At 45.8% G+C, this 113,923-nt stretch carries 124 protein-coding genes and 1 pseudogene (2 of these 125 running past the window's edge); 90 read left to right on the forward strand and 35 right to left on the reverse strand.

The window, feature by feature from the left end; all coding sequences use genetic code 11:
- Window positions 1-923, reverse strand: the 5' portion of a protein-coding gene (locus tag DIJ65_RS05025; RefSeq protein WP_071152076.1) for an erythromycin esterase family protein. 319 nt of this gene lie to the left of the window's left edge; the window shows 923 of its 1,242 coding nt (coding positions 1-923); the start codon lies at window positions 921-923; its stop codon lies beyond the left edge, outside the window.
- A gap of 100 nt (window positions 924-1,023) precedes the next feature.
- Entirely contained in the window at window positions 1,024-1,314 is a 291-nt protein-coding gene (locus tag DIJ65_RS05030) for a GNAT family N-acetyltransferase (RefSeq protein WP_084226079.1), read from the reverse strand.
- A 113-nt stretch (window positions 1,315-1,427) separates the two neighbouring features.
- On the opposite strand from DIJ65_RS05030, the gene DIJ65_RS05035 reads away from it, so the two are divergent.
- On the forward strand, window positions 1,428-2,354 hold the full coding sequence (locus tag DIJ65_RS05035; RefSeq protein WP_117301632.1) for a catalase family peroxidase: 927 nt from the start codon (window positions 1,428-1,430) through the stop codon (window positions 2,352-2,354).
- A gap of 685 nt (window positions 2,355-3,039) precedes the next feature.
- On the opposite strand, the gene DIJ65_RS05040 is transcribed toward DIJ65_RS05035, so the two are convergent.
- The gene (locus tag DIJ65_RS05040; protein WP_071152069.1) at window positions 3,040-4,419 is read right to left on the reverse strand and encodes a Glu/Leu/Phe/Val family dehydrogenase; all 1,380 of its coding nucleotides are present in this window, start codon (window positions 4,417-4,419) and stop codon (window positions 3,040-3,042) included.
- A gap of 68 nt (window positions 4,420-4,487) precedes the next feature.
- The gene (locus tag DIJ65_RS05045) at window positions 4,488-5,045 is read right to left on the reverse strand and encodes an SLOG family protein (protein WP_071152068.1); all 558 of its coding nucleotides are present in this window, start codon (window positions 5,043-5,045) and stop codon (window positions 4,488-4,490) included.
- A 146-nt stretch (window positions 5,046-5,191) separates the two neighbouring features.
- On the opposite strand from DIJ65_RS05045, the gene DIJ65_RS05050 reads away from it, so the two are divergent.
- From DIJ65_RS05050 to DIJ65_RS05180, 27 genes are all read left to right on the forward strand, one after another.
- Window positions 5,192-6,142: a threonine ammonia-lyase gene (locus DIJ65_RS05050; protein ID WP_071152067.1), complete on the forward strand. Its 951-nt coding sequence runs from the start codon at window positions 5,192-5,194 to the stop codon at window positions 6,140-6,142.
- Window positions 6,143-6,216: 74 nt separating this feature from the next.
- Entirely contained in the window at window positions 6,217-6,375 is a 159-nt protein-coding gene (locus DIJ65_RS05055; RefSeq protein ID WP_071152066.1) for a YfhE family protein, read from the forward strand.
- A gap of 202 nt (window positions 6,376-6,577) precedes the next feature.
- A complete protein-coding gene (locus DIJ65_RS05060; RefSeq protein WP_117301631.1) occupies window positions 6,578-7,351 on the forward strand; it encodes an SDR family oxidoreductase in 774 nt (257 codons plus the stop codon).
- An 18-nt stretch (window positions 7,352-7,369) separates the two neighbouring features.
- Window positions 7,370-7,942, forward strand: coding sequence for a TetR/AcrR family transcriptional regulator (locus DIJ65_RS05065; RefSeq protein WP_117301629.1), 573 nt, complete (start codon window positions 7,370-7,372; stop codon window positions 7,940-7,942).
- 9 nt (window positions 7,943-7,951) lie between these two features.
- On the forward strand, window positions 7,952-8,374 hold the full coding sequence (locus DIJ65_RS05070) for an acyl-CoA thioesterase (RefSeq protein ID WP_117301628.1): 423 nt from the start codon (window positions 7,952-7,954) through the stop codon (window positions 8,372-8,374).
- On the forward strand, window positions 8,364-10,136 hold the full coding sequence (locus tag DIJ65_RS05075) for an acyl-CoA dehydrogenase family protein (protein ID WP_117301626.1): 1,773 nt from the start codon (window positions 8,364-8,366) through the stop codon (window positions 10,134-10,136). Before DIJ65_RS05070 ends, DIJ65_RS05075 begins: the two co-directional genes overlap by 11 nt.
- Before the next feature lie 13 nt (window positions 10,137-10,149).
- A complete protein-coding gene (locus tag DIJ65_RS05080) occupies window positions 10,150-11,124 on the forward strand; it encodes a quinone oxidoreductase family protein (protein ID WP_117301624.1) in 975 nt (324 codons plus the stop codon).
- Between the two features lie 81 nt (window positions 11,125-11,205).
- Window positions 11,206-12,126, forward strand: a complete 921-nt coding sequence (locus tag DIJ65_RS05085; protein WP_071152078.1) for a ketopantoate reductase family protein — start codon at window positions 11,206-11,208, stop codon at window positions 12,124-12,126.
- Between the two features lie 111 nt (window positions 12,127-12,237).
- Window positions 12,238-13,983 (forward strand): carbon starvation CstA family protein, encoded by a 1,746-nt coding sequence (locus DIJ65_RS05090; RefSeq protein WP_117301722.1) that lies wholly within the window; start codon window positions 12,238-12,240, stop codon window positions 13,981-13,983.
- Window positions 13,984-14,049: 66 nt separating this feature from the next.
- Window positions 14,050-14,313, forward strand: coding sequence for a cory-CC-star protein (locus tag DIJ65_RS05095; protein ID WP_071152079.1), 264 nt, complete (start codon window positions 14,050-14,052; stop codon window positions 14,311-14,313).
- 23 nt (window positions 14,314-14,336) lie between these two features.
- Window positions 14,337-15,269 carry an ArsA family ATPase gene (locus DIJ65_RS05100; protein ID WP_071152080.1) on the forward strand — a complete coding sequence of 311 codons (933 nt, stop codon included), beginning with the start codon at window positions 14,337-14,339 and terminating at the stop codon, window positions 15,267-15,269.
- A 1-nt stretch (window position 15,270) separates the two neighbouring features.
- Window positions 15,271-16,254 carry a zinc-binding dehydrogenase gene (locus DIJ65_RS05105; protein ID WP_117301623.1) on the forward strand — a complete coding sequence of 328 codons (984 nt, stop codon included), beginning with the start codon at window positions 15,271-15,273 and terminating at the stop codon, window positions 16,252-16,254.
- A 68-nt stretch (window positions 16,255-16,322) separates the two neighbouring features.
- Complete coding sequence (locus DIJ65_RS05110) at window positions 16,323-16,631, forward strand: DUF4870 domain-containing protein (RefSeq protein WP_071152081.1); 309 nt, start codon at window positions 16,323-16,325, stop codon at window positions 16,629-16,631.
- A 406-nt stretch (window positions 16,632-17,037) separates the two neighbouring features.
- Window positions 17,038-18,723, forward strand: coding sequence for a dihydroxy-acid dehydratase (gene ilvD / locus DIJ65_RS05115; RefSeq protein ID WP_071152082.1), 1,686 nt, complete (start codon window positions 17,038-17,040; stop codon window positions 18,721-18,723).
- 335 nt (window positions 18,724-19,058) lie between these two features.
- Window positions 19,059-19,367, forward strand: a complete 309-nt coding sequence (locus DIJ65_RS05120) for a DUF4870 domain-containing protein (RefSeq protein ID WP_071152083.1) — start codon at window positions 19,059-19,061, stop codon at window positions 19,365-19,367.
- 256 nt (window positions 19,368-19,623) lie between these two features.
- On the forward strand, window positions 19,624-19,959 hold the full coding sequence (locus tag DIJ65_RS05125) for a DUF7668 domain-containing protein (RefSeq protein ID WP_117301621.1): 336 nt from the start codon (window positions 19,624-19,626) through the stop codon (window positions 19,957-19,959).
- A 61-nt stretch (window positions 19,960-20,020) separates the two neighbouring features.
- Window positions 20,021-20,380, forward strand: coding sequence for a transposase (locus DIJ65_RS05130; protein ID WP_230321373.1), 360 nt, complete (start codon window positions 20,021-20,023; stop codon window positions 20,378-20,380).
- A gap of 109 nt (window positions 20,381-20,489) precedes the next feature.
- The gene (locus tag DIJ65_RS05135; RefSeq protein WP_230321371.1) at window positions 20,490-20,948 is read left to right on the forward strand and encodes an immunity protein Imm33 domain-containing protein; all 459 of its coding nucleotides are present in this window, start codon (window positions 20,490-20,492) and stop codon (window positions 20,946-20,948) included.
- Window positions 20,949-21,031: 83 nt separating this feature from the next.
- Window positions 21,032-21,463, forward strand: coding sequence for an Imm26 family immunity protein (locus DIJ65_RS05140; RefSeq protein ID WP_221930609.1), 432 nt, complete (start codon window positions 21,032-21,034; stop codon window positions 21,461-21,463).
- Between the two features lie 149 nt (window positions 21,464-21,612).
- Window positions 21,613-22,485, forward strand: a complete 873-nt coding sequence (locus DIJ65_RS05145) for a leucine-rich repeat domain-containing protein (protein WP_117301618.1) — start codon at window positions 21,613-21,615, stop codon at window positions 22,483-22,485.
- A gap of 130 nt (window positions 22,486-22,615) precedes the next feature.
- Entirely contained in the window at window positions 22,616-23,080 is a 465-nt protein-coding gene (locus tag DIJ65_RS05150) for a hypothetical protein (protein WP_117301616.1), read from the forward strand.
- Between the two features lie 1,114 nt (window positions 23,081-24,194).
- Window positions 24,195-24,659, forward strand: a complete 465-nt coding sequence (locus DIJ65_RS05155) for a hypothetical protein (RefSeq protein WP_117301611.1) — start codon at window positions 24,195-24,197, stop codon at window positions 24,657-24,659.
- Between the two features lie 88 nt (window positions 24,660-24,747).
- Window positions 24,748-25,038 (forward strand): hypothetical protein, encoded by a 291-nt coding sequence (locus tag DIJ65_RS05160; protein ID WP_117301609.1) that lies wholly within the window; start codon window positions 24,748-24,750, stop codon window positions 25,036-25,038.
- Window positions 25,039-25,437: 399 nt separating this feature from the next.
- Window positions 25,438-25,920, forward strand: coding sequence for an RNA polymerase sigma factor (locus DIJ65_RS05165; protein WP_117301608.1), 483 nt, complete (start codon window positions 25,438-25,440; stop codon window positions 25,918-25,920).
- The gene (locus DIJ65_RS05170) at window positions 25,910-26,758 is read left to right on the forward strand and encodes a zf-HC2 domain-containing protein (RefSeq protein WP_117301606.1); all 849 of its coding nucleotides are present in this window, start codon (window positions 25,910-25,912) and stop codon (window positions 26,756-26,758) included. The genes DIJ65_RS05165 and DIJ65_RS05170 overlap by 11 nt, the downstream gene beginning before the upstream one ends.
- A gap of 250 nt (window positions 26,759-27,008) precedes the next feature.
- On the forward strand, window positions 27,009-27,497 hold the full coding sequence (locus DIJ65_RS05175; protein WP_117301604.1) for a dihydrofolate reductase: 489 nt from the start codon (window positions 27,009-27,011) through the stop codon (window positions 27,495-27,497).
- A gap of 85 nt (window positions 27,498-27,582) precedes the next feature.
- Window positions 27,583-28,128: an ATP-binding protein gene (locus DIJ65_RS05180; protein WP_117301602.1), complete on the forward strand. Its 546-nt coding sequence runs from the start codon at window positions 27,583-27,585 to the stop codon at window positions 28,126-28,128.
- Between the two features lie 125 nt (window positions 28,129-28,253).
- On the opposite strand, the gene DIJ65_RS05185 is transcribed toward DIJ65_RS05180, so the two are convergent.
- Window positions 28,254-29,438, reverse strand: a complete 1,185-nt coding sequence (locus tag DIJ65_RS05185; protein WP_185959493.1) for an MDR family MFS transporter — start codon at window positions 29,436-29,438, stop codon at window positions 28,254-28,256.
- 118 nt (window positions 29,439-29,556) lie between these two features.
- Here DIJ65_RS05185 and DIJ65_RS05190 point away from each other — a divergent pair, with 118 nt between their 5' ends.
- The 8 genes from DIJ65_RS05190 (at window position 29,557) to DIJ65_RS05220 (ending at window position 34,957) form a co-directional block, all read left to right on the forward strand.
- On the forward strand, window positions 29,557-30,087 hold the full coding sequence (locus tag DIJ65_RS05190; RefSeq protein WP_117301598.1) for a CGNR zinc finger domain-containing protein: 531 nt from the start codon (window positions 29,557-29,559) through the stop codon (window positions 30,085-30,087).
- Window positions 30,088-30,382: 295 nt separating this feature from the next.
- A complete protein-coding gene (locus DIJ65_RS05195; RefSeq protein WP_185959494.1) occupies window positions 30,383-30,724 on the forward strand; it encodes an ASCH domain-containing protein in 342 nt (113 codons plus the stop codon).
- 89 nt (window positions 30,725-30,813) lie between these two features.
- The gene (locus tag DIJ65_RS16690) at window positions 30,814-30,987 is read left to right on the forward strand and encodes a DUF6366 family protein (RefSeq protein WP_391527596.1); all 174 of its coding nucleotides are present in this window, start codon (window positions 30,814-30,816) and stop codon (window positions 30,985-30,987) included.
- A gap of 111 nt (window positions 30,988-31,098) precedes the next feature.
- Window positions 31,099-31,677 carry a histidine phosphatase family protein gene (locus tag DIJ65_RS05200; protein ID WP_117301595.1) on the forward strand — a complete coding sequence of 193 codons (579 nt, stop codon included), beginning with the start codon at window positions 31,099-31,101 and terminating at the stop codon, window positions 31,675-31,677.
- A 210-nt stretch (window positions 31,678-31,887) separates the two neighbouring features.
- Window positions 31,888-32,322 (forward strand): NUDIX hydrolase, encoded by a 435-nt coding sequence (locus DIJ65_RS05205; protein WP_230321369.1) that lies wholly within the window; start codon window positions 31,888-31,890, stop codon window positions 32,320-32,322.
- A gap of 262 nt (window positions 32,323-32,584) precedes the next feature.
- Complete coding sequence (locus DIJ65_RS16695) at window positions 32,585-33,823, forward strand: leucine-rich repeat domain-containing protein (RefSeq protein ID WP_260678689.1); 1,239 nt, start codon at window positions 32,585-32,587, stop codon at window positions 33,821-33,823.
- 127 nt (window positions 33,824-33,950) lie between these two features.
- On the forward strand, window positions 33,951-34,436 hold the full coding sequence (locus tag DIJ65_RS05215) for a hypothetical protein (protein ID WP_117300659.1): 486 nt from the start codon (window positions 33,951-33,953) through the stop codon (window positions 34,434-34,436).
- A gap of 140 nt (window positions 34,437-34,576) precedes the next feature.
- Window positions 34,577-34,957, forward strand: a complete 381-nt coding sequence (locus tag DIJ65_RS05220; RefSeq protein ID WP_117300661.1) for a hypothetical protein — start codon at window positions 34,577-34,579, stop codon at window positions 34,955-34,957.
- Window positions 34,958-35,490: 533 nt separating this feature from the next.
- On the opposite strand, the gene DIJ65_RS05225 is transcribed toward DIJ65_RS05220, so the two are convergent.
- From DIJ65_RS05225 to DIJ65_RS05270, 10 genes are all read right to left on the reverse strand, one after another.
- Entirely contained in the window at window positions 35,491-35,790 is a 300-nt protein-coding gene (locus DIJ65_RS05225) for a hypothetical protein (protein ID WP_117300665.1), read from the reverse strand.
- 40 nt (window positions 35,791-35,830) lie between these two features.
- Window positions 35,831-36,154 (reverse strand): ArsR/SmtB family transcription factor, encoded by a 324-nt coding sequence (locus tag DIJ65_RS05230; RefSeq protein ID WP_117300666.1) that lies wholly within the window; start codon window positions 36,152-36,154, stop codon window positions 35,831-35,833.
- A 310-nt stretch (window positions 36,155-36,464) separates the two neighbouring features.
- On the reverse strand, window positions 36,465-37,514 hold the full coding sequence (locus DIJ65_RS05235) for a hypothetical protein (protein ID WP_117300668.1): 1,050 nt from the start codon (window positions 37,512-37,514) through the stop codon (window positions 36,465-36,467).
- A gap of 1,052 nt (window positions 37,515-38,566) precedes the next feature.
- A complete protein-coding gene (locus DIJ65_RS05240) occupies window positions 38,567-39,058 on the reverse strand; it encodes a universal stress protein (protein ID WP_117300670.1) in 492 nt (163 codons plus the stop codon).
- 444 nt (window positions 39,059-39,502) lie between these two features.
- Window positions 39,503-40,276 carry an SDR family NAD(P)-dependent oxidoreductase gene (locus DIJ65_RS05245; protein ID WP_117300672.1) on the reverse strand — a complete coding sequence of 258 codons (774 nt, stop codon included), beginning with the start codon at window positions 40,274-40,276 and terminating at the stop codon, window positions 39,503-39,505.
- A 543-nt stretch (window positions 40,277-40,819) separates the two neighbouring features.
- Window positions 40,820-41,863: a hemolysin family protein gene (locus DIJ65_RS05250; protein ID WP_230321308.1), complete on the reverse strand. Its 1,044-nt coding sequence runs from the start codon at window positions 41,861-41,863 to the stop codon at window positions 40,820-40,822.
- 76 nt (window positions 41,864-41,939) lie between these two features.
- Entirely contained in the window at window positions 41,940-42,719 is a 780-nt protein-coding gene (locus DIJ65_RS05255) for a cytochrome c oxidase assembly protein (RefSeq protein WP_230321309.1), read from the reverse strand.
- On the reverse strand, window positions 42,712-43,227 hold the full coding sequence (locus tag DIJ65_RS05260; RefSeq protein ID WP_117300678.1) for a DUF2243 domain-containing protein: 516 nt from the start codon (window positions 43,225-43,227) through the stop codon (window positions 42,712-42,714). The genes DIJ65_RS05255 and DIJ65_RS05260 overlap by 8 nt, the downstream gene beginning before the upstream one ends.
- 171 nt (window positions 43,228-43,398) lie before the next feature.
- Window positions 43,399-43,839 (reverse strand): YtoQ family protein, encoded by a 441-nt coding sequence (locus DIJ65_RS05265; RefSeq protein ID WP_117300680.1) that lies wholly within the window; start codon window positions 43,837-43,839, stop codon window positions 43,399-43,401.
- Window positions 43,840-43,898: 59 nt separating this feature from the next.
- A complete protein-coding gene (locus tag DIJ65_RS05270; protein WP_117300682.1) occupies window positions 43,899-44,120 on the reverse strand; it encodes a transcriptional regulator in 222 nt (73 codons plus the stop codon).
- 292 nt (window positions 44,121-44,412) lie between these two features.
- On the opposite strand from DIJ65_RS05270, the gene DIJ65_RS05275 reads away from it, so the two are divergent.
- The 7 genes from DIJ65_RS05275 (at window position 44,413) to DIJ65_RS05305 (ending at window position 53,749) form a co-directional block, all read left to right on the forward strand.
- On the forward strand, window positions 44,413-45,579 hold the full coding sequence (locus tag DIJ65_RS05275; RefSeq protein WP_117300684.1) for an exonuclease SbcCD subunit D: 1,167 nt from the start codon (window positions 44,413-44,415) through the stop codon (window positions 45,577-45,579).
- Window positions 45,576-48,659, forward strand: coding sequence for an AAA family ATPase (locus tag DIJ65_RS05280; protein WP_117300686.1), 3,084 nt, complete (start codon window positions 45,576-45,578; stop codon window positions 48,657-48,659). The genes DIJ65_RS05275 and DIJ65_RS05280 overlap by 4 nt, the downstream gene beginning before the upstream one ends.
- 157 nt (window positions 48,660-48,816) lie before the next feature.
- Complete coding sequence (locus DIJ65_RS05285) at window positions 48,817-49,032, forward strand: hypothetical protein (RefSeq protein WP_117300688.1); 216 nt, start codon at window positions 48,817-48,819, stop codon at window positions 49,030-49,032.
- 190 nt (window positions 49,033-49,222) lie between these two features.
- Window positions 49,223-50,491 carry an acetyl-CoA hydrolase/transferase family protein gene (locus DIJ65_RS05290; protein ID WP_117300690.1) on the forward strand — a complete coding sequence of 423 codons (1,269 nt, stop codon included), beginning with the start codon at window positions 49,223-49,225 and terminating at the stop codon, window positions 50,489-50,491.
- A gap of 741 nt (window positions 50,492-51,232) precedes the next feature.
- On the forward strand, window positions 51,233-51,667 hold the full coding sequence (locus DIJ65_RS05295) for a MarR family winged helix-turn-helix transcriptional regulator (RefSeq protein WP_071152381.1): 435 nt from the start codon (window positions 51,233-51,235) through the stop codon (window positions 51,665-51,667).
- On the forward strand, window positions 51,660-52,835 hold the full coding sequence (locus tag DIJ65_RS05300) for an MFS transporter (protein ID WP_117300692.1): 1,176 nt from the start codon (window positions 51,660-51,662) through the stop codon (window positions 52,833-52,835). Before DIJ65_RS05295 ends, DIJ65_RS05300 begins: the two co-directional genes overlap by 8 nt.
- An 80-nt stretch (window positions 52,836-52,915) precedes the next feature.
- Window positions 52,916-53,749: an STAS domain-containing protein gene (locus DIJ65_RS05305; protein WP_117300694.1), complete on the forward strand. Its 834-nt coding sequence runs from the start codon at window positions 52,916-52,918 to the stop codon at window positions 53,747-53,749.
- 73 nt (window positions 53,750-53,822) lie between these two features.
- Here DIJ65_RS05305 and trhA read toward each other — a convergent pair whose 3' ends face one another.
- Entirely contained in the window at window positions 53,823-54,470 is a 648-nt protein-coding gene (gene trhA, locus DIJ65_RS05310) for a PAQR family membrane homeostasis protein TrhA (RefSeq protein ID WP_117300696.1), read from the reverse strand.
- A gap of 138 nt (window positions 54,471-54,608) precedes the next feature.
- Here trhA and DIJ65_RS05315 point away from each other — a divergent pair, with 138 nt between their 5' ends.
- The 10 genes from DIJ65_RS05315 (at window position 54,609) to DIJ65_RS05360 (ending at window position 61,917) form a co-directional block, all read left to right on the forward strand.
- Window positions 54,609-55,184, forward strand: a complete 576-nt coding sequence (locus DIJ65_RS05315; protein ID WP_117300698.1) for a DUF1836 domain-containing protein — start codon at window positions 54,609-54,611, stop codon at window positions 55,182-55,184.
- Window positions 55,184-55,630 carry a YaiI/YqxD family protein gene (locus DIJ65_RS05320; protein WP_117300700.1) on the forward strand — a complete coding sequence of 149 codons (447 nt, stop codon included), beginning with the start codon at window positions 55,184-55,186 and terminating at the stop codon, window positions 55,628-55,630. Before DIJ65_RS05315 ends, DIJ65_RS05320 begins: the two co-directional genes overlap by 1 nt.
- Window positions 55,631-55,758: 128 nt before the next feature.
- Entirely contained in the window at window positions 55,759-56,454 is a 696-nt protein-coding gene (locus tag DIJ65_RS05325; RefSeq protein ID WP_117300702.1) for a type 1 glutamine amidotransferase domain-containing protein, read from the forward strand.
- Between the two features lie 19 nt (window positions 56,455-56,473).
- A complete protein-coding gene (locus DIJ65_RS05330; protein WP_117300704.1) occupies window positions 56,474-57,544 on the forward strand; it encodes a type III polyketide synthase in 1,071 nt (356 codons plus the stop codon).
- Complete coding sequence (locus DIJ65_RS05335; protein ID WP_117300706.1) at window positions 57,541-58,056, forward strand: isoprenylcysteine carboxyl methyltransferase family protein; 516 nt, start codon at window positions 57,541-57,543, stop codon at window positions 58,054-58,056. The genes DIJ65_RS05330 and DIJ65_RS05335 overlap by 4 nt, the downstream gene beginning before the upstream one ends.
- Window positions 58,057-58,157: 101 nt before the next feature.
- Window positions 58,158-58,442, forward strand: coding sequence for a hypothetical protein (locus DIJ65_RS05340; protein WP_117300708.1), 285 nt, complete (start codon window positions 58,158-58,160; stop codon window positions 58,440-58,442).
- Between the two features lie 86 nt (window positions 58,443-58,528).
- Window positions 58,529-59,617, forward strand: a complete 1,089-nt coding sequence (locus tag DIJ65_RS05345; protein WP_117300710.1) for an AI-2E family transporter — start codon at window positions 58,529-58,531, stop codon at window positions 59,615-59,617.
- A gap of 89 nt (window positions 59,618-59,706) precedes the next feature.
- Window positions 59,707-60,489, forward strand: a complete 783-nt coding sequence (locus DIJ65_RS05350; RefSeq protein WP_117300712.1) for a transporter substrate-binding domain-containing protein — start codon at window positions 59,707-59,709, stop codon at window positions 60,487-60,489.
- 58 nt (window positions 60,490-60,547) lie between these two features.
- Window positions 60,548-61,192, forward strand: a complete 645-nt coding sequence (locus tag DIJ65_RS05355) for an amino acid ABC transporter permease (protein WP_117300713.1) — start codon at window positions 60,548-60,550, stop codon at window positions 61,190-61,192.
- Window positions 61,189-61,917: an amino acid ABC transporter ATP-binding protein gene (locus tag DIJ65_RS05360; protein ID WP_117300715.1), complete on the forward strand. Its 729-nt coding sequence runs from the start codon at window positions 61,189-61,191 to the stop codon at window positions 61,915-61,917. Before DIJ65_RS05355 ends, DIJ65_RS05360 begins: the two co-directional genes overlap by 4 nt.
- Before the next feature lie 57 nt (window positions 61,918-61,974).
- Here the strand turns inward: DIJ65_RS05360 and DIJ65_RS05365 are convergent, their stop codons facing one another.
- The 3 genes from DIJ65_RS05365 to DIJ65_RS05375 form a co-directional block, all read right to left on the reverse strand.
- Complete coding sequence (locus tag DIJ65_RS05365; protein WP_117300717.1) at window positions 61,975-62,250, reverse strand: hypothetical protein; 276 nt, start codon at window positions 62,248-62,250, stop codon at window positions 61,975-61,977.
- A gap of 110 nt (window positions 62,251-62,360) precedes the next feature.
- On the reverse strand, window positions 62,361-62,801 hold the full coding sequence (locus DIJ65_RS05370) for a peptidylprolyl isomerase (RefSeq protein WP_117300719.1): 441 nt from the start codon (window positions 62,799-62,801) through the stop codon (window positions 62,361-62,363).
- Between the two features lie 76 nt (window positions 62,802-62,877).
- Entirely contained in the window at window positions 62,878-63,669 is a 792-nt protein-coding gene (locus DIJ65_RS05375) for an SDR family oxidoreductase (RefSeq protein WP_117300721.1), read from the reverse strand.
- 222 nt (window positions 63,670-63,891) lie between these two features.
- Between DIJ65_RS05375 and DIJ65_RS05380 the strand changes: the two genes are divergently transcribed.
- The 3 genes from DIJ65_RS05380 to DIJ65_RS05390 all read left to right on the forward strand — a co-directional run bounded on the left by DIJ65_RS05380 (window position 63,892) and on the right by DIJ65_RS05390 (window position 65,945).
- Window positions 63,892-64,878, forward strand: a complete 987-nt coding sequence (locus DIJ65_RS05380; RefSeq protein ID WP_117300723.1) for an NAD(P)/FAD-dependent oxidoreductase — start codon at window positions 63,892-63,894, stop codon at window positions 64,876-64,878.
- Between the two features lie 52 nt (window positions 64,879-64,930).
- Complete coding sequence (locus tag DIJ65_RS05385; RefSeq protein ID WP_142836465.1) at window positions 64,931-65,173, forward strand: hypothetical protein; 243 nt, start codon at window positions 64,931-64,933, stop codon at window positions 65,171-65,173.
- Between the two features lie 127 nt (window positions 65,174-65,300).
- Window positions 65,301-65,945 (forward strand): Type 1 glutamine amidotransferase-like domain-containing protein, encoded by a 645-nt coding sequence (locus DIJ65_RS05390; protein ID WP_117300725.1) that lies wholly within the window; start codon window positions 65,301-65,303, stop codon window positions 65,943-65,945.
- Window positions 65,946-66,001: 56 nt separating this feature from the next.
- Here the strand turns inward: DIJ65_RS05390 and DIJ65_RS05395 are convergent.
- A pseudogene (locus DIJ65_RS05395) lies at window positions 66,002-66,367 on the reverse strand (BCCT family transporter); the annotation flags it as partial.
- A gap of 312 nt (window positions 66,368-66,679) precedes the next feature.
- On the opposite strand from DIJ65_RS05395, the gene DIJ65_RS05400 reads away from it, so the two are divergent.
- From DIJ65_RS05400 to DIJ65_RS05430, 10 genes are all read left to right on the forward strand, one after another.
- On the forward strand, window positions 66,680-67,474 hold the full coding sequence (locus DIJ65_RS05400; RefSeq protein ID WP_117300727.1) for a 3D domain-containing protein: 795 nt from the start codon (window positions 66,680-66,682) through the stop codon (window positions 67,472-67,474).
- 212 nt (window positions 67,475-67,686) lie between these two features.
- Complete coding sequence (locus DIJ65_RS05405) at window positions 67,687-68,160, forward strand: GNAT family N-acetyltransferase (protein WP_071152159.1); 474 nt, start codon at window positions 67,687-67,689, stop codon at window positions 68,158-68,160.
- A gap of 192 nt (window positions 68,161-68,352) precedes the next feature.
- The gene (locus tag DIJ65_RS05410) at window positions 68,353-68,766 is read left to right on the forward strand and encodes an NUDIX hydrolase (RefSeq protein ID WP_230321310.1); all 414 of its coding nucleotides are present in this window, start codon (window positions 68,353-68,355) and stop codon (window positions 68,764-68,766) included.
- A 22-nt stretch (window positions 68,767-68,788) separates the two neighbouring features.
- Window positions 68,789-69,955, forward strand: a complete 1,167-nt coding sequence (locus DIJ65_RS05415; RefSeq protein ID WP_071152160.1) for a PstS family phosphate ABC transporter substrate-binding protein — start codon at window positions 68,789-68,791, stop codon at window positions 69,953-69,955.
- A gap of 62 nt (window positions 69,956-70,017) precedes the next feature.
- On the forward strand, window positions 70,018-70,173 hold the full coding sequence (locus DIJ65_RS16245) for a hypothetical protein (protein WP_169816774.1): 156 nt from the start codon (window positions 70,018-70,020) through the stop codon (window positions 70,171-70,173).
- Between the two features lie 77 nt (window positions 70,174-70,250).
- Window positions 70,251-70,607, forward strand: a complete 357-nt coding sequence (locus DIJ65_RS16510; protein WP_230321311.1) for a hypothetical protein — start codon at window positions 70,251-70,253, stop codon at window positions 70,605-70,607.
- Between the two features lie 179 nt (window positions 70,608-70,786).
- A complete protein-coding gene (locus tag DIJ65_RS16515; protein WP_230321312.1) occupies window positions 70,787-71,203 on the forward strand; it encodes a CorA family divalent cation transporter in 417 nt (138 codons plus the stop codon).
- Between the two features lie 197 nt (window positions 71,204-71,400).
- Window positions 71,401-71,538: a hypothetical protein gene (locus tag DIJ65_RS16250; RefSeq protein ID WP_154706079.1), complete on the forward strand. Its 138-nt coding sequence runs from the start codon at window positions 71,401-71,403 to the stop codon at window positions 71,536-71,538.
- Between the two features lie 100 nt (window positions 71,539-71,638).
- Window positions 71,639-73,273 (forward strand): ribosomal protection-like ABC-F family protein, encoded by a 1,635-nt coding sequence (gene abc-f, locus DIJ65_RS05425; protein WP_117300729.1) that lies wholly within the window; start codon window positions 71,639-71,641, stop codon window positions 73,271-73,273.
- An 88-nt stretch (window positions 73,274-73,361) separates the two neighbouring features.
- Window positions 73,362-74,123, forward strand: a complete 762-nt coding sequence (locus tag DIJ65_RS05430) for an STAS domain-containing protein (RefSeq protein ID WP_117300731.1) — start codon at window positions 73,362-73,364, stop codon at window positions 74,121-74,123.
- 129 nt (window positions 74,124-74,252) lie between these two features.
- Here DIJ65_RS05430 and DIJ65_RS05435 read toward each other — a convergent pair whose 3' ends face one another.
- Complete coding sequence (locus tag DIJ65_RS05435) at window positions 74,253-74,579, reverse strand: winged helix-turn-helix transcriptional regulator (protein WP_117300732.1); 327 nt, start codon at window positions 74,577-74,579, stop codon at window positions 74,253-74,255.
- A gap of 137 nt (window positions 74,580-74,716) precedes the next feature.
- On the opposite strand from DIJ65_RS05435, the gene DIJ65_RS05440 reads away from it, so the two are divergent.
- Window positions 74,717-75,568, forward strand: a complete 852-nt coding sequence (locus DIJ65_RS05440) for a VOC family protein (protein WP_117300734.1) — start codon at window positions 74,717-74,719, stop codon at window positions 75,566-75,568.
- A gap of 49 nt (window positions 75,569-75,617) precedes the next feature.
- Here the strand turns inward: DIJ65_RS05440 and DIJ65_RS05445 are convergent, their stop codons facing one another.
- Complete coding sequence (locus DIJ65_RS05445; RefSeq protein WP_117300736.1) at window positions 75,618-76,106, reverse strand: hypothetical protein; 489 nt, start codon at window positions 76,104-76,106, stop codon at window positions 75,618-75,620.
- A gap of 122 nt (window positions 76,107-76,228) precedes the next feature.
- On the opposite strand from DIJ65_RS05445, the gene DIJ65_RS05450 reads away from it, so the two are divergent.
- Window positions 76,229-77,188: a nuclease-related domain-containing protein gene (locus tag DIJ65_RS05450; protein ID WP_117300738.1), complete on the forward strand. Its 960-nt coding sequence runs from the start codon at window positions 76,229-76,231 to the stop codon at window positions 77,186-77,188.
- A gap of 263 nt (window positions 77,189-77,451) precedes the next feature.
- Here DIJ65_RS05450 and DIJ65_RS05455 read toward each other — a convergent pair whose 3' ends face one another.
- Complete coding sequence (locus DIJ65_RS05455) at window positions 77,452-77,706, reverse strand: hypothetical protein (protein WP_117300740.1); 255 nt, start codon at window positions 77,704-77,706, stop codon at window positions 77,452-77,454.
- A gap of 131 nt (window positions 77,707-77,837) precedes the next feature.
- On the opposite strand from DIJ65_RS05455, the gene DIJ65_RS05460 reads away from it, so the two are divergent.
- From DIJ65_RS05460 to DIJ65_RS05475, 4 genes are all read left to right on the forward strand, one after another.
- Window positions 77,838-78,908 carry an NAD(P)H-dependent flavin oxidoreductase gene (locus tag DIJ65_RS05460; protein ID WP_230321313.1) on the forward strand — a complete coding sequence of 357 codons (1,071 nt, stop codon included), beginning with the start codon at window positions 77,838-77,840 and terminating at the stop codon, window positions 78,906-78,908.
- 90 nt (window positions 78,909-78,998) lie between these two features.
- Window positions 78,999-79,826 (forward strand): DUF368 domain-containing protein, encoded by an 828-nt coding sequence (locus DIJ65_RS05465; protein WP_117300744.1) that lies wholly within the window; start codon window positions 78,999-79,001, stop codon window positions 79,824-79,826.
- Between the two features lie 113 nt (window positions 79,827-79,939).
- Entirely contained in the window at window positions 79,940-81,631 is a 1,692-nt protein-coding gene (locus DIJ65_RS05470; protein WP_117300746.1) for a hypothetical protein, read from the forward strand.
- A 191-nt stretch (window positions 81,632-81,822) separates the two neighbouring features.
- Window positions 81,823-82,956, forward strand: coding sequence for a CAP domain-containing protein (locus DIJ65_RS05475; protein ID WP_230321315.1), 1,134 nt, complete (start codon window positions 81,823-81,825; stop codon window positions 82,954-82,956).
- Window positions 82,957-83,236: 280 nt separating this feature from the next.
- On the opposite strand, the gene DIJ65_RS05480 is transcribed toward DIJ65_RS05475, so the two are convergent.
- The gene (locus tag DIJ65_RS05480; protein ID WP_117300748.1) at window positions 83,237-84,067 is read right to left on the reverse strand and encodes an undecaprenyl-diphosphate phosphatase; all 831 of its coding nucleotides are present in this window, start codon (window positions 84,065-84,067) and stop codon (window positions 83,237-83,239) included.
- 142 nt (window positions 84,068-84,209) lie between these two features.
- Here DIJ65_RS05480 and DIJ65_RS05485 point away from each other — a divergent pair, with 142 nt between their 5' ends.
- From DIJ65_RS05485 to DIJ65_RS16655, 6 genes are all read left to right on the forward strand, one after another.
- The gene (locus tag DIJ65_RS05485) at window positions 84,210-85,289 is read left to right on the forward strand and encodes an AI-2E family transporter (RefSeq protein ID WP_117300750.1); all 1,080 of its coding nucleotides are present in this window, start codon (window positions 84,210-84,212) and stop codon (window positions 85,287-85,289) included.
- A 109-nt stretch (window positions 85,290-85,398) separates the two neighbouring features.
- On the forward strand, window positions 85,399-85,842 hold the full coding sequence (locus tag DIJ65_RS05490) for a MarR family winged helix-turn-helix transcriptional regulator (RefSeq protein WP_071152280.1): 444 nt from the start codon (window positions 85,399-85,401) through the stop codon (window positions 85,840-85,842).
- A gap of 3 nt (window positions 85,843-85,845) precedes the next feature.
- Entirely contained in the window at window positions 85,846-88,476 is a 2,631-nt protein-coding gene (locus DIJ65_RS05495) for an MMPL family transporter (protein WP_071152279.1), read from the forward strand.
- A gap of 152 nt (window positions 88,477-88,628) precedes the next feature.
- Window positions 88,629-89,081 (forward strand): hypothetical protein, encoded by a 453-nt coding sequence (locus DIJ65_RS05500; RefSeq protein ID WP_117300752.1) that lies wholly within the window; start codon window positions 88,629-88,631, stop codon window positions 89,079-89,081.
- Entirely contained in the window at window positions 89,081-89,533 is a 453-nt protein-coding gene (locus tag DIJ65_RS05505; RefSeq protein WP_117300754.1) for a GNAT family N-acetyltransferase, read from the forward strand. The genes DIJ65_RS05500 and DIJ65_RS05505 overlap by 1 nt, the downstream gene beginning before the upstream one ends.
- A gap of 105 nt (window positions 89,534-89,638) precedes the next feature.
- Window positions 89,639-91,333, forward strand: coding sequence for a serine hydrolase (locus tag DIJ65_RS16655; RefSeq protein WP_313903009.1), 1,695 nt, complete (start codon window positions 89,639-89,641; stop codon window positions 91,331-91,333).
- 330 nt (window positions 91,334-91,663) lie between these two features.
- Here DIJ65_RS16655 and DIJ65_RS05515 read toward each other — a convergent pair whose 3' ends face one another.
- Window positions 91,664-91,864, reverse strand: coding sequence for a cold-shock protein (locus tag DIJ65_RS05515; RefSeq protein ID WP_006830093.1), 201 nt, complete (start codon window positions 91,862-91,864; stop codon window positions 91,664-91,666).
- A gap of 229 nt (window positions 91,865-92,093) precedes the next feature.
- Between DIJ65_RS05515 and DIJ65_RS05520 the strand changes: the two genes are divergently transcribed.
- The 8 genes from DIJ65_RS05520 to DIJ65_RS05555 all read left to right on the forward strand — a co-directional run bounded on the left by DIJ65_RS05520 (window position 92,094) and on the right by DIJ65_RS05555 (window position 101,655).
- Window positions 92,094-92,603 carry a P-loop NTPase family protein gene (locus DIJ65_RS05520; RefSeq protein ID WP_117300758.1) on the forward strand — a complete coding sequence of 170 codons (510 nt, stop codon included), beginning with the start codon at window positions 92,094-92,096 and terminating at the stop codon, window positions 92,601-92,603.
- A 197-nt stretch (window positions 92,604-92,800) separates the two neighbouring features.
- Window positions 92,801-93,517 (forward strand): hypothetical protein, encoded by a 717-nt coding sequence (locus DIJ65_RS05525; protein WP_117300760.1) that lies wholly within the window; start codon window positions 92,801-92,803, stop codon window positions 93,515-93,517.
- A gap of 427 nt (window positions 93,518-93,944) precedes the next feature.
- Window positions 93,945-95,435 (forward strand): UDP-N-acetylmuramoyl-L-alanyl-D-glutamate--2,6-diaminopimelate ligase, encoded by a 1,491-nt coding sequence (locus DIJ65_RS05530; protein ID WP_117300762.1) that lies wholly within the window; start codon window positions 93,945-93,947, stop codon window positions 95,433-95,435.
- Window positions 95,436-95,920: 485 nt separating this feature from the next.
- A complete protein-coding gene (gene fumC / locus DIJ65_RS05535; RefSeq protein WP_071152315.1) occupies window positions 95,921-97,303 on the forward strand; it encodes a class II fumarate hydratase in 1,383 nt (460 codons plus the stop codon).
- 113 nt (window positions 97,304-97,416) lie between these two features.
- Window positions 97,417-98,070: a Dph6-related ATP pyrophosphatase gene (locus DIJ65_RS05540; RefSeq protein ID WP_071152316.1), complete on the forward strand. Its 654-nt coding sequence runs from the start codon at window positions 97,417-97,419 to the stop codon at window positions 98,068-98,070.
- A 14-nt stretch (window positions 98,071-98,084) separates the two neighbouring features.
- On the forward strand, window positions 98,085-99,080 hold the full coding sequence (locus tag DIJ65_RS05545) for a GNAT family N-acetyltransferase (protein ID WP_117300764.1): 996 nt from the start codon (window positions 98,085-98,087) through the stop codon (window positions 99,078-99,080).
- 105 nt (window positions 99,081-99,185) lie between these two features.
- Window positions 99,186-100,733: a BCCT family transporter gene (locus DIJ65_RS05550; protein ID WP_117300766.1), complete on the forward strand. Its 1,548-nt coding sequence runs from the start codon at window positions 99,186-99,188 to the stop codon at window positions 100,731-100,733.
- Window positions 100,734-100,860: 127 nt separating this feature from the next.
- On the forward strand, window positions 100,861-101,655 hold the full coding sequence (locus DIJ65_RS05555) for a SurA N-terminal domain-containing protein (protein WP_185959495.1): 795 nt from the start codon (window positions 100,861-100,863) through the stop codon (window positions 101,653-101,655).
- Between the two features lie 418 nt (window positions 101,656-102,073).
- Here the strand turns inward: DIJ65_RS05555 and DIJ65_RS05560 are convergent, their stop codons facing one another.
- The 5 genes from DIJ65_RS05560 to DIJ65_RS05580 all read right to left on the reverse strand — a co-directional run bounded on the left by DIJ65_RS05560 (window position 102,074) and on the right by DIJ65_RS05580 (window position 106,554).
- The gene (locus DIJ65_RS05560; protein ID WP_117300770.1) at window positions 102,074-102,823 is read right to left on the reverse strand and encodes an amino acid ABC transporter ATP-binding protein; all 750 of its coding nucleotides are present in this window, start codon (window positions 102,821-102,823) and stop codon (window positions 102,074-102,076) included.
- A 30-nt stretch (window positions 102,824-102,853) separates the two neighbouring features.
- Window positions 102,854-103,558: an amino acid ABC transporter permease gene (locus tag DIJ65_RS05565; RefSeq protein WP_117300809.1), complete on the reverse strand. Its 705-nt coding sequence runs from the start codon at window positions 103,556-103,558 to the stop codon at window positions 102,854-102,856.
- On the reverse strand, window positions 103,545-104,369 hold the full coding sequence (locus DIJ65_RS05570) for an amino acid ABC transporter substrate-binding protein (protein WP_117300772.1): 825 nt from the start codon (window positions 104,367-104,369) through the stop codon (window positions 103,545-103,547). The genes DIJ65_RS05565 and DIJ65_RS05570 overlap by 14 nt, the downstream gene beginning before the upstream one ends.
- A gap of 157 nt (window positions 104,370-104,526) precedes the next feature.
- A complete protein-coding gene (locus DIJ65_RS05575; RefSeq protein WP_117300773.1) occupies window positions 104,527-105,348 on the reverse strand; it encodes an STAS domain-containing protein in 822 nt (273 codons plus the stop codon).
- Between the two features lie 159 nt (window positions 105,349-105,507).
- The gene (locus DIJ65_RS05580) at window positions 105,508-106,554 is read right to left on the reverse strand and encodes a bifunctional glycosyltransferase family 2/GtrA family protein (RefSeq protein WP_117300775.1); all 1,047 of its coding nucleotides are present in this window, start codon (window positions 106,552-106,554) and stop codon (window positions 105,508-105,510) included.
- A 231-nt stretch (window positions 106,555-106,785) separates the two neighbouring features.
- Here DIJ65_RS05580 and DIJ65_RS05585 point away from each other — a divergent pair, with 231 nt between their 5' ends.
- Both DIJ65_RS05585 and DIJ65_RS05590 read left to right on the forward strand, forming a co-directional pair.
- Complete coding sequence (locus tag DIJ65_RS05585; RefSeq protein ID WP_117300777.1) at window positions 106,786-107,484, forward strand: ABC transporter ATP-binding protein; 699 nt, start codon at window positions 106,786-106,788, stop codon at window positions 107,482-107,484.
- A complete protein-coding gene (locus DIJ65_RS05590) occupies window positions 107,474-108,772 on the forward strand; it encodes an ABC transporter permease (protein ID WP_117300779.1) in 1,299 nt (432 codons plus the stop codon). Before DIJ65_RS05585 ends, DIJ65_RS05590 begins: the two co-directional genes overlap by 11 nt.
- A 46-nt stretch (window positions 108,773-108,818) precedes the next feature.
- Here DIJ65_RS05590 and DIJ65_RS05595 read toward each other — a convergent pair whose 3' ends face one another.
- Together DIJ65_RS05595 and DIJ65_RS05600 are read right to left on the reverse strand one after the other, a co-directional pair.
- The gene (locus DIJ65_RS05595; RefSeq protein WP_117300781.1) at window positions 108,819-109,394 is read right to left on the reverse strand and encodes a hypothetical protein; all 576 of its coding nucleotides are present in this window, start codon (window positions 109,392-109,394) and stop codon (window positions 108,819-108,821) included.
- A gap of 57 nt (window positions 109,395-109,451) precedes the next feature.
- A complete protein-coding gene (locus DIJ65_RS05600; protein WP_117300783.1) occupies window positions 109,452-110,006 on the reverse strand; it encodes a M15 family metallopeptidase in 555 nt (184 codons plus the stop codon).
- A 104-nt stretch (window positions 110,007-110,110) separates the two neighbouring features.
- Here DIJ65_RS05600 and DIJ65_RS05605 point away from each other — a divergent pair, with 104 nt between their 5' ends.
- Complete coding sequence (locus DIJ65_RS05605; protein ID WP_117300785.1) at window positions 110,111-110,842, forward strand: NADPH-dependent oxidoreductase; 732 nt, start codon at window positions 110,111-110,113, stop codon at window positions 110,840-110,842.
- 22 nt (window positions 110,843-110,864) lie between these two features.
- Window positions 110,865-111,479: an NAD(P)-dependent oxidoreductase gene (locus DIJ65_RS05610; protein ID WP_117300787.1), complete on the forward strand. Its 615-nt coding sequence runs from the start codon at window positions 110,865-110,867 to the stop codon at window positions 111,477-111,479.
- A 175-nt stretch (window positions 111,480-111,654) separates the two neighbouring features.
- On the opposite strand, the gene DIJ65_RS05615 is transcribed toward DIJ65_RS05610, so the two are convergent.
- The 3 genes in view from DIJ65_RS05615 to DIJ65_RS05625 are tightly spaced (each overlapping or abutting the next) and all read right to left on the reverse strand, a layout consistent with a single transcriptional unit that may run on beyond the window.
- Complete coding sequence (locus tag DIJ65_RS05615) at window positions 111,655-112,599, reverse strand: ABC transporter permease (protein ID WP_071151956.1); 945 nt, start codon at window positions 112,597-112,599, stop codon at window positions 111,655-111,657.
- A complete protein-coding gene (locus tag DIJ65_RS05620) occupies window positions 112,577-113,500 on the reverse strand; it encodes an ABC transporter ATP-binding protein (protein ID WP_071151955.1) in 924 nt (307 codons plus the stop codon). Before DIJ65_RS05620 ends, DIJ65_RS05615 begins: the two co-directional genes overlap by 23 nt.
- Window positions 113,497-113,923: the 3' portion of an ABC transporter ATP-binding protein gene (locus DIJ65_RS05625; RefSeq protein WP_071151954.1), read on the reverse strand. Its footprint extends 278 nt past the window's final position; the window shows 427 of its 705 coding nt (coding positions 279-705); its start codon lies beyond the right edge, outside the window — the gene reads right to left on this strand; it ends in the stop codon at window positions 113,497-113,499. The genes DIJ65_RS05620 and DIJ65_RS05625 overlap by 4 nt, the downstream gene beginning before the upstream one ends.

Below are 113,923 nucleotides of genomic sequence, written 5' to 3' on the forward strand. Positions count from 1 at the left end.
TATACGTCTTCGGGGGGATTCTGCTCGCGCAGCAATTGCCCGACATTGACCATCTTATCCTCTTTCATATCGGTTGCCCGGGCATCGCCGATATGAGTATTGTGTTCCCAAATGATGATTCGCGCCTCCTGGCCGTGATAGTTGCGCAATTCATTCACCGTCTCCACCATATGCCGGTCGCGGATGTTCCAGGACTCCACACCGCTCCTGATCATTGCCCGGTAATATTGTTCGGCATTTTTTGTGACCAGTGAATTGATGTGAAGATTGAGGTCTGCCTCTTCTTCACTCGGATAGAATGCAGCGTTGCTCCGAACGGATGCCAGTAACTTGACCACTTCATCGATGCATTCCTTTGAAAAGGATGCGAAGGAAGCGGCGTATTTATCCGGGTCGCGGTTACATGATTCGAAACAGGAAAAAGCCTGTTTCGCCAATTCAACATCTCCGCCGGAAGGATCGACATCGTTCAGGTAATGGATCACTTCCTCCATTGACTCCCATAAGCTGTAAACGTCAATGCCGTAAAAGCCGGTCTTCCTGTTTTCCGACGCATTAAAATTCTTCAGCCATTCGACAAAGTCCGCAATTTCTTCATTGGCCCACATCCACCTCGGCCAGCGGGCAAACGACTGTGCCAGTAGTGGAGCTGCATTTTCGTGACTGGTGGTGAAATCATTGATATAGCGGTGCACCTGAGAAGCGGAAGGCCAGTCGCCTTCCACCGCAATAACGGAAAATCCCTTTTCCTGAATCAGCCGTTTGGAAAAGTCGGCGCGCCAGCGATAAAACTCAGACGTCCCATGGGTGGATTCGCCCAACAGGACGATTTTCGAGTCGCCGACAGCTTCCAGCAACGGATCCAAATCACCGTTGTCTCTCACTGGGAGTGCAAATTCCCGAATTGCTTCTTCCATTGTCATATTCAATGCCAACACTTCCTTCCAATGATAATGATTGGAGCTCCATAGGCAGTTGTACGATAAAAAAGCATACCCGCGGAAACGGATATGCCATTTGGACTCAATCTATCAAAACATCCTGGAATTCTGGATGCTTTTCGATCACGCTGCGCGCAAAAGAACATTGCGCATCGATGCTTTTGCCTTCGTCACGGGCGTATTGGACGACTTTACTGACCAGCTTTTTGCCGACACCCTGTCCTTCAAGTTCCGGTGAGACTACCGTATGGACGACTGTCAAAACTTCATCATCCGGCGTATAGGCAAGAGAGGCCAGTTCATCTGATTCCCGTTCAACGAAAAATTTATTGCTTTCGTGTTTGATATCCATCGTTATTGCCTCCTTTTGCATTCATACCAATGTATTCCCTTTATTATTAAAAGTATTCAAAATCGGGTATAGATAAAAATATATAGAATAAAATATTTCGGTGCATTTGAAAAAAGTGAAGATGAGGTGATGGGATGGCAAAAGAAGAACTTGCAGCAGCAGCGGTCAATAAAATCGAAAAGACGTTTGGCGAATACCCGGCATACAGGCGCGCACACGCAAGGGGAGCAGGGTATGAAGCGGTATTCACGGCAACTGGTGAAGGGAAAAATTGGACGGTTGCGCCGCATTTTCGGCAAGGGACGACGCGGGCCATCGTCCGTTTTTCGCACAGTTCACCCGACCCGTTCTGGACGGACAATTTTTCTCCGGTCAAGGGCATGGCTGTGCAATTCAAACTTCCGGGTCAACAGGTGATGAACAGTGTGGGCGTCACTTCGCCGATATTCTTTACCCGGACTCCCGAAGTATTCACGGAAATGCTGGATATCGCGAAATCATTTAAAAAGGGGCGTCCCCGCCTCCGCGCGCTCATAACCTTATTCATAAAATATCCCGAAAGCCGGGCGTCGATCCGCATCATCCGAAAAATGCAGTCTCCGGCAAGTTTTGCCACAGGACTCTACCATACAATTCACGCATTTTACCTGGTCAACGGAACAGGCAAGCGGGTGCCCGTAAAATTCCAATGGCAACCGGAAGCCGGGGTGGAATCGCTGTCTCCGGCAGACGCAGTTTCCGTAAAAAGAGGCGATTTTGAAAAAGAGCTGGACGAACGGGTGGAGAAAAGGGAAACAGGCTTTCGCCTGATCGCCATCATCGGAGGAGCGGGGGATCCTGTCAACGACCCGACACGAGAGTGGCCGGAGGACCGGGAGAAAGTGGAGCTCGGGCGGCTGCAGCTTACAGGGAAGACTGACGAAGCGGAAGACTTGCTCTTCGATCCCACTGTGCTGCCGGAAGGAGTCGAATGCACGGAAGATCCTATCCTGCAATTCCGCAACCCGGCGTATGCAATTTCGTTTAAGCGAAGAAACAATGAGAAACAAGAAAAACGCTGAAGTCCCTGTGGACTTCGGCGTTTTTTAGGGGAGGAAAATGGCGAACGCGGAAATAAATCGCTGAGCGCGGAAATAATCTTCTGAACGCGGAATTAAATTGTTGAACGCGGAAATAATCCACTGAACGCGGATAAACGGCATTCCGAAGAATTTACCATGAGAAAAAGCTGCATAAGAAGCTTCCTATGAGAAGAATAAGGCTTTATTTTGATCAAAATCTCTTCAAAAGATCAGGTCAAAAGACAAATGGATGCTTTTCGCAGGCGAAAAGCGAAAAAACCGAAAGAAATTCATTAAAGAAGGCAAAGACTTTCTGCTTCTACAACAAAAACGGCGAACGCGGAATTAAATCGCTGAGCGCGGAAAAAATCTTCTGAACGCGGAATTAAATCGGTGAACGCGGATAAACGGCATTGCCAATAATTTACCACGAGAAAAAGCGGCATAAGAAGCTCCCTTTGAGAAGAGTAAGGTTTTATTTTGATCAACATCTCTCCGAAAGATCAGGTCAAAAGACAAATGGATGCTTTTCGCAGGCGAAAAGCGAAAAAACCGGAAGAAATTCATTAAAGAAGGCAAAGACTTTCAGCTTCTACAACAAAAACGCTGGAATCCAAAGGGATTCCAGCGTTTTTTGATTGTCCAGAGTCCAGCGCTTGTCGGGACTTAGCGGGCGCTGTTCTGATTAATAGAGTTTCCCTTGTTTGTAAAGGACATTCGATAGCCGGGAAACAGAGTGGATATAACAATTCTGGCGAAGCGGGAAGGGATCGCCGTAGAATTGCGGCAAAATCATATCGAAGGTTTTTTTCATCTGGGCGACAAGTTTTTGGTAGATTTCATCCTCTGAATGGTATTGGGTTTCGCGGCCCTGCAGCCATTCGAAATACGACACGATAACCCCGCCGGCATTGGCCAGAATATCCGGAATGATGACGACGCCTTTATCGCTGAGGTAATCATCGGCTTCTATGGTTGTCGGCGCATTGGCGCCTTCAACGATGATCTGTGCCTTGATGTTTTCCATATTGTTTTCGTTCAGCTGATTCTCCAGTGCGGCAAGGAATAACACATCCACATCCAGTGTCAGCAATTCATCGCGTCCGCGGATTTCAGCTTTTGCGCCGGCTTCCGCCAGTTGCTCCTCGGTTGTCGGAAGGTCTCCCTGATGCTTCGAAGAGAACGCGATTAACGCAGGGATATTCAAACCTTCTTCATTGTATAACGTTACGTTGCGGTCGCTGACAGCCACCACCGTATTGTCCACCAGTGGACACTTGTATGCTTCGTGAGCCGTCACGGAACCAACATTGCCGAAGCCCTGTACGGCTACTTTCAACGGGCGATGTGCCATAGCCAATGTCGTCTTGGCGAAAATGTTGTCAGTCGAAGACAATAATTCCTCTTTTTCCTTGAGGAAATCGTGGATCATATAGCGGAAAGAGAAATAGACGCCCTTGCCCGTAGCTTCACGTCTTCCCAAAGAACCGCCGTTTGCGACCGATTTCCCTGTGAAACTGCCGAGGTAGGGGGTGCCGTGATGGATTTTTTTGTATTCAGCCATCATCCAGTCCATTTCCCGTTCGCCGGATCCCACGTCTGGTGCAGGAATATCTTTGTCCGGTCCGATTACATCGGCAAAATAACGCACATATTTCCTTGAAATCATATTTAATTCCTTTTCGGAATAATTTCGTGGATTGATGACAATCCCGCCTTTGCCTCCGCCGAACGGCACGTTATGAAGCGCGTTTTTCAGCGTCATCAGGAAAGCCAGGTTCATGACCTCATCTTCGTTAACGCTTTCGTGGAAACGGATGCCGCCTTTATAAGGTCCCAACGCATCGTTATGCTGAGCCCGGTAGGCAGGGATGCGAACCACTTTGCCGTCATCGAGCGGGACGCGCAAATAGGATTTGTGCACCTGGTTGGGTGTTGAAAGAATGGAGCTGAGTGAATTGAAAGCCTGTTTTCTCATCTGCCCTTTTAACGAAGGCAGGAAACTTTCGTTTTCCACCAGCGTGTCGAGTGAAGTCTGGATTATTGCATTTGTCGGTTCTTCCATTTTGCTGCACCTCCGAAATTATTATCTACCTACATCCATACCCTGTCCTTTCTGAATTATGCACACTTTTACTCCCAGCTGTCGTATTGCTCTTCTTCGGTGACAACCCGCAGATCATCGGCCGTGATGAGCATGACCTGGTAATCCGCCCCTTCCGCATATCGCTCTGCTTCTTTCTTGATGAATTTCGGCGAGCCGTCGGTTTCTTCGTCGTAGACGATCAGGATGCCGTCAGAATTCCGGAGGAAAAACTTGTTTTTTTCAATGAACTGCCAGGGAGCCTCATACGGGCGATTAGTCAGGCTGCGGTGAAAATCTGCCTGCCGGATAATTTCCTTGTACTTTTCCTGATTTGCTTCATTCCATCTGTTCTCCTGTTCGAGGAAAGGAGTAAGCAGGGCGAATTTTAAATTCGGAAACTCTTCTTTCATTTCGATGGCAACTTCAGCTGCCCACGTTTCCACCCCCAGCTGTCCGCTGACAATGATCCATTCCAGCCCTTCATCGATCAAAGCGCGGAATCGGTTTTCCAGCGCTTTCTTGATGAACCCGACACCGGGGTTCTTATCATCGAATATCCCAAGTTCATGCTGTTTGTAACCCGTGACCACCAGTCGTTTCAACAATTCTCTCACCTCTTGCTGCTGATTTTTTGTAACTTCAGTTTACCTTACTCGAACTGGCTTTAATACTCAGACAAAAACAAGGCAGGTTATTGACAGAATAATCAATCGGATTGTGTTAAGATTTTTTGCATAAAGGAGTGAGGAAGATGGTCAAGTTGGAGGATATCGAAAAGGCGCGCAAAGAAATCAATGCATTCATCCACGAGACGCCGATACTGGTTTCAGAACTGTTGGACGCACAAGCCGGTCGGGAGATTTACTTGAAATCCGAACATCTGCAGAAGACCGGTTCGTTTAAAATCAGAGGAGCAACCAATGCGGTGAAAAGGGCGGAACGGGAAGGAGCCCGCTTCATCACCGCGGCGTCTTCCGGCAACCACGGCCAGGCCGTCGCTTATATTGCCGGTAAGCTGGGAATCCCTGCAGTCATTGTGGTACCGGAAGACGCCAACCGCGCAAAAGTCGCAGCCATCGAAGCATACGGCGGGCAGGTCGAATATTGCGGCTTGACCTCCGCGGACCGCATACCGCGTGCCAAGCAATTGGCGAAGGAACAGGATGGCGTTTACATTCCTCCCTATGACCATCCCGACATCATTGCGGGACAAGGCACGGTCGGCCTCGAAATCCTGGAGCAATTGCCGGATGTCGATGTGATTGTCGTGCCGGTGGGCGGCGGGGGGCTGATCAGCGGCATCCTGACGGCCGTCAAAGCAATCAGACCGGAAGTCAAAATCATTGGTGTGGAGCCGGAAACGGGCAATGACACCTTTCTTTCCCTGGAATTCGGCACCATCACCGCGGTTGCCGGCAGTTCGTCCATCGCAGACGGCCTGCGCACTTCCCAGCCAGGTGATCTGACGTTCCCGATCCTGCAGCAATATATCGACGGCATCGTATTGGTTTCGGAAGATGAAATCAAACACGCGATGCAATTCGTCATCGAACGCACGAAACAATTGATCGAACCATCGGCCGCAACCGGAGTCGCTGCGGTCCTTGCCGGCAAGGCGGGAGCGCAAAACGAAAAAATTGCTGTCATTCTTTCAGGCGGAAATATCGACCTGATGGAACTTCGGCACTGCCTCCCCGATTAGACGTTTAACTGCGTACATACCGGGAAAAGAATGATATAACTAAAATTTATCGATGACTAAAGGAGAGGATCGAGATGGCAGAAAAAAAACAGCCGCATGAAAAAATGACGGAAAAGAACAATGGGTTGAACGACTCTCAGGAAGTCCTTTACAGCGAAGATTTTAAAAAAGCGGACAAAGCCGGAGAAGAGCAGCGACAGGAAGACCAGGAAAAGAAAAAAGAAGATAAATAACCCGAAGCCGCAGTGAATACTTTCTCACTGTGGCTTCTTTTTATTTTTGAAGAAATTTCAACAATACTTTGAGGTTTTTACTTCGAAACAAATCCCCAGTCTGTATTGCAATCCTAAAACACGACAGGTAGAATAAAGTTTAAGTATTCTGAACATACCAACTGGTTGGTATGTTAAAACTAATTAGCTGGAGGGAAAGCATATGCACGTAATGGATCTGTTTAAACTGGAAGGGAAAACCGCGATCGTCACGGGAGGCGGCCGGGGGCTCGGCGCCCAAATCGCGCAGGGATTCGCGGAAGCAGGCGCCAACGTCGTTGTCTGTTCGAGAAAATTGGAAGCGTGTGAAGAAACGGCGGAAATGCTGAAAGGGCTTGGTGTCAAAGCGCTCGCCTTGAAATGTGATGTAACAAACGAGCAGGACGTGGAAGATGTCGTCCGCAGAACGGTGGAAGAATTCGGCACCGTTGATATCCTGGTCAACAATTCCGGAGCGACCTGGGGAGCGCCGGCAGAACAGATGCCGCTCGAGGCCTGGCAAAAAGTCATGAACGTCAACGTTACGGGAACGTTCCTGATGAGCCGGGCTGTGGGACAAGTAATGATTAAACAAAAGAGCGGAAAAATCATTAATATCTCTTCTGTCGCCGGACTCGGCGGAATCGATCCCGAATTGATGAATACCATCGGGTACAACACGAGCAAAGGGGCGGTCATCACCTTCACGAAAGACCTGGCAGCCAAGTGGGGACAGCACAATATCAATGTCAATGCCATTGCTCCTGGATTTTTCCCGACGAAAATGTCGGAAGTTCTGATCGAACGCAGCAAGGAGCAGTTTTTGAAGCAAACGCCGTTAAACCGCTTCGGCACCGATGAAGATTTAAAGGGAGCCGCGTTATTTCTGGCTTCGGGAGCATCAGATTATATTACGGGGGATGTGGTCGTCGTTGACGGAGGCATGCACGCCCTTTAAGAAACGTGGGGAATGGCTATGAAAGACAGGATCAGAGAACAAAGCATCAGTTTATTCGAGAAGAAAGGTTTCAGCGAAACGTCGATCCAGGACATCGTGGAAGCGCTGAATGTTACAAAAGGAACGTTTTACTATTATTACAGCAGCAAGGAACAGTTGCTGATGGACATCCACAAGGAATACATTGATGACTTGCTGCAGCGCCAGCAAAGGATTCTCGACAGCAATGACCTCCAACGGGACAAGCTGAAGGGGGTCATTCATTTGCTGATTTCCGATATTGCCAGAAACGGCGACAGCGGAAAAGTGTTTTTTCGTGAAATGCGGCATCTGACCCAAGCCAATGCGAACGACATCAAAGAGAGGCGCGAGCAATTCCGCCTTAATATAGAAGGTATTATTCGCCGCGGTGCAAAAACCGGGGAATTCCGAAAGCAATTGCGGCCAGATATGACAGCGCTCGCGGTGCTCGGAATCACCAATTGGACCTACCAATGGTTCAATTCGAACGGTGAACTGTCGGCGGACGAGCTGGCTGAACTTTACAGCAGCATTGTTTTGGAAGGGATCGACGAACGAAATGAAGGGTGAGGTGACGAAATGGCTTATGAAACAAAGGTGAAGGTACGTTTTTGTGAAACGGATGCACTCGGCCACATCAGCAATATCAGCTATTTTATTTATTTGGAGGAAGCCCGAACCGATTTTTTCATCGATCTGGGCTTTGGCGCGGATCTGGAAGACTGGAAAGTCATATTGGCGTCGGCAAAATGCGATTTTGTGCGGCAGGGGTATTACAACCAAAAATTAGAAGTGGTGACAGAAGTCCTGAGAATTGGCAGGTCGAGCTTTACAATCGTCCACCGGATCCAGGATGCGGAAACCGGCGAGCTGATTGCGAACGGCGAGGCAAGCGCAGTGTACTTCGATTTTAAGGCGCAAAAATCTGAAAAGATTCCGGACAACCTCCGGAAGATGCTTGAAAAACACCTGGTGAAGGAGTCGGTAGCCAATGACCAATGAAACCTTAAGATACCCCGGCGCAGGATTCTTCTATCAACTTTCCGAACCGGCGGATGTATTTACACCTGAAGACGTCAGCGAAGAACACCGCCTGATCGGCAAAACGGCCAAACGATTTTTGGAAAAGGAGATCCGGCCGAATAACGAAAAGATCGAACTGCAGGATTTTACACTGGTCAGAGAACTTATGCAAAAAGCAGGGGACCTTGGTTTACTGGCGCACAGCGTACCGGAGAAATACGGCGGTTTGGGACTCGACAAAATCAGCAAGGGCATTGTCGGGGAAAACCTGGGATCAGCTGGGGGCTACGGTGTCGCCCATTCGAATCATACGTGCATCGCCACACTGCCGATCACGTATTTCGGCACGCTGGTGCAAAAAGAATATTATTTGCCGAAACTGGCATCCGGTGAGTTTATCGGCGCCTATTGCCTGACGGAACCGGAAGCGGGCTCCGATGCACTTTCTGCCCGGACGACGGCTGTGCTGAACACGGCAGGAACCCATTATTTGCTGAATGGCAGCAAAATGTTTATCACCAATGCGGCATTTTCGGATACATTCATCGTCTACGCAAAAGTCGACGGCAAAGCGTTTACCGCTTTTATCGTAGAAAAAGATTTTCCGGGGCTGTCGCTCGGAGCGGAAGAAGAAAAGATGGGCATCAAAGGCTCTTCAACGCGAACAGTCAATTTCGACAATTGCGAAGTGCCGGTGGAAAACCTGTTGGGAACAGTCGGCAAGGGGCATGTCATCGCCTTGAATGTTTTGAACCTCGGACGTTTCAACCTGGGATCCGCCTGTATGGGTGCCGCGAAATACGGTCTTCACCTGGCAGCTGCCTATACGAAGGAACGGAAGCAATTCGGCAAAACCATTTCAGAATTTCCTGCCACGCAGGAGAAACTGGCGTTGATGGCGGTACGCATCTACGAATCGGAATCGCTGCAATACCGGACAGCCGGCTACCTCGAAGAGGCACTTGGCGGGCTGTACGACAGCGAGGACCAAGCGCTGATCGCCAAACGCCTGATGGAATACGCCACAGAATGCGCCGTCTGCAAAGTCCACGGTTCCGAGGCGCTCGATTTTGTGGCGGATGAAGCTTTGCAGCTGCACGGCGGTTACGGTTACATCAAAGATTACAAAGTGGAGCAAATGTACCGGGATTCCCGCATCAACCGCATTTTTGAAGGCACCAATGAAGTGAATCGCCTGTTGATACCGGGTGGCTTGCTGAAACAGGCAGGCAAAGGAACGCTGCCGTTAGGAGAGCATATCGCCCAGGCAGTCGCCGAAATGAACAACCCGAAAGTTGGGTCCATCGGCATTATTTCCCGGGAAATAGAAGCGGTTCATGCCATTCGGCGTGTCTTCCTGTTGGCGGCCGGCATGGCGTTCGAGGCGTTCGGAGAAGGACTGGCGGAGCAGCAGGAAACTTTGATGAAACTGGCAGATATCGGCATCCAGCTTTACGCTGCGGAGTCTTCCGTGCTGCGGACGCAAAAGGCGCTCGCCAAAAATGGCGAAGAAAAAGAAACACTGAAAGTGGAATTGACGAAAGCATTGCTTGACGAAGCGTTATTGAAGGTCGAAATGTCCGCACGCAAGATGATGCAGGGGATTTCCAGTGGCCGCGCGCTGAAAGACAGCATGGCACTCGTCAGCAACGAATTGAGCCGACTCCACGCCGAACAAAGCAACGCGACGAAACGAAACATCGCAAAAGCCATAACAGAAGCGGAACAATATATTTGCTGAGGGGGATGGAACGATGAAAGTGATCACATTTGAACAATACGGCGGGCCGGAGGTTCTCCAGTATATAGAACAAGAACGGCCGACGCCTGGCGACAATGAGGTGCTGGTGGAAGTGAAGGCAATCGGCATCAACTACGCGGACACAGCGAGAAGAGAAGGGCAATACGTCGTGCCGACGCCATTGCCGTATGTTCCCGGCTCGGAAGTTGCTGGGGTAGTTGCAGAAGTCGGCAGCAAGGTCACCAAATTCCAAGTGGGCATGCGCGTATCGGCGCTGATCGAATCCGGCGGCTACGCTGATTTTGTGGCACTGGATGAGAACGGGCTGATTCCGATCCCGGAAGGCGTCGATTTTGAACAGGCGGTGGCATTGCCGCTGCAGGGATTGAGTGCGTACCACATTTTGAAAACGATGGGACGTCTGGCTCCAGGCGAAACAGTGCTGATCCATGCGGCTGCAGGCGGCGTCGGTGCGATTGCCGTTCAGCTCGCAAAATTATTCGGTGCCGGCAAAATAATTGCCACGGCCAGTTCCGCTGAGAAACTGGAGCACGCCAAAGCAATGGGCGCGACCCATCTGGTGAATTACTCGAAAGAGGGCTGGATCGATGAAGTGAAAACAATCACCGACAACAAAGGCGTCGATTTGGCGCTGGAAATGGTCGGCGGCGAAGTATTCAATAAAACCCTGAAATGCCTGGCACCATTTGGCCGCCTCGTGATTTTTGGGGCTGCCAGCGGCGAACAGGCCGAGTTCCATCCAGGGCAGCTGATGAGAAAAAATCAGTCCGTCATCGGCTTTTTCCTGCCGCAGATCATGCGCAACCCGGAGCTGTTCCAACAAAGTTTCAAGGAATTGTTGGGGTATATGGCGACCGGTCAGCTGAAGCTGACAATCGGTGGCAGTTATCCGCTGGCTGAAGCTGCGGAAGTCCACCGGTTGCTGCAGAGCCGAAAAACAATCGGGAAGTTGGTCCTGAGACCTTAACAGTCAATATAAACCCTTGTATCTATAACGATAGGTGCGAGTGTAGAGGAACATGGTTTAGTTTAGAGGAGGAAATAATTGATGAAAATTCTTATTGTCGGTGCAGGAGCCATTGGCGGTTATTTCGGCGGACGTTTGCTGGAAAAAGGCGAAGACGTTACTTTCCTTGTGCGGGACCGACGCAAAAAAGAGCTCGAATCCACCGGCTTGAACATCCAAAGCGTAAACGGCGACTGCGGACTGACGCCCCAAGTGATTACGAAAGACAGTGAACCGCAAGCATATGATGTGGTGCTCTTATCGACAAAATCCTACCAGCTTGCAGGTGCTATTGAAGATATGCGTCCTTTTGTCGGCGACACAACGATGGTGCTGCCGTTGTTGAACGGTATGGCTCATGTCGGACAATTGATCGAGGCATTCGGTGGACAATCGGTCATTGGCGGATTGTGCTTTGTGGAGGCCACGCTCGACGAAGGAGGAACGATTGTCCAGACAAGTCCGATGAATCAGCTGGTTTACGGCGAGCGCAGCGGTGAACAAACCGACAGGATCCGTCGGTTAAAAAGAGCATTTGATGGAACAAAAGCGGATTTTGTCCTGAGTGACAAAATCGACCAGGAAATGTGGCATAAATATTTGTTTATCACGGCGTTGTCCGGTATCACCACGTTGTTTGAGCAGCCAATTGGCCCAATCCGCAATCTCGATTCCGGGCAGCGGACAATTGCGGCGTTACTGAAAGAGCTTGAAACCGTGATGCAAGCAATCGGAGCGCCAATTGAACCGGGGATTTCGGATAAATTACTGGAGAAAGTCAACAGCATGGGCGAAGGGATGAAATCCTCAATGCAGCGCGATGCCGAAAAAGGCCAGCCGATTGAAGCCGACCATCTGCAGGGCTACCTTCTGGAGCAGGCGAATGACCAAGGGATTGCCGTTCCCGTGCTGGAAACCATCTTTACCAAATTAAAGCTGTATGAACAGACTGTAAAAAAATAACATTCAAAAAAGAATAATCCGAACATTTACAAAATTGAACCGGTGACCTATGATTAGGGGGCGAGCGTGAGAGCGCTTGCTCACATCATGAAAATGAAGGAGTTGGAAGATTTGAATGCTATTGCTCTTGCAGCCATTGGACTTTTTATCTTTGCGTTGGGTTACCGCTTTTATTCTAAATTTGTAGCAGAGAAAATTTTCCGGCTGGATCCGAATTACGTGACACCGGCCCACAAATATAAAGACGGTGTCGACTTTGTCCCGACCAATAAATTTATCTTATGGGGACATCATTTTACCTCGGTTGCCGGTGCGGCTCCGATTCTCGGACCGGCGATTGCCGTTTATTGGGGCTGGCTGCCGGCTGTATTATGGGTAGTGCTCGGAACGGTTTTTGCAGCTGGAGTGCATGACTTCGGAACACTTGTCCTATCTGTCCGCAACAAAGGCCAGTCGGTCGGAACGCTGGCGCACCGCTTGATCGGACAGCGCGGAAAGGTTTTATTTCTTTTCATCATTCTGATTCTGGTGCTTATGGTCAACGCTGTGTTTGCCTGGGTTATCGCCAACTTGTTCATTTCTTTCCCGGCAAGTGTCGTTCCGGTGTTCATCCAAATCCCACTGGCTGTCTGGATCGGCTTTGCAGTTTATAAGAAAAACATCAAAATGCTTGTGCCTTCTCTAATCGCGCTGGCAATCATGTATGGTGCTGCGATTTTTTCAAGCCAATACGAATTTCTGCAAATTGACCTTGTCCGCTATATGGGCGGAGAAGACGCAGCCGGCCTGTTCGGGCTCGGCGCAATCTCAACGGCCTTCTTTATCTGGATTATCGTACTGATGGTCTACGTCTACATCGCTTCAACTTTGCCGGTGTGGAAACTGCTCCAGCCGCGCGATTTCATCAACTCTCACCAACTGATCGTCGGTCTGGGAATTTTGTACCTTGGTCTCTTATTCACGAATCCGGAAATTACAGCACCGATGACGAATCCGGGGACCGATGTTTCCTGGTTCCCGCTGCTGTTCATCACGATTGCCTGTGGGGCGATTTCCGGTTTCCACGGACTCGTTTCTTCCGGGACCTCATCGAAGCAGCTGGATAAAGAAACAGATGCCCGCTTCGTTGGATATCTTGGAGCAATCGGCGAAGGGGTCCTGGCATTGATTTCGATTATTGCCGTTATCACCCTGTTCCCTGACCGCGAGGCATTCCTGGCTACTTACAGCAGTTTCGCTGCTTCAAGTGGCTCCGGTCTGGGTTCCTTTATCCTCGGAGCGTCGCAATTGGCTTCGGGCTTAATGATTCCTGCAGCTGTCGCTTCAACAATCGTTTCTGTTATTGTCGTATCTTTTGCGGCAACTACACTTGATACATCTGTCCGGTTGATGCGCTATATCATCTCGGAACTTGGCGTCGAGTACAAAATTCCCGCTTTGGAGAAAAAACACGTTGCAACGACAATTGCAGTCGTTGCAAGTGCTGCGCTAGTGTTGATTCCGGAAGGGCCGAATGGTTTCGGTTCCGGCGGATTCCTCTTGTGGCCATTATTCGGAACAGCAAATCAGCTGTTGGCGGGAATCAGTTTACTGCTCGTCTCCATCTGGCTGAGAAAACTTGGCCGAAATTACATGATCACAATTATACCGATGATCTTCCTGATGTTCATGACGCTGTGGGCGATGGTCCAACAGGTGTTCCTGCAATGGGCTTGGTACGCAGCAGCGCCGAATATGCTCCTGTTTGTGTTCGGAGCCATCATTTTTGTCTTTGCATTATGGATTATCATTACAGCTATCCAAGTTCTGGTCAGCAAAAATAATACCGGAGATCTCGGAGACGAAAAAATAGAATAATGGCGAAAAAGGGATCATACTAAATGTGATCCCTTTCGCATTTTATCTATAGATGAGGTGTAAAAAATGCCGATTACCGATAACTTAAAAAGACTGATAAAATGGTACGAAGCCGTGCTGGAACATCCGCATAAAACAGAAATAGCGCGGGAGCTGAGGGCGGAAGATGACTTGTTTCTGCTGATGCTCTATTCGGAAATGCTGGGCATTCCGAATCCCGCGTATTACTACACGCTCGAGCTATACCCGTATATGATTGAGGAATTTCATGACTGGCATTTGCGCATGGGCATGGAAAAATCGCCGCTATCCGGAATCCGCTGCTGCTGATTTCAATGAAAAGAGGAATTGGAATGGACGTTTTATCCAAAAGCATCATTTTTGTGGGAGGGAAAGGCGGCGTCGGCAAATCCACGTCGGCAGCTGCCATCGCTTCAAAATCTGCGGACAGCGGTTTTAAAACTTTGCTGATTTCGACAGATCCGGCCCACAATGTCGGCGATATCTTCAACCAGGAAATCGGCGGCAAAACGAAAGAAATTGCCAAAAATCTTTACGCGCTGGAAATCGATCCCGAGATTGAGACCGAAAAATACATCAAAGGTGTAAAAGACAACATCAAAGGAACCGTCCATTCGAGCATGATGGAAGAAGTGAACCGCCAGCTCGACACGGCGAAAGCATCTCCTGGTGCGGATGAGGCCGCGCTGTTTGATAAGCTGATCCACATCATTCTGGAAGAGCGCCAGAATTTCGATAAACTGGTGTTTGATACGGCGCCGACCGGCCATACCATCCGTCTGCTGACGCTGCCTGAATTGATGGGCGTCTGGATAGAAGGGCTGCTTGATAAACGCCGCAAGACGAACGAAAATTATTCAGCGCTTCTGAATGACGGTGAACCGCGCGAAGACCCGATTTACGATGTGCTGCGCGAGCGCCAGGAGCGCTTTTCCAAAGCACGCGATATTTTATTGAACGAAGAGGAGACCGGTTTTATCTTTGTATTGAATCCGGAGCGCCTGCCGATTCTGGAGACGAAAAAAGCGCTGGAATTGCTGCATAACTATCATCTGCACGTTAAAACACTGATCATCAATAAAGTCCTGCCGGAAGAGGCGGACGGTGAATTTTTGAAGGAACGCAAAAAGCACGAAAAGAAATACATGGAACTGATCAAGGAAACATTCCCGAAACAGGAATTGATTTTCATTCCATTATTTTCACAGGACATCATCAGTATGGATCAGTTGAAATTATTCAGTGAAAATTTTAAGGAGGCATAACGTGAAAGCATTTGTGATTGAACACGGAGAACTGAAAATAACAGAAATGCCGGAACCAACAGCGCAAAAAGGCGAGGTGCTGGTCGCCCTGAAAACAGCGGGGATCAACCACCGGGACTTGAACCTGTTGAAACGGCACGGCAATAAACCTGAGCCGCTCATCATCGGGTCCGACGGCGCAGGAGTGGTGGAAGCAGTAGGAGAAGGTATAACGAACGTTGCGGTTGGGGATGAAGTCATCATCAATCCTGCGCTTCGCTGGTTCGCCAATAGCGAAGCCCCGCCGCCTGAATTTGATATTCTGGGATTGCCGGACCACGGGACGTTTGCGGGAAAAATCGCTCTGTCTGCCGAGCAGGTCGAGAGGAAGCCGGCCCATCTGACATGGGAAGAAGCGGGTGGCCTGGCATTGCCGGCGATGACCGGTTACCGCGCCTTGTTTACAAAAGGACAGGTCACAGAAGGCGATACGCTGTTTATCCCGGGAGCGGGGAGCGGCGTCGCCACTTTCCTCATCCAATTTGCGAAGAATATCGGTGCACGGGTCATCGTCACCTCAAGAAGTGAAGACAAATTGGCGCATGCCAAAGAATTGGGCGCAGATTTGGCAATCGCGACCGACAGCGACTGGGAGAAGGAATTGGAGAACGAAACGATTGACCTGGCCATCGACAGCGTCGGGGCTGCCACTTTCAACCGGACATTGGATGTTCTGAAAAAAGGCGGGCGCATTGTCATTTTTGGTGCTACGACGGATGACGTGGTCGATTTCAATCTTCGGAAATTTTTCTACGGCCAGTACCAATTGTTCGGTTCCACAATGGGAAGCCGCGATGAATTGCGCGAACTGATCAGTCATATGGAGCAATACGAGATGCACCCGGTTGTCGGAAAAATGTTCCAACTGGAACAGGCGCAGGAAGCGTTCGATTTTCTGAAGGATGCCAAGCAATTCGGCAAAGTAATCTTGCGAATCAGTCAATAAGTATGAAACCTGGTGGCAGTTCATCCGTAATAAGAGTATAAGAAAAAATTTCACTGGAGGTAATGAACATGGAAACCAAAGGGTTGAAAATCCTCGTCCACGCCAGCGCGTTTTTTGCTCCATTCCTTGTGCCGTTCATCGTGTATCTGATGTCGGAAGACAAAGATGTCAAACGCTTGTCCATAGAGGCCCTGCTGTTCCAGTTGGTTCTGGGAGCACTGATTTTCGTTTCCAGCCTGCTCGTCATCGTGTTGATCGGCATTCCAATGCTGATTGTATTCGGACTCATCGGAGTGATCATACCAATCCTTGGTATCATCAACGCCCTGAACGACCAATATTTCAGCTATCCGATTGTCGGCAGCTGGTATAACTAAGAAATGCGAAAGCGTCCATTCCGCTCCTTATGACTCGAGGAGGCGGGTGCTGGAGTCTGGAAGAGTAATAACTCTCACATGCGCTCCATTTAGCGTAGAAAAAGAATGTTTTCGAAACTTCTCAAAAGTCCTTCGGGGCTTTTTTTAGTGTGGCAGAGTTTGGAGAAAAAACATGGACGGTCACATATATTCAGTAAGACTGCTTGTTTTCAGTGACATCCAGAAAGAAAGTTATTCTAGAGAAGGTAATTATAGAGAAATATATTGCATACAACCCGAAAAAATTACAGAAAAATGTAACCGCATACATATGTAAGTTATATGACAATTGTAAAAATAATTATTTTATTCATTGAATTCTGACAAATCTACTCTATAATGTATAAAAAGAAAGGATAGGATAATTATGAAAAAAGATTTGCGCATTAACAGCAAAGTATTCAGTGAAGGGGCGATGAAAGCACCCAATCGTGCCATGCTTCGTTCAGTTGGGGTTACAGATGAAGACTTCAAGAAACCTATGATTGGCGTCGCCAGTACTTGGAGCGAAGTGACGCCGTGCAATATACATATTGATGACTTGGCGATCAGCGCAAAAAAAGGAGCGAAGGAAGCGGGAGGCGTACCATTCATCTTTAACACAATCACAGTTTCCGATGGCATTTCAATGGGGACAGAAGGCATGAAGTATTCCCTGTCAAGCCGCGATGTCATTGCCGATTCGATAGAAACAGTTGTCGGAGCAGAAAGCCTGGATGGCTTAGTGGCGATTGGAGGTTGTGACAAGAACATACCGGGTTGTTTGATTGCGATTGCAAACTCTGAAGTGCCAGCTGTTTTTGTTTACGGAGGAACAATTTCTCCAGGACGCCACAGTGGCCAGGACATTGACATTGTCTCGGTATTTGAAGGTGTTGGCCAGCACAATAATGGCGACATCAACGATGATACGCTTCGCAGTATCGAGTGCAACGCCTGCCCGGGAGCGGGATCATGCGGTGGGATGTATACAGCCAACACGATGGCATCGGCTGCTGAAGCAATGGGAATGAGTTTGCCTGGAAGCTCTTCCAATCCGGCGGTATCTGCAGAAAAATTAGTCGATTGCGAAAAAGCTGGTGCAGCAGTACACAACCTGCTGGAACTGGATATTTACCCGAAAGACATCATGACAAAAGAAGCATTTGAAAATGCCATCACTGTTGTCATGGCACTCGGTGGATCGACGAATGCCGTCCTGCATCTATTGGCAATTGCCCATGCCGCAGAAGTAGATTTGACGATTGATGATTTTAACCGCATGCAAAAAACTGTGCCGCATTTGGCGGACTTGAAGCCGAGCGGTAAATATGTCATGCAGGACCTGCACAGGGTCGGCGGCGTACAAGCTGTGATGAAAATGTTGCTTGAAGGAGGTTATCTGCATGGGGACTGCATGACGGTCACCGGCAAAACAGTGGCGGAAAATCTGAAGGAAGCCCCGGCTTTGGAGGAAGGGCAGAAAGTCATTATGCCTTTCGACAATCCGAAACGCAAAGATGGCCCATTGATCGTTCTGAAAGGCAATCTTTCGCCGAACGGTGCCGTAGCGAAAGTATCCGGGGTGAAAGTGAAGCGCCATACGGGTCCAGCTCGCGTCTACAATAATGAAAAAGAAGCAACTGCAGCCGTTATGGCAAACGAAATCAATGAAGGCGATGTATTAGTCATCCGTTATGTAGGGCCAAAAGGCGGTCCGGGAATGCCGGAAATGCTGTCGGTATCTGCAATTCTTGTCGGCAAAGGCATGGATGCATCTGTCGCGTTATTGACAGACGGACGGTTTTCAGGCGGCACACATGGTTTGGTTGTGGGGCATATTTCGCCGGAAGCTCAAGTGGGCGGACCGATCGGCTTGCTGAAGGAAGGCGATGTCATCACCATCGATTCTGAATTACAGGAAATTACCATGGATGTTTCCGAATCCGAATTGGAAGAACGCCGCAAGCAATGGGTAGCTCCGCCGCTCCACAAAAAAGGCGTACTTGGCAAATATGCGCATAATGTTTCCTGTTCTTCAAAAGGAGCAGTTACTGATTATTTAAATCGGTGAACAAAGATCAAAGGCTGGTCTGGTAAGTACAGCGGATTCTCGGCTTAACTGAAGAAAGGCCAGATGAAAAAGTGCTCAGCAGGAATCTCTTATTCTTGCTGAGTACTTCAATTTAAGGAATCTGAATATTACGCGTATAAAAAAGGGTTTCCAAGATCTTTTTTGATGACTTAGCAAATCTGCTTCCAGCTGATCGGTTCCCACCAACAATGCAGTTCTGGATCATCCCAGCAATTCGGCAAAGTAATTTTGCGAATCAGTCAATAAGTATGAAACCTGGTGGCAGTTCATCCGTAGTAAGAGTATAAGAAGTAATCCTACTGGAGGTAATGAACATGGAAACCAAAGGGTTGAAAATCCTCGTCCACGCCAGCGCGTTTTTTGCTCCATTCCTTGTGCCGTTCATCGTCTATCTGATGTCGGAAGACAAAGATGTCAAACGCTTGTCCATAGAGGCCCTGCTGTTCCAGTTGGTTCTGGGAGCACTGATTTTCGTTTCCAGCCTGCTCGTCATCGTGTTGATCGGCATTCCATTGCTGATTGTATTCGGACTCATCGGAGTGATCATACCGATCCTTGGTATCATCAACGCCCTGAACGACGAATATTTCAGCTATCCGATCGTTGGCAGCTGGTATAATTAAAAGTCCTTTCGGGCTTTTTTTTTTTTTGGCATTTCTCCTCCATTAAAACTGTTCGGAAAGGTGTGCGGAAAATGGTGGACGTTCGTAAAGTGTTTTGCCACGTTTGCGAACGCTCTTTTCGGCCTCTTTTAGCTGTTTTTCAGATGTTCGTAAAGGTGTACTTTTACGAACGTTTTTATTTCCAAATTTAACTAGTCATCAAATGAGTTCCTGTGTATATTTATGAAAAGCGTCTAAAAAAACAGAGGTGCAGTGTATGAGAGAGAAAAGTGAGATTCTTGCTCTGCTCAAACCATTAGTCGAAGACTTGGTTAGCGGCAATTTAGAATTAATTGTAGAAACGGAAAGAAGCGGACCTTATACCGTGGAAGAACTGAAGGAGCAACTAGATGATTACGGGGGAACATTGACAGCATCACCTGAAACAGACTACAAAAACCTTGAACTCTATGAGATTGACGATGAGCCTGAGTGGGTGCTGGAATATGAACTATGGGTCGACGGAGAAAAGTCGGATTTGACATTAACCTGCACGGTCCGGTTAACGGAACAGGAAAAATCAATTGCCATTGACAGCATTCATGTTCTTTAAAGAAAGTGCGTAAACAAGCTGAAAAAGTAGATGTTAATTCTGAATGAAAAGAGGAAGTCCAATGAATGAAGCGTTGGTTGAAAGATTTGCTAAATCTCTTTACGAATCAATCGTGAAAGAAAACCTCGAACTTTACAAAGATATGTATCAGAACATAGCGATAGATTCACATACTGATGAGAAGGGGAAAGGAACAATCAATTTCTACAATGATTTAACGGATGAACAAAGAGTGATGTTATTTGAAATCATTGAACAAACCATGATCGATACGGTTTCTACTGTTTTAGGGATCATTGATGGACATGTAACGCAAGCAGACGATTCGATCGAACCTAAATTACTCCTTAATTCAATGGACACTGAAGGAGAACTTCAAAATTTATTTCTAGCATATGTAGAAGAACTTGATAACCAATGAGATAGTCGACATTATGTTAGTCTACAAATCAACGCTTGCTAGAACATGGAGAAAATAGACGGATATAACTTTTTCTGCAGAACGTTTTAAAGAAAGGTTTGTAAAGGATATGAAACTAACAACCAAGCTGATAAACGGGTTAGGGGATATTTTAGCAACAATCAGAAGTAAAGAGTCCGTTAATAGTAATGTAGAAATGGATACAATAGAAATGAATATATCAATCGAACAAAAAAGGATTTGCGAAAAGTATGGCTCAGCGTTCTTGCCAACCGTTAATCGGGAAAAAATCGGAGTGGCCTATAACGCTAAACAAGGAATAATGCCAATCAATGGACTCCGCATGTATCCCGACGAAGGCACCTCAGGCTGGTTTATCTGGACAGGAGAAGAAGTGTCGGATGACCCTGAATTTTTTGTGCCTTATCATACAGTACATATCGAAGAGTGGCTAAAGGACATCACTAAATACCTTGGATTGGCTCCGGGATGGCGTTTTCTGATTGCGGGAGACTATGTGGATGTTTGGTTTGATGAAGCATTACTGAACGAAGAAACTGATAAATAAATGTGGTCATGTGCAATAGAATTTATGGAAGTTGTTTAGAAAACGAGCGTTAATCAGGTTTTCGAACGAAAGGGATGAGCAGAATGACCAAACGAAGAAGACGAAAAGTAGGCGATGTTTATGCCATTCCACTTCCTGATAGTACATACGCCTTCGGAAGGGCTTTTCGGGATGCTGGAATTGGAATCTACCGGTATATTGGCAACGGCCTCAATGACTTGCCGCAGGACGAAGAGTACCAGTTTATCGTTGGTGTTTATGAATCAGCGCTCAAGTCGGGAGAGTGGCCTTTTGTAGAAAACCGGCCTTTTGAAACGGAAGAGAAAGAATGGCCACCTCCATCTTGCATTAAGGATAAGCGTGCTGGGGAATACGCGATCTATTACAAAGGCCAGATCCGGGATGCAACTGAAGAAGCGTGCGAAGGTCTTGAGGTAGCAGCGGTCTGGGAAGCGGAACATATTATCGACCGCATTTTGGGAGGTACCTCATGGACGAAATCGCTTGATTACTAGTAGTGACTCAGTTTGGAAAAACCTATTTCTGTTTCTAAAAAAATTGATCGAGAAACGAATTGTTTTTCAGATCAATGCCAACTATTTACTTAGGGTCTAAGTGTATTCAAAAAGTTGCACTACAATTCTAGGGTAGGGGGAACTTCTAAATGGCACAGTCTTCAAGCTTATATTTTATCGACTCTGGTGAAAAAGAAACAGGAACCACAATGGTATTAACTAGCTATTGGAATGAACAGTTAAAAAATGTCATGTTAGAACAAGGAATCCAACATCTGCGTCTTAGCAGAAGTGTCGATTGGGAAGATCAAGACATTGATTTCTTAAAATCACTGGACTTTTTAAAAGGTATTGAAATATATGCATTTGACATCAAAGATGTAAGTGTCTTGCATCACCTTCCAACTCTCGAACATATTGGACTAGAATGTAATTTGTCTGTAGAACTGGATATAAGCCAATTCAAACACCTTAGAATTTTTTTTAGTAGACACAGCAAGAAGCTAAAAAAGTGGTGGAAAGTTTCAACTTTGGAACGGTTGAATCTCACAAATTATCCGTTTGAGGATCTGATGCCTTTACAGCAACTTGTTTGCTTAAAAAGCCTACAGCTGACTTCAACAAAACTTCAGACATTGAACGGAATCAATCACTTAAAAAACTTACAGCTGTTGGATTTATACAGCTGCCCCAAACTAATTTCACTTGAATCACTTAATGCTTTAAAAAGTTTGGAAGAGATAGAGTTTGATAGCTGTAAGCGAATCGAAAAATTAGACGAAATCGAAGGATTGGAGAATTTAAGAAAATTCATACTTACTAACTGTGGAGATATTCAATCAATCGAACCCTTAAAAAATTGTTTACACTTGAAGAAAATTTTTATCGGGGGTAATACGACGATTACAGATGGAGACTTCAGCCCTCTTCTCGAATTGCCGAACCTAACCACTTTTATTTTTGTTGAAAAAAAGCATTATAGCTACAAACAGAAAGAAGTCGAAGCAATTTTACGTGAGTGACGGCCGTAAGATTGCTTAATTAAGTAATTTTGGTTTGCAAACCAGGACTTATTAGAAGTTACTTTAACACAGACAGTTTCCGCCTAGTCATCAAAATAAGCTAGGCAAAAAATAGGAGGATAGAACTTCCATGGAGATCTTAACAAGTAGTTTGTTTCCAGAAGTGAAGTGCAGTTTTTCCATAAGCCATAAAATTGACTTAGAAATCCGAAAAGTGCTTAATGAAAAAATGAAGTCTGAACTGAGACTTACTTCAAGAGAAAAAGAGTTTAGGTATTTTAATCTTATCGTATCAACAAGCACTACTACCCACAAAGTGGAAGTGAAAGGACCGGATCTGAACCAGAAAGAAAAAATAATCAACTGGGGAATTTGGTTGCCTTATAATGAAATTGTGAACTCAGCTCATCAAGAAGTTCCTTATCTGCTATTTTACTTTGATGCCTTAGTTTTGTTATTTAACAACTATGGGATAAATGAAAACATAATTAGAACTATCCAGGAAGAAATTTCAAATAAGGTAATTGGAAACAGTGCGTACGCGTATGAAGAGGAGCGCATAGAATATGACTTTTCCGAATTTGATTTTAAGTAAACGTAGTTTTATAAACCTTAATTGGCAATGTGCCACTCAAAATTTTTAACAATAAGTACTTGGCGGTTCAAAATCTAAACTACAAAAAAATATTGGTTTACATATCATCAGATTATAGGAAGAGAGATGACTTCGTACGAAGAGCTCTCTTTTTAATTTACAGAAGTTTACGTTTACTTGTTCTAAAACAAGGGGGGATTGTGTGAAGAATTTTCTACTGTATATGGGGGTATTTTTCTTTTCGCTAATTTTCGTACTAATCACAGGTTTTCAAGATGGGGTTAAGATTGAAGATAAGGCTGAACTACAATCCGCTTTTCCTTATGATGTTGGTTTCCCTATACCATTTGTAACATTAGATCATCCAATAATAGACCCACCACTACCTTATACATACAGCGGAAATTGTTGTTTGAGGTATTATTCCTGGGATAAATATTGGTACTCGGTAATAGTAACTTTTATTTCTCTTATAGTGATAATTAAACTAATTCAAAAGATTCGTATGAAACCATCTTAAACTAACGGGGCGCGTTAGTTTAATAAGTAATTAGAACAATGAAATGAAGAGAACTGCCATTTATATAGAAGTTATTTCGACAAGTTAAATCAATATGAAACTTTAACATAGACCTTTTTTAGAACATAGTATTGGTTGAGATATCCTGCATAATTGAGTGATGATTTTTTCTTGCTCTTTTTTAGCTGTTCCTGATTGTGGAAAGTAGGAATTGAATATAACTTAAGTGCAGTTAAGTTACATTCGAAAATATTTAATATTCTAAAGCTAGCAGCCTAAAAGTGCAGTAAGTGAAAAAATAGAGGGGGTGAATTACATGGAAAGTGCTTTTCTTTTTATTGGTATATATCTCATTCCGATTTTGAGTATTATTTTTTGCCTTAACCTTGTATCCATAATCAAGAAGGTAAAAAGGGATGAGAAAACAATAGTTAATACAATCTGGCTCACAACTTCATTTGTACTAATTACATGGAGTATCGCCATTATAGCTTCTGTAGGAGTCTAATAAAATCACTAGAAATGAATGTAACTTAATGGTAATTAAGTTACATTCGAATTCTTAGAAATTAAAAGATTCAGGTGGGGTGAAATATGAGTTTAGAACACGAATTTTTCTTAGTATCCAATACAGTTACCTATCATGAATTGATGAGCAGCAGTGAGAAAAATCCAGACATTATTGACTCCATAGATATCCCGGACGATTTGATTCAATATATAGCAGATTCTTTGAATTGGATTCCATGTAAGTATCCAGCATTATCGATGACCAGAGAAGTAAAAGGAATAGATTGTTATGGTGTCACTCTTTTTGATCATACGTCAGCAGCAACTATGAAAAGTATTTTTACGGCTTGGCATTCTTTATTTACAAACTCCCCTGAAAAATTGGAGTTAGCTGGAGAATTTGTGGTTTCTTCCAAAAAAAATATATTGGGTGAGTATGAGCATTTATTTTACAGTAGGGATAACGTTCTTGAATTACTAAAAAGATTGCTCTCGATGATTGAAAGATTGGAAGAAGAGAACCTCTTTCTTTACCATTTTGGAATATGAAAACCGAATGTAACTTAATATCAAGTAAGTTACATTCAAATATTGAAAATAAAACGATAAAAAAAGAAGAGTAAAGTAGGTGTTAAGGATGATAGTAGATGTTGCCGGAGAAGGTCTTTGGGATATGTTGAAAGCACTATTTGGACAAATAAAATATAGTTTTCTTTCCAAGGACAAAAAAATTGAATTTAACTTAAAGCAGCTTCAGAAAAAATATTGGTTCGAGCAACTTATTTTAGAGTCTCCATCTTTGGTTGAACTGATAAAGAAAGATGATGAACTAAAAACCTATTTAACTTCCAGAAAGAAACTACGAAGACTATTGCATAATTCTATAGAGCGTAAACATTTTAAGAAAAAAATTAATGAAAAGCTATAAAAGATTAGTTAACAATAGGTAAATTGAATGTAACATAATACAAAGCAAGTTACATTCAGAACCCTTATTCTGTTGAACTTTTAGGAGTATCAAGCGAAAGTGAAATTGCTAGAAAATATATAACATTCAATAGGCTGTTCCGTAAGGCTATAAAATCAGATTTCGAATCGGTACAAGTTTACATATCAGTAGATTATCGGAAGAGAGGAGGCTCAAGCATGAGTTTCTCCTCTTTTTGTTTGGAGAAGTGACTCTTTGAATGCTTTGGTAACACTTAATTATTAATGGATTCATCATGAATAAAATTTTGAATGTTAAAATATAAAAATTGAAAAATTTTAAAAAGCATGTAACGAAATGTGGTTATTTCGGATATATAGGGTGAAGGGAGGTAGAAGAGTGGATGAACTTACGGAATTATATGAACAACATGCGGAACAAGTTTATAAATATTTGATTACACTGTGTCGAAATACGGATTTGGCAGAAGAGTTAACGCAGGAAACCTTTTATCAAGCAATCCGTTCGATCGATAATTACAACGGCGAATCCAAATTGTCGGTTTGGCTGTGTCAAATTGCGAAGCATACCTATTATAAGTATGTTGATAAGGAAGTAAAGCAAGCGAATCAACTACATACAAATGATCTAGGAATATCTTTAGAACAGGAACTCATTGTTAACGAAAATAAAATTGAACTTTTCCGTATGGTTCATTTATTGGGAGAGCCATTTAAAGAAATTGTGTTGCTGCGATTACTAGGAGGTTTATCCTTCAAAGAAATTGGTGAAATTCATCAACGAAATGAAAACTGGGCCAGAGTAACCTTTTACAGAGCTAAATTAAAGTTGAGAGAGCGAGGGACTGTTTATGAAGAATGAATGTTACATCGTCCGAGATTTATTGCCTTCCTATATAGATCAATTGTGCAGCGATGAAAGCAAAGTGTTTATCGAGCAACATATGAGTCAGTGTGATTCATGTTCTCGAGTTTTACAGCATATGAGAACGGAATTTGATGACGTAGAACAAGTAGAGCTCCCCATGCGCATCGAGCAAAAAAAGCCATTTGAAAAAGTAGCGCGGTTTTTGACGGCCCAGGGAAACTTCACGAAATTCTTAAAAGCTTCTTTTTGGCTTTCACTGTTTATCACCATAATCCTCTTAGTGTTCTCTTTTAATGAATTGGCCATATGGCAGGAGGATCAGCAAGAAGCTCAACGGGTGGAACAGCAGCAGCAGGATATAATGGCGAAAGCTTTTACTGCGCTATCAGCGCAGGATAGACCGAATGAGACGGCGCTGCAAACCATTTTTGAACAATACCAGGAGCAATTGCAACATATTGCGATATTCTCAACTGAAGATATTGAGGATACTAGTACGTCACAAGAGGGGCCAACCACTGTATTTCCCATTGATTATGAAAGAGCTTCGCTTGTCTTAGGTGAGGGCGGGGAAATCACCGAATCGATTGTTCCAAACGAATATGACATTGGGACGATGGCTATGGCAAACAATGGATGGGTAGTACAATTTGAATACAAGCAATCCTATTTGGAGACTGTTGAAGCTGCCCATCAAATAAAATATTATTCTCCTAGTGCTTGGACATTGTTTTCTATGCCGATCGTCTTAAGTATTATTAGCTTGTTTATTTTCATTACTTGGAGATATCAAAAGCAAATTATGAGACCAATGAGAGCTCAAGTAGATTGAATACATCTTGTCTAATTGTTTGTGTAGCGAGTCATAATTTGTTTACAGATGGGGGGTTATAGGTAAGGAAGGGACTTCATAGAAAGTCTCTTCCTTTTTTTCGTCCATGTAAATGTACTTTTACGAACGGTTATTCACTTCTTTCAATTACATATTTGGTGAGTAACTGATACAAATTTTTGGGAAGGACTTTTAGGATTTAAAAGCGAATGGTGAATCAAGGGTAGTTTTTTGAAAGGATGCGTTTTAGGTGAAAGTAACTTTTATTGTGGCTATGGATAGAAATCGAGTTATTGGTAAAAAAAATGACATTCCTTGGAGAATTCCAAGAGATTGGGAGTATGTGAAGGAAACCACCAGAGGGTATCCAATAATTATAGGCAGAAGAAATTTCGAATCCATCGGAAGGGTTTTGCCCGAAAGAAGAAATATTGTTTTGACAAGAAATCCGGATTTCTTCTTTAAAGGATGCGAAGTGGCACATTCCATTCAAGAGGTCTTTGAGCTATGTAAAGATGAAAAAGAAATCTTCATTTTTGGGGGAGAAGAGGTATATAAAGCATTCCTACCCTATGTAGAAAAAATGCACATCACCAAAATCCATCACGAGTTCCAAGGTGATACATTCTTTCCGGAAGTAGACTTCTCTAAGTGGATGGAAGTCTCGACTAAAGAAGGTATTCAGGACGATAGTAATCCGTATTCTTACTCTTTTCATGTGTATGAAAGAATAAAATAGCGTAAAGCGTATCAATTTAAGGCGGTATTTTGCTTTCAAAACTAACACTCGGATGAACACAGTGGGATGGATGGGAGGAAAAATGATGAATAGCAAAATTCATATCATAGGAGCTGCAGGGTCAGGAACATCGACACTTGGCAACTCGTTAGCAAAAATCCTGCCGCATACTCACTTCGATACAGATGAATATTTTTGGATAACCAAATTCATAGAACAAAGACCCGTTCCTGAAAGAAAGGAAATGCTCAGGAAGGATTTGTCGCGTTCTGAGCAATGGATTCTATCAGGAGCCGTTGCTGGCTGGGGAGACTGCTTCATGCCTTATTTTGACCTGGTTATTTTCTTGTGGATTCCACCAGAAGTTAGGCTTGCAAGACTACAACAGCGGGAAGTGGAACGTTACGGAAAGGAAGCGCTCGCTGGCGGCAGCAAATACGAACAATCGCAAACTTTTTTAGAATGGGCTTCCCTGTACGATCATGCCGGCATGGAAGTCAGGAGCAAAGCCTTGCACGAACAGTGGATGGCTGATTTATCTTGTCCGATATTAAGAATCGAAGGTGACCATTCCGTCGAAGAACGTGTTGCTACGGTTATGGATTACTTGAATAGTAATAATCCATATTAATGCTGGAAGGAAAGAAGCTAAAATTTTGCTACTTTTCTTCCTTTTAGTTTGTAAAAGTGTACTTTTACGAACGCTTTGAAAAGGGATGCTACGCAAGAGATTTATTATGCAATGGCCTCTATATTTTAGGATTGGTGCTGAAAGATTTCCAACGGCTCCTTTGTTCGTTCGAGCACCTTGAGTCTGCCAACCAAAATAGAACCAACTAGTCCGATGATAAAGAATATTGTCCATGGCCAAAAGGTCGTCGAAGAATCATTTATAAAATAAGCCCCTGTGTAATTGCCCAACGTAGCACCTAATGCAAACGAAAGCTCAAAAAAACCATAGTATATTCCAGGAGATTGTCCGTTTGTAAACTCCGAAATGGCAATATCGGAAGACGGCAATACAAGCGTTTCCCCGATTGTGAATACGACAATGCACACAAGAAGCCAGTAAGGGGAGCTGCTAAAGCTGATGAAAAGAAATGAACTTGCCATTACAAGCATTCCTACCTTTATCAATCGGAAAGAATGAACGGAGAGAAAAAGTTTCCGGAACAGCAACATAAGCAATAGACCCGATAAAGCGTTAACGGTAATGGTCAAAGCGACGAGACTTTCACTTTTTGAAATAACGAACATATGTAAGGGGATAGCTACGGTTAATTGCGCAAACATAAACCAGAAGAAAATCATCGAGAAACAATAATATAAATAAGGCTTGTTTGAGAATAACTGGCTAAGATCCGACCGAATCGACCGTTGAATAAGATTAGGCGTGCGTTTTTCCTGAATCATGGACAGTTGGATGAAGAAGAGGAAGAAAAAAACTAAGCCGCTGATCAGAAAAGGGTACCGAGGATCGAACAGTAAGAGCAATCCGCCAAGCAAGGGACCGACAATTGCCCCGCCATTTAAAGCAAAGTTGAGATAGGTAAAGGCTTCTTTCCTTTTCTTTTCATGTGGCTCGGACGAGAAAAATGCCAGCGCGGAAGGTTCATAGCAAGCTGTACCAATACCTATTAAAAGGGCTGCGATAGCTGTCCAGAAGAAGGATGGTGCAAATGCCAACAGGATAAACCCTGTTCCTCTCGTGACTAATCCCACGCCCATCAGTTTCTTATAACCATATTTATCACCCAGGATACCTGTGAGCAATGGAAGCCCTCTTGAAGACATAACCATGATGGACAATATGGTCCCGGTCTGAGCTGCCGAGTAATGCAACGTATTAGATAGGTAAACAGCCAAAAATGATATAACAGCAAATCCGGCCAAATTCATTAAAAAAGCTGATAATAATAAAATGGATAACGAAGCCCTCATTATATGTCTCTCTCCTTCTCTTGTAACCATCTAAATATTTTGATGGTTACTTAATTAATGCCATCATATGCTATACTAAAGAGAAAAGCAACCAGTAAAATGAATAGGTGGTTACAATATGAAGACAGCTGAACGCGTGGTGTCCTTCTTAAATACATGGGAAATACCGAATAAAGAACGAACGCCAAAGGAGCATTTAGAGAAAACCACAGATCTCGCCCATTTTATGAACGCAGTTTATCCTGAACGAAATAGCGACGATTTATTGGAAGAGGTACTAAATTTTCGAACGAGACTCAGGAGCGCAATCGAAGCAAGTGAAATGGAGAGAGTCAATACCTTGATAAGCGAAAGGGATCTTGATTTCACTATCAAAGCAAATGGTGCGGGACCGGCTGCAGAAGTAAGGTTTTACTCCAAAACCGATAGCTTGATCAATCAGGTGCTAGTGGATATTCTGCAACTGATTCAAGCCAACTCATTCCATAGGATCAAGATTTGCCCGGACTGTAAATGGGCATTCTTTGACCAGTCGAAAAGTGCGACAAAAAAATGGTGCAGCATGAATGCGAAGAGTCCACACGGAAGAGCGTGCGGAACGATTTCAAAAGTGAAGAAGTACAGGGAGAAAAACAAGGAAGAGTTATAGCAGGCATCGAATCTGCTGGATGTATATTTGAATAGAACGAAGCAAAATCTGAGCGATTTAGTAGTTAGTTGCTCAGATTTTCTTTTTTTTTTCGCAGAAGTGTACTTTTACGAACGCTTTTACTTTAAGAAAACTTGCTCAAATCTTTTATGAATTAGTGGAAATTAATGTTAATATTTATATAGTGGCTGGTAAAGGTAATAATTCCTTCATCAATTAATGTCGTATGTATTTAATGCTAGTACTACCTTTCTTTAGTATGGCTGCAAAATAATAATAACTTTGGAGGATGGATATGGAATATAAGATGGGGCTTTATGAAGGACCTTTTAATTCAATTAAATCGGGAATGAAAACGGTAGAAGTGCGGTTAAATGATCAAAAGAGAAGAAATTTAAGAAAAGGAGATACCATTGAGTTTACAAAGTTGCCAGAGGAAAACGAAAAAGTTCGTGTAGAGATACAAGCATTAAAAAGGTATTCCTCGTTCAGGGAAATGTATGAAGATATTCCAGCTGAACAATTTGATGCTGTGGGTAGAGAGATTGAAGAAAGAGTAGAAACCATACATAAGATTTATTCTTCAGATTTAGAAAATAAATGGGGTACATTAGCGATTGTAATGAGGTTGGTCTAGTTGATTCTGAATGTAACTTAAGTGCAGTTAAGTTACATTCGTTTTCTCTAAAACTTTAATACGGAATTACAGAATAGAGGTGAACTACTATCAAGGAAAAATGGAGAAATAAAGAGTATAAAAAGAATCCTATGGCCAATTTTTCTGATTCGATCAATAAAACTTTTACTGGGGATTTTAGTAGTTTAGGTAATATTGGTTGTTTCACTTCAGTTATCTTGATTTTGATATGTATTATGATTCTTTACTTCAACTCTAATTAAGGTTGTAATCAGCAGGAATTTATATCCGATAGTGAATGTAACTTATTGGTAATTAAATTACATTCAGATTCAATCAAACAAGAGTGAAGCTATTTAAGGGGAGGTAGAAAGGTGGAATTGATTTTTATTCGCCATGGCCAAGGCGAACATACATTGGATTTGCCAGAAAGTCTTCACTTGAGTAATCCTTCGTTGAGCATCCAAGGGAAGATCCAGGCGAAAAAGTTAAGGTCTACCCTTCCGTTAACTTCTGAAGACGTTTTGATCGTCAGCCCGACTTTAAGAACACTCCAAACTGCTTCAATCTGGAGTGAGAATATAGAGTGCGGGAAATTGGTACATCCTTTGGTAGGCCCACGTATATTCCCTGCCCGAATGGCTGCTACGACATTGCCCTGTGATGAATTGCTCGATCTGGAAAGATTTCAAGAGGGATTTCCGTCTTTTGTTCCTGCACAAAACCTATCTTCTTCTTTGTGGTCAAGGGGCATTAATGTCCTACCTGAAGATGAATTTAACTTGCTGGCTGAAGAATTCATTGGTTTTTGCCGGAGCCTTCGACGCAAGCGAATCTATATTGTCACGCATGATGGGACCATCACTTCTTATCGGCAAAAGATTTCAGGCCAACAGCTTACCAGAGAAGATTTCTTGCAAGAAACTGAGTGGTTTCATCTGGTGCTAGAATAAATTACATAAAATTTGAATAGAACTTAATTAAGATGTTAAGCAGTTATGAAAGTAAGCTGATAGTTTTGCAAAATAATGAGGAGATTAAAACTAATTTAAGCAAATGGTGATTAGGATAAGAGAGTGGTTTACTGAATTCGATTCTCTTGGAAGCTAGTTACATTTCAGATTGCTTTTAAGATTGTTAAATTAAATATTGATGATTCAGGGGTGAATAAGAGTTTGTCTCCGCGAGCGAATACACTAGGATTGATTTATAGGAATAACGATATCCTGTTAGAAGAAAATGAAGGAAACCATAGCAGAGGAACTGGTGTATATTATCGGCCCATTGGGGGCACGATTGAATTGGGTGAGAAATCCAGCGAAACAATTCAAAGAGAATTTTATGAAGAGTTAGCAACCGACATAGAAGTGCGACGCCATATTACATGTTTAGAAAACATTTTTGAAGTTGAGGGAAGTATAGGCCATGAGATCACGCAGATTTACGAAGTAATATTCAAAGATTCAGCCTTATACCAAAAAGACAGCTTTCAAGTAGTTGAAGGAAACAGGGTTACATATGCAAAATGGATTCCATTAGAGGATCTTTTCACGGGTAAGAAACTTCTGTATCCTGAGGATCTACTCAACTTTTTATAATCATACTAAACATTATAAGTACGCAGCAGAATAGATTATGCCGTTGCAATAGTTTTGATGCTGGTAAGTTAACATATGATCGCTTATCGGAAGGAGAGAAGTGAAAGATATAGCTTCTTGCCTTCCTTTTGTTCGTAAAGATGTACTTTTACGAACGGTTTTATTACCAAAATTATCTAGCTATTATATTTAGTTCTAAGTATATTTAACGTAAGTGTTTTGGTTCTAATGATAAGAGATAAAAGATAACTAAGGAGGACCTATGGAAAAAAGCAAACTTCGCGTAAGAAACGACGAGGATGGACCAACCGTGTTAATCGGCAAATATAATGTACAGGAATCGGTCCAGTACATCCAAACACACCAGATCAAAAGTGTAGAGATTACTTATTACTATGTAGAATCACAAATCGATTTCTTGAGTGAATGCCCAAGTATTGAATCTTTGTCGCTACAAGGGCCAAATGTGAAGAATTTGAGCGGTCTATATCACTTGAAGTCGCTTAAAACTTTAGCAATCGATGATGTTGTGCCTTCCTCGACAATCGATTTCAGCCAATTGACCAATTTGGAGGAGGTTTACGGCACCCTACCGCCTAAGGCAGCAGCAATCGGCAGCCTAATCAACTTGAAGAAAGTGCAGATCTGGGGCTATAAGCCAAAAGGGAAAAACTTAAAAGAATTCTCAGACATGAAAGCTCTTGTAGATCTCGAGCTCATCAGCTCCAATGTCATTTCTTTGGAGGGGATTCAAGGATTGAAGAAGTTGGATCGGCTAGCACTGTTCAGAATGAGAGCACTAACGGACATTGAAGCGATCCAGCATCTGTCGGGAAATTTGAAGGATCTCGAAATAGAATCTGCGAAAAACATACAAGACTTTTCGCCAATCGGAAAAGTCCGGTCGCTCGAACATTTAGCTTTAAACAACTGTGGAACGATTCCCTCTATCCGATTTATTAAGCAACTTCCTCACTTGAGAAGTATGAGGTTTTTGGATTCCACTGTCGTGGACGGAGATGTATCTCCTAGTATCGAGCTGGAACACGTTTATTTTACGAATAAAAAACATTATTCTCATCGCCTGAAAGATGGGCCAAGGCTCAATGATCGTCCCACTTTTATAGAAAGAACCCTATCGGAAGAAACTGAATCGGTTTCACAAAACTACAATCAGGAGGAACAGCCCTTGCCTACGCAAGAGTGGAGAATGAGGATGGAAGATGGAGATGATGAGTTTACCGAAGAGAGTATAGCAGAAACGGAAACTGTGCTCCAAGACTTTCTGGCAACACTAGCCCATATTCAAGCGCCGTCTGAAAAGAAAATCATAAAAAAAGTGAAGGAAGTGGTCCTCCGTTTAAATGTACTGAATGAAAAATATGATTTTTTCATTGAGACACTTGAGCGAGAGGAACTGCATGATTTTATCATGGAAAAAGCGCAGCAAGCAGGGTTGAAGACAGATGAAGACATCACTGAAGAATGGCGGGAATGGTAAGAGGGTTTTGCAAGCTGTTTATGGGCTAAGATATAGAACAAATGAAAGGCGCTATTTTAACGAAAGTGAATGTAAATAAGTGCAGTTAAGTTACATTCGGTAAGCGATTGATGAAGGTGGGAGAAGAATGAATAAGGAAGACAAAAACTTCGCAGAGAGAGCTTTAAAACAGTTGCTTATTGGAAGTCAACTTGATGGTTTTCGGTTTGGAATCGGTCCAGGGGCAGTACGCGTCTGTTTTTCCCATTATTCTGAGCAAGACCCGGACGTGTTATGGTTGACCATCGAAATAAGGAAAATCGCGACTATTTTAAAAAAAGAGCGATTAACTACCATATCTAAAGAAACCCTAGAAGAACTTGACGATGAAGAATCGTTTCAATTGTTACTGAGCTACCGGAGAGAAAAAGTGAAAGATGTTTGGCTTGGAGACGAATCACCACATTTGTATATTTCGTTTGAGTTCGGAAAAGTATTATATGTAAATGGGCATGATAAAAATTATGAATGCTGGCAACTTGGAGACATGCATGGATACGGGGATGGCGACTGGCTAATTGTAGCGGTTCCAAGTAATGAAATCGTAACATGGAGTCCAGAAGAGTTTAACTAAAATTAGCTAGAAATGGAAATAGAAAATGAATGTAACTTATTGTGAATAAAGTTACATTCGTTTTATTCTGGCCGAACAACTTTGCGTCAGCTCTGTTGTTAACGCGACAAGTCAATTAAAACTTATTATTGAGGTGAGAAATGAGAAAGCGATTAAAGAAGAAATTAACAAACAAATATAATGTTTTGAATGGGGCCAAGCGTCAACGGTATAAACGGAAAGGGGTAAAATGCATAAGCTATGCGTTTCTTCCGATTGGGGAAAGGGATAAGGCCGCTCTATCTAATGATGAAATGATCCCTGACTACTCCTTCGCTTCCCATTGGCTAATAGAAGCATATGCTTGGGAAGAATGTTCTCAAGTAAGAGTTTTCCCTTGTTCAAAGAAGGGAGGCACCACAAGCAGCTCTCCACTCCATATAATTGTTTTGGAAGGTAAAAAAGGTAAAGAGGTTTCAACTGAATTCAATAAAGCATGCAAGGATATGAAAAATGATAGGTTTTGGGAAATCAATAGTTAAATATTTTAGGGCTACCGGTAGTCGTTTTGTTTAATGTGAGTATAACTTACCCCAAATTAATAATGCAGGCTGAAAAATGTTTAGGAAAAGCATCGTGAACAATGGAGAGAAGTTGAATTTACTTTGGTCATCAAAGAGAGCCTAAAGCTATCAGTCCCTAATGATATATTCACCCCAGCCAATCTCCTGAATTTCTTCTGATGAAGGATCTATGGTTTCCCTAATATGTATATTTAATTGGGCATGCAATGGATGGTCCCATTCGCTATAACACTCTGAACACTGTACCCAATATTGGTTCGTACCTTTAGCTTTCACGATCGCAACCCATCCTTGATCGCAAACCTTGCACCAGGCAACTTTGAATTCGTATGTTTCGTTCAACAGAATCATCCTTCCTCAACCAGTCAGAATACTTATATGGTCTCCATTAATTATACAGGAAGACCTCATTCAATATTCTGTTTGAACAATATTAAAGAATAGTTTACATATCATCAGATTATAGGAAGTTGCTTAGAACACAGAGTATATTAAGAGCCATGCAACCTATTAGGTTTCATGGCTCCTTTCTTTCTACTCCACTTCTTTAAGCATAAGCTCAATGCCAGTGAGTCGTTGATTAAGTTCATCCATTTTTTTGTTTGTTCCTGCTGCAATAAATTATTTTGCCGATCTAACTCTAAGCGTTCCTCGGCTCGGCGCTCCATGCGTCGAACAGCTCGAAAAACAAAAATAAGAATGAGAAGACCGATAAGCAGTGGAATCAATGGAAGTAAAAACGGTACAAACGTAAAAAATTCAATCCAAGTACTATCTTGTGAATTATTCATTTTAGTCCTCCCAATTGGCAACGATCTTTATAGAAATATGCTAATTACTGTTTCTTTTTAATGTAAGTGTTTTAGATAAGTCAAAAATTAGTTGTTGATTTAAATTAAGAACAAATGGGTTAAGCTCAAAATACTTCATTGCTTTGCCATTTTCAGAGACTTCAAGTTGACCTTTAACTAAATTAACATCTTCAAGTTTTTGAAGATGAAGGTAGAGTAATGGCCTGCTGATTCCCAATTCTCTTGCAAGCTGACTAACATATTGCCGTTCTTCATAGAGAACTGCAATGATTTTCAATCGGTAAGGATTGGACAAGGCTTCTAAGAGCTTTAGCAATTCATCGCCTGACAAATTATTATCCATTCATATATTAGACCTCCTGTAATAAATATATTACACGTGTAACTTAATATCAATATAAAGTTCAAATAATTTACAAGTTTCAAAGTCTACACATGTATATTTCTATTGATTATAGTTTTCAAATGAAATTTCTACTGCTTTAAAGTTTACATATGAGAAATTATCGGAAGCTACTAAAATAGATTAGTTGAAAGAAAAAAGTGGGTTTCTGACAATCAAGTTTTTAGCTATCCCTAAATGGCATATTTATAGAACCATAAAACCCTTCAGAGCAATTGCTTTCTGAAGGGTTTTATTCATGGGAATAAGTTTATTTGTTAACCACTCTCTCTTTGCGTACCAAGCTTGAACCCCATATACCAGCTAGTGAAGTGGCAATCATCGTCAGTAGAAGAGCAATAAATCCCCATATTGAAATTTCTGCTGCTGTATCTGTCACTTCTTCTGTCGTCTGGCGTAAATCAGTGATTGCTGTTTCCAGTTCCTGAGAAGCATTATCCAATGCAGCCTGTGCATTTTCAAGCTGTTGGGTGGCTTGGTTTACAGCTTGGTTTAGCCCGTCGACAATATTGGCCGTGGCTTCTTCTGCTTCTGTTTCACTCAAGTCCGTATTGCTGGCCACTGCGTTTGCTATGGCTTCTTCATCAACGGAAGCTTGAATTTCTTCTGCCTTGGCTGTCAGTGAATCTGTTAAATCCTGTATAATGGCATCTGAGTTTTCAGGGTTCAGAACTAATTCTGTTCCCGCATTCAAAATTTCGTTTCTGCTTTCCTGTAATTGATTGTTTAAATAATTCGGCTGCAATTCAGGTATATCGGTATCGGCAAGTATTTCATCGACATTTCCTTCAAGTTCAGCAGTATCTACACCAGACAAATTATCGGTTACGTTACTGAATGTCGACTGGATAACATTGCCGGTTGTGGATGCGACTGAGCCAACTCCTTGACTGACTGTACTGCCGACACTGCCAAAGATGGATCCTACCGTTTGGAAAGTGTTAACCGTTGTAAATGTTAAGAGGATAAAGAGGACAATTACGCTGGTTGCCCAAGTTAAGAAACCATGAACTAACCCGGCTCTGGCGGCTGTGATACCAGCAACTACTCCAGCAGCTCCAAGAGACAGGAGCAGAGTGAAAATGCCCCAGATGGCTAGCCCGGTGCCTACTCCAGCAAACGGATCACTTGACGTAACATCTGTTACGCCGAAGCCGATTGCAGCACCAATCAAACTGAACATAATTAAAAATGCAATAAAAGTAACTACTCCTGCAAAAATGGAACTCCAGGAAATGTTTCGACCTGCATCATCGGGTTCAGGGATAAAGTAGGTTCTGAAATTTCTTTTAGTTTTCATCTCTTCATCTCCATCTCTTATAGTTTTTTAATATTTTATATTTTTCTTCCAATTAATTTTCCACCTGCAACGGGCGTTTATGCACTTTTTTTGAAACGTTTGTTTGAGTGCTAAGGAATACAAGGCTTCTTCTTATTCAAATGCTTCGATAATTGAAGTGATTCCAAAAAAGAATTCTCTTTCCAACCACATTCCAAGAGTTCCCCTCGATTAAGAGTATAATAACTGCTTGTCATACTTGATTGGCGTAAGAATAGTGTTGTTCATCCATGTCATTGATCATTTGGAACGGATTAAAATGAAATAAATGAAAATATAATAGTAATTATAATAAATAATCATTAAAATAAATTATTGTATTGGGTATTGTTGCTTATTTGTAGTATATCTCTAATAGAAAGCAGTTAAACCTGTTCTTACAAATTGGTTGAGTTGACATTATAAAGTTGAAATCCTTTTTCCCATCAGGCCGACAGTTGATGAAAATAGAGGGGACTAAAGCCTCCCAGCCATAAATCAGCTACTGCCTAGTTTTGTGGAACAGATAAGGATGAGGGAAGCAGGAGCAATGGCCCCTTTGCAGGCAATGTGTTGCCTGAAGAGAATGGTAACTCTGTTTTATCCGGACGCCAGAACACCGTATTCAACGTGTACGGCCGCTGGAAATCACCGATCAATTCATCGTCGAGATAAAAGCAGGTACATTCACCTATAGAATCAAGGGAGCAAAATCGGCCCAAGCGGTGACAAGTCGATTATCACCTCTGCTACTTCCGCCGCTCTGACCGCCACGACCTGTTATCCATTGGAATTTATCGGCAGATTACCAGACCGCTATATCCTGAATGCTGATCTTGTGAGCAGCGAATAGGATGGACATGATATGTTATTTCATAGAAACGAAACCACCCCTCACCGATAAGGCATCGGTGGGGGGTGGTTTGAAAACACATAGTATGGAGCTCCGGAGTTTATTGGGTGAAACAAATGGTTTTCATAATGAAAACTGTTTAAATGGATCCATCGGGTTTGCACAGTAAGTGGAGAACTAATTACATTCCCTCAGTCTGAGCGCCATTATCAGTTTCCTCATTTATCATGTCGAGATCTCGTCGAACGACCAACACATCACAAGGACTGTTGCTGACAATATGTTGGGATACGCTGCCCATGACGAACTTTTGGAATGCATTCAGCCCCTGGGCTCCACATATGATCAAATCAGTATCCAGCTTGTTAGCGTAATCATGGGCAATGACCTTTTTAGGTAAACCGGGGACGACAAATATATTCACTTCCGACAGACCGGCTGCTTGTGCTTCTTCTTTATAAGCTTCAAGAATCCTTTTCCCGTCCGCAAAAATTGCATCATCAAGATCCGGTATATGTTTTGTCATGGCTGTATAGGAACGGGTATCCACTACATGGATTAAATTCAGCACGCCCTTATTTCGTTTGGCAATTTCAATAGATTTTTTAAACGCCCATTCTGCTTCTTTTGAACCGTCAATAGCTACCAAAATTTGCTTGTATTCCAAAGTCATCCTAATTCCTCCTCCAATTTTTAATCCCACCCTAAAGGTTTAATTCTGCAATAGGTAACAAATACCTCCTTTAGTCTGAATATTTAAATAATTTATATATATTAGATGGAATGATTCTCCATTCAAGAAGTCCGAAACAACCCCATGCGTCAAGAAAAGCTTTCCAACGGACTTTTACTCTCTCAAGAACTAGAAGGACTGTGCACATCTCCTGCTCAATTTATTCCGGTGCCAACCCAGAAAGGAAATGTTCGCAGGAAAAGCAGGATTATAAACCGGCGATTCACCAGGCAGGTAGATCCTGATTGCTGATCTTGTGAGCAGCGAATAAACTGGACCCGATTGTGTCTTTTCGAAAATCAAAGCACCCCGTCTCCGATGTAACCTCGGCGACGGGGTGCTTTGGTTTGAAGTGAGGTGATTATAGGAAACCGGATTTATGGTTCAGCGCGCCCCCATTCCGCCATCAATTCTGTACTGGCTTCCTGTAATGAATTTGGAATCATCACTCGCCAAAAACAAGACCAGCTTCGAAACTTCTTCCATGCTTCCATAGCGTCCCAAAGGAATGCGGGATGAGATATGGGTTCTTACGGCAGAGGGATTATCGATATTCAGAGATTGTTCAATCACCTTCATCATTGCTGAATCCAGAGGCGCGGGGTGGACGGAATTGACGCGGACCGAATCTTTCGCTACTTCCAGTGCAGCAGTTTTGGTAAGTCCGACAACGGCGTGCTTGGAAGCCGAATACAGAGAATTGCCGCTGCTTCCCATAAGGCCGGAAACGGAGGACGTATTGATGACACTGCCGCTTTTTTGAGCGCTCATAATGGGCAATATATGCTTCAGCCCTAAAAAGACTCCGCGTACATTGATATCCATGATTGCTTCAAAATCCTCTACTGTTTGGTCAGTCAGCGGCGCTACCTTTCCGATAATCCCGGCGTTGTTGAAAAAAACATCGATTCTTCCCCATTTCTGCATGACATGCTTCACATAACGTTTCACGTCCTCTTCATCGCTCAGGTTCGCTGCCAACCCGTGTGCTTCTTCCACAGAGCCCAGACTTTCAACCACCGAAGCAAGCGAGTTTTGGTTTATGTCGACCAAAGCCACTTTTGCTCCTTCCTGCAGAAAAAGTTCCGCAGTGCTTCTCCCAAGTGCACCCGCTCCACCAGTGATAATGGCTACTTTGCCTTCCAGTTTTCCGGCCATTAAGTTCCCTCCATCCGATCAGCATCATTAAACTGCTTCAGCGATTTGTGGTTTGTTCACTTTTTCTTCCGCCCAATAGCGGCTTTGTCCAAAAAGGTCTTATATTCGCGTTTAAGGATTCCCACGATGATGCGGTCATAATACCGATTATTTCTGTAGGCATGCTCACGGACCCTGCCTTCTTCCCGCCATACGAATTGATATGTGACGGGGGGGTATTTTGAATTTTAGTGTGGCGCTTGATTGTTAAAACTACGTTAAATCATTGTGGTTTTCTCCCGAAAGCTTATTATATTTTCGTTTCTGGTGAACATAGGCCATAGCGAGAAGGCCAGTTTGTAAAAAAGAGAGAATGGATGAAACAGAATGATTTCCAAATGGCAGCGGATCAAAATGATGCGAAGTTTGAGGAAAATCCTTTGTTTTCCTTTGTTTGAGGAAGTGTGAATTTATGGGGGAGTTGAGGGTGCGAGTGGCGCTTGAATGAGGAAACCGGGAGTGGAATGTAAGCAAGGAAATAGGGACATTGAAAAAGAAAACATCTTATTCCGTTCCATGTTCACTTTTGATGTCCCCAACCAGCTCTTCGAGCAAGTCTTCAATTGTCACCAATCCGGCTGTGCCGCCAAACTCATCCAACACGATGGCCAGGTGGATATTCTTCTCCTGCATTTCCAGGAAGATTTCATCAATCTTTCTTTTCTCGAAAACAAAATGGGGGTTCCGAATAATGTCCTGGATATTGAAAATGCCCGGGGCCATTTCTTCCCGGTAACGGAACAGGTCCTTCAAGCTCAATGTGCCGATAATGTGATCGATGTCTTCTGCATAGACAGGAAACTTGGAGAAGGGGTAGTCTTTTACAATGTGGATAATCTCTTCGAGGCTCTGTTCCGACGAAATGGCAATCATGTCGGTGCGGTGGACCATAATTTCTTCTGCGTTCTTATCATTGAATTCAAAGACTTTTGTAATCATAAATTGTTCCATATCCTCAATGGTGCCTTTCTCTTTTCCAACATCCAGTATCAATCGAATCTCTTCCTCAGTTTCTTCAGGATTTTCTTTATGGGGATCGACGCCGAATAAGCGGATGACAGCATTGGTCGACCCGGATAAGATTTTGACAAAAGGACTGGTTAATTTTTCCAGGAAACGCAACGGGTAAATCAGCAGCATGGAAATCGGCTCAGCTTTTTGCAGGGCCAGCCGTTTGGGTACCAGTTCGCCGAAAACAAGGGTGAAGTATGAAAGTATGATGGTCACCATAACAAGGGAAATTATATGGACTGCGTCTGCTGAAACGGGTATCGCTGTTTGTTGCACATAAAAAGATAATTCATCGGCGAAACTGTCAGCCGCAAATGCACTGGCCAAAAACCCCGCAACAGTAATGCCGATCTGGATAGTCGCTAAAAACTGACTTGGTTCCGCCAACATCTGACTGATCAATTCCGCTTTTTTATGGCCTTTTTCGGCCATTTTTTTCATCTTATGGTCATTTACAGAAATCAAGGCGATTTCAGACGCGGCAAAAAGGGCATTGAGTAAAATCAAGAATATCAATATTCCGAATTCTAATGCCATAATCCATACACCTCGACTGTTTTATTTGATTACAGATTATTGAGAAGGATTGATAAATGTAGTGGAAATATAGAATTTAAGCTGCCGGTATACGACGCGGAGCGGTCGATTTATACCAGTGATAACACAAAAAGAAAATAAGGAAGGCATCAACCACATCGCCTCCGTAATACATCAGCATCGCGCCTGCTTCAGCTTCTGCCCGTGATAGACCTGCCGGAGGATTCGCATAAAGCAGTTTTGCCAGTACCTTATGTCCCGCCAAGGCAAAGATTAAAACAATGGAACGGTAAAGGTAACCATGGCGGTGCGGCGTCACATCAAAGTAGACAAGCGACACTGTCAAAAGGTAGCCCACCAGGAAAATGTGCAGATGGACCAGGGCATAGAAAAGTGCTGAGTCGTGCATCAAATGAAATAGCCCGGTCATATACAGTGCATACAAACCACCGATGTTGAGAGTGGCGGCGGTTGCCGGATGACTCAAAAAACGGAGAGGCCAGCTTTTCAGCAAAGCGGTCACTCTTCTGGCGGCAGCTGTGTTCAAGGTACGCAATAATAAAGTCAGCGGACAGGAGCTGGCGATTAACAGTGGAGCAAGCATGCCCAGAAGAAGGTGGACGGCCATGTGCATCCGGAAGTCCCCGTGCGCCTGTTCAGCCAATGGACCGACCAAAGCGGCGGCTGCGCTGATGACACCAAGCCACCAAAATATAATCCGGTACGCCGGCCATTTCCTGTAATGCCGATTGCTGGATAAAACAGCAGCCACATATGGCAAAGTGGCCAGGAAGATGATGGCCAGAAAAAGAGGCAGAAAGCTCCCGGATTCCTGTAACGAGTGAGTATTATGCACGGGAATTGCCTGCTTTCTTTCGCTTCTGCGAAGTGCGGGTCTGTAAGAGCAGAAACAGGCCGATCAGCAGAAGAAGGACGCCCGCTGTATTCCAGGCCAAGTCATACGGGAGCAGATCCACGCCATATCGGATTTGGTGGATGCTGAGTATTTTATGGTTGATCAGCCCATCAAAAAGCTGGAAAGCCCCAGCCCCCAGAAAAACAGCGCCAATCCACTTTTTCGTCCAGAATGCATTTCTTCGCCGGAGGTCCGCCATCAGGAAAAGTGAAAATATAGCCGCAAACCAGGCAAAGGAATTCAGCAGGCCATCGGAGAAAAGACCGATTCCGTTAGTCGATAGGTCGTAGAAATGATGCCATTGCAGCAATTGGTGGAAAATCACTTCGTCGACAAAAGCCATCGCTCCGATACCGAAAAGCGTGCCCGACCAAAAATTTCGGCTGCTGTACATCGCCCGATTGCCACCCTTTCCATAGACAGTCGGATTTGCAGGGTTAATCGCCATGGAATTCTCCTTTCAATCAATCCGAATTACATCTTGCTGAATATTCTCATGTTACCCGGAATTATGGGGACCTAAGCCACCAGCAAACGCGACTTGGCAGTGCAAACCAAAAAATGGAGAAAAGATGCTTTGAAATCAGCTTCTTTTCTCCATTATTATTGTGTTGAAAACCTAGTCGAAAATATAGGTCAGCGCTTTGATGGCCTGGTCGCACGTTTCCACCGTCGCACTTGCTTTGGCGGACAACTCTTTGAGCGGATGATGCAATTTTTCCGGACGGATGATGATGACCGGCTTGCCGACAGCAAGTGCGGCACTGGCATCCATCGCCGTATTCCATTGTTTGTATTGCTCACCGAAAAGCGCGATAACCAGGTCGGCTTTGTGCATCAGCACACTTGTCCGCAGATTATTGAAGCTTGAAGCAGCGGCATCTTTGTAGACAGCCCCGGGCTGTTCCCCAAGAATTTCTTCACCGATATTGTCCGAACGATCATGATTTTCCATTGGACCGACAAAATCGACCGGCAGATCGAGTGCCAGGGATTTCTTTTTGATTTCGTCGCGCCACGTACTGTGAATTTCTCCTGCAAGATAAACGGTCAGTCTCATAATTCACCCTCCAAAACCCATTTCTTCCAGTGTATCATAATTTGGAAAAGGGATTGGAATCAGACAATCATGCGCTCTTTTTTGATGACGGGAAAGGCTGAAAGCACATTGTCCATCTTGAAAGTCCGCTCCTCTTTCCGCAAAAAGCAATACGCCTGAAACGAATCGCCGCTCACTTTCAGAATTTTGACCCGGCGTTTGCTGATGCTCCCGTCATTCGCCATATACATCATATCGACCAGCTGCTGGTGCTTAAAAGCTTTCAGGATCTGTGCTTTCATGTCTTTCCCTCCTTGGGGTTAGTTTTATTAATAATTTTTATAGCCGATATTCCGCAAAACAGCTTCGAAGACATTAGCCGACGCCGGCGAGGCTAAGTCTTTGCGACGAGCAGTGCGCAGGAGCATAATCTTTGCCCTGTCCAAAGCGCCGGAGCGTTACATCTTTTTATGTTTATTAATATAGAACGTTTGTTCCCATTATAAACTAAATTACCCCCTAAAACAACTAAACAGAATCGTGTATAATGGAACGAACATATATTCTTTTCAGATCAAAGAGAGGAGCAAAACCATGAAAATATTTCACACGGCCGATTGGCATTTAGGGAAGCTCATCCAGGGGATTTACATGACAGAAGAACAGCGTTACGCGCTGCAGCAATTTATAGATGCGATCAAAACAGAACAGCCGGACGCGGTGATTATCGCGGGTGACCTTTATGACCGCGCAGTGCCGCCGACAGATGCAGTCAACTTGCTGGATGAACTGCTGGCGAAAATTGTGCTTGAGCTGGAGACGCCGGTACTGGCAGTCGCTGGCAACCACGACAGCCCGGGGCGCCTGAATTTCGGCAGCCGCCTGATGAAGGATAAAGGCATCCACATTGCCGGCCATGTCCAGAAAGACCCGCAACCGGTCGTACTCGAAGACGAACATGGGGAAGTGCATTTCCACCTGGTGCCGTATACCGATCCGTCGATGGTCCGTTACATTCTTGACGATCCGGCAATTCGCACGCATGACGACGCGCTCCAGGCGATTACCGCAAACATCAAATCGAACTGGGATACGGAAGCGCGCCATATTTTTGTGGGCCATGCATTTGTGACATCGCACGGCGAACAGGAAGAGAATACGAGTGATTCCGAACGCCCGCTGGCGATTGGCGGAGCGGAGCATGTCAGCGCCGCCCATTTGGAAGATTTCCATTACTCAGCGCTTGGCCACTTGCACAAAGCCCATTTTGTGCGGAATGAAAACATCCGTTATTCGGGGTCGCCGCTGAAATATTCGATTTCGGAAGAGCATCATCAAAAAGGATATTTAGTGGTGGAGATGGCTGCCGATGGGAGTGTGTCAGTTGAAAAAAGGCTGCTGGAGCCGCGGCGCAATATGCGCCGGGTGGAAGGGGCAATCGACGATATTCTGCGCCACCAAGTGAGTGAGGATTTTGTCTTCGTGACTTTACTGGACGATGCGCCGGTGCTGTTTCCGATGGAAAAAGTACGATCTGTCTACCCGAACGCGATGCATGTCGAACGCAAGAATTTTATCCGGGAAGCGGTGGAGGCGAGCGGCCAATCGCGGCGCAAGATGGATTCCCTCTCTTTATTCCATGCGTTCTACGAAGAAGTGAAAGGCGAAGGAGCGCCGGATGAAACTGCGACGATTTTTGAAGAAGTGCTGCAGGAATTCCTGCAGGAAGAGCCTGCTGAAAAAAAAGAGGTGAAAGCATGAGACCTTTAAAACTGAAGCTGACGGCTTTTGGTCCTTATAAGGAAACGGAAGAAATCGATTTTAACGATCTCCGGGGGAATCGGCTGTTCGTCATTTCCGGCAGCACGGGCTCCGGCAAGACGACGATTTTTGACGGCATATCATTTGCGCTGTACGGGGCTGCCAGCGGTTCGGACCGCAGCGAAACACGCAATCTGCGGAGTGATTTCGCGGATGATGCGGTGCATACCTGTGTTGAAATGGAATTTGAGATACATAATCAGGTGTACCGGATTCTTCGCGAGATGCCGCACGTCAAAAAAGGAAATAAAAGTCCGACCGGCGAACGCTATGAATTTTTTGAAATCCACGAAGACGGCGAAAAGCCATGTGTCGAACGGCAGATTGTGTCGGAAATCAACCAGCGCATCGAAGAGATTCTGGGGCTGACGCAAAATCAGTTCAGTCAGATTGTCATGCTGCCGCAAGGGGAATTCCGTAAACTGTTGACGTCTGAAACCGATAATAAGGAAGAAATTCTTCGGCGCATCTTTAAGACAGAACCATATAAAATGATCAGCGAACGGTTGAAGCAGAAGCGAGATGCGGCAAAAGATGCGTATGGGCTGGAAGAACAGGTGCTGAAGAGCCGCGTCCGGGACATCAGTGCGTTGCCCGAACGGGAATCCGAATTGTTCGAAGTGCTGGGCAGGGAACAGCACAATATCCATCAGATTCTGGCGGCACTCCAGCTGGAAACGGCTTTCTATAAAGAGAAAATCGCTGATGACCAGATCCGGTACGAAACGCTGTACAAAAAGCATCAGGAAAAACTCGAAAGCTATCACGAGGCGAAAAAATGGAACGGACGTTTTGATGAAAAGCTGGAAAAAGAGCGACATTACAATGCTTTGACGGAACAGCTGCCCGTTGTTGCAGAAAAAGAAAAAGCGGTGCAACAGGCCGAACGCGCTGGTTTTATTGCCCCGATCGAAAGTCTTTACCGGGAACTGCAGGCTAATGAAACGGAAAAACACAAACTGCTCGAACGGGCGGTGGACGAAGAACAGCAAGCCGGACAGGCGAAACTGACGGCGGAAGAGAAGTTCCTGGAGCTGCAGGGCCTAAGCGCCGAACGATCAGCTGCACAGGAGCAGGTGCTTCGCCTGCAGCAGTTATTGCCGCAGGTACAGGACTTGGCGGCGAAAGAAAAAGAAGTTGCCGTTTTGGGCAGCGCGGTCCAGGATGCCGAACAGCGTTTTCAGGCAATCGAAAAACAATTGGCGGCTAAAAAAGAGCAGAAAACAGCCGCTGCTGAAAAGGTCAGTGAGCTGGAGAAACAGACCGACAGCTTTGACAGCAAGCCCGAAGAACTTCGGGTGGCAGAGGATCGCCTGCGCATCGCCAGGGAATTGCTGGCCGTGCAGACGGAAATGAACGCTCAAAAAGCAGTAAGGGGTCAAAAAGAAGAGGTATACAGCGAAGCGCTGACGAAATACAAAGGGATCGAAGAGGATTGGTTTGCCAACCAGGCACACCTTTTGGCTGAGCAATTGAAGGACGGCGAGGCCTGTCCGGTTTGCGGCAGCCATGAGCATCCTGTAAAACACCGGGGAGCGGCGGAAGCGGCTATTACCAAAGAGCAGCTGGATCAGGAAAAATCCCGTTTGGACGCGCTGGATAACGCTTATCGAAATGCTGCGGCACGCTTTGTTTCATTGGAAGAGCAGTGTAAACGCAAGCAGAGCGAGGCGGAAGAACAGGGAATTGCGGATGCCGAAAAAGATATTGCTTCACTGGAGCAAGTCAAACAGCAATTGCAGGAAGACGTGCAAATCCTGCAGCGCTGGAAAACGGAACTTCGAGGATGGAAAACAAAGCTTGCGGAAGGGGTGCAGGAGACGGAAACAGCGGAACAGAAACGCTCGCTCCTCCTGACGGAAGTGAATGACAAGCAATCCGCTTCTGGATCGGCGAAGGCAGTGTTGACTGAAAAGTTGGCGTCGATACCCGAAGAGATGCGCTCGCTTGCCGTTCTGGAGCAGGAGATTCGCCAGGCCGTCGCTAAAAGGGACGAGATGGAAAGAGTCTGGACTGCGGCACAGGAGCTGTTCCAGGGAGCGAAAGAACGATTGGCTTCAGCGGTCATGGCTTTGCAGCACTCCCAAAAGGCTGCCGAAGAAATGACCGGCAAACGCCAAAAAGCGGAAGCGGAGTTCAAGCAGGCGCTGGAGAAATCAGAATTCGAAACGGAAGACGCTTACCAGCGAGCGAAAATGCGCGACTCGGAAATGGAGGAAATGAGACAGCGGATCACGCGTTTCAACCAGGACCGCCATACGCTCGAGCAGCAGATCCGTGAATTGGCCGAACTGCTCGCCGGCCGCAAAAACGAAGACCTGTCCCGTGCCGAAGCTGAACTTGAGCAATTGAAGACGGAATATGAACAGGCATTAGCTCAATTGAATCATTCGAAGGAATACTGTTCAAAAGGTGAGACATTGATCGTCCAGATCACCGAGGCTGTGGAAGGGGCGGCTGAAGCTGAGGCGCAATTAAACCGTGTGGCCGATCTGCACGACATGATCCGCGGACAGAACAGCCTGAAAATTTCGTTTGAGCGCTATTTGCAGATCGAATACCTCGAACAGATTATCCAGGCGGCCAATGAACGGCTGCGTAACTTGTCGAACGGCCAGTTCTATCTGATCCGCAGCGACCGGCAGGAGGCGAGAGGCAAGCAGAGCGGCCTCGGCCTGGATGTCTACGATTCCTATACCGGGCAGACGCGCGACGTCAAAACCTTATCCGGCGGTGAAAAATTCAACGCTTCCCTTTGTCTGGCGCTCGGCATGGCTGATGTCATCCAAAGCTTCCAGGGCAATGTTTCCATCGACACGATGTTCATCGATGAAGGATTTGGTTCACTTGATGAAGAATCTTTGAATAAATCGATCGAAACGTTGATTGACCTTCAACGGTCCGGCCGCATGATCGGTGTCATCTCGCATGTGCAGGAACTGAAAGCGGCAATCCCGGCCATTCTGGAAGTAAGAAAGTCGAAGGAAGGCTTCAGCAAAACCAGCTTCCACATCAAATAGAAAGATTTACCATCCAACGTTTAAAACCCTTACGAAATGTGAACTTTAATAGTACAGATAAAAGTCCGGGGGATCCCACATCATCTTATTCAGAAGAGTTTTAAAATATGAATGGTGTTTCCTGTTAAAGTCAGTTTCATGGAAAGGAGTCCGGAAGATGAATAAATTCAGCTACAGATCCAGAATCCTGTATTTCGGCCTGTTCGCTTTCTTCACTCTTGGGTTTTTCCTGCTGCAGCTTTACTCAATCCTGAATAATGATTTGGGAACCAGCGCCTACGTCCGGCTGATTCTTTGGGGATTGATGCTGGCGTTCGGAATTGGCGGCATTTTTTACACTATGGCAAAAAATAAGAAAGAGCGCGGACAATAGTCTGCGCTTTTTTTGTTTTGGGGCTTAATGGGCGCTTCCGCATTTCGGTAGTGTCCAGACTCCAGCGGCCCAGCTCTTCCGCATTTCAGTATTTGCAGAAAAGGGCGAATTTCGCGGAAAGTTTGCAAATACGGGGATAGGTAATATATATGATAAAGTGATTGGTATCTTATAAGCGGGAGTGAAGAGCATGACAAAAAAATTGAATACTCAGGAATTGCTGGGGCTGATCGATAAAGGTGCGGACATCATCATACCGATTGCCAACGGTGAACCTGTTAAATTGTTGGATATACTGGAAGAACATGCGGACGGGTTGCAGGACGTAAAGATCCATCAGATGCTGGCATTGCGTGAACGCAGCTACATCAAAGGCGAACTGGAGCATTTAAAGCATGTGTCCTACTTCCTGAGCGGCGCCACGCGAAAAGTGTACCAGCAGGCGAAGATGGAATTGGTACCGAATAATTTCCATGAAATTCCGCGTTTATTGAAAAAGACGACTAAAATGTCGATGATCATGACTGTGGCTTCACCAATGGATGAGCATGGTTACTTCACCTTTGGAACCCAGGCGGATTACGTCGCTGAATTTGTCGGCGAAGTTCCGTTCGTACTTGAAGTGAATGAAAACATGCCGAGAACGTATGGCCATAACCATATCCATATCAGCCAAATTGCTGGGTTCGTCGAGCATCACGCGCCATTGTCCGAAGAAAAAGCAGGAAGCATCAGTGATAAGGATCTGATGATTGCGTCTTCGATTATTGAAGATATCAAAGACGGCGATACCCTCCAAATCGGCATCGGTTCGGTGCCGAATGCAGTCATCAGCATGCTGAAAGACCATCGCCACCTCGGCATTCATACGGAAATGCTGCCGGACGGCGTCGTGGATCTGGTAAAAGCGGGAGCGGTCGACGGCACACGCAAATACACCAACCGCGGCAAAGTGATTGCCACTTTCGCCTACGGTTCCCAAAAGCTTTATGATTTTCTCGACAATAACCCGGTCGTGGAATTTCTTCCGGTCAGCACGGTCAACGACCCGCGGGAAATTGCGAAGGAAAAGAATATCGTTTCGATCAATGCAACAACGGAAGTGGATCTTATCGGTCAATGCGCATCTGAAACTGTTGGCGGCAAATACTATTCATCGAGCGGCGGACAAGTGGATTTTTCAAGAGGCGTCCGTTTTGCTGAAAACGGCAAAGGCTATATCTGCATGCCTTCCACGGCCAAAGGGGACACCCTGTCCCGTATCAACCTGCAATTGGCTCCGGGATCAGTCGTTACCACCGGCAAAAACGATGTGGACAATATTGTCACAGAATACGGCGTCGCCCGCCTGCACGGTGTTTCCATTTCTGAGCGCGCCAAGCGCCTGATCGGCATCGCGCATCCGAAATTCCGTGACGAATTGATGTTTGATGCGAAGAAGAACGGAATCATCATTTAGAGGGTGAAGTGTTTCTTCTATATAAATGTGGTTGTATGAAATAACAATATGGAATGAACCGGGGATCGCGTTGCTGATCTCCGGTTTTTTTGTTGTGAGGCGGTAAAGAAGGTTTTGTTCGATGGGAAAATTAAACAATTTTTTCTGAGAATGAGTAGTGAATTGAAACAGAAAGTATTTCAGTGAATTTGGAAAGTATTCGATGTATTTTGGAAATTATCTCCAAATACTAGGAAATATTTTTTGTGACTTTCAAAGTTTGATCCCGTTTTCGGGTTCAAGCCATGCAATTGGCGCGGCTCAAAATCGCAATGGACAGTATTTCATCGATAATGGACAGTATTGGAACTCCAACGGACAGTATTTGAGCCGTAATGGATAGTATGCCCATAAAATGGAAATAAAATCAATTGCCCGTCCCACAACAATCCGTTTACAAAAACAAATACCGCACCAACGGATGGTTTTCGCAAGGCGGAAACCATCCCGGGAACATTCGCGCCAGCGGATGTTCTTTCATCTTTAAGTTACAGTTATAAAATCGGCCGCATTCCAAGGATTTAACCCCTGATTGGCAAAAACCCGGGCGCGGCAGGACCGCCCCCGCCCACTGGTCAGTCCGCTGGCTGCGGGCTGATTTTCTGAACTGCGGAGGAATCCGTCACCTGCCAGGAGGGGTTTACTTTCCCGCTCCCCGCCCATATACTTACTTAGGTAAGTAATTTTTGGGGAGCGGTTTGCATGGAGAATTTATTGTTTCATGAGATTCATCAGAAATCTCGATTGGCTGTCAAAGAAGCCAATGAGGTTCTGAAGGAATTTGAATTATACAGCGCGCAGTGGTCGATCCTGTTTTGCCTGAAGCAATTCGGGCCCATGACGCAAAAAGAAATATGGCAATACCTCAATGTAGAGGCGCCGACTGTGACGAGAACCTTGGCGAAGCTTGAAGAAAGCGGCTGGGCCGGAAGGAAAGAAGGGCCGGACAAACGCCAGCGCATCGCCTGTCTGACACCGAAGGCAGAAGCGAAAGTCACGGAAATCGAACAGCGGATCACCGGACTTGAAGACGGCATGCTGGCGGATTTGACGAAGGAAGAGCAAGAACAACTGAAGGGCTTGCTGAAAAAGATCAAATCACCTGCCCGGACTGAAAAGGATGTACAGAATGGTTGAGAAAAGCCTCATTTGGACAAAAAGCTTCATCAATATATCGGTCAGCACTTTTTTTATATTCACCGTATTTTATGCGTTACTGACGTATATTCCACTTTATGTACTGGAGGACTTGGACGGAACGGTGACTGAAGGAGGATTGGCGACATCTGTATTCCTGGTGAGTGCCATCCTCATGCGTTTTTTTGCCGGCATGATCCTGGATAAGTTCGGCAATAAGGAAGTGCTTGTTTTTTCGGTGCTGATGTTCACCGTCAGCACCGTTCTGTATATTTTCGTGGGAACCCTGACGGCGCTCCTGCTGCTGCGTTTCTTCCATGGAATCTGGTTCAGCCTGTTGACGACAGTCGCAGGAGCGATTGCCGCAGACATCATTCCGCCGGAGCGGCGGGGTGAAGGGATGGGCTATTATGCGATTGCGATGAATCTTGCGGTCGTTGCCGGTCCATTCATTGCACTGACTCTGCAGCCATTTACTGATTCAAAAATAATATTTATTGTGTTCAGTATAATCATGGCCATCGGTTTTATTTGCGTGCTGTTCGTTAAGGTGCAAAAATTCCCTCGGGAAATGGCCGTCCGGCGTAAACTTTCCATCAGCAATTTCCTGGAAACGAAGAGCATGCCGATTGCCAGTGTCGGGTTTCTCATTTCATTTGCATATGCGAGCATCATCACTTTTATCTCTGTTTATGCCGATTCACTCGGCCTGTTGCAGACAGCCAGCTTTTTCTTTGTCGTTTATGCAGTCTCCATGCTGCTTGTCCGGCCGTTCACCGGCAGGATCTTTGATGCGAAGGGACCGGATTACGTCATCATCCCTTCGCTCATCCTTTTCGCGCTTGGCTTATTGATGCTCAGTTACACCGAATCATCCTGGATGCTCCTGGTATCCGGTGCACTGATTGGATTGGGCTATGGCACCTTGTTGCCAAGCTTTCAAACACTGGCAATCCAGGCTGCAGAAAAGCACAGGAGTGCGTATGCCACAGGCACGTTTTTCGCTTTTTATGACAGCGGCATTGCAATCGGCGCAGTTTCTCTTGGCATGATAGTGGGATTTCTTGGCTATTCGGGTCTGTACTTGTTTCTTGCAGTTTTTATTCTGCTGACCGGCATTTATTATAAATGGCTCAGTTCGATAACTCCCGATTCCCGAAAATCCTGAACCGGGAATAACTTTGTCAAATGAGGATTATGCATTATACTTAAAGGATAGACTGCAATCAAAAGGGGTTTTCAGTATCCATGGAACAAAAGAGCACGGAATTATACAATTATATAATTGGAAATAAAGAGCTGATGACAAAAGAGTGGCTCGCCAGCCGCAAAAAGAATGACGGTTCCATGTACTCCAGTAATGTGTCTCCGCAAATCGAGGAGCAATTGAAAAGCCAGAACGATGCGTTCATCGTGGCAGTGACTTCCGTATTCATAAGCGAGGAAGAAGATTTCCTGCAAGCTTTGGAAAATTGGGTTGAAACGATTGCGACGGCCAGAGCACGCCAGGCGGTGCCGTTGCATGAAGTGATTGCACAAATTCGCGTATTCCGCGGCATCTACTGGGGCTACGTGCGCAAATTTTTCCAGGAGGACAATGACGCGAACAGCGAGGATGCGTTAAACTGGGCCGAAGTGTTGAACGACTCATTCGATTACATCATCGAACGGTTCGCCATCCGCCATTACGAAGCCGATCAGCAAATGCTGGAAAACCAGAAACAGATGATTTATGAATTGAGCAGCCCGGTCATCCCGATTAAAAAAGGGGTCGGCATCCTGCCGTTGGTGGGGGATATTGACACCCACCGCGCGAAAATCATCCTGGAAACAGCACTTGAGCAAAGCATCAAGCAACAACTGGATACGCTCTATATCGATTTGTCGGCAGTGGCTATCATCGATACGATGGTCGCGCAGCAGATTTTCCAGGTGATGACGTCCCTGAAGATCATTGGCGTCCAGTCGGTCCTTTCGGGCATAAGACCCGAAATCGCACAAACGGCCATCACACTTGGCATCGATTTCAAAGACATCAAAGTTCATGCCAACCTCATGCGTGCATTGGAAAAATTGACGTAAAAATAAAACCAGCGGCTAAGTAAAACCAGCCGCTGGTTTTTTCATGTTTCATTTAAATAACAGTTTTTCGATTTCACAGCACATAAAAGTAAACCGCGAGAAAGTGGCACAGGCTGCCCAGCAGGATGAAGATATGGAAAATCTCATGAAAGCCGGCATATTTGAATGACAGGAAATTCGGCTTTATGGCGTAAATGATTCCGCCGACTGTATACATGATGCCACCGCCTATCAATAGCGCCAAGCCGATTGCCGAAAGGTTTTCAGCGAGCGGCACCACTGCAAAAACGATAATCCAGCCCATGACGATGTAAATCGCGGTGGACAGCCAGCGCGGCGAGTGGAACCACACCATTTTAAAGAGGATGCCGCTGATTCCGAGTGCGGCGACCAGGATGAAAACGGCCCAGCCGAGTGTGCCGTCGAGTGCGATCAGGCAAAACGGGGCATAAGATCCGGCAATCAGCAGGAAAATCATCGAATGGTCCAGTTTCCGCAGGAACGCGATGGTCTCGACCTTTGCTTTGGCTGAATGGTAAACGGTCGATGCCGTGTACAAGGCAATCAGGCTGACGCCAAAAATGACAACCGCCACAATATGGACCGCCTGCATGTTTTCGACACTCGCTTTGATGACCATTGCAAGGAGCGCTGCGACAGACAGGACAGCTCCGATGAGATGGGATATGGCGTTAAAGGGCTCTCTGAAATATAGCTGCATGTGAATATCTCCTCTGTTTTACGTAGTTATTGAAACTACTTATAATAATATAGATAGTTATTTATGTAGTCAAGCTTGGCGAATTTGCAATCATGGTATAAAATTAAGAGAATAGTTTTACTGAGGAGGAATGTTTACATGGCGGATATCCAGGAGATAATCGACAGGCTGGCTTTGGATAAACAGATTCCGGTGGAAGAAATTCCGAAAATCGATTTATACATTGACCAGGTCATACAATTATTCGACACCGGATTTTCAGAAATGAAGAGAAATCCGGAAGATAAGATCCTGACCAAAACGATGATCAACAATTACGCCAAAGGCAAATTGTTTTTTCCGGTCAGCAATAAGAAATATTCCCGAAATCATGTCATGTTAATCAGCCTGATTTATCAGATGAAAAGCGCCTTGTCTATTAACGACGTGAAACAGGTTCTTGCCGGCATCAATGACAAGGCGGCGCAAAAAGAAATCGACCTCAGCAGCTTTTATGAAAGCTATTTGGAAGTTCAGCGCTCCAACGATGAATTGTTCAAAGGGAATCTCGAACAGCAGCTCAGCAGAACTGAAGCGGAATCTGCCGGGTTCGGGAAAGACCGCGAAGAAATTGAAAAGGTGCTCCTCATCGCTTCGCTCGTCCATATGAGCAACCTTTACAGAAGAGCAGCAGAAATGCTGGTCGATGAGATGGCGGAAGGGAAAGAGGCCTGATGGTGAAAATATTGATAGATGCAGACGGCTGTCCGGTAGTGGATCAGACTATCATTGCAGCCCGCAGGTTTAAATTGGATGTGATCCTGCTATGTGATACATCACATGAAATGTACAGGGAAGGCGCTGAGACGGTCACTGTTTCCAAGGGGCCGGACGCCGTCGATTTTGTGCTGGTCAACCGGGTGAAAAAAGGGGATGTTGTCGTCACGCAGGATTACGGCCTGGCTGCCATGGTTCTGGCGAAGCAGGGCTACCCGATCGATCAGAACGGCCGGCTCTATTCGGAAGAGAACATTGATCAGCTTCTGCACGGCCGCCATGTTGCCAAAAAAATCCGGCAGGGCGGCGGCCGCATGAAAGGGCCGAAAAAGCGCAAACCGGAAGACAATGAAAAATTTACGGCAAACCTTATGGATTTAATCGAAAAAATAGCTGGGAACTAAAAGATGGAAACGGTCCGCAAGGGCTGTTCCGTCGTTTTTTTATTTCCGGGTTCGATGGATAAGGAGTAAACTTCTTGCGAAAGGGAATAATGTAAAAAATTAAGAAAATTATCTGAAAGGGGATTGGCATGCAAAAAATATTGGTGGTTGTGACAAATAATTCGAGACTCGGGGAGAATGGCAAAAAGACAGGGTTATGGCTCAGGGAACTCACGGACTTTTATCATGAAGTAAAAGACAGGTATGGGGTGGATATTGTCAGCACAGCGGCAGACCGGGTGCCGATTGATCCGAGAAGCCTGGTGGCAGCTGTAACGCATAAACAGACACGCCATTATTATATGGATGACGATTTTATGGTGCAATTGAAAAAGCCCTTGGTACCCGAACAGGTAGACGCCGAAAATTATGCGGCGATCTACTTTACTGGCGGCCATGGGACGATGATGGATTTTCCGGATAATACGGCATTGCAGGAATTGACGCGTGATATTTATGAGCAGGGCGGTTATGTTTCGGCTGTCTGCCACGGCCCAAGCGGTTTGCAGAATGTTCGGCTGTCAAACGGCAGGTTGTTGTTGGCGGGTCATGTCGTAACCGGTTTTTCGGATACGGAAGAGAAGGCGGCGGGAATGTTCAAGCACATTCCGTTCTCGCTGGAACAGATCTTGAAAGATCGCGGCGGGCTGTATAAAAAAGCTTCCGTCCCCATGGCCGCCTGCACAGTCGTCTCAGGCAGGCTGGTGACCGGACAGAATCCGGCTTCTGCCAGAGGTGTCGCCCTTAAGTTGCTGGATCAGCTTGAGGCGACGAAACAAGTTTAAAGGGAAAGGAGCTCATGTAATGTCCGTCATTCGAAAAGTGGTAACAGAAAACGCTCCATATCACGTCGATCAAAAGGAAATTGTCCAAGTCGTCAGAAGTTTATTTGGTGAACATTTCAGTGATATCGAAAGGCTGCTGCGGGTTTTTGGAAATGGCCAGATTGAAGGACGATACTTTGCGGCGCCACTGGAATGGTTCGAGAGAGAAAGAGGATTGGAAGAAAAGAACCGTCTATATATAGAAGAAGCTGTACGCATGGGCAGCCGGGCAGTGGAGCGGTGTCTGAGCGAAAGTGGAACAGCTATGGATGAAATCGATGCTTTCATCTTCGTGTCCAGTTCCGGCATGTCGACGCCAACGATAGACGCCAGGATCATGAATGAATTGAAGATGCCTCCGCATATCAAACGTTTGCCGATTTGGGGTCTCGGTTGTGCTGGCGGCGCAGCGGGTCTTAGCAGGGCTCATGATTATTGCAGAGCTTACCCGGATGCCAAAGTGCTCGTTCTGTGTATCGAATTGTGCAGCCTGACATTTCAGCGCTCCGATCTTTCCAAAAGCAATTTGATCGGCACTTCCTTATTCTCGGACGGCTCGGCTTGTGCGCTGGTTGCCGGTGAACAGGCAGCTGGAGATAGTACAGGTTTTTTTATCCATGATACCCAATCAACTTTGATGGCCGATTCGGAAGATGTGATGGGATGGGATGTGAAAGATGACGGGCTGCACGTCGTTTTCTCACGCGATATCCCCCGGATCATTGAAAGTTGGTTGAAGCCGAACTTAGATCAATTTCTGGAAAAACTGGGTCGAAAACCGGAAGATATCCAGCATTTCATTGCCCATCCGGGAGGAAAGAAGGTTTTAGCCGCCTATGAAAAATCATTGGCCATTGGTGCAGAAAAAACTGAAAATGCCAGAAATATATTAAGGGGTTTCGGCAACATGTCTTCTCCCACCGTGTTATATGTATTGAAGGAATTTATGGAGCAACAGCCGAAACCTGGAGAGCAAGGTATTTTGACTGCACTTGGTCCAGGTTTCAGTTCAGAGATGCTATGGGTAGAGTGGAGGGAAAAGAGTGGATGAGAGGATTCTTTTATATCTTATTCATCTTTGTCATCCTGCAGAGACTGGCGGAGATGGCATACGCTAAATCCAATGAAAAGCGAATGAAAAAAGAAGGAGCAATCGAATCGGGGGCAGCACATTACAAATGGATTGTGCTTCTCCACCTGCTTTTCTTTATCGCTTTGCTTATCGAAGTGCTTTTCTTTGAACTTTTAAACAACCGCTTATGGTGGATATTCCTGATTATTTTTGTCATAGCACAAATTCTGCGAATTTGGGCATTAGCCTCATTGGGCCGTTTTTGGAATACCAAAATCCTGATCCTACCAGGAGCGAAAAAAGTCCGGAAAGGGCCTTATCGCTGGTTTCCACATCCCAATTATATTGTTGTTGCACTCGAAATTGCTTCTTTGCCGCTGATTTTTGGAGCCTGGCGAACAGCCTTAGTCTTCACAGCAGCAAATGCATTATTGTTGCTGTTTGTCCGTATTCCGGCTGAAGAAGAGGCGCTTCGGAAAATGGAAAGCTGAGAAACTGTATGAAAAATCTTCAATTTTCCTAGTTAAATCTATGATTTAAGGGTATACAACATTATATGGCATGAAATTCAGTTTCTATTTGGAGGGATTCGATGAAGAAATCAACGGTGGTTACAGTATTAAGCAGTGCCTTCGCGGCGATTGCAGGCATATTCGTTTATAAGTCCTATCAGGAAAAAGCGAAGCAGGAAGCTTTGGAGAAGGACGTAGATATGCACAACAGCAGGGAAATAGACCAGCGTGAAAGTGTTGAGGCAGATGTAGATTCTGCTGAAAAGGGGCTGACTCAATTGGATTCGGCTTATCGGGATGAATGGCAGGCAAATGCATTCCCCCAAACCCACAGGGAATTGGATGAATTGGAAAAAGATAAATAATATGTAAATTTTTCAGGGCGAAAGCGGAGAGAAATCTTGCTTTCGCTCTTTTTGCCGAATTAATTTAATGGAAGGAGAGAAATCGTTTGTGGATCAGAAAGCCGTTCTTTGAATATGCTGCAGGTGCAATACTGATTTTGATCATTGTATTTTTCCTCGGAAAAATTGATTACGCACTATGGCCATTCAAGGTCATCATCGCAACACTTTTTACACCTATTTTGATTGCAGGTTTGTTTTATTATCTTTTGCGTCCATTGGTTAATCTGCTGAGGCGCTATGTTCCGAAATTGGCTGGCATAGCCATTGTATTTACCATCATTGCACTTATTTTTGCACTTGGTGTTTATGTATTCGGTCCTACCATTCAAGAGCAAGTGGAAAGTTTCCTGGAATTGGCACCTGAAAAAGTCGAGGAAGTGACTGAGGAATCCGAAACTGCAATGGCGAATTTTGAATTTATGGGTATCGAGGGTTCAGAAATTCGAGCGAGAGCATTGTCTTATATCCAATCCATTTCTGATGGACTTGTCGATAATGTTACCAGTATCTTATCCGCATTAATGAACATTGCAGTCGTCATTATCGTCGTGCCATTCATTCTTTTCTTCTTATTGAAGGATGATGAAAAACTGGTTCCGCATATCACAAAATACCTGTCCGAAGAGCATAAGCCGGAAGGACGGAAATTATTGAAGGATGTAGATACTACATTATCCACCTATATTGTCGGCCAAGTGTTGGTGGCGATGACAGTCGGTGTGCTGATGTACATCGGCTATTTGATCATCGGGTTGGAGTACGCGTTGACTTTGGCCATTTTTGCGATGTTCCTGATCATCATTCCTTTTTTGGGTCCGCTTCTCGGCATTATTCCTGCCATATTTGTAGCTCTTGTGAATGGTGAGCCCTTTATGGTTGTCAAAATTGTAATCGTTCTTTTGGTTGTCCAGCAATTGGAAGGTAATCTCATTACACCGAATATTATGGGAAACCGGCTAAATATTCACCCGTTGACGATTATATTATTGTTGATGATCGCGGCAGCCCTCTATGGCTTTATCGGACTGCTGATTGCTATTCCGCTCTATGCCGTATTAAAAACATTAATCCACAATTTCCGGCTATTCATCCGATTAAGGAAGAAGCGCGAGGTTGCTGAAAATTCCGATTGAATTTATAGAGAAATAGGATAACTTTATTATGTTTTAGAAAATTATGATATATTAGATATGTACTTACTTTTCACAAAGGGGGAAATATAATGAAAAAGTTTGGTTTTATCACGATGCTTTTAGCATTGATGCTGTTCATGGCGGCATGCGGATCTGACGAAGATACTTCTTCGGGGGATGGAGAAAGCGGCAGTGAAGAAGAAGTGTATCAAGTAGGAATTGATACGACTTACCCGCCGTTCGAGTATGAAGTTGACGGTGAATATACAGGAATTGATATTGACTTGATCAATGCGATTGCTGAAGACCAGGGATTCGAAATTGAATTCAATCCAATGGACTTCGGCGGGATCATTCCGGCTTTACAGGCTGGGCAATTGGATATTGCAATTGCTGGTATGAGTATTACAGATGAGCGAAAAGAAGTCGTGGATTTTTCTGATCCCTATTTCGATGCAGGTCTGTCTCTTGTTGTAAGCTCAGACAACGAGGAAATTACATCGCTTGAAGATCTCGAAGGCAAGACAATTGCAGTGAAGAGCGGCACGACCGGCGCTCAATTTGCACGTGACAATCAAGAAGAATACGGTTACGAAATTGCCCAGTTTGAAGACAGCCCTGCCATGTTCCAGGAAGTTTCAAATGGCAATGCCGATGCATTGATGGAAGATTATCCGGTAATCGCTTATGCCATTGCTGAAAGTGAACTTGAGCTGAAAACCGTTGGAGATCGTTTGACGGGTGACCAATATGGTATTGCCGTGCTGAAAGGCGAAAATGCTGAATTACTGGAAAAAATTAATGCAGGACTTCAGTCATTGCGTGACAGCGGAGAATACGATGAGATTCTCAACAAGTACATTGCTGAATAAAAAATAGCATGCAGCGCGCAGATGCGCGCTGCATTTTTTATGGAAAGAGGTTATGTGAATGGATGCGATGATAAATGCCTTGCCGTATTTACTGGAAGGCCTGCAAATTACACTTTATATTTTCTTTATCGCCATTATTTTCGGATTTCTGATTGGACTGCTTATGGCTTTACTGCGCTTGTCGCCTTTCAAAATATTGAACTGGATTTCCAAGATTTTTGTCGATGCCATTCGGGGTACACCATTTATCGTTCAATTGTTTTTCATTTACTTTGGTTTGAACTCATTTGAATACCTGTCGATGGATAACACTACGGCGGGCATTGTGACCGTGGCAATCAATGCAGGGGCGTATTTTTCTGAAATCATCCGTGCCGGTATCCAGTCAATCGACAAAGGGCAAACGGAAGCGGCGCGTTCACTTGGTTTGAATTCGACACAAAACATGCGCCACATTGTTTTGCCGCAGGCGTTCAGACGGATGCTGCCGACTTTCACCAACCAGGCGATTATTTCGTTGAAAGATACCTCGCTCCTGTCGGTAATCGGCGTAGCTGATTTAACACAGGAAGGCCGGATTCAAGCGAGTGCGACTTTCCAGGCCTTTGAAATCTACTTGCTTCTTGGTATTATTTACTTCATCGTCATATACTTGCTCTCCATGCTGGCGAGCTTTGTAGAAAGGAAGTTTGTATTGCGATGACTATGATCAGAGTCGAAAACCTAAAAAAATCATTCGGTGATCTTGAAGTTATTAAAGACATGAGTACAGTGGTCGAAGAAAAAGAAGTCATTTGTGTAATCGGTCCGTCCGGTTCGGGAAAAAGTACGTTTCTTCGCTGTCTGAACCGGCTGGAAGAGATTACGGACGGACACGTATATATTGAAGGCGTGGATATTACCGACCCGAAAAATAATATCAATAAAATCCGACAGGACGTCGGTATGGTATTCCAGCAATTCAATCTGTTTCCACATAAAACGGTGATGCAGAATGTAACGCTGGCACCTATGAAACTCAAAGGATTGGACAAGGCCGCTGCCGAGAAAAAAGCGTACGAGTTACTCGACAAGGTAGGATTGCGTGAGAAAGCTCAAGCATATCCAGGCGAACTTTCGGGTGGACAAAAGCAGCGTGTCGCCATCGCGCGGGCACTTGCAATGGATCCAAAGATCATGCTGTTTGATGAACCGACATCGGCGCTTGACCCTGAAATGGTCGGCGATGTGCTGGATGTTATGAAGGAACTTGCCCGGGAAGGCATGACGATGGTGGTTGTAACCCACGAAATGGGCTTCGCTGCTGAAATGGGTGATCGCGTCCTGTTTATCGATGGCGGTTTTATCGTGGAAGAAAATGTTCCGAAGGAATTATTCGGCAATCCGCAGCACGAACGGACGAAAGCATTCTTGAGTAAAATTTTATAGAAAGAAAAAGCTCCTTACCGAATTTCGGCAAGGAGCTTTTTTCTTTCTTATCGATGTCTAGACTCCGACGGCCCAACTCTTCGGGTCATAAGCCACTTTGGCTATGCGGCTGAAAAGACGCCGCTTCGCCAAATCGTCCAAACCCTTATTGCTCCTGCATCGCTGCGCTAGCTTCGTCGCAAAGAGATGTCCCAAATTGCATTTGGTCCATCTCTTGCCTTTCAGAGTTAAACGGGCGCTTGCGCTTTTTGTTGTCCAGACTCCAGCGGCCCAGCTCTTCGGGTCATAAGGCAGCCCAGCTGCGCGGCCGAGGCCACTTCGCTGGTCTGTCAAAAACCTTATTGCTCCTGCATCGCTTCGCTAGCTTCGTCGCAAAGAGATGGACCAAATTACATTTGGTCCATCTCTTGCCTTACAGAGCTTAACGGGCGCTTGCGCTTTTCTTATTCTTCGTCAAACACATGTACTTTCGTCATTTTGTCGCCGTTTTTCATTGCTTTGGCAGTTTCGAGGCCTGAAGTGACCTGGCCGAAAACTGTATGCACGCCGTCAAGATGCGGTTGTGGTGCATGAACGATAAAGAACTGGCTTGAGCCTGTGTCTTTGCCTGCGTGTGCCATTGAAAGACTGCCAGCCTGGTGTTTATGCGGGTTGCCTTCAGTTTCACATTTGATTGTTTTGCCGCTGCCGCCAGCGCCAGTTCCTGTAGGATCGCCGCCTTGGCTGACGAAGCCTGGAATTACACGGTGGAATGTAACGTCGTTATAGAAACCGGAGTTTGCCAGTTCCTCAAAGTTTGCTGCTGTGTTCGGTGCTTCATTCGGAAAAAGCTCGAATTCGATGATTTCGCCGTTTTCCATGTGGATGTGGCCTTTTTTCGCCATATATAACATCTCCTTTTCGGTTTGTTCATTTTCAAGTATAGCGATTTTGATGAGCTGTGTATAATGATTCGACGGTTTACAGCGCTTTCAGCAAGCCACCGTCGACCACCAGCGATTGTCCGGTCATATAGGAGTTGGCAGAAGAAGCAAGAAAAACCAGGATTTTCGCGAATTCCTCTGGTTGTCCCATGCGTCCTCTCGGAATTTGCTTTTCTGTATTTTCAACCACTTGTTCAACTGTCAGGTTCTGCTTGTCAGCGGCAACCTGGTTGAGTTCAGCAACGCGGTCGGTCGCAATTTTGCCGGGGCCGACTGTATTGACAAGAATGTTGTCTTCTGCCACTTCGCGTGCCAGTGTCTTTGCAAATCCGACCATTCCGGCGCGGAACGTGTTGGACAGGATCAGTCCGTCCAGCACTTCTTTAGTCGAAGAGGAAGAGACATTGATGATGCGGCCGAATTGCTGTTCTTTCATATAAGGCAGGACTGCGCGCGAAGCACGGATATAACTTAGAAGGTTTTGGTCGAAAGCCTGGTACCAGTCTTCATCCGTTACGCCATCAAAACCGCCGGCTTTCGGTCCACCCGTATTGTTGATCAATACATCGACACGGCCCGCCTTTTCAGCGACAAAAGAAAAGAACTTCGAAATATCCTGGTCGCTTGTCATATCACATGATTTATAAAATACCTGATCATTGCCGGATTCTTTTTTAATGTCTTCTGCCGTCTGCTGCAGCTTTTCTTCGCTGCGGCTGGAAATAAAGACGATTGCCCCTTCTTTGGCAAACTCCATCGCTGTCGCTTTGCCGAGGCCTTTGCTGGAAGCCATAACCGCTACTACTTTATCCTTTAACCCTAAATCCATCCAAATTCACCCTTTCAGTTTTTTCTGCCTTTTCCAGTTTACCGAAAGGCGGCACATATTGCAGTCCCGGAGTGCTTGGGTTCTGAATTTTCTTAGTGTCCAGACTTCAGCGGCCCATCTCTCCCCATTGCTTTTCGAATTAAATCGGTCAATAGTCCAATGGCGTGAAATAGGATAAAATATGATAGGATATATATATTGATATTAATGGGAGTGTTTTAAATGGAAGAACGCGAAATTTTTGATATTACAATTATCGGCGGCGGGCCAACAGGCTTGTTTGCTTCCTTTTACGGCGGAATGCGAAAGATGAAGGTTAAGATTTTGGACAGCCTGCCCCAGCTTGGCGGCCAGTTGACAGAGCTTTATCCTGATAAATATATTTACGATGTCGGCGGTTTTCCGAAAGTGCTGGCGAAAGATCTGGTGGACAATCTGACAGTTCAGGCGAATTACGGCGATCCGACAATTTGTTTGGAAGAAACCGTATCAGCAGCTGAACGCCAAGGTGACCATTTTGTCATCCGTACGGATAAAGGTGAGCACTACTCGAAAACGATTCTATTGACTGCGGGAGTCGGGGCTTTCCAGCCGCGCAAACTGGCAGTTCAAGGCATTGAAGGGTTTGAAGGGAAGACGCTGCATTACGGTGTAAAAGATCTTACAATGTTCAGCGGTAAGAAAGTTGTCGTTCTTGGCGGCGGAGATTCGGCCGTGGACTGGGCAATGATGCTGGAAAATGTAGCCGATCACGTAACATTGAGCCATCGCCGCGAAAAAATGACGGCCCACGAAGCCAATGTGGACACAATGATGGCTTCAACTGTAACTGTCAAGAAACCCTTTGGCGTCCAGGAACTGGTCGGCGAAAACGGCGAGATTCGTGAATTGGTGCTGATTGATAAAGAAGGCACCGAAGAGCGCCTTGAAGTTGATCATGTCATCGTCAACTACGGAAATATTACGTCGCTTGGACCGTTGAAAGAATGGGGCCTAGAGATGGAGAAAAACTCCGTGGTCGTCAACTCCAAAATGGAGACGAGCATCGAAGGCATCTATGCTGCCGGAGACGTCGCGACTTACGAAGGAAAAGTGAAATTGATCGCAGTAGGCTTTGGTGAAGCCCCAACCGCTATCAACAACGCGAAAGCGTATCTCGATCCAAAGTCGAAAGTTCAGCCGCTTCACAGCACAAGCGTATTCAAGTAACCAGAAGCAATTCCGTTTTAATAACGGAATTGCTCTTTATGTTGGAGAGGTTTTGGACAAGAATGATTGCTGTTTAGAAAACTGTTTTCTACTTGCTGGAATAAATTGGAAGAAAAATAATGGCTTATGTACCAAGGCTTTGGATTTGATTGAAAATAACCGTTGCGCTCATAAAACCTGTTTTGCCGATCATAAACGCATGAATGCCGATCATAAAAGTGCAAATGGCGATCATAAAACACGATTTGCCGATCATAAATCGCGGTCACATCATTTTCAATGCGCAGGTGAATAAAACTTGGATTTATTTTCCACGCAAAACTAACTGAATCGATATAAAATCTCTTCTTTATAAGATAATAAAGGTAGAACTGTATTCATAATTCAAAGCCAGAGCAAAATTGGCATAAAGGATGGTCTGAATGGGGAAATTGTTTTTTTACAGTGACCAGGTGAGGGGAACGCCAGGAAATGAGCGATTGGACCAGCTGCTGCTGGAGGGTTTGGATCCTGAAAAGCTCAAGATAGCCTACATTCCTTCTACGGAAGACAGGGACAAAACTTATTTCAAGCTGAAAGCGCAATATTACAGCCACTATGGCATTCGGGAGATGATGTTTTTTGATCTGTTCAGTGAGTATGATCCCGCACAAATGGAGCCATTGCTGAAATGTGACATCATCCACCTTTCATCAGGAAATCCGATTGAACTTCGTAAAGCTTTGGAACACAGGGGGATGGATGAACTGTTGCGTGAGTATTTCAATCATGGTGGAACTTTAGTGGGAGTCAGCGCCGGCGCTGTGCAATTTGGCAAATCCGCGAAATTGTTTCAACTGTTTATCGGAGATTCCGGTGAAAAGATAAACGCTTTGCAAATGGTTGATTTCGATTTTTTGCCTCATTACAACAGATGGGATGAGGCATACAAAAAGAAAGTACGCGCGTATGCCGAAACAAGCGGTACCACGGTATATGCCGGCAATGACGGCGATGGCCTGATTGTGGATAACGGCAAAATCCAACTGATCGGCGATATCACTGTTATTAACGGGAATCAAAACTAAAGGTTGTTAATGCAAAAGAAAAAGCATTTCCGCTTCGGCAGCGGGAATGCTTTTTTTTATTGTCTTCTAACTCTTTTGGTTTTAGTGACCACCGGATCCAGCGACGCGGCCTTAAAGAACGCAACCCCCATCAGTATGACCACGACAGAAAACGGCAGGGCGGCAATGATCAGGGTATTCTGCAATCCCTGGGTTCCACCGGAATAGATGACGATGGCGGCTACCGCTGACTGGATAAGTCCCCAGGTGATTTTTACGAGGTTCGGCGGATTGATCATGCCGCCGGTCGTTTGCATACCCCACACGAAAGTGGCCGAGTCCGCAGAAGTGATAAAGAAGATGGCCACTACGAACAGGGTCATGATCGACATCAAAGTTCCGAGCGGATAATTCTGCAAAACACCGAAAGTTGCGGTTTCCAGGCCAGGCAGAAACGATGAAATAGAAATTTTTCATGCGGCAAGTCGACCGGGGGATGAAAAGTGGAGAATGAAGCTTTGCTTTATAATTTGGTTTAGCCTGTTTTCCTCATAAATAAACGCAGATAGCGAAAAAGCCGGCTGGATTTCTGCGGATTTTTTTCGGAAACAGAATAAATAGTTATATTACAGAGTGTAATATATATCACTTTCACGTAACGTAATTGTTAAATTACAACTGTCGTTTTGTCATTGTCCTGAAATGTTCAGGTGTTATAGTATGTCTTGTGTTAGTGAAAAGGAGGAATTTCATTTATGAAAAAGCAAATCGTTACACTAACTGCAATCGCAGCTCTTAGTGTAGGCGCGGCAACAACTGCAAGCGCTGATTCAACGTATACAGTCAAATCCGGTGATACTCTGTGGGGCATCTCACAAGAAAAAAATGTGTCTGTTAGTGAGTTGAAAGGTTGGAACGACCTTTCGTCAGATCTTATTTTCCCGAAACAACAGCTTAGCGTAGGGGAAGCAAAAGAAGAAGCAGCAGCAGAGAAATCATCTTATACAGTAAAAAGCGGTGATACGCTATATCGTATCGCAGTAAGCAACAAAATCTCATTGGACGAGTTGATGAGCTGGAACGGCATCACTGGGCATTTGATCTATCCTGGTGACAAATTGGTAGTCAGCGGCGGAACAGCAGTTTCAGCTCCAAAAGCACCGGCAGCATCTACAACACCAACATCAGCACCAGCACCGGCACCTGCTCAGTCAACTGCACCGGCCCAAACTTCAGCACCGGCACCATCATCACAATCCGGTAAAGAAATGACGGTATCAGCAACAGCTTACACAGCATTTTGCGTTGGATGTTCAGGAACTACGTATACAGGAATTGACCTGCGTGCGAATCCGAACCAAAAAGTAATTGCAGTAGACCCTACAGTAATCCCGCTTGGATCTAAAGTATGGGTTGAAGGCTACGGCGTAGCTATCGCTGGAGACATTGGCGGAGCTATCAAAGGCAACAAAATTGATGTATTCATCCCATCACAAGAAGCAGCTCTTCAATGGGGCCGTAAAAACGTAACAATCAAAATCCTAGAATAGAATAAACCAGCTACAAAGCCGAGGTGACCATTCCCTTGGCCTTTTTTTATGGAAAAAATAAAGAATCACTAATCAGCATCAACATTATTTATAAGAATATTCCGAAAATAAGTGGAAATCGGCTGCTTACTTCTATAAACTGAGAGAGAACAAGCTTGTAACACCAGTAGAATCCGTTAATGGGAAAAATATGGACCATAGGAGGATGCAGCATGCCGATGAACATTAAAGTGATTGATGATCTGAGTAAAGTGGATGTTTCGAAATTGGTGGAAGAAAGTGAAGCGGAAGGATACAGGTTTCTGCGACGACTGGTCACTCAGTACGAAGATGGGACCAACACATTCGATAAAGCAGGGGAAGTACTTTACGGAGTTTGGGATCATACGGGGGAATTGGTGGCAATCGGCGGATTGAACAGGGATCCATACTCGGATAAAAGCGGAGTCGGCCGTTTGCGCAGATTTTATATTTCCGAACATGTCCGCCGGCAAGGGATTGGGACGAAGTTATTAAGAGAGATTTTAAAATACGGAAAAGACCATTTCAATGAAATTGTCGTCCGGACTGATTCTTCTGCAGCGGATGCTTTTTACAGGGCAAACGGGTTTTCCGCTGACCTGGGCATGCCCGATGCTTCACACCATATTACTCTCAACAAGGATCTTTCAAAAACAGCAAAATAAAATTCCGGCTGCCGAGAAGTTTTCGGCAGCTTTTTTAACGTTAAAGAATTATTTTGATGACAATCGCCGGATTACGGAAAAATATGGTATCTTGAAAAAAGAACAGCATCCGAATACTTTTCGGTTAATAAAATCTTCAGCGGGCAATAAAAATCTATTTCCGCACTGAAAAAACGAGTTGGGAGAGATTTGATGGAAATGTCTAATTGGAAAGGTGCAGCAGCTGTCTGCATCAACGACCAGAGCGAGGTATTGATGATATTGCAGGGGCCGCCGGACGAGGAAAAGAAATGGGGGTTGCCGGCAGGGCCGCCGGAAGGGGATGAAACGCTCGAACAAAGCTGCATCCGTGAATTTGCTGAAGTAACAGGTCTCGAAGCCCGAATTCTCAGACACGCCGGAATCAAAAAAGACAGCTACGATAATGCAGATGTTGCAGTGGAGCTGCATTATTTCCTGGTGGAAGTTGTCGGGGGACAGCTTGCGGTACCGGAAGAAGATCCCTGGATCCGTGAAATTGTCTGGCAACCCGTCGCAAAACTGGACGGGTTGGATCTGGCTGATCCGGGAGAAGCGGAACTGATCAGCTCACTGCTGGAAAATTAGAGATCAAACACGGGGGATGGGAATGGTGGAAAAGTTTGGAAGGGTAATGCAGGCAATTTTTTATTTTGTGTTATTTTTTGGTGTAATAGGAATTCCAGTTCTGCTTTATGTTTTACTGAGCGGAGCTTTTCATTTAATCGGACTTGTAATCGCAGGGATTTTCACCTTGTGGCTGCTGTATCTTTTTGTGGATATCGACTTGTACAAAAAACAGAACGGCAAAAAAATTGCGTCGGGAATCATTGTGTTGTGTTTATTGATCGGCGCTTCGTTCTCTGTTCCTCATTATTACAAGCAAAGTTTCGCACAAGTTGACGGGGAAGTGAACCTCGAAGACTACCAACCGTTTACGGACAGCGAAAAATTGGCGCGGCTGAATTCAACGGCAAGTTTCAAAATAGAACATGACTTGCCAAAATTGGATGGGGCAACGGCACTTTATCCGCTGTATGCCGCTTTTGTGGAAGCGGTTTATCCTGCGGGCGATTACCCTTCTTATGATCCTGTTAACAGCGATGTGGTTTCAACGACGACCCGCGAGGCGTATGACCGTCTTTTGGCGGGCAAAACCGACATTATCTTCGTGGCCGGCCCTTCAGCCGGCCATCAGAAAACTGCTGAAGCGAGAGGCATTGAGTTGGAAATGACACCGATTGGCCGTGAAGCCTTCGTTTTTTTCGTCAACTCGCGAAATGTAGTAGATGATTTGAGCAGCGATGAAATCAAAAATATCTATGCCGGTGAAGTCACGAATTGGTCGGATGTCGGAGGTAAGAATGACGAGATTCGGGCCTTCCAGCGTCCGGTTGACAGCGGAAGCCAGACTACGTTCATCAAGTTCATGGAGGAAACGCCGATTCAGGAGCCGGAAATTGAAGAAATGGCCTCCGGAATGGGCGGCATCATCAGTGAAGTGGCCAGCTACAGAAATTACAAAAATGCCATCGGCTATACATTCCGTTTTTTCTCGGTGGAAATGGTACAAAACGACAAGATAAAATTGTTGGCAGTCGATGGAGTAGAACCTTCCATCGAAACAATCCGTTCGGATGAATACCCTTTGTCTGCGGAATTCTATGCCGTAACAGCAGGATCCGACAACCCGAATGTCGGGCCGTTTATCGAATGGATCCTGTCGGAAGAGGGGCAGGAATTGGTCGAAAGCACCGGATTTGTCTCCATTGAGTAAGGATTGAAATGTGGAGAAACGGGTATTTTATGGAGTAATATGCCCATAAAGGAGGGGAAGGCATGAAAAAGGAAAAGGAGAATCACGAAGGCGAAAAATTGATTCCTGAAGTCGAGCCCCGACGAGATGCACCGAAAGAAAAAGAAATGGATCCCATGCCGGATCGGGATCTGGAGTATAAAGAAAACTCCAATGAAAAATACAGGGACCAAAATTGATATCGACGACAAAGCAAGTCTTGCAGGCTTGCTTTTTTTAGATTTCTACTAATGGCGTTCACTGAAGGAGGATAGCCATGCCGAAATATACGTTCAGCCCCGCAGTTTGGCATGAAGAAACTACTGATGAAGAAAACACGTTTATTCAGCTGCTGCCGGAAAGCATCCAGAGACATTCCTGGCGGGATGAATGCAGGGAAATGACTGTCAACATCCTTCATGCCGATACCACTATTCCAGGCAAAGAGACGATTTGGGGATCGTTGATCTACAAACAGAGCCCCAAAAACAAGAATGACCTGCGGACGCTCCATTTTTTCCTGTCAAATGAAATTCTTCTAATGAACAAACTCGATTACGAGGAAGACGAAGACATGGACAAGAAAAAGATCCTTCAGCAGATGGACCGGCTGACAGTCCTGTTGAATTGCTGATGATTCTTCTTGGTGCAATGACAGGCTCACTTTTGCATAAAATTGACGGGTTTGAAGAGCGGCTGCGCAATCTGCTTTGGAAAATCAGAATCGAGAATAACAAAAAGACTTTGTCGGAAATCGAAAGCATTCGACACGAAATCCTATTGTGAAAAAATGTCATCTTGGGTTTTATTGAAATGAAAATGGTCATGCCCGAAACTTTTGGGAAAAAGATTATAGATGGACCTGAGTTTTACAGGACTTCTGCACGAATTGACCGGATCAGTATGCTGATCAATGCTTACGAAGACGAAGTGAATAATATGGTGGACATGGAAAATGTAGTTGCCAATTACCGGGGCAATGAAATTATAAAAACCTTGACGGTACTGACGACACTTTTCACCCCGGTCATGGCTTTCGGTGCTTTATGGGGGATGAATTTCAGAAACATGCCTGAATTGACTTGGACATTCGGTTATCTGGTCTCCCTCACTATTATTGTATTATCAACTGCCATTTTATATTATTACCTGAAACGGAAAGGTTGGACCGGAGATATCCTGGAGTCAATAAAAAAAGAAAATACGATAAAAGACAGACGTCGGGATTGATGTTCCGCTATCAAAGTTGAACTGGTAATCCATCGGGGCCGAAATTCCGAAAAACTGCTCCGGAGCCAGGGGCAGAAGCACGGGTATTTCTTAGGTGTTTTTTACATGCAGATCCGGATGGAATATTCTGATTTTCAGATTGACGGTTTCGTGTACTTCAATTAAAATAGAAGAAATGAACGAAGGAGGTGGGTACGATGGATCAAACTGGTAAACGCATGACAGAGTGTCAGGAATATCTCTACATTCTTCATGGCGTCACTTTCACTGGAATCGATGCAAGGGAGGAGTCTGTCCTTTTTCAGCCAATCGAATCGTGTGAAATTTACCAGTAAGAGACATCTGCCTGTAAACGGAATTCCCAAAAGGCATGCGTCCTTGCATGCCTTTTTTGTTTTGGCCGGCGTCTCTTCCTGAAAGGAAAGGAAGAGACCTATGATTATCAGCCAATTTCAGCAAATACAGTGTCATTTTGCGACACATAAATTATTCAATCACATAAAAGGGGGAGTTGCCGAGGGCAAACGGATCGGTCTCGTTGGCCGCAACGGGGAAGGGAAGACCACCTTATTGAACATTCTGGCCGGGGAGCTGGAAGCGGACGAGGGCCAGGTGACCTGGAAAAAAGGAAGTAAAATCGGGTTATTAAAACAGACCCCTGACGAAGAAGGGAGCCACACGGTATATGAATTACTGAGTGCCGTATTCGCCGAGCTCATTAAAATCCAGCAGCAGTTGAAGGAAATGGAAGGACGCATGGAAATTGCCGCCCCTGAGGAATTGGAAGGGTTGCTGTCCCGTTACGGCAGTGTACAGGATGATTTTATACAGCGTGGCGGCTATGAAATTGATGTCCGGATCGACCAGGTTTTAAACGGACTGAAAATTACTCATCTGAAGCTTGAAAGCTGGGATCACCTCAGCGGTGGTGAACGAACCAAGGCCGGCTTGGCAAAACTGCTCTTGCAGGAACCGGATTTGCTGTTGCTGGACGAACCGACGAATCACCTGGACCTCGAGTCGATTGAGTGGCTCGGTTCATTTATCAGCCATTACAAAGGCACCGTTGTACTGGTTTCACATGACCGCTATTTTCTGGATGAAACAGTTACCCATATTTGGGAACTGGACCAGGGGGACCTGATTCAATACACCGGCAATTATTCGGCTTATGTCAAGGAGCGGGAAGCCCGGTTGCTGATTGAGTTCCAGCAGTTCCAGGATCAACAGAAGAAAATTCAGAAGATGAAAGAAACGATCAAACGCCTGAAAGAATGGGCAAACCGTGCCAATCCACCAAATGCCGGGATGCACCGGAGAGCAAAAAGCATGGAGAAGGCGCTGGCGCGGATCGAAGTGCTGGACCGTCCTGTCCTTTCAAAGGAGCAGATGGCGCTCGAGTTTCACTCCAGTGATCGCAGCGGCCGGGATGTCGTCTTAATGGAAGAGGTTTGGAAAGGGTACGGCGACCGAATTCTGTTCCACGACGCTTCGCTGCATATCCGAGTGGGTGAAAGAGCCGCCATAGTCGGTGCCAATGGAACCGGCAAAACGACTTTGCTCAACCTGATTCTGGGCAACGAAGAAGCGGATGCCGGCACGATCCGGACAGGCAGCAATTTATCGATTGGCCATTTGTCGCAGCATACGCTTGAAATGGACAATGACCGCAGCATCATCGATGAGTTCAGAGATACGGTAGCGGTTTCCGAGTTTGAAGCCCGCCATTTACTGGCCAAATTCCTGTTTTTCGGGAACATGGTCTTCCAGCCGGTCCGCCAATTGAGCGGAGGCGAGCGCATGAGACTCCGGCTTGCGCAATTAATGCATATGAATCATAATTTTCTTGTACTGGATGAACCGACCAATCATTTGGATTTGGAAGCGAAAGAAGTAATGGAAGAGGCGTTGGCCGATTTCCCGGGCACTATCATCGCCGTTTCCCACGACCGTTATTTCCTGGATAAATTGTTCCCGGTGACCTATTGGCTGCACGATCAGCAAATTGAGCGTTTTGAAGGGGGGTATTCTGCTGCAAAAGCAAAACGGACACTGGCGGCAGCGGAATAATATTTTCTGCTTAAAGCTTACTTTGGGCTTTCTTGTGTCATAATAAGGGTATTGTCTATAATTTGATATTGAAGGAGCAGAAAGAAATATGGCAGCAATTGGTACTATACCATCTACGATATCGTTACTCAGCGCGCTTGATCATATAGGCGAAACGATTATGATCGCTGATACGTCTTATAACATCACCTGGATGAATTCGGAAGCCTGCCGTCTGCTGGCAGAAGTTTCGCCTTTATACGGAATAGATAATTGTGAAGAAATTATTGGCATGAATATGGATTTGTTCCATAAGGTGCCGAAGCATCAAAGAGAAATGATGAGTAAGTTAAAGGATATCCACCGTTCACGTATCAATATCCGGGACGAATTTGTTACAGATATCGTAATTACGCCGATTATAGCTGAGGATAGCCGGATTGACGGTTATATCATCATGCTGATGGATGTCACAACCCAGGCTGAAGAACAGGCGCGCACCAAAAAGCTCCTCAAGGAATTATCGATACCGATGCTGCATATATGGGACAAGACAATTGCGCTTCCGCTGATCGGAGAGTTTGATAAGATGCGTTCCAATGAGTTGATCGCTACAGTGTTGACTGAATGTGCGAACAAGGACATTGAATATGTATTGGTGGATTTGAGCGGTATTACGGAATTCGAAAATCAGGTCCGCTATCAGATCCAGATGATGACCGATAGCTTGAGCCTTATCGGCACTTCCTGTATTTTGGTGGGAATCAGCCCGAAACTGGCCATGTCGATTGTTCAGCTCCAAAGCGGAACTCCGACTTTCAGTTCGGCGTATTCAGGATTGCAGTATATTATGGCTAAACAGAAGGAATGATTTTGCCATTTGCGCTCCCTGCGCAAATGGTTTTTTTTATCGGAAAGGGAAAGGGGAAACCGGTTTGAAGTAAAAAACACATAATGAAATCCAAACAAAAGCGGCCATCTGAACTTCAGATGAGCCGCTTTAATTGGGCTGTACAGGTGCTTCGATCCATTCCTGGGACCAGCTTTGAATTTCGTCCATCACCGGTTTCAAAGAACGGCCTTTTTCGGTCAGTTCGTATTCAATGCGGACAGGAGTTTCCGGATAGACGGTACGGGATACAAGGCCTTGTGCTTCGAGGTTTTTCAGACGTTCAGACAGCAGACGTCCGCTGATGCCGATCACTTCGGTCAATTGGCTGAAACGTTGCGGCCCGGACAACAGCTGATAGATGATTAAACCCGTCCACCGTTGGCTGAGTATGGAAATGGCGGCTTCAAAACGCGGACAGATAACGGATGTATCCATGAATGTTCACTCCTTTATCCATATGATAGCACAGCTTTCCTCTATTATAAAAGAATTAAGTTACTTGACATACTATGGTAACTAAAATAAAATATGTTACATAAAGTAACTAACTAAAAGAAATGAGGAATACAGACATGAATTTCCATCAAAAGCCTGTAACCTATACAGATGAAGTTGGTTTAAAAGTGCTGAATTTGGAGGAGATGAAGAAATTCTATCAGGAGATTCTCGGATTTCAGGTCATTTCTGAAACAGAAAGTATGGTCCAGTTGGGGACAGACGGAAAGAGCCTGATCAGATTGACAGCTGTCGATGGACTGGAACCGAAATCAGAGCGGTATGCAGGTTTGTACCATTTCGCTGTTTTATTGCCGAGCCGCAAAGACCTTGGGAAAGTCTTGTTGCATCTGCATCAGCAAGGGCTGCGTCTCGGCTCATCGGACCATTTGGTAAGCGAAGCGCTTTACTTATCCGATCCGGAAGGCAACGGAATCGAAATCTACCGTGACCGGGATCCCGAGGAATGGAGCTGGAACAAAGGGGAAGTCGCGATGGCGGTCGATCCGCTCGATGCCGAAGGACTCTTGGAGGAAGCGGGACTTTCAGGTGAAAGCTGGAGCGGCATGCCATCCGGAACTGTAATGGGCCATGTCCACCTTCATGTCTCGAATCTGGATGAAGCGGAAAATTTCTACACGGACGGACTCGGGTTTGAAGTCGTGACTTCAATGGGCGGCCAGGCATTGTTTCTTGCTGACCGGAAATACCATCACCATATCGGTTTGAACGTCTGGAATGGTGTCGGCGTACCGCCTCTTCCGGAACAAACGGCAGGACTGGATTTTTATACTTTGGTGTTCGCGGACGAAGCTAAACGCAGTCAGGTGGCTGAACGCCTTCGCTCACTCGGTGCAGAAGTGACCGAGGCTGCCGACCACTGGGAAACACGCGACCCTTCCGGAAATAAGATTCGATTGGCGGTTTAATATTGGAAAGAAGAACCCGGCTCAGTAAAAAGGAGCCGGGTTTTTTGATTTAATTTTTTACTGTTTCAACTTCTTTTATCACGCTACCGCTTGAAAGAGGACTTTCAGTAATTATATGTCCATCTATAATAGAAACAGCATATTTTCCACTAGAAAGCTGGATATAGTTCATATCTTCTTTGTCTTTTTCAATGTAAATAGTATACTCACTATTTTCCTTTGTCTCCAATTCCCAGAGTGCACCAGATGTTATAGAAACATTGTCTGATATTCGCTTAACGTAATAGCCTTCCTTGTCCTCGATTAATTCACCCACAAAATATGTACTATCGTTTGGTTCTGTTACCAATAAACTTTCATCGTTCAATGTTGTAAACATATCAATATTTCCTTTCACATTTTCATACTGAATGAAATGTTCGAGGGCTTCTTCCTTTGAAGAGAAATAATTTATTTCATCCTGCTGACTGCAGGCAGCCAGTAAAAGAATAGCTGCAACTATTAGAATTGCCTTCAACTTCTTAATGATGTTCTCCACCTTCGCCGTTTTCTTTTAGATTAACACAGATGTATTTTGTGAATGGATATATTTTTGAAATTTACAAAAACTTTCAAGTGGAATGCTATAATTTTCGTGTAACTAACTGAAAGGGGTGTGGAATGGAAAGAGGAGTTGCGGTTTTATTGACGGAAGTCCAAGCGTTGGAGGCTTTGATCCGGCGGCTGCCGGCACAGCATCCATATCAAAAGTTTTTGGAAGTGGAGCTGCATAAAGTGAGCGCCGGCAAGCGTGGCGAAGAGAAGCTTCTCAAAAAGCTGGATGAGTTTAACTGGAAGGAAGGCTTTCTAATCTTTCCGGATGTCAGTCTCAGCCAGGGAAATCAGAGGATCCAGATGGACAGCCTGCTATTGACGGATTCGCAGGCAATTATCATCGAATCGAAAAACATTCATGGAAAGATTCATTTTGATTCGGGAACCGGCGAATTTTATCGGTACGATAAAGGCGGAGAAAAGACGGTGATGGATGACCCGGTAATCCAGCTGAAAAGAAATATGCGTTTTTTCAATGAGTGGCTGAAATCCAGGGAACTGGATCTTGTCGTCAAAGGCCTGGTCGTTTTCACTGCAAAAGAATGTGAATTTATCTCTAAACCGCAGAACGTCCCCATCTGCAAAACCTACCAACTCCATGAATATCTCTACAGCATGCTCGGTGCGGCACCTCGAGAATCGACCATCAATGTGAAGAAAGTGAAAAAACTGATCGACAGCCAGCAGACGCCGTACAAGCGGGTTCCGCTTTGCGATTATTACCGGATTGATCCATCTGCTTTAATCGGTGGCGTCCGTTGCGCGGACTGCGGAATTTTTGGGAGCGGAACCATAAAAAAGGCTGGCTGGCTCTGCAATAAATGCGGATACACCGATCCCACAGCCATCCACAACACATTAAACGAATATTTCTCCTTAATCAGCCACACGATTTCCAATAGCGAGCTGCGAAAATTTTTCCAGCTAGAATCGCGCCACGCGGCATCCAGAATTCTGGTGAAATACGGAATGGAAAAGAGTGGAGCGAAGAAAGTGCGGAAATACAAGATTGGAATTCCAAATTAAGGAATAATAGCTCATGCCGATCATAAAACTCATTATAGCGATCACAAATGACCGTATGCCGATCATAAAACTACTTATAGCGATCATAAAATTTGGTCCTGTCGCTTTTCGCCTGCGAAAAGCATCAATAATGGTTTTTATTTCCACCGGAAAAGCCCTGAATCGATGAATTTAGCGCTCGAACCGGGCCAATCTATAACTTTCATGAATAAAATCTTCAAAAAACACAAAAAATCCGGCCTCCTCAATAGGAGCCGGGTTTTTTAATGGTCAAAAGAAAGCCTGAGGCAGCTTTGGCCAGATTGAATTGAATATCTGTCATCCCCGTTTTTAGCGGTGGAAGTGGAAGTCATATGACTGTCTGCCGGAGCAGATGGATTTGCGCGCATTTCCTGAAAAACCTGCTGGCGCTCCTGTTTTTTAAAATCTTCAAGTGGATTCCCATAGAAAGAAAACAGGATGGCTCCGAATGCAATGGTGATCAAAGTGATGCCCAAAAAGGAAAGGAACCCCTTCATGTGAAACCCCGCTTTCTAGTGTGTGCTTATGATAGGAAACGCAAAGCGGAAAAAAAGGTTCCCTGTTGATGTCTAAAGTCATCTGGGTGATACTGAAGTCAAAGCAACAGATAATCGAAGGAGTGAGCAATTTGCTGTCATTGGAAACGGAAGTTTGTCGGTTATTTGGAATCGAAATGCCGATTATCCAGGCGGGAATGGCCGGTGGACCGGCAACTGCGGAATTGGCTGCGGCAGTCAGTGAAGCGGGAGGACTGGGGACTTTGGGTGCGGCGTACTTCGAGCCTGATGCCTTGCGCAAAGCGATTGCTGAAGTGAAAACAGCGACTCAAAAGCCGTTTGGGGTCAATATCTTCGCTTCCAAAGAAAAAGATGATTTTTCACGGCTGGAAGAAGTGCAGCAGGCACTGGCGCCTTTTCGCAAAGAACTGAAAATTAACGAACCCGATATTTCAAGTTCAGCGGATTGGAGCCGGCAGCAATTCGACATTTGTCTGGAAATGGCGGTGCCCGTCATCAGCACGGCTTTTGGTTTATTGGCAGAGGAGCAGATGCAGGCGGCCAAACTGGCGGGGATAAAAGTTATCGCCATGGTCACCACCGTGGAGGAAGCGGAGCTGGCTGAGCAAGCAGGTGTTGATGCGATAGTGGCGCAGGGCAGCGAAGCGGGCGGGCACAGGGGCACATTTTCGCTGGCACAACATCCGGACGGTGCCCAGGTTGGAACGATGTCACTGGTTCCGCAAATAGTGGATGCCGTCAACATTCCCGTCATTGCAGCTGGAGGGATAGCTGATGGCCGTGGACTTGCCGCCGCTCTTGCGCTCGGCGCCGCCGCGGTTCAAATCGGTACGCGCTTTTTGCTTGCTGAAGAAGCCGGGACGCATCCCGCCTATCAGCAAAGGCTTGCCGAGTCGAACGAAGACGAAACAACCATTACCAAAAGCTTTTCGGGTCGTCCGGCACGTGCTGTTAAAAACCGCTTTATAAAAGAGTTTGAAGAGGCGGGAACCAGGGCACTGCCGTTTCCGTCTCATAATACAGTTACCAGAGATATAAGGACGGCAGCCGCCGCACAGAACAACAGCGAGTTCATGTCCTTGTGGGCCGGGCAGTCACTGCGGCTTGTAAACAAAAAGATGCCGGCAGCTCAAATGATGCAGGAAATCATGGGAAGTGCCAGGGCAATTCTGATGGAATAGCGCTTTGGCATCAGTAGATTTGTGCGCGAATTGCATTGCGGACATGCTATACTTAGTACTGTGATTTTTTAAAAAGAGGAGATTGGCTAAATGGAATGGAAAAATATATACCGTGGCATTTTGATGGGAATCAGTGATTTGATCCCCGGTGTCAGCGGTGGCACTATCGCATTTATTTTAGGGATATACGACCGTTTACTAGAAGCAATCAGCGGATTCTTCAGCCGGGAATGGAAAAAGCATCTGGGCTTTCTGATTCCGCTCGTAATCGGGGTTGGAGTGACTCTGCTTCTTTTCAGCCGGGTAATCGAATTTTTGCTCGACAATCATTACGAAGCGACCCAATTCTTTTTCATGGGGCTGATTTTAGGGGTGATCCCGTATATTATGAAACAGGCTGAAGTGAGACGAAATTTCACCAAACGGCATTTCGCAATTCTGGTCCTGATCGGAATTGCATTGGCTTCAACGGCATTTATCGGCACCAATGAAGATATTGCACCGATTGAAGAATTGAGTTTGCCGGTCTTCTTCGTCCTCTTCTTTTCCGGCTGGCTGGCGAGTATGGCCATGCTGCTGCCGGGCATCAGCGGTTCATTCATTCTTTTGCTGTTGGGTGTCTATACGACGGCCATCAACGCATTGTCGACATTGAACATACCGATTGCATTGGCAATCGGAGCCGGTGTCATTGTCGGATTCATCGTCAGCAGCAAGGCAATCCGCTACCTGCTGGAAAATTTCACCTATGTGACTTATGCGGCGATCATCGGCCTGATTCTCGGTTCGTTGTTTGTCGTATTCCCGGGATTTGCATCCGACACGATGACGCTGATGACAAGCCTGCTTACATTCACAATAGGATTGGTGTTTACCTTACTATTCAGTTCTCCAAAGAAAACCACCATCACCGATTAAGCAACAGCAAGGGCAGCCCTCTCATGTGGGGCTGCCTTTTTTTGAAACTTCTCTGCTTTGAGTCCGTATAACTTTATATAAGAAAAATTTAAAAGAAGACGAGAGGTTTTATGATGAGCAGTATTTTACTATTCAGCGCATTGGGCGCTTTGGTGATGGCGTTGATTATTACTCCATTTGCGACGGGAAAAACAAGTGAAAAGAATGAAGGGAAAGGAGCGCTGTCCGCCGTTGTGGCGGTTTTTGCGATTGCTTTTGTGCTGGCATTCATTGCTATTGGAATATATTATTATATGTTGAATGTCGACCGGAATGTTTCCTCTTTGTGGCCATTCGCGTTAGCAGCAACAATTCTTGGAACACTGTTCAGCAGCGGAGTGGAACAGAAAGCGAAAACGGTGCTGCTGGCAGTTGCCGTTGCCGCGTCCGTATTTATTTTGGCGGCACCGCTGTTCGATGCAACGGAAAAATTCGAGTCGGTTGAAATGAAAGAAGAAGTCGAACTTGAAGCGTTTGATGAAACACAAACGCCGGCCAGTGTACCGCCCCAATTTGCGCGAAATAAAATGAAAAAAGCTTTCGGACAGGTACCCGATACGAGCTATTATGAACTCGGCAATCTCCAGATTCAGAAGGTGGCCGGTGATTTTGTCTACATCGCACCGGTCGAGTTTTCGGGATTCTTCAAATGGTGGAATGCGGATTCGACACCAGGCTATTTCACCATGAGTGCCACGGACGCTTCGGCCAATCCGAAATTCATCAAAGAAGAGATGATCTACACGCCTTCTGCGTACTTCGGCAAAAATATCGAACGCCAAATGCGCAGTGAAAACCCGCAAGCCATTTTTTATGGCGAACCCCAACTCGAAGTCAATGAACAGGGGAAACCGTATTATGTCCGTTCATACGGAGACTTCATTTCAGCGAGAGATGGCTTTGATGTTGCTGGCCTTGTCGTGGTCGATCCGGTAACCGGTGAAAGTGTGAATTATTCGCTCGAAGAAGTGCCGGCTTATATTGACGGATCAGTTTCACCGGAATCGGTCAGCCTCGAAAACAGCTATTACGGAAATTATGCCAATGGTTTCTGGAACAGCAAATTCAGTAAGAAAGATGTGAAACTTCCTTCGGATGAAGGGACGGAAGCGAACGTCAGTCCGATCTTTGACGAAGAAGGGGAAATGTATTACTTTACAGATTTCACAAGTCCGAAAGAAGGTGTCGACTCAATGCTCGGCTATTCGCTGACCAATGCGCGGACCGGCTCTTCGACTTTCTTTACCGGCAGCCTGGAAGATTCCTATATGGATTCACAGGGGAATCTGCAGATCATTGAAAAGCAATTCATCGAGAAGGAATGGTCCGGTGAAATGCCGGTCCTGTATAATTTCTACGGCGAAGCAAGCTGGCTGACGCCGGTGTTGGATTCCAATGGATTCCTGCAGAATTATTTCATCGTCTCAGCGGCCAACCCGGAAATTTCCGTCTTCGCGGAAACGCCGAATGAAGCCCTGCGCCTTTACCAGACAGCGCTGCAAAGAGGCGGCAGTATCGTAGGAGGTGCTTCGGAAGCGCCGGAAGCCCGGACTGCAGGAACCGTCGAGCGTGTCTTCAAAGAAAAAACGGGAGACTATACGATTGTGTCTTTCCTGCTTGAAGACGGAACAAATTACATCGTGTCCTCTGAAAGCAATCCGCTGGCAATCTATTTGGAAGTCGGCGATTCAGTGGCCATCAGCTATGCCGACACCGGCGAGCAATTCCTGCCGGTGAAGGAATTGCAGATAGAAGCGATAGAATAGGGAAAACCCTTTGCCTTTAATGAGGCAAAGGGTTTTTTGGATAATTGGCAGCAGGGAATAAGTATTCTGTTATTTGGAAATAAAAGAGGGAATATTTATCTTTTTCCTGCTGGATGCCGAACTGGACTCTGCCCGTAACGCTTTTTACTTTATAGAATCGCATCCAAAGATTAAACTGAACAGAAGAGGTGATGGGCGTGCGGAAAATATTCTTGTTATTGGTAATTTTAGCCTTGGTGTATTTCGCACGGCCGATTTGGGAAGAACCGGTCGGTGAATACGTGGACTTGAGTTTTCTGGATACCGTTGACAGCACCATTGAAAACCTGACTGCGGATTCAGATGTAACGATGGCACTGGACGGAGCGAAGGAATTCACTTCCCGGATTGCGAGTCAGCTGCAATCACTGGTTCGTACGAATACTGCTGAAATGCCGGAAGCTGTCGAAAAGCCCGAACTGTCCGATACCGATTCGCTGTTCGCAATCCATAACGTCACGCTGGGCATGTCGAAGGAAGAAGCACAGGCGAAAGTCGGTTTGCCGCTTCGTTTGATGAAAAACGAGTATGGAACCGACTGGCACAGTTATCACACCAATTACCAGAATTACGTTTTGCTGTCCTACGATCAAAACGGCGATGTCAACGGCATGTTCACAAACCAGAATATCATTTCGTCAACGGATGGCATCACTATGAATTCGAATCAGGAAGAAGTTCGAAATAAGCTGGGTGTGCCATTGAAAAGTCTCCAAAAAGGGAATATCCAATACATTCTTGATACCCGGGAGGAATATGATCTTTTTAAAGTTGGGAATCTGTATGTGACCGTTTTCTATGATATACACGAAGAAAGTACTGTGACCGCAGTTCAGGTGATTCATGAAGATCTGGAAAAGGAACGGCCGGAAATATATGCTGCCCCGGATGATGAACTTCGTGAAGGCTATGAATTCCTGCTGTTCGAACTGACGAATTCTGCGCGGATCCAACGGGAATTGCCCCTCCTGAAATGGGATGAACAAGCGATGCTGACGTCCCGGAAGCATAGTGAGGATATGGCGGAAAATGATTATTTCAGCCATACCAATAAAGATGGGGAATCGCCATTTGACCGGATGGCTGATGATGACATCAACTTTTTTGTGGCTGGTGAAAACTTGGCATACGGCCAGTACAGCAGCATTTACGCACACGAAGGTTTGATGAATTCAATGGGCCATCGCGAAAATATTGTCAAACCTGATTTCGGCTATCTCGGAATCGGGGCAGCGTTCAATGATGAAAATCAGCCATTCTACACAGCCACTTTCTTTAATAGGTAATAAGAAAAGCGAAAGCGCCCTTTCAGCTCTGACAAGCGTAAGGCAGACCAGCAGAATGGCGTCCTTGGCCATGGCAGCTGGGTTGACTTACGACTCGAAGAGCTGGGCCGCTGGAGTCTGGACAATAGAAAAGCCACAAGCCCGGAAAATTCCGGGCTTTTTATTTTAATTTTGTAAAAGTGAAACCGCAGGAAATCAGCCGCGTATGATAGAGGTGCCCAAATACATAGAAAAAGCTGACCCCTGGAAAAGGGGTCAGCAACAGCCATCCTATATTTTATTAACCGAGCAGGAACCACGCAAGAACAACAAGGGGCCCGACGATGAAACAATAAATCGCAAAGTATTTCAGCTGCCCTTTTGCCATTATGTTCATGAACCATTTTAGGGAGAAATAAGAGGCGACTAGCGAACCGGCAAAAGCCATAATATACGGCACGGCCAAGGTGGCAAGATTATCATCGTTCATGATGTCGGAAATGCTGAGGACAGCACCGCCCAGACTGATCGGGATGAACAGCAGGAACGAAAAGCGCAACGCCGTTTCCTGATTGATGCCCCGTGCTATTGCTGCAACGATGGTGGCGCCGCTGCGGCTGATCCCCGGAATCAAGGCCACTGATTGGGCTACGCCGATGATGACGGCATCTTTCATTGTCAAACTGCCGTCTTTGCGCTTTCCATGGATATCTCGGATCAGCCAGAGAGCAACCCCGGTAATGACCAATGTGATGCCGACGGTCAGAACCGTAGAGAGGTGATCATCGATGTTGTCCTGGAAAAGCACGCCGATAATGGCGGCAGGAATTGTCGCTACCACCAGGTAGACGATGAACATGAAATCGCGTGTGGTTTCTTCATCTTTTACTTTAAAAAATCTAAGGCCGTTAACAATCAGGCGCTGGATATCTTCCCGGTAAATGATCAGCACCGCAATCAGCGAAGCGGTGTTGACAAGCAGTGCAAAAGTGGAGACACTGCCTTCGATTTCAACATCAAGAAAATATTGGGCGATCAGCAAATGGCCGCTTGAGGAAATCGGGATCGGTTCTGTCAGGCCCTGAAACAGGCCGAGCAGCAAAAACTTTATCGTAAGCCATAATTGTTCCATTGAAATAACTCCTTCTTCGTGTATATGTAGAGGCATGTTTACAGAGGCAAAAGAAACAGGTAAGTTCGCTTTCACAAAGAATAATAATAACATAATTTCATGGTAAACTGGGTATACCAATAAAATAAAAGGAGGGAAACTTTTGACAAACAAACTTTGGTTCCAGGCGGGAGTCGGAATTATCCTGGCTTTAGTCATTATTCGCTTATTTATAGAAGTCCAAGGGATATTCGACCCTTTGTTCATTATTGCAGGGACAATTTTTGTGCCATTGCTTCTTGGAGGAGTACTGTTCTATCTGACACGGCCGATTCTGTATTTTCTTGAAAAGCGAGGCCTTCCCAAATGGGCTTCGATCATCAGCATCATCTTAACGATTGTATTGCTGTTCTGGATTTTCTATGCGCTGATCGGACCGATTGTGACAGGTGAGGTCAATTCACTCGTGGATAACGCTCCGGAAATTGTTAATGATGTGGAGGAATACGCCCAGTATCTGCTGGATCAGCGGAGCAGGCTGCCCGACAGTATCCAGGAACAGATCAATGAAATGACCAGCAGTATCGGTGATTGGGCCGGCAATATCGGCTCCGTATTGATGTCATTCATCACCGGGTTGATTTCGGGGATCGTGTCGCTCATCCTTGTGCCTTTTTTCCTGATTTACCTGTTGATCGATCACAAGAAATTTGTGCCGTTCGTCTCCGGTTTCTTTGCTGGAGAACGGAAATCATGGATCATCAAAACGTTGCAGGATGTTGACAGAACATTGAGAGCATATATCCAGGGGCAATTATTCGTCAGCTTCCTGGTGGGGCTCATGTTGCTGATCGGCTATCTGATCATAGGCCTGGAATATGCTATCCTATTGGCGCTGATCGGCATGGTGACGAATGTCATCCCGTTCCTCGGTCCGTATATCGCAGTTATTCCGGCATTCATCATCGCTTTGGTGACTGATCCGGTCAACGCAATCTGGGTATTGGTCATCATGCTTGTCGCTCAACAGATCGAAGGAAACCTGATTACGCCGAACGTCATGGGCAGTGCGCTTGACGTTCACCCGCTTACAGTCATCACTTTGATACTGGCAGCCGGTAATATAGCCGGCCTTTGGGGAATCATCCTGGCAATCCCTGTTTATGCCGTACTGAAATCGGTCGCGAAAAATATTTATGCAAGACGCCAGGAAATAGGGAAGACAGCTACAAGAGATGTTTAATGCAAACCCCCATGAATCCAATTCATGGGGGTTTATTTTATTGGAAGTAAATCCTTGACGGAAAATAGTCTACCCCCTAAACTGTTAATAGTTAAGGGGGTAGACTATTTTGGATCAACGAATAAAAGAAGCGGTGGATCTCTTCACAGAAGTGATGGTCTACGGCACAGAAAAAGTCATCAAGTCGGTTGACCATCCGCTGTGGAAGGAGTATTCGCCGGAACAGCTGCAGATGCTGAAGCTGATCAGCAAAGAAGGGCAAGTGACTTCAAGCCGTTTGGCAGTCCTGCAAGCTGTACATAAATCCGCAATTTCAAGCCGAATAAAAAAGCTGCTGCAAAAAGAATTGATCCGCATTGCCGAAACAGAAGATAAGCGGATCAAAATGCTGGAAATTACAGAGGCCGGCAGCGAAGTTCTGGAGCAATCCGACCGGGCGTTGACGGAATACATCGAAAAGCTGATGTCGGAACAGATTGAAGATAAAGAAATAGATGAGTTTCTGGTGCTGTTCCGAAAGCTGAAAGAAATTTTGAAAATGGATGGAGTGTAGATTGTGAAAACAGTATTAAAATTTAAATGGCCGATCATGATTGGTTTACTTATATTAACGGCAGTCCTTTTCTTTCTGGCGCCGAATTTGACGGAGCAGGCGGAAGAGGCGGGGTCCTTCCAGCTTTCGGATGAAGCTTCATCGCAGTTGGCCAATTCGATTTTGGAGGATGCGGATGCAGCCTCTCAAACAATTTCCCTGGTCTTCCAATTGGATCAGCAACTTGACGCTGGAATGCGGGAAAGGCTGGAACAAGTGACGGCCGAACTGGAGGCGATCGGCAGTCCGGTAGCGTCAGTGACCAACCCGCTGGAAAATGATGAACTGGAGGAACAATTGGTTTCCGAAGACGGGCAGACCGTCCTGATGCCGATCACCGTTGAAGGAACGGACGAGGAAATCAACGCGGCAGCTGACGAGATCCGGGAGACTGCTGCTTTGGAAGGTGCAACGGCGTATCTTACCGGCCAGGCAATCATCAACAATGATGTAAACGTGAGTGCCCAGGAAGGCTTGAAAAAGACGGAGATCATCACCGTTATCCTGATTTTTGGTTTGTTGCTGGCGGTCTTCCGTTCAATTGTGACTCCGCTTGTGCCGCTTATTGCGGTCGGGATTTCCTATTTGCTTAGCCAATCGCTGGTGGCGTTTTTCATCGACTGGTTCGGCTTTCCGGTTTCAAACTATACCCAGATTTTCCTGGTGGCGATTCTTTTCGGTATCGGGACGGATTATGCGATTTTGCTGCTGAGCCGCTATAAAGAAGAGTTATCTTCCGGCCGCGCAGTGGAAGAAGCGATTCTCAACACTTACAGAACCGCGGGGAAAACGCTGTTTATCAGTGGCCTGTCCGGATTTATCGCATTCCTGGCAATCGGTTTTGCCGATTTTCCGATTTTTAAATCAGCGGTAGCAGTGGCTGTCGGGATTTTCGTGTTGCTCATCGTGCTCTTTACGATTGTGCCATTTTTCATGGCGGTCCTGAAAGAAAAATTATTCTGGCCGAGCAAAAAATCCGCTTCCCATTCAGACAGCAGGATCTGGATCTGGATCAGCAAATTATCGGTCAACCGCCCGTTGCTGTCGATGGTATTGGTAGCACTTATTACGGTACCGCTCGTTTTCTCCTATGACAACGACCTTTCCTTCAACACGGTGGATGAAATCGGTTCGGAATACGAATCGGTAAAAGGGTTGGAAGCAATTGAAGACGCGTTCGGAAAAGGCAATTCATTGCCGGTGCAGATTGTCGTGAAATCGGACGAAGAGTTGGACGGCGAAGAAACAATTCCATATTTCGATTCGCTGAGCCAGGATATCCTGAAGGTGGAAGGCGTGGATACGGTACGTGCCATCACCCGCCCGACAGGAACGGCTATTGAGGATTTCTATGTCGACAACCAGTTGGGCATGATTGCTGATGGGCTGGAAGAAGCCCGTACAGGACTCGGAGAAGTTGGATCCGGACTTGATGAAATCGAGGGCAACCTGTCGGCAATCAGTCAACAGTCCGGCGATTCGGGCGGCATCGGAGAAGCTGCTGAAGGATTGGCGCAATTAAATCAGCAGTTGGACCAGGTTACGCAGGGTCTGCAGCAAACAGGCAATATCCCGCAGACGGTCGGCGCCCTCGGGCAGATCAGCGGCGGATTGACTGAGATTCAGGAGGGGCTGCAAGCTGGAGCCGGACAAGGTTCTGAACTCGGAACAAACTTGGCGCAATTGGCTTCGGGGGTCGGCGCTTCAAATGATGGAATCGCTGAAATAGCGGATGGCCTTGAAGACGCTGCAGCGACTCTGCAGGCAATCAGCGAAAGTGAAACGGTTCGGGAAACAGGAATCTACCTTCCTGAAGATGCACTTGAAGACGGGGAACTTGCGCCGCTGCTTGATCAATACACGTTTGCGGACGGCACCGGCATGCTGATGGAAGTGGTGCTGGCTGTTGACCCGTATTCACCTGAAGCGATTGATGTAGTGACTGAGATCAAAGAGACAGTTGCCCAAAGCGTCAACGATACGCCGCTTGAAGGCGCGGAAATTGCCTACGGCGGTATTTCCAGCATCAACAGCGATCTTGCGGATATCTCATCCAGCGATTTCACGCGGACGGTAATCATCATGCTCACGAGTTTGTTCGTTGTGCTGGCATTCCTGCTGCGTTCTTTGATCATGCCGCTTTACATGATCGGTTCGTTGCTGCTGACATATATCGCGTCCATTTCCATTACGGAATTGATTTTTGTCAATATGCTCGGATATGACGGCATTACATGGGCTGTGCCATTCTTCGGTTTCGTTATGCTGGTGGCGCTCGGTGTCGATTATTCGATCTTCCTGCTGGACCGTTTCCAGGAAGAAGCCGTGAGCGGCATCGATATCCGGCAGGCGATGCGGACTTCGATGGCGAAGATGGGAACAGTCATCATCACGGCAGCCATCATATTGGCGGGTACGTTCGGTGCGATGCTTCCTTCCGGCGTTCTCAGCCTGATGCAGATCGCCTCGATCGTCATCACCGGCTTGCTGCTGTATGGATTGATTGTCCTGCCGCTTCTTGTGCCGGCCGTGACCGTGTCGTTCGGCAATGGCGCATGGTGGCCGTTTGGCAACCGCAACAGCAAGATTAAATAAAGTCATTTCAGTAAGCTGCAGGCAGCCCCGTTATGCGGGGTGGACCTGCAGCTTCTTTATATGGAAAGGCCTCCTTTTCAGATTTTAATGAAATTCGGGATGACATGTTATAATAGGCGGAGAATGAAAAAAGGAAACGGGGTTTATGCATTATGCTTACATTTGAGCAGAAACTGGAGATTATTGAGTCATTTCCGGAACTGACACGCAAAGACGTGTCGATGAAACGTGTCAATTTCCATTACGAAGAGAGCTTGTACGACAAAAAGATAGTGGTGTACCATTTGCATCCGACCGGCAACGGTTTTGTCTATGTCGGCAACCTGCCGCATTACGAAGCGGACAAAAAAGGCTTCGTCAACATCCGGGATTTCTCAGAAAAGGAATTGCGCAGCGTCCTTGCGGATTCACTGGATTATCTGTCACTGGAACCGGAACCACCATACGACAAAACATGGACAAACCGCGAAGGCGAGAAAGTGGATCTGGTGTATGATGAGCCCTTCTGGAACGTCTACGCCGGCAAGAACCTGGAAGAAACCTTTGGAACGTTCAGTGATGCCGAAGATTATTTGATGGACCAGGGATTTAAAGAGCCGAAATAATGGAAATCCGATTATGGAAAAAAGATGAGGAACTGCCGATGGATTTGCTGTTGGCAGCCGATCCTTCTGAAGAACTTGTGGGGAAATATTGCAGTGGCGGCTATGTCTATGGAGCGATTGTCGAGGGCGAACTCATAGGGGTATATGTTTTATTGCCGTTATCGGCCACAGTGGCGGAAATTAAAAACATCGCAGTCGCAGAAACAGTAAGAGGGAAAGGCTACGGCAAGAAGCTGCTTCTTCATGCTTTGTCTGAGGCTGACCGGCTGGAATTCACCAGAGTCGAAATAGGCACCGGCAATTCGAGCGTCAATCAGCTGCTGTTGTATCAAAAATGCGGCTTCCGCATCGATTCGGTCGATCACGATTTCTTCACGCGGAATTATTCCGAGCCGATTGTTGAAAACGGCATTCAGTGCCGTGACATGATCCGGTTGGTTTATACTTTTTAAAAAACTCTTCCTTTGGGGAGAGTTTTTTTGCGTTATTAGGGGAAATTACTGATAAACTTCGAAAAACCGCTGATAAACTGAAATTTCCATAGGATTCATATCAGAATGAGGAAAAATCACTGGAATTTCGGTATGCTTGAGGCAGGGAGTGATGACATGTTCAAGAAAGTGACTTTGTACACAAACAAGCTGGACGAAGTGAAAGGATTTTACGAATATCAATTAGGGTTCCGCATTGTCGAAGAAGATGAATCCAGTTTCATGCTGGCGATCGGAGAGTCCCAGCTCGTATTCAGGGAGTCCGAGCGGCCGGCGTTTTACCATTTCGCCTTTAATATACCGGGCAATCAGTTTACCCTCGCCAAAGGCTGGGCAAAATCGCGCGTCGAGTTGAACCGCCAGGAAGGCATGGATGAAATCTACTATGCGAACTTTGATGCCGATGCATTTTACTTCCAGGATCCCGCCGGCAACATTGTGGAATTTCTCGGGCGCAGAAACACGGATAAGATGGGGGATTTCACTGTTGATTCCCTGCTGAATATCAGCGAAGTCAGCATCACCACGCCGCATGTCGCAGAAGTCGGCAAACAGATTGAAGAGATGGAAATCCCGGTCCGCGGCAATAAAGGAATAGATCCCGGTTCGTTGAACTTCCTCGGGCAGGGTGCGGCATTTATCATTCTTGTGGCACCGAAGAGAACCTGGTATTTCTCCAAAAAGAAGAGTGAAGTACATCCATTGTCGATCGAACTGACGGACGGGCGTAAAATTGATATCGATGAAGACGGGCACTTCGGCACAGCGGTGCCGGAAAATCCGCTTTCAGACGGATTGGAAGACATGGAATTCTCGGGCGTCGCCATGCTGAAAAATGACGAGGTCTGGGCCATTGCCAAAGGAATGGCAGACCGTGCCAATGTCCGGCCGAATGCCGTAGATACCCGTTTTGGTATCGCCTCCGGCAGCAAAATCTTCACGGCTGTTGCGATTGCCCAATTGGTTGAAGAAGGAAAACTGGCTTTTGACGACCTTCTCTCGGAATTGCTTCCCGAAGATTTCCCGGAATTCCCTGTCACGGTCCATCAATTGCTGACACACACTTCCGGCATCCCGGATTATTTCGATGAAACGGCCATGGAGGATTATGAAGAGCTGTGGCAACAGCACCCGATGTATAAAATGAGGAGTACGAGAGATTTTCTGCCTCTGTTCAAGGACAAACCGATGGTATTTGCGCCGGGTGAAAAACTCCAGTACAATAATGCCGGATTTATCGCCTTGGGGCTGATTGTCGAGAAGTTGACCGGCAAATCTTTTGCAGATGCAATTGGAGAGCGGATTTTCCAGCGGGCCGGCATGGAAAGATCAGGCTATTTCCAATTGGATCGGCTTCCCGCCGAAACCGCCAACGGTTATATTGACGAAGGCTCAACCTGGCGCACCAACCAATACGCTATTCCGGTAAAAGGCGGCGCGGACGGCGGGGCTTATGTAACGGCAGCTGACATGGCTGTGTTCTGGGAGCAGCTGATGAATTTCAGCTTGTTGGCGAAAGAAACTGCACAGAAATTGCTGACGGCCCATGCTTCGGACGGCAAAACTCATTACGGCTATGGCGTATGGATTGAAAAGGACGGCGAATCGATCCGGAAATACCACGTAATGGGCTATGATCCGGGTGTCAGCTTCCACTCCGGCTTTTATCCTGCAGATGGCAGTATCCTGACGGTTTTATCAAACGAAAGTGCTGGAGCGCACGATGTCATCAAAATGATCGAACAAGTAAAATCAAAATGAAAAGAATAAGGAGGAGAGACCTATGAGTGGCAAAAAATTGGCATTATTCATCATTTTCGGCACTATTGCTGTTATTATATTGATCTTTCTTGCGTTCCAGTTGTATTTCATTATGAACTGAGCAATTGAAACATGCCGTAAGTGTAAAAGAGGTGATCCCGTACAAAGGGAATCACCTCTTTTTCAATTTGCAGCCAAAAATGTTTTCGGGACATGCACCAGTTCTGGTGATGAAGACCGCCACTAATTGCGCTGTAACTATCCATAATTAAAAAGGACACAAAAAAATGGATTCTTCCGAAGAAGAACCCATTAATAAGTGTTTTCAGATTAAGCTTTTTGTACGTTAGTAGCCTGAAGACCGCGTTGGCCTTGCTCGATGTCAAACGTTACTTCTTGACCTTCGTCAAGTGATTTAAAGCCTTCGCTTTGGATTGCAGAGAAATGTACGAATACATCGTCGCCGCCTTCGCGTTCGATGAAGCCAAATCCTTTTTCTGAGTTAAACCATTTTACTTTACCTTGTTCCATGTGTATTTCCTCCTCGTATGCGTGAGCATACATTGTATTACTATCCTTGCTCAAATCTTGCAGATGAACATCTGACACTTTGTAAAAAGTTATCCGAACAAAAATAATTCTTCCTTAGAATAACACGGCCATATTCAAAATGCAAGCCTTATGTGAAAAATAGCTTGCTGGCTTCTAAGCTTCTATTTATTTATACTGGTAGGACAACGTGAAAATTAGGGGTGGGACAATGAAGAAGGATGTAGTGGCAGGGGTTTCGGCAGGTGCCGGAAAATCCACTTTCGCAAAAAATCTTGGAAACAGGCTGGATATTCCCGTGTACCATCTTGATGCACATTATTGGAAAGCGGGGTGGGTCGAACGGGATCCGCAGGAATTCAGAGAAAAACAGCAACGGCTCGTGGCGGAGGATACATGGATAATAGAAGGGAATTATGCAAGCTCCATGGAAATCCGGCTGAGGGAAGCGGACACCTTCATCTATTTGGAGCTTCCGCTGAGAGTCTGCATCTACCGGGTGCTGAAACGCTGGATCCAAAACTGCGGAAAGACCCGCCCTGACATGGCAGAAGGCTGCCGGGAGAAAATGGATAAAGAATTTCTGAAGTTCATCGTCACTACATATGCCGCCAGAAAACAGGCAATGCGCCAACGCGCCATCGATTTTCAAGCTTCCGGTGAGAACCGCAAATCGATTATTCTGCAGTCGCAAAAACAAATTGATGGCTTCTTCCAGTGAATACAGGACATCCGATGTCGTAAAAGAAAGTGTGTACAGCGCTATTGTGGATGGTTTCGGACACATTCCCTTGGTGGTGTGGATTCGGGAAATCAAATTATTATCTTATTTGCAGTAAAATTTAGAAAACTTGCTTCCATAGAAAAAAATAAATGGTATCATAAAAGTACAAATCTGAAAGACTAGGGGAAGTAGGGATGAAAGTTTTGTATGAAGGTACTATAACCAACCAGGTGCTTCGGAAAAAACTGCCTCTGCGCATGAAACGGCTTTACCTCGAGGATCTGCCGGACATCGAAGAGGTCCAGGAAACGGTTATCGCTGCCATGCCGGGACAGACGACTTTACAGCCGTTGTCGACAGAAGAGTTTCTTTTCATCCTTAATGAGCGCGGCCTGATGGTTGGCGCCTATGCGGGAGAAGAACTGATCGCCTTTCGGGCCTTGCTGATTCCCGAAATCGATGAAGAGCACCTCGGCTACGATATCGGCCTTTCCGAAGAAGAATTGCCGAAAGTCATATACCAGGAAATCTCGGTTGTGCTGCCCGCCTTCAGAGGCAATCGGCTGCAACAAAAATTGGCTGACGTCATCATGAAGGAGCTTCCGAGAATGCCGGGGAATTTCCGCTATGTCTGCTGCACAGTTGCCCCCATGAATATACCGAGTCTGAAGGATAAATTTACGCAGGATATGTACATCGCTGCCCTTACTGAAAAATATGGGAACAAAGAGCGCTATGTCTGCGTGAAAGACCTGGAAAACCCATCGCTCGGCTATACCGACTTCGCTGCAGCCAAACTCGATGATTTCAATAAACAGCACCAATTACTCGATGCGGGCTATGTGGGCTTCGATTTTCAAATGAAAGGCGGCTTCCACGAGATCCAATTCGTAAAACCCATTCTGCAATAGAATGGGTTTTTTGTTTGGAAACTATTAGTGGTTCCAGTCATTGCGCCCCCGGTGGATGCTTTCCGTGGACTATCAATCATTTGAACTTCTTCTATATAGATCATAATTTCATTTTAAAAATAACGAAGAATTCTGAAACCTTTCTCATTTATTTCTGTAAATAAGATAATAACGCCTGCTAAGTAAGCGGAAACCATATGATAGAAACCCAGTCCCGAAAAGCAAATGCTTTTCGGGGCTATTTTTGGGTTTCACAGACCGTCAGAGAGGGAAAACATAGGCGAATAGTATGAAATCACGTTGTATTCGGCTTTAGGCCTGTTCGATTATTTTGTTGATGCAACAGTAATGATAGAATAGTAATAAGAATTACAGAAAAATGGCAATTATTACATGTATAGAAAAAACGTTTACTAAGGAGCACTTCATGAAAATTCAATTTAAAGAAATTCCCGACCTTCCCTATATTTCCATGAGCGGACCAGCTGCGCAGGAAATAAAATCGATTGTATACAATTCAGTGGAGACAGAAAGAGGATCCGCTTTCTTTTGCGTGACCGGAGAAAATACAGATGGACATTTATATATTGATGAGGCGATTGAAAAAGGTGCACTTGCTATCATCGGAACCGACAAAGCTATTATGGAGCAATATTTTGACTTGTATCCCCAGCTGACTTTTCTGGTAGTAGAAAATTCGAAAATTGCTATGGCATACATGGCGATCTACTTTTATGGCAACCCCCAAGACCGGCTTTTCAAAATTGGTGTTACAGGCACAAATGGCAAAACCACCACAGCCACCTACGTTTACAACCTTTTTAATCTGCTGGATATGCCGAGTGGATTCTTGGGGACTACAGGAATCTGGTCTTCTAAAGGCCGGCTTTCCTATAAGAAAAGTACACCGACTACGCCTATTTCTTCAGATATACATAATATTTTTTCCAAGCTTGCAGCGCAGGGGGATCAAGTAACTGCGATGGAAGTTTCTTCTATTGCGTTGGATCAAAAAAGAGTGGAAGGAATCGTCTTCGACGTAGCGATTCACACAAATATTTCAGAGGAACATATGGAATATCACAAAACTTTTACGCATTACCTCCAGTCGAAACTGGAATTGTTCCGACAGGCCAAGGCTGCTGTCGTAAATTTGGATGATGCCGGTATGTCCAAAGAGATTCTGGAAATCACAAACTACCCGTGCCTGACATATAGCGCCGATTCGGATTCCGGCGCCGACCTTGTATGGGATAATTGCAAAACGCTGGACAACGGGCTGGCGTTTGACCTTCTTTACAACGGGGAAGTCAATCGGGTTGAAGTTCCTTTATACGGCGAATATAATGCAGCGAATTTAACTGCTGCAATCGCTGCTGCGTTATTGGCGGGGAGGTCTATCGATGAAATTTTGCGTGTCCTGCCGGATATGCCGCAGGTGGAAGGCCGTTTTCAGGTGATTTCCGGACCGGAAGGCAGAAAGATAATTCTGGATTACGCTCATACCCCTGTAGCCATTGACCTGGTATTGAAGGAAATAAAGAAGTTGCCGCACCGCCGTCTCATCGCAATGATTGCGGGCATTGGCATCCGTGATTTCTCAAAAATGCCGAAAATGGCGAAAGCATCGGAAGGAAAAGCGGATACGATCGTCGTAACGGTGGACCACCCGGGATACAATGATCCGGATGATGTCGTAGATGCAGTGGTCAAAGGCTTTACAGTTCCGTATAAACAGGAAGTGTTAACAGCACCTTCCCGTAAGGAAGCCGTGATTGAAGCATTAAAGGCCAGCGGACCGGAAGACATTATTTTATTGTCCAGCGGCTGCATCAACGGTTCGCAGATTGTAAAAGGGGAATACATCCCCCATTCGGACGAAGAGATTATTGAGGAATTCTTTTTGGGGCAAAATTAATGAGTTTGAGCTTTCTTATAGAAGGACTTGTTAACCAGTCGATATTCCGCAAAACAGCTTCGCTTGCCTGGGGGCTCGCGCTGAGCTAACTCGGTCTCGTTTCACTTCGCCCGAGTGGATCTCAGCACTTCGCTTGGTCCCCTGGGCGTCTTCGCTGTTTTGCTCCATATCTCAAAATTTCTTCTATAAAAGTGTGTCATATCTAATTCTTTTTAAAAAAAGAGACATCTCAATTCTAAACAGAACCCGAATGAAGCGTCAGGGGGCGACTCCTTCGGGAACAGAGCGAGTCCTGAGACTCCGGAGGGAGCGCAGCGACTGAGGAGGCTCAGGCCGCTCCCGAGGAAAGCGTCCCCCTAAAGCGTAATGGCTGAAGAACCCAACAAGTCTAAAGTGATTATTCCTCTGGAATAGTCGCTTTTTCACGTTTTTTTGTGTTTAATAGAAGAGAAGGTTTCATAGACATAAGAATTGGAGTGAATGGAATGCAGTATCGTACAGAGAAAGACACGATTGGTGAAATTCAGGTGGAAGCCGACAAAATGTGGGGAGCCCAGACACAGCGAAGTGTCCAGAACTTTGCAATCGGCACGGAGCGCATGCCGCATGAAGTGGTGATGGCGTTTGCCCAACTGAAAAAGGCGACAGCGAAAGCAAACCATAAGCTTGGAAAATTATCGGAAGCGAAGATGAAAGCCGTCGAAGCTGCTGCAAATGAAGTGATTGAAGGAAAATGGAACGACCATTTCCCACTCGTTGTCTGGCAGACAGGAAGCGGCACGCAGTCGAACATGAACATGAACGAAGTTCTGGCGCGACGCGGCAATGAAATTTTGGCGGAGCAGAATTCTGATGAAAAACTGCATCCGAATGACGATGTCAACATGTCCCAAAGCTCGAACGATACGTATCCAACGGCTATGCACGTGGCAGGCGTATTGGCCGTAACGGAAACACTGATTCCGGCGGTCCAGAAGTTGAAAGCCACTTTGGCTGAAAAATCGGAGAAATTCGATGACGTCATTAAAATTGGCCGCACACACCTGCAGGATGCAACGCCATTGACACTCGGCCAGGAAATCAGCGGCTGGAAGCATATGCTTGAGAAAAGTGAACGCATGATCAGCGAAAGCGTCAACTATATGCGTGAGTTGGCCATCGGCGGAACAGCTGTTGGAACAGGTATCAACGCGGATCCGAAATTCGGCGGCTACGTAGCGGAATTCATCGCGGAAGCGGTAGGATCCCAATTCACTTCGGCTGAAAATAAATTCCATGCACTGACAAGCCATGACGAAATGGTATATGCACACGGCGCGATCAAAGCGCTTGCAGCAGATGCGATGAAGATTGCCAACGATGTACGCTGGCTTGCAAGCGGACCACGCAGCGGCATCGGCGAAATCACCATTCCGGCAAACGAACCGGGCAGCTCGATCATGCCGGGTAAAGTCAATCCGACACAAAGTGAAGCGCTGACGATGGTTGCGGCACAAGTGATGGGGAATGACGCGACAATCGGGTTCTCTGCAAGCCAGGGGAATTTTGAATTGAACGTATTCAAACCGGTTATTGCCTATAACTTCCTGCAATCGGTGCGTTTATTGGCAGACAGCCTGGTCAGCTTCAACGACCATTGTGCAGTCGGCATTGAGGCGAATCTGGATGTCATCCAAAACCATGTGAACAACTCATTGATGCTTGTCACTTCGTTGAATCCGCATATCGGCTACGAAAAAGCCGCGGCGATTGCGAAGCAGGCCCATAACGATGGCTCAACTTTGAAAGAATCTGCTGTGAAAAGCGGACACTTGACTGCTGAACAATTTGACGAATGGGTCAAACCTGAAAATATGGTCGGCAAATAAATAATATTCGAGCGGCCGGAATCTTTCCGGCCGTTTTTATTATGTGGAAAGGTTTTATGCCACAATTGTCGAAGTCCTTTAGAACAGGCAAGAATTTACGGAAGAGGTGCATTATGCAAAAAACGTTTGTGATGTCATGGAGCGGCGGAAAAGATTCGGCGCTGGCGTATTACCGGGCCGTGTTGGAAGGGAATGTGCCGGTCGCGTTATTTACCATGTTCGAAGAAGATGGCTCGAAATCACGGTCTCATGGTTTGCCAATCGAAATTCTGGAAGCCCAGGCTGAACGGATGGGACTGCCGCTCGAAATCGGCAAAGCCGGCTGGAGCGGCTATGAGAAGGAATTCATCAGGCATTTGAAGAAGTTTAAGGGAAATGATATCGAAATGGGCGTTTACGGTGATATAGATCTGGAGGATCATCGCGCCTGGGTGCAGAAAGTCAGCAAAGAAGCCGATATGGAAGTCAGCCATCCTTTGTGGGGAGAGCCCCGCCGGAAGCTGCTGGAGGAACTGCTGGCTGAAGGGTTCAAAGCGGTGATCACGGTCGTCGATACCACCCGCATGCCGGCTGAATTTTTGGGCAGGGAATTCACGCTGGAGCTGATTGAAGAATTGGAAGCGATCGGTGTGGATGCCTGCGGTGAAGAAGGGGAATTCCATACGGTCATCATTGACGGACCGATATTTGTCGAAGCGGTTCCGGCAGTTTTTGGAGACATTATTGAGGCAGGGCAATACCGGATACTCGAAGTGAAACTTCAATAAGAGGAGTGAAAGCCATGATTCAATTTGTGGGTGTTGAGGAAGTCCATATTCGCCAGATGTCCGCTTTATTAGCCAAAAGGCACGCGAAGGAGCGGAAGGCATTTCCGTATCTGCCGGAGGCATTCGAAGAAATCGATGAAGCTGAACAAGTCATACGCCAGCAGCTCAAAAAGCCCTTTGTCAGCGGAATCGCTGCCGTCAGGGGGATCGATGTCATCGGCTACCTGTTGTATGAGTTCAAAGAAGATGCTGACCGGGGACGATATATCCTGATGAACTACGAATCCATCGCGATCAGCGACAAGGAGCATCCGACCCTATTGCGGCTGCTGTATGCAGATGCAGGGGCGGAGTGGATCAAGCATGGCTATTTTACGCATGTTCTGATGGTTCCGCTGGCGGAACAGCCTCTCGTTGAACAGTGGCTGGAGCAGGGCTTCAGCTACGAGCAGAAATATGCGGTTCTTCAACTGAAGGATTTTGAACCTGCCGGAGACCTGAATCCAGGCAAGTTGAGCATCCGGCAAGGCGGGCAGCAAGATGCACCTTTACTGAAGAAAGTGGCGTTATGGAACAGTATCCACCAGGCAGCCGCACCTTCCTGGCATCCGATTACAAAAGAAACGATGGAGAATATCAAACGCAGTTATATGGACATCTCCACAGATAAAGAGGCGTTTCTCTGGATTGCGGAATTGGGTGAGCGCATAGCCGGATTTCATGTCTACTTCCGTAAGGAGGACGAGTTGAGCTTGTCGACGCCGCAGAATTGTGCGGAACTCCCGGCAGCCTCCACTAACCCGGATATGCGTGGCAAAGGAATTGGCCGAATGCTGGCCAACCATTGTTTCGCGGAGATGAAAAAAGAGGGATTTGATTATTTGTACGCAGATTGGCATACACCCAATCAGCTCGCATCCTATTTCTGGCCGCGTCTCGGGTTCGAGCCGTTCATGATCCGGCTGTCGCGAAAAATCGATCCGCGCATTGCCTGGGCACATGGGGATTAAAAGCCGGAGTCTGAAAAAAATTAAAGAATTTAGTGATTAGAAGTTAGTAAGTGGAAATTCAGGGTAAGAAGGGAGGGGAGTTTTAACAGCTTAGAGGAGGATTCAATGAAGAAAGAGAGATTGATCGATTACAAAATATTTTTACCTGCATTATTAATAGTTATTGCGATCAGTATACCGCTGGCACTGTACGAAACGAGATCGCTGGATACGCTGAACGCGATTTTTGAAGCCATAGTCGAATTTTTCAGTTGGGGCTATCTATGGTATGGGGTGCTCCTGGTGGGAGCGGCATTGTTTTTTTCTTTCTCGAAATACGGGAAAGTGGTTTTGGGAGACCCTGAAGACAAGCCGCGACTGACCCTTTTTGAGTACTCTTCAATACTTATTGCCATGGGTATCGGTTCCACAATCATGCGGACCGGCATGCTGCAATGGACTTCGGTTGTAAATAACCCGCCGGCAGGAACTGCGGCAGGTTCATCGGAAGCGATTTTAATGGGGAATGCTTACAGCATGTTCCTGTGGGGCTTTCAGGTTTTTGCGATTTTTGTCATGATAGCGCCGGCCATGGCCTATATACTGCATGTGAAAAAGCGCCCATTGATGCGGATTTCAGAAGCGGCACGAGTTATTCTCGGCGATAAGCTGACAGACGGGTGGGCCGGCAAAGCGCTCGACATCCTGTTCTTAGTGAGTATATTGACAGGAGCTGCAGTCACTTTGGGCCTCGGCGCGCCGATTGTTACATATAACCTGTCTGCTCTATTGAATATTAACGTTACATTCGGCCTTACTTTGATCGTTACAATTGTATGGGTAGCGTTGTTCTCAATCAGTGCATATCTTGGCATCGAGAAAGGCATCAAGCGCCTGAGTACCTTTAATATCTATCTGGCCGGAGCATTTGGTGTTTTCATCTTGCTTGCAGGGCCAGGCGTATTTATTTTAAATTATTTCACCGACAGTATATCTTATCTGTTCACGAATTATCTCAGCTTCTCGCTGAACACAGATTCGGTTTATCAGGGGGAAGCTTCCCATATTCAAAGCAATACAGTTTTCTGGTTTGCCTATAGTGCAACTTGGGCGATGCTTCACAGCGTCTTTGCTGCAAGGATTTCAAAAGGCCGCACCATCAAAGAAATGATTCTTACATATTTGCTTGCTCCTACCTTATTGTCCTGGATAGCGACAGGCTTAATGGGAGGTTTGGGTGTCCACAGGTATCTGACCGGCCAGCTGGATGTGCTGGAATTGGTGCAGAATGAAGAGCGGATGTCAGCCATCCCTCAAATCCTTTCAACTTTACCGCTGGGCGGGATTGCGATTACGGTATTTATCATCGTATCGTTAATCTTCCTCACGACGACACTCGATTCTACAACTTATACAGTTGCAGCTTATACCAGCACGAAAGATATGAGTAAATATGAGCCGCCAAAAGTCCTTCGATTAATCATTGCAGCAGTCATCACCATACTTTCACTGGTACTTATGCGCATTGGCGGATTGGCACCTCTGGGAGTGATTTCGGGCCTCATGGGGCTTCCGATTATTTTCATCACGTTCCTTATGATTTTCGCAGCAAAAAAAATGCTCGATCTCGATCAGGCGTGGAAATACAATGTCAGAAAAGATGCCAGCAAGTAATCCATTGTTGGATATAAAAAGACCGGGCTGCCGTCCGGTCTTTTTACATGAAGATTGCATAAGGGTTTTCGGTTTACTTACACACTGGATATGTTACACTTACGTCCATTATGATTGAAAGGGGAAAATGAATTTGCCTAAGAAGATGTTATTAAGCCTATTAATCGGTGCGTCAGTCCTAGTGACGGCGGCATGCAGTGATACAGAAGAAAATGCTGCAAATGAAGAAGAAACACCAACGGAGGAACAAGCGACTGAAGAGAATGGCGAGACAGCCGAAGGCGATGCTGAATCAGCTGAACAACCGGAAATGCCGGAACCTGACTTGGAAGGTGTACCCGATGTTGTCGCTGAAGTGAACGGAGAAGAAATCATCAAAGAGGATTTCGAAGCTGCTTACACTGCGCAATTCCAGCAAATGGCTATGCAGGCGCAAGTATCAGGGCAGGAAGTTGATCAGGCGCAATTGAAAGAACAGGTTGCTGAAAGCCTTGTGAGCCAGGAACTGTTGGTGCAGGAAACGGCGAACCGTGATATCGAAGCGACTGATGAAGAAGTGAATGAAACCTTGACTTCACTTGCAGAGCAAAACGGCCTGGCATCATCAGAAGAATTTTTGACAGCTTTGGAAGAACAGGGACTGTCAGAGGAAGAAGTGATGGAGCAAGTGGCATCACAAGTGAAAGTGGATAAATTGATCGCTGAAGAATCGGGAGAGGCTGAAGCTTCCGAAGAAGAATTGCAGGAGTTCTACGAGCAAATGCAGGCACAGCAGGAAGAAATGGGTGGCGAAGAGCTGCCGCCTTTCGAAGATATAGAAGCTGAGCTTGAAGCTCAGCTGGTACAGCAAAAAGAGAACGAAGCAGTTCAGGCGTTAGTAACTGAACTCCGTGAAGACGCGGATGTTACAGTCCACATTTAATATTGAGGAAAACAAAGAACCAGGCTCCCGATTGTGGGAGCCTGGTTCTTTTTGTTTTTGGTGAAGAAGTTATGGGTTTTCTATTGTCCAGACTCCAGCGGCCCAACTCTTCGGGTCATAAGCCACTTTGGCTGTGCGGCTGGAAAGACGCCGCTTCGCCAAATCGTCTTATGCCTTTCAGAGCTAAGCGGGCACTGTCGCATTTCGGTGTCCAGACTCCAGCGGCCCAGCTCTTCGGGTCATAAGCCGGCCCAGCTGCATGGCAAAGAACGCCACTTCATTGATCTTGCTAAAACCTGCTCCTGTCTCTGCATCGCTAACGCTAGCTTCGAGACATGGTAGAGCGTTGCATCGCTGCGCTGCTTCGTCGCAAGAGATAGGCCCAAACAAATTTGGGCTATCTCTCGCTGTCGCATTTCTATATCGTATCCGCCTTCTGGATCAGACTCAAAAACTGTTGTGTCCGCTCTTCTTTCGGATTTTCAAAGATGTCCTTCGGAGTGCCGCGTTCCACGATGCGTCCCTCATCCATGAACAGCACTTCATCCGCGACACCTTTTGCGAAACGCATTTCATGGGTGACGACGACCATCGTCATGCCTTCGAGTGCCAGATCTTTCATCACCTGAAGAACTTCTCCGACAAGTTCCGGGTCAAGCGCTGAAGTGGGTTCATCGAAAAGCATCACTTTCGGTTCGAGCGCAAGCGCGCGGGCAATGCCGACACGCTGCTGCTGGCCGCCGGAAAGCTGGAAGGGATATTCGTTCATCTTTTCTTTCAGCCCGACTTTCGCCAATAACTCTTCCGCTTTTTTCCGGGCTGCTTCTTTGCTGATCTTCTGGACGGTCACGGGACCTTCCATGACATTTTCCAACGCGGTCATGTGGGGGAAGAGGTTGTAATGCTGAAAAACCATGGCAGACTGTTTTCTGAATTCCGTTATTTGCTTCTTCGGCAACGGCTTCGAAAAATCCGCCTTGTGGTCATCAATCGTCACGGTTCCAGCGGTGGGTGTTTCCAATATATTCAGGCACCGCAGGAACGTCGTCTTGCCGGAACCGGAAGGGCCGATGACGACAACGGCCTGGCCCTTCTCCACGTGGAGGTCGATGCCTTTCAATACTTCAAGGCTGCCGAAACTTTTGTGCAGATTATTTATTTCAATCATAGGATACTCCTGTCTGTAGTTAAAGTGAATTTACGCTCTTGATACGTAGCGGTCAAACCGATGTTCCAGCCGGCCCTGCACCAATGAAAGAAGGAAACAGAGAACCCAGTAGATCAAGCCGGCCTGCGCATACAAGAGCAGGAATTCGTAGTTGAAAGCAGCAATTTCCTGCGCTCTCCGGAACATCTCGGTAACCAGAATAAACGAAGCGAGTGATGTATCCTTCACCAGGCTGATGAATGTATTCGACAGCGGTGGAATGGATACACGGGATGCCTGCGGCAAAATAATCCGTTTCAACGACTGGCTGTACGACATGCCGATCGTATTGGCAGCTTCCCACTGGCCTTTCGGAATCGACAGAATCGCTGCCCGGATGACTTCGGAAGCATAAGCCCCAACGTTCAGTGAAAAACCGAGAATGGCTGCGGTAAACGGTTCAAGCGTAATACCGACCGTCGGAAGTCCGTAAAACAGAATGGACAATTGAACGAGCAAAGGGGTGCCGCGGATGATGGAAACGTAGATCCGGGCGATGTTCTGAAAAAGCTTCACGGTAGAAATACGGGCCAATGCTGTCAATGTAGCCAGCATAAGCCCGATGGTGAACGAAATCAAAGTCAAAGGAATCGTGTATTGGATTGCCCCTTCCAACAAAGGAAGGAACGATGACTGGGCAATGTCCAGTAACCGTTCCAATCTTTCGGGATTTGTGAAAATACTATTCAAGTACATTTTCGCCAAACCATTTCTGTGAAATTTCATCATATGTGCCGTCTTCAATCATATCTTCAAGTGCTTTGTTTACTTCATCCACGATGGCGCCGCTGTCTTTTCTGAATTGCAATCCGCTTTGAGAAGCTTCATCTGATTCGTCAGCGATTTGTATTGGTGCATCCGGACGCTGCTTCAAGAAGTCCAGTACCGAAATTTTATCGTTTACTGTTGCATCGACGCGATCTGATACCAATAACTCGATGGCCTGATTGAATCCTTCAACGCCTGTAAGTTCAGCGCCATATTCTTTAGCGATATCGGCATAGTTGCTGGTCAATGATTGAGCAGAGGTTTTGCCTTCCAAATCTTCAAATGAAGTAATTTCCGTTTCATCTTTTTTAGTTACCAGCACAGCTGACGAAGTAATGTATGGATCTGAAAAGTCGTAGCTCTCCAGGCGGTCTTCACGAATGCCTACCTGGTTTGCTACCATATCGAATCTTCCGGAATCCAACCCTGCGAACATTCCATCCCATTGTGTTTCAAGGAATTCCGCTTCAACACCCAGACGGTCCGCAACTTCGCGGGCAATCTCGACATCAAAACCGGTCAATTCACCGGATTCATCGTGGAAGGTGAATGGAGGGTAAGTTCCCTCAGTTCCGACAAGCAATGTTCCTTCTTCCTGCACTTTCGTCAATAGATCTTCCGAAGAATCCGTTGCCCCGGATTCTTCCTCAGGAGCAGTTTCTTCCGTATCATTGCCGCACGCAGCCAGCAAGAGGACCGCTCCAAGCAGCATTAACAGTAAATAAAGTGATTTCTTCATATTTATATCCCCTAATTCATATAGATTTTGTCGGCATTAAAAGTTTGCTTTTTGATTATAGCACCTTGGTCGCAAGGGCTCAAATAAAGTTTCTTCAAAATGCAAAAAAAAAATTAAAAAAAGAAGCCTCTCCATTGGAGAAGCTTCTTGGTGCCACCTATTGACCGATAGTCTCCAGTGCCTGTTTGACGGTGCTGAAGGAATGGGTGGAAGCCATTTCGATATTGCTGTTGACCACGACTTGTACAAGTTCAGGGCGCATGCCGGATGAGACGACTTTTATGCCCATTATCCGGAGCATATTGCCGATCTGGTGCAAGGATTCTGCGACATGCCGGTTAATCGTCAGCACACCCGAGAAATCTACAATTACATACTCCACATTCATTGCAGCGATTTTCGGTATTGCTGTTTCCATGATATAGTGGGCCCTTTCTTCATCGAAATAGCCGATCAGCGGAAGGACAACCACTTCATCGCGTATTGGAACAATGGGCGCGGAAAGGGCTACGAGCTCCCTCTGCATTTCCTGCTTTGACTGTTCGGAAAAGCGTTCGAAAGCGAAGACAGTTTCGTTGAGGCTGACATCCAGCATACGATTGATCTGTTTAATAATATGGGCTGTATCCGCTGTTGAGAGGCCAATATTGATGCTGCCGCGGCTTAATATTTCTGTGAAAATATCTCGCGTCAATGGATATCGGATTATGATCTCCGAGAGCTTGCCACCGCTTTTTACCTGCATCTCAGCGTTATTTTTGCTCCATACGATTAAATGTTCCGGTACAAAGTCTTCACTTTCGTTGTTCAGTGAATCACCGAAAAACCCGAGAAGTTTAACGTACATGGAAAAAGCCATACTTTTTTCTTCTTCTGATATCCCCGGTTGGCTGCGTGACACTACATATTCGACAACCTCCTCAGAAATTGACTGTGCGTTTTCGCAGATATAAGAGGAAAACTGGTCGACAGTTGGCATTTCCTTCACACCTTTACATGAATTCATAATTTAATTATAGACTAATTCTGGATAAGATGTAATTTATATTTGTACAATTCCAAGGCGCATATGAGTGTAACCAAACGGAAGCCAGGAAAAAAATGGCACCTTTTTTCCTGGCTGATGGAAGTTCCTGTTTCATTCTTTCCGGAATACCCAGGAACGCTGGACGATAAAGCCAAAGATAAAGAGAATGGTATCGACCAGTATTTTCAGGATGATTTCGCCCCGGCCGAGCCATTCGGCATAAAGCAAATGGACCGAAGCGGCGGAAGTCAGCATGATAAACGTGGCAAGGAGATAGTAGCGTACCAGGGATTTACTGGATCCTTTCTTAAAGACCTTATTGCGGTTGATATAATAATTGAACAATGAGGACAGGACGCGGGCCGCAATCGTGGCCAAAATAATAAACAGTCCAGGGGCCGGGTCTTTCAGCAATTGGATGAAAATCCAATATAATCCGATATCGAGTACGAAAGATGCTCCTCCGGATAATCCATAGAAGATGAAAATCTTATAAATATGGAAGGAGTCTCTCAATGGATTGAAATGTGATGAATCATTGTCATCTATATAGACGGTTTCGATGGTCACTTCGGTCACTTCAATATTGTTTTCTTTTAAAGAGGCCAGGACATTCATCTCGTATTCGTACCGCTCACCGATAACCTTCAGCAATTGCGGCAGGTATCTGACGGGAATCCCCCTGAGTCCGGTTTGGGTGTCAGTAAGGGCGGTGCCGGTTGAAAGCCGGAACAGCAACCGCGTGATGCGGTTTCCGAAGCGGCTTCGGAAGGGGATATGGCTGCGGCTGAAATCCCGCGCGCCGAGTACTACATTTGCAGGCGATTTGATGAGCCGACGGGATAATTTGACCATATCACTGACGAGATGCTGGCCATCCGCATCCGCTGTTATAACTGCCTGGTAGGAAAGATTATTCGTGACTATGTATTGGAAGGCGGTTTTCAGTGCACGGCCTTTTCCCTGGTTGGCAGCATGCTTTAATAATATTACTTCTTTATGAGTATCCAGGGATTCAAATATGTGTGAAAACTCCTTGCCGCTGCCATCATCGACGATTAAAATCTGTTCAAATCCCGCTTCGATGATATTTTTGACGGTGTCCAGACACATTTGATCCGGTTTATACGCGGGAATAATAATAGCGAACTGCTTCACGTATGACCTCCTTTCCGGTTCTGCTGGATCCTATGATCAGTGCATACAACCCGATTATCCCCAGAACGCCTGATTGAACAGCTGAGATTCTGTTTATTTAGCACTATATTGTAAGAATACCCAAGCTGAAGGGCCTTCACACAGCATCTTAAGAAAATCTTCAGAAAGCCCCTCCATATTTATTAAGATTTTCCATTTATGCTGAAGTCAGCAGTGAAAGGGGAAGGAATTATGATAAAAATCAGAGGGTTGCACCATCATTTTAACATAGGGAAAAAAGGAGACCAGCGGCAGGTACCGGTATTGAAAGGAGTCACGCTTGAAGTGAGCGAGGGAGAAATTGTGGCCATACTGGGCAAAAGCGGTTCCGGAAAATCGACGTTGCTTCATATACTTGCGGGGTTCATGCTGCCGGAAGCGGGGTCGGTAATGGTCAATGGCAAAGAAACCTCGGTCTTGAAGGAAGCGGAACAGGCGGACTTTCGCTTGCAGAACTTCGGCTTCATCTTTCAGAATTTCCAGTTGATGCCGGGGCTCAGTGCATTTGAAAACGTCGAACTGCCTTTGAAGATCAAAGGGATGGATGAAAAGGAACGCAAACTAAAAGTGGAGAACCTGCTCCAAAAAGTAGGGCTGCAGGAAGTGGCAGGCCATTACCCGAACGAACTTTCCGGCGGCCAGCAGCAGCGGGTCAGCATTGCCCGCGCGCTGATTACGGATGCGCCCATCATTCTGGCCGATGAGCCGACAGGAAGTTTGGATTCCGAAACGGAAAAAGAGATCCTGTTGCTGATTCAGTCGTTGAATAAAAAGCTCGGGCTGACGTTCGTCATCATCACGCACGACGAGGAAGTGGCTACTGTTGCAGACCGCCAGTACCGCCTGCATGACGGCGAATTGGTGAAAGGGGAGCAGCGCCATGCAATTTAAAGACCAGATCGATTTTATCAGACAGCATATGAAACGCAACAAACTGCGCGTCGCCACGACGATTCTGGCCGCGACGATGGGCTGCGCATTTTTGATCGTCCTGGCTTCGATCGGTTTTGGGTTGCATCAGACCATTACCGATGATGTCCTGGATAATAATATGGTGACGGAAATTGAAATTGCCGGGAAATCGGGCGGTGAGACAGAAGTGGCTCCAGCCGATATTCCGGCAGCGGACCTTCAGAAAATCAGAGAAATGGAACACGTTGTGGCGGTAGTGGAACGGAATCAGCCGGAAGCCGAAGCGCAAACCGTGATAGGTAATCGCAGTGCATATTCCAGAATCGTCTTATCCAGTATGGAAGAAGAACAAAAAGCTGGATTTGCTTTGTCGGAAGGGAAGATGCCGTCCAAAGCTGAGGAAATCGTAGTCGGCTATCATATGGCAAAACAATTGTTGACAGAAGCGGAAATGGAAAAGGAAGCCAATGGTGAAGAGGTTGACGGATTTGCAGGCAGCCTGATCGGCCAGACCATCGAATTGCAACTAACGCCTTTCAGAGACGAAGGAGAAGAAGCGAAAGAGAGCTCGTCATGGGAATTCGTGGTGACAGGCATCGCGAAAGAACCGGCGAAAGACTGGATGACGGACAACAGTGTCTATGCGGACAGTTCCTGGGGGGCGGTATTCAATGAAGAACTGGACTTGCAGCAAGGCTATAAATATATCCTTGTTTACGCAGATGAACTGCAGAATGTCGGAGGAATTACAGACACCTTAAAAGAAGACGGCTATTACGTCTATTCCGTAACGGAAGAGTTGGGTTCGATGAATGTCTTCTTCACTGCATTAAAGGCAGGACTGATCTTTGTCGGAACAATTGCGGTACTGATCGCTTCCATCGGTATTTTCAATACGATGACGATGGCAGTGACGGAACGTACGCGCGAAATTGGCGTCATGAAAGCGGTCGGCGCACAACCAAAATTGATCCGCAAATTATTCCTCATGGAGAGTGCAGCCATCGGCATCATCGGAACCGTGTTGGCAGTTGCCATTTCCTTCGCCATCAGCTTATTGTCCAACTGGCTGATTCCGATGATTGTGCTGAACTCTTTAGGCGAAGACAGGCCGGCTGATTTCACCCTGGTGATCTCGACCATCCCATGGCAGCTTGTGGTGATCGCATCTGCCATCAGCATCGGCGTGGCCATGCTGTCAGGCTGGCGTCCGGCGCGAAAAGCCACGCAAATCGATGTAATCCAGGCGTTGAGACAGGAAATGTAACCCCAGCGAAGAAAAAAGCACGTTCCCGAACGGAACGTGCTTTTGGCTATTCGTCGATAACTTTGAAATCGACTTCCGCATGTATTTCGTAGTCAGTTTGGACGCCGTCCGGGCTTTCGGTAAAGAAATTGGCGTATCCGTTGACAATGTAATAGCCCTGTGGAAATTCATTGTTCATCACTTGTTGCATAAACTCGATATAAGCCGCATCGTCCTGATCGCTGTACCCACCGCTTCCGGTATAGGATTCTCGGAGAGGCTCACCTTTCGTTAAAGTTGTAGTCAGCAGAGGTTCGATCATCGGATAGTCCAATTGATAGCCTCGCGTCTTTTCTTCCATGGGAAAAAAGAACGCGGAGCCGGCATGGTAAATATCGATGCTGTCTTCTTCGCCGACATACTCAAGTTCAGCATAGACCTCAACGGGTCCGCCACTCGCGTATTGTTCCTGTTCGGAAACAAGGCGGTAAATAAAGTCGCCATCAGTAGTGGACGCTTTGGTATTTGAAACGGAATAGTCATCGATGGAAGGGATCGTGTCAACAGGTGTATCCCCGCCAGTTCCACAGGCGGCAATCAGCGGCACCATCAGCAATAAGGACAGGAAGGCAATTTTTTTCATGTCTATTCACCCCTCTTTACTGAAGTAGTCGTAATTGAAGGCGAAAGAGTTACAGGGTCATTCTATTTTATCCTCGGGTCGCCAGCCTTTCTGCAATTCCCGAACCGATAAACCGAAATCCATTTCAAGATGAGGATAATCCTTGAACCGGCTCCAGTCGCCGCCCCAGTCAAAGCCGAGGCCTTTGCCGATATCCGCAACTTCAAACCAGTCCGGGCGCCCATTGCCGTTTCCATCGCGTTCAATGTCCCAGACGACCGAACCGTCATCGAGTTTCAGGGCGAAATCAATGGCCAATCCATAATTATGATAGGATTCTCCGGCTTCGGCATGGGTGACGATATTGCCGGCTTCACTGCGTCCTTGTTGATGCAGCGAAGCCTGTTCATCGAAAGAACGGAATCCGTCAGTGATGACGATGTCGACCCCAATCTCTTCTGCCGCAGCGACCAGCTCACGGCTCTTCTCCGCCACAATCGGGTGCAGGGCATCCGGCAGGGGCCGGGCTGCCAATTCTTCGCGGAACTCCACTTCACGTTGTATCCAGATAAACAGAAAACCGCCGAGCAGCAGCAGAAAAAGTATTGTAAAAGCGGTTTTTGCCTGTTTCATTTGTTCATCACCTCTATGGTTTTATTTTAGCAAAAATCGTTGCAACAGTATCCTCATACGGAATTTGGTACGATGGAACAAACAATCCTTAGGAGGTAATACATATGGTTATCGAATTAATGAAATCCCATGCTTCAGTGCGTGATTACAAAGAGGAGCAACTGACACGGGGAGAAGTGGAAGAGTTGATCGGAGCGGCGCAGCATGCGGCAACGTCTCATTTTGTCCAGGCATATTCAGTCATCTGGGTGACGGATGCTGAAAAACGGAAGAAGCTTGGCGAATTGTCCAAGAATCCAAAACAGATGGAAGGCGCCGGTGCTGTTTTCCTTATGTGCGCCGATTACAACCGCCTGAAACATGCCGGAGATATGCAGGGCGAGTCGATTGTCTTCGACCAGGCCGAGAATTTGCTGGTCGCAGTGACAGATGTGGGACTGCTGGCGCAAAATCTGGCGCTGGCGGCCGAATCCAAAGGCTATGGCATCTGCTATATCGGCGGTGTCCGCAACAATATGGGCGCAATCAGCGAATTGGTCGGATTGCCTGAAGGTGTGTTTCCCGTCTACGGCCTGACTGTCGGTGTCCCGAACGAAAAGAATGACGTAAAACCCCGTCTGCCGGTGGAAGCGATTTTGCACGAAAATGACTACAACGAAGAAAAATACGAAAGAATTCTTCCGGCTTATGACAAGACAATCCAGGACTATTACGGAAGCCGCGGTTCCAACCAGAAAACGGCGTCCTGGTCACAGCAAATGGCGGATTTCCTGAAAAAACCGCATCGTCCGGATCTGAAAGCGGTATTGGCATCAAAAGGCTATAAATTCAAATAATCATGCAGAGGAGGACGAAGAGATGAAACTGGCAATTTTCGGCGCGACAGGCAGAGTGGGCGGTGAAATCTTAAAGCGTGCGTTGGCAGACGGTCACCAGGTGACGGCCCTGCAGCGTTCGCCCAAGCTCGACAAACATCCGAATCTGGCGACGGTATTCGGCAATGTCCGGAACAAAAAGGATATTGACCGCACTATTGCGGGAGCCGACGCAGTCATCAGTGCATTAGGAACAGATAAGACCACGACGTTGACGGATGCCATGCCTTTCATAATCGAGGCGATGGAACTGGGCGGCATCAAAAGGATCATAACGATTGGAACGGCCGGCATCTTAAACAGCCGGCTCGAAGAAGGCAAGCTCCGTTACCAGGGGGGCGACTCGAACCGGAAAATGACCTTCGCTGCGAAACAGCACGAAAAAGTCTTTCGCATGCTGGAACAATCCGACTTGGAGTGGACCATCGTCTGTCCGACCTATTTGCCTGATGGGGAAGCGAAAGGCGGATACCGCACGAAAAAAGATTATCTTCCGGAGGACGGCAAAGAAATCAGCGTTGGCGATACCGCGGAATTCGCCTACTATCAACTGGAGAACAGCGAAAACATCGGCAGCCGTGTGGGATTGGCGTATTAATGGCAGAATGGCTCGGATTTTCCGGGCTTTTTTATTTGCGATCAACTTTCATAAGAATACGATCAACTTTCATAAAAATACGATCAACTTCCAACAGAATAGGCTCAACTCGCCCCTGCAACGAAAAAACCCGCAAAGCCAACCAGGCTTTGCGGGTTTTCCATATAAGGTTTTATTACGCCGTAACGTCGCGTTTGCCGAAAGTGACATAGCTGATGGCCATAAAAATAACAAAATAGACAAACAGCACAATCACGGACAGCGTCATCGTGATATCATCGACCAGCATAAACCCGGTATAATATTGCGTCAGGTCGGTGTGCGTAAACAGATAATATTTGACGATTTCATAATTCGCCAGCAGGAAGACCGCCTGAACGCCCGTGAACAACAGGAAAATCGACAGCCCGATGGCGAGTGAACTGGAGCGGAATGCAGTGCCCAGCATAAAGGCGAAAGTGCTGATCATTAAGACGTTGACAAAGCTGAGTGCGGCCAACCGGAGGCCTTCCAGCCAGAACGATCCTTCGACAACTTCTGAACCATTCCAGACAAGGTACGTTCCATCACTGACACCATAAAAGATTAACCCCGCCACTGCCGTGACGATGAATAATACAACCGCCAGCAGCAATGCGTACAGCATCGTCGTGATGAATTTCGAGCTTAAAATTTTCCAGCGTTTGACGGGACGAGTCAACAGCATTTTGATGGTGCCCTGTGAAAATTCAGCAGCCACAATGCCGCCGGCGACGATAACCGTGAACAGCGTGACAAGGGACATCAGGGCGTGCGAGTCGATGACGCTTTGCTGCATGCTGTTGGAGTCAAAAGGAGCGACATCGTTTTCGAGACGATGCTCGGCAATAGCCACTTCGCCTTCAAGATACTCGCGCCGTACGTCACCCAAGCTGTTATTCTCCAACAGGATTAAATTGTTGGCCATTTCAGCGGCTTCCAGCTGCTGCCATGTTTCTGTATTGGCAGTATTCATGGAGTTGTCCACCCATTTGGTGATGGCGGAGGAGCTGAACAGAATGACTGCCAGCAGAATGATCATGATCCAGGAAGATTTCCGGCTCCATAATTTCATCCATTCATTTTGTATGAGCTTGAGCAATTTCTCCACCTCCAGTCAGTTCAAGGAATTGATCTTCCAAAGTCGCTTGGAACGGTTGAATGGCAAATATGGAAACTTCGGCATTCACCAGTATTTTGATGGCGCCCGGAATATGTTCCGGTTCGGTCTCCACCAACAGTCCACCGTCATGGCGGGAAACCGGGAAGCCGATTCCGGCCAATATCTCTTCTGTCTGTGCCAACGGCTCGGCCTTCAAATAAAAGCGGGATTGCTGAAGCTCTTTGACGTTTTTGATATCGATCAGTTCGCCATTTTGAATAATGGCGATCCGGTCGCATAATAATTCGATTTCCGACAAAAGATGGCTGGAAACGAAAACCGCGACGCCATTTTCACGTGCGATTTTCTGCAGGTAAAGACGGAATTCCCAGATGCCTGCAGGATCAAGTCCATTGGTCGGTTCATCAAGAATAAGGAATTTCGGTTTGTGCAGAAGCGCCTGTGCCAACCCGAGACGCTGCCTCATGCCGAGGGAATACGAACCGACCTTTTCATTGATGCGGTTTTGCATGCCGACCTGCTCAATGACTTCATTGATGCGCTTTTTCGAAATGCCTTTATGCATTCTCGAAAAATGCAGCAGGTTTTTATAGCCCGACATGTATTTGTACATTTCCGGGTTCTCGACGATTACGCCGACTTTCTCGATGCTTTCCTCAAAATGATGCTTTACTGATTGCCCGTCGATCAATACATCGCCTTCAGTCGGTTTCATCAATCCGACCATCATCCGGATGGTCGTGGTCTTGCCGGCTCCGTTCGGTCCCAGAAATCCGGTGATCTGCCCTTTATACAAATCGAGATTCAAGTTCTTGATAATTTTCTTGCTGCCGATTGTTTTTGACAGATTTTTAATCTGTACCAATGCCTGCTCGTTCATCCTGCTGCACCCGCTTTCGTCCCTTTTGTCATCCATTCCACCGTGTCCTGGCCCGTTTCGTCCCGGATGTCATCCAGTTGCCTGTGGGCCAATACGTTTCCGCCTTTCAAAAGCACCAATTCATCGAGCAAAGTTTCCACTTCCCGGATTTCATGGGTCGACAGGATCAAAGTCTGGCGTTCGAGATCCGTAAAGCGGAGCAGGCCTTTGACCAGATCGCCTCGTACCATGGGATCGAGTCCGGAAAACGGTTCATCCATTAAATAATAGCGGCTTTCACGCCCTAAAGTTGCGGCCATTTTTGCACGTCCACGCATGCCCTTGGAAAGGGTTTTCATCTTCGAAGACAGGGGAACTTCCAAAAAATCGAGCACCTCTTTTGCTTTTACTTCATTGAAATCTGCGAACTGGCTCCTGTAATAG

It is taken from the genome of Planococcus salinarum (genome assembly GCF_007004625.1).
Taxonomy (GTDB): domain Bacteria; phylum Bacillota; class Bacilli; order Bacillales_A; family Planococcaceae; genus Planococcus; species Planococcus salinarum.

Excerpts from the sequence above, each read along its gene's own strand:
- DIJ65_RS05155 (WP_117301611.1), top strand. The coding sequence starts at position 24,195 with ATGAGTTTAGAACACGAATTTTTCTTAGTATCCAATACAGTTACCTAT.
- DIJ65_RS05380 (WP_117300723.1), top strand. The coding sequence starts at position 63,892 with ATGGAAGAACGCGAAATTTTTGATATTACAATTATCGGCGGCGGGCCA.
- DIJ65_RS05085 (WP_071152078.1), top strand. The coding sequence starts at position 11,206 with ATGAAAATTCTTATTGTCGGTGCAGGAGCCATTGGCGGTTATTTCGGC.
- DIJ65_RS05285 (WP_117300688.1), top strand. The coding sequence starts at position 48,817 with ATGAATAAATTCAGCTACAGATCCAGAATCCTGTATTTCGGCCTGTTC.
- DIJ65_RS05190 (WP_117301598.1), top strand. The coding sequence starts at position 29,557 with ATGAAGACAGCTGAACGCGTGGTGTCCTTCTTAAATACATGGGAAATA.
- DIJ65_RS05075 (WP_117301626.1), top strand. The coding sequence starts at position 8,364 with ATGACCAATGAAACCTTAAGATACCCCGGCGCAGGATTCTTCTATCAA.
- DIJ65_RS05500 (WP_117300752.1), top strand. The coding sequence starts at position 88,629 with ATGCTTACATTTGAGCAGAAACTGGAGATTATTGAGTCATTTCCGGAA.
- DIJ65_RS05195 (WP_185959494.1), top strand. The coding sequence starts at position 30,383 with ATGGAATATAAGATGGGGCTTTATGAAGGACCTTTTAATTCAATTAAA.
- DIJ65_RS05405 (WP_071152159.1), top strand. The coding sequence starts at position 67,687 with ATGCCGATGAACATTAAAGTGATTGATGATCTGAGTAAAGTGGATGTT.
- DIJ65_RS05050 (WP_071152067.1), top strand. The coding sequence starts at position 5,192 with ATGGTCAAGTTGGAGGATATCGAAAAGGCGCGCAAAGAAATCAATGCA.
- DIJ65_RS05170 (WP_117301606.1), top strand. The coding sequence starts at position 25,910 with ATGAAGAATGAATGTTACATCGTCCGAGATTTATTGCCTTCCTATATA.
- DIJ65_RS05595 (WP_117300781.1), bottom strand. The coding sequence starts at position 109,394 with ATGAAAAAAATTGCCTTCCTGTCCTTATTGCTGATGGTGCCGCTGATT.
- DIJ65_RS16655 (WP_313903009.1), top strand. The coding sequence starts at position 89,639 with ATGAGGAAAAATCACTGGAATTTCGGTATGCTTGAGGCAGGGAGTGAT.
- DIJ65_RS05095 (WP_071152079.1), top strand. The coding sequence starts at position 14,050 with ATGCCGATTACCGATAACTTAAAAAGACTGATAAAATGGTACGAAGCC.
- DIJ65_RS05325 (WP_117300702.1), top strand. The coding sequence starts at position 55,759 with ATGCAAAAAATATTGGTGGTTGTGACAAATAATTCGAGACTCGGGGAG.
- DIJ65_RS05570 (WP_117300772.1), bottom strand. The coding sequence starts at position 104,369 with ATGAAGAAATCACTTTATTTACTGTTAATGCTGCTTGGAGCGGTCCTC.
- DIJ65_RS05480 (WP_117300748.1), bottom strand. The coding sequence starts at position 84,067 with ATGGAACAATTATGGCTTACGATAAAGTTTTTGCTGCTCGGCCTGTTT.
- DIJ65_RS16245 (WP_169816774.1), top strand. The coding sequence starts at position 70,018 with ATGAAAAAGGAAAAGGAGAATCACGAAGGCGAAAAATTGATTCCTGAA.
- DIJ65_RS05295 (WP_071152381.1), top strand. The coding sequence starts at position 51,233 with ATGGAGAATTTATTGTTTCATGAGATTCATCAGAAATCTCGATTGGCT.
- DIJ65_RS05320 (WP_117300700.1), top strand. The coding sequence starts at position 55,184 with ATGGTGAAAATATTGATAGATGCAGACGGCTGTCCGGTAGTGGATCAG.
- DIJ65_RS05355 (WP_117300713.1), top strand. The coding sequence starts at position 60,548 with ATGGATGCGATGATAAATGCCTTGCCGTATTTACTGGAAGGCCTGCAA.
- fumC (WP_071152315.1), top strand. The coding sequence starts at position 95,921 with ATGCAGTATCGTACAGAGAAAGACACGATTGGTGAAATTCAGGTGGAA.
- DIJ65_RS05455 (WP_117300740.1), bottom strand. The coding sequence starts at position 77,706 with ATGAAGGGGTTCCTTTCCTTTTTGGGCATCACTTTGATCACCATTGCA.
- DIJ65_RS05235 (WP_117300668.1), bottom strand. The coding sequence starts at position 37,514 with ATGAAAACTAAAAGAAATTTCAGAACCTACTTTATCCCTGAACCCGAT.
- DIJ65_RS05130 (WP_230321373.1), top strand. The coding sequence starts at position 20,021 with ATGAATGAAGCGTTGGTTGAAAGATTTGCTAAATCTCTTTACGAATCA.
- DIJ65_RS05305 (WP_117300694.1), top strand. The coding sequence starts at position 52,916 with ATGGAACAAAAGAGCACGGAATTATACAATTATATAATTGGAAATAAA.
- DIJ65_RS05415 (WP_071152160.1), top strand. The coding sequence starts at position 68,789 with ATGGTGGAAAAGTTTGGAAGGGTAATGCAGGCAATTTTTTATTTTGTG.
- DIJ65_RS05340 (WP_117300708.1), top strand. The coding sequence starts at position 58,158 with ATGAAGAAATCAACGGTGGTTACAGTATTAAGCAGTGCCTTCGCGGCG.
- DIJ65_RS05370 (WP_117300719.1), bottom strand. The coding sequence starts at position 62,801 with ATGGCGAAAAAAGGCCACATCCACATGGAAAACGGCGAAATCATCGAA.
- DIJ65_RS05350 (WP_117300712.1), top strand. The coding sequence starts at position 59,707 with ATGAAAAAGTTTGGTTTTATCACGATGCTTTTAGCATTGATGCTGTTC.
- DIJ65_RS05265 (WP_117300680.1), bottom strand. The coding sequence starts at position 43,839 with ATGAGACTGACCGTTTATCTTGCAGGAGAAATTCACAGTACGTGGCGC.
- DIJ65_RS05530 (WP_117300762.1), top strand. The coding sequence starts at position 93,945 with ATGAAAATTCAATTTAAAGAAATTCCCGACCTTCCCTATATTTCCATG.
- DIJ65_RS05260 (WP_117300678.1), bottom strand. The coding sequence starts at position 43,227 with ATGGCGATTAACCCTGCAAATCCGACTGTCTATGGAAAGGGTGGCAAT.
- DIJ65_RS05465 (WP_117300744.1), top strand. The coding sequence starts at position 78,999 with ATGGAATGGAAAAATATATACCGTGGCATTTTGATGGGAATCAGTGAT.
- DIJ65_RS05520 (WP_117300758.1), top strand. The coding sequence starts at position 92,094 with ATGAAGAAGGATGTAGTGGCAGGGGTTTCGGCAGGTGCCGGAAAATCC.
- DIJ65_RS05280 (WP_117300686.1), top strand. The coding sequence starts at position 45,576 with ATGAGACCTTTAAAACTGAAGCTGACGGCTTTTGGTCCTTATAAGGAA.
- DIJ65_RS05065 (WP_117301629.1), top strand. The coding sequence starts at position 7,370 with ATGAAAGACAGGATCAGAGAACAAAGCATCAGTTTATTCGAGAAGAAA.
- DIJ65_RS05180 (WP_117301602.1), top strand. The coding sequence starts at position 27,583 with ATGAATAGCAAAATTCATATCATAGGAGCTGCAGGGTCAGGAACATCG.
- DIJ65_RS05335 (WP_117300706.1), top strand. The coding sequence starts at position 57,541 with ATGAGAGGATTCTTTTATATCTTATTCATCTTTGTCATCCTGCAGAGA.
- DIJ65_RS05610 (WP_117300787.1), top strand. The coding sequence starts at position 110,865 with ATGAAACTGGCAATTTTCGGCGCGACAGGCAGAGTGGGCGGTGAAATC.
- DIJ65_RS05430 (WP_117300731.1), top strand. The coding sequence starts at position 73,362 with ATGGCAGCAATTGGTACTATACCATCTACGATATCGTTACTCAGCGCG.
- DIJ65_RS05220 (WP_117300661.1), top strand. The coding sequence starts at position 34,577 with ATGAGAAAGCGATTAAAGAAGAAATTAACAAACAAATATAATGTTTTG.
- DIJ65_RS05600 (WP_117300783.1), bottom strand. The coding sequence starts at position 110,006 with ATGAAACAGGCAAAAACCGCTTTTACAATACTTTTTCTGCTGCTGCTC.
- DIJ65_RS05060 (WP_117301631.1), top strand. The coding sequence starts at position 6,578 with ATGCACGTAATGGATCTGTTTAAACTGGAAGGGAAAACCGCGATCGTC.
- DIJ65_RS05505 (WP_117300754.1), top strand. The coding sequence starts at position 89,081 with ATGGAAATCCGATTATGGAAAAAAGATGAGGAACTGCCGATGGATTTG.
- DIJ65_RS16695 (WP_260678689.1), top strand. The coding sequence starts at position 32,585 with ATGGAAAAAAGCAAACTTCGCGTAAGAAACGACGAGGATGGACCAACC.
- DIJ65_RS05375 (WP_117300721.1), bottom strand. The coding sequence starts at position 63,669 with ATGGATTTAGGGTTAAAGGATAAAGTAGTAGCGGTTATGGCTTCCAGC.
- DIJ65_RS05030 (WP_084226079.1), bottom strand. The coding sequence starts at position 1,314 with ATGCAAAAGGAGGCAATAACGATGGATATCAAACACGAAAGCAATAAA.
- DIJ65_RS05390 (WP_117300725.1), top strand. The coding sequence starts at position 65,301 with ATGGGGAAATTGTTTTTTTACAGTGACCAGGTGAGGGGAACGCCAGGA.
- ilvD (WP_071152082.1), top strand. The coding sequence starts at position 17,038 with ATGAAAAAAGATTTGCGCATTAACAGCAAAGTATTCAGTGAAGGGGCG.
- DIJ65_RS05035 (WP_117301632.1), top strand. The coding sequence starts at position 1,428 with ATGGCAAAAGAAGAACTTGCAGCAGCAGCGGTCAATAAAATCGAAAAG.
- DIJ65_RS05070 (WP_117301628.1), top strand. The coding sequence starts at position 7,952 with ATGGCTTATGAAACAAAGGTGAAGGTACGTTTTTGTGAAACGGATGCA.
- DIJ65_RS05605 (WP_117300785.1), top strand. The coding sequence starts at position 110,111 with ATGGTTATCGAATTAATGAAATCCCATGCTTCAGTGCGTGATTACAAA.
- DIJ65_RS05315 (WP_117300698.1), top strand. The coding sequence starts at position 54,609 with ATGGCGGATATCCAGGAGATAATCGACAGGCTGGCTTTGGATAAACAG.
- DIJ65_RS05150 (WP_117301616.1), top strand. The coding sequence starts at position 22,616 with ATGGAGATCTTAACAAGTAGTTTGTTTCCAGAAGTGAAGTGCAGTTTT.
- DIJ65_RS05240 (WP_117300670.1), bottom strand. The coding sequence starts at position 39,058 with ATGACTTTGGAATACAAGCAAATTTTGGTAGCTATTGACGGTTCAAAA.
- DIJ65_RS05185 (WP_185959493.1), bottom strand. The coding sequence starts at position 29,438 with ATGAGGGCTTCGTTATCCATTTTATTATTATCAGCTTTTTTAATGAAT.
- DIJ65_RS16515 (WP_230321312.1), top strand. The coding sequence starts at position 70,787 with ATGAAAATGGTCATGCCCGAAACTTTTGGGAAAAAGATTATAGATGGA.
- DIJ65_RS05410 (WP_230321310.1), top strand. The coding sequence starts at position 68,353 with ATGGAAATGTCTAATTGGAAAGGTGCAGCAGCTGTCTGCATCAACGAC.
- DIJ65_RS16250 (WP_154706079.1), top strand. The coding sequence starts at position 71,401 with ATGGATCAAACTGGTAAACGCATGACAGAGTGTCAGGAATATCTCTAC.
- DIJ65_RS05525 (WP_117300760.1), top strand. The coding sequence starts at position 92,801 with ATGAAAGTTTTGTATGAAGGTACTATAACCAACCAGGTGCTTCGGAAA.
- DIJ65_RS05120 (WP_071152083.1), top strand. The coding sequence starts at position 19,059 with ATGGAAACCAAAGGGTTGAAAATCCTCGTCCACGCCAGCGCGTTTTTT.
- DIJ65_RS05540 (WP_071152316.1), top strand. The coding sequence starts at position 97,417 with ATGCAAAAAACGTTTGTGATGTCATGGAGCGGCGGAAAAGATTCGGCG.
- DIJ65_RS16510 (WP_230321311.1), top strand. The coding sequence starts at position 70,251 with ATGCCGAAATATACGTTCAGCCCCGCAGTTTGGCATGAAGAAACTACT.
- DIJ65_RS05275 (WP_117300684.1), top strand. The coding sequence starts at position 44,413 with ATGAAAATATTTCACACGGCCGATTGGCATTTAGGGAAGCTCATCCAG.
- DIJ65_RS05545 (WP_117300764.1), top strand. The coding sequence starts at position 98,085 with ATGATTCAATTTGTGGGTGTTGAGGAAGTCCATATTCGCCAGATGTCC.
- DIJ65_RS05290 (WP_117300690.1), top strand. The coding sequence starts at position 49,223 with ATGACAAAAAAATTGAATACTCAGGAATTGCTGGGGCTGATCGATAAA.
- DIJ65_RS05125 (WP_117301621.1), top strand. The coding sequence starts at position 19,624 with ATGAGAGAGAAAAGTGAGATTCTTGCTCTGCTCAAACCATTAGTCGAA.
- DIJ65_RS05590 (WP_117300779.1), top strand. The coding sequence starts at position 107,474 with ATGCAATTTAAAGACCAGATCGATTTTATCAGACAGCATATGAAACGC.
- DIJ65_RS05565 (WP_117300809.1), bottom strand. The coding sequence starts at position 103,558 with ATGTACTTGAATAGTATTTTCACAAATCCCGAAAGATTGGAACGGTTA.
- DIJ65_RS05555 (WP_185959495.1), top strand. The coding sequence starts at position 100,861 with ATGAATTTGCCTAAGAAGATGTTATTAAGCCTATTAATCGGTGCGTCA.
- DIJ65_RS05040 (WP_071152069.1), bottom strand. The coding sequence starts at position 4,419 with ATGGAAGAACCGACAAATGCAATAATCCAGACTTCACTCGACACGCTG.
- DIJ65_RS05135 (WP_230321371.1), top strand. The coding sequence starts at position 20,490 with ATGAAACTAACAACCAAGCTGATAAACGGGTTAGGGGATATTTTAGCA.
- DIJ65_RS05560 (WP_117300770.1), bottom strand. The coding sequence starts at position 102,823 with ATGATTGAAATAAATAATCTGCACAAAAGTTTCGGCAGCCTTGAAGTA.
- DIJ65_RS05300 (WP_117300692.1), top strand. The coding sequence starts at position 51,660 with ATGGTTGAGAAAAGCCTCATTTGGACAAAAAGCTTCATCAATATATCG.
- trhA (WP_117300696.1), bottom strand. The coding sequence starts at position 54,470 with ATGCAGCTATATTTCAGAGAGCCCTTTAACGCCATATCCCATCTCATC.
- DIJ65_RS05550 (WP_117300766.1), top strand. The coding sequence starts at position 99,186 with ATGAAGAAAGAGAGATTGATCGATTACAAAATATTTTTACCTGCATTA.
- DIJ65_RS05440 (WP_117300734.1), top strand. The coding sequence starts at position 74,717 with ATGAATTTCCATCAAAAGCCTGTAACCTATACAGATGAAGTTGGTTTA.
- DIJ65_RS05160 (WP_117301609.1), top strand. The coding sequence starts at position 24,748 with ATGATAGTAGATGTTGCCGGAGAAGGTCTTTGGGATATGTTGAAAGCA.
- DIJ65_RS05140 (WP_221930609.1), top strand. The coding sequence starts at position 21,032 with ATGACCAAACGAAGAAGACGAAAAGTAGGCGATGTTTATGCCATTCCA.
- DIJ65_RS05250 (WP_230321308.1), bottom strand. The coding sequence starts at position 41,863 with ATGGCATTAGAATTCGGAATATTGATATTCTTGATTTTACTCAATGCC.
- DIJ65_RS05225 (WP_117300665.1), bottom strand. The coding sequence starts at position 35,790 with ATGAATAATTCACAAGATAGTACTTGGATTGAATTTTTTACGTTTGTA.
- DIJ65_RS05245 (WP_117300672.1), bottom strand. The coding sequence starts at position 40,276 with ATGGCCGGAAAACTGGAAGGCAAAGTAGCCATTATCACTGGTGGAGCG.
- DIJ65_RS05145 (WP_117301618.1), top strand. The coding sequence starts at position 21,613 with ATGGCACAGTCTTCAAGCTTATATTTTATCGACTCTGGTGAAAAAGAA.
- DIJ65_RS05470 (WP_117300746.1), top strand. The coding sequence starts at position 79,940 with ATGAGCAGTATTTTACTATTCAGCGCATTGGGCGCTTTGGTGATGGCG.
- DIJ65_RS05080 (WP_117301624.1), top strand. The coding sequence starts at position 10,150 with ATGAAAGTGATCACATTTGAACAATACGGCGGGCCGGAGGTTCTCCAG.
- DIJ65_RS05360 (WP_117300715.1), top strand. The coding sequence starts at position 61,189 with ATGACTATGATCAGAGTCGAAAACCTAAAAAAATCATTCGGTGATCTT.
- DIJ65_RS05575 (WP_117300773.1), bottom strand. The coding sequence starts at position 105,348 with ATGCCAACTGTCGACCAGTTTTCCTCTTATATCTGCGAAAACGCACAG.
- DIJ65_RS05100 (WP_071152080.1), top strand. The coding sequence starts at position 14,337 with ATGGACGTTTTATCCAAAAGCATCATTTTTGTGGGAGGGAAAGGCGGC.
- DIJ65_RS05055 (WP_071152066.1), top strand. The coding sequence starts at position 6,217 with ATGGCAGAAAAAAAACAGCCGCATGAAAAAATGACGGAAAAGAACAAT.
- DIJ65_RS05230 (WP_117300666.1), bottom strand. The coding sequence starts at position 36,154 with ATGGATAATAATTTGTCAGGCGATGAATTGCTAAAGCTCTTAGAAGCC.
- abc-f (WP_117300729.1), top strand. The coding sequence starts at position 71,639 with ATGATTATCAGCCAATTTCAGCAAATACAGTGTCATTTTGCGACACAT.
- DIJ65_RS05620 (WP_071151955.1), bottom strand. The coding sequence starts at position 113,500 with ATGAACGAGCAGGCATTGGTACAGATTAAAAATCTGTCAAAAACAATC.
- DIJ65_RS05270 (WP_117300682.1), bottom strand. The coding sequence starts at position 44,120 with ATGAAAGCACAGATCCTGAAAGCTTTTAAGCACCAGCAGCTGGTCGAT.
- DIJ65_RS05435 (WP_117300732.1), bottom strand. The coding sequence starts at position 74,579 with ATGGATACATCCGTTATCTGTCCGCGTTTTGAAGCCGCCATTTCCATA.
- DIJ65_RS05110 (WP_071152081.1), top strand. The coding sequence starts at position 16,323 with ATGGAAACCAAAGGGTTGAAAATCCTCGTCCACGCCAGCGCGTTTTTT.
- DIJ65_RS05450 (WP_117300738.1), top strand. The coding sequence starts at position 76,229 with ATGGAAAGAGGAGTTGCGGTTTTATTGACGGAAGTCCAAGCGTTGGAG.
- DIJ65_RS05400 (WP_117300727.1), top strand. The coding sequence starts at position 66,680 with ATGAAAAAGCAAATCGTTACACTAACTGCAATCGCAGCTCTTAGTGTA.
- DIJ65_RS05215 (WP_117300659.1), top strand. The coding sequence starts at position 33,951 with ATGAATAAGGAAGACAAAAACTTCGCAGAGAGAGCTTTAAAACAGTTG.
- DIJ65_RS05585 (WP_117300777.1), top strand. The coding sequence starts at position 106,786 with ATGATAAAAATCAGAGGGTTGCACCATCATTTTAACATAGGGAAAAAA.
- DIJ65_RS05330 (WP_117300704.1), top strand. The coding sequence starts at position 56,474 with ATGTCCGTCATTCGAAAAGTGGTAACAGAAAACGCTCCATATCACGTC.
- DIJ65_RS05475 (WP_230321315.1), top strand. The coding sequence starts at position 81,823 with ATGGGCGTGCGGAAAATATTCTTGTTATTGGTAATTTTAGCCTTGGTG.
- DIJ65_RS05515 (WP_006830093.1), bottom strand. The coding sequence starts at position 91,864 with ATGGAACAAGGTAAAGTAAAATGGTTTAACTCAGAAAAAGGATTTGGC.